This window comes from Jeotgalicoccus aerolatus (genome assembly GCF_014635205.1).
Classification (GTDB): domain Bacteria; phylum Bacillota; class Bacilli; order Staphylococcales; family Salinicoccaceae; genus Jeotgalicoccus; species Jeotgalicoccus aerolatus.
The window spans coordinates 114,909-203,041 of record NZ_BMCN01000004.1 but is presented as its reverse complement, the minus strand read 5'-3'; the positions used below and the strand labels follow the sequence as shown (position 1 = coordinate 203,041).

The following is an 88,133-nucleotide window of genomic DNA, read 5'->3' as shown; positions in this document are numbered from 1 at the left end:
TTTATATTGTTCGCCTCAATCTGTGCTCCTATATAATAGAAGACTTTTTTATTCGGAATTAAACGTTGACATATTGTCATTCAGTTTTCAATGTTCTTTGTGTTAAACTTTATGTTTTTTCTGTTAAGCTCTTGTTGACTGCTCAATTATCTTAACATGTCTATTTTTCAGATGCAAGACTTATTTTAAGTTTTTGTTAAGTTTTTGTTACGTCGTGTTTTTCACGACTTTTAAATCTTAACACATTCAAGTTTCGAATGCAAACTCTTTTTTAAAGTCTTTGTTAAGTTTTGTTGTGTCGTGTTTTAACGACTTTTATATCTTAACATATCTACTTTGTTTGACGCAAGACTTTTTTAAAATCTTTTATTAAGAATCAGTTGTTTTGTCTCTGTCGTATTTTGACGACTTTTATATAATATCAAGTATCCCTCTGTTCGTCAACACTCTTTTCTAAAAATAATTAACATCATGTTTAGAAATGTTACAACTTCGTAACGGACTGTTAATTTGGTAAAATGAATACTTGATATATACTATCATATAGAGACGAGAAAGTATAGAATAATTTTAGAGGTGACATATATGAAAAAACCCGGCAATAAAATCATGCGTATACGCGGCTGGGCTCTCGCTATGATATTCATAGGTATGGCAGTAATGTATCTCGGTATATTTTTTAGAGAGACACCATGGGCAATGATGATCTTTCTCATATTAGGTACCTTACCGATTCTGCTCAGCTTTGTTATTTACTTCTGGGTCGGCATGATCAGTACAAGAACAGTTACTGTTCAATGTCCGAACTGCGAACGTCATACGAAAATTCTTGGCAGAGTCGATTACTGTCAGCATTGTAAAGAGCCTTTAACTTTAGATCAGGAACTCGAAGGTGAAGAATTTACTACTGATTATAATGTTAAACACCGCAGAGAGAAAAAGATCAATGAAATACGCAGCAATGATAATAAAGAAAACTAAAAAAGTTCCGCAGCTGGCCAGCTGCGGAACTTTTTTAAATATGCTAGTTGTATTATAGAAGAAACACACTTTTTGAATAGACTGGCACAGCCTACTCCTTGCCGCTGCATTCAGGGCACACACCGTAAATTTCTAAACGGTGATGGCTGACATCGTAATCCGTAACGAGTCCAGCAAGATGTTCTACTTCTTCTAATGCCGGGTATTGAAAATCCGTAATTTTTCCGCATTCGCTGCAGATGATATGATAGTGCGGGACTGAGTTAAAATCGAAACGGCTCGATGAATCGCCGTAAGTCAGTTCTTTAACCAGACCAGTCTGCTTAAATAATTTTAAATTATTATAAACTGTAGCGACACTCATATTTGGAAAATCGCCGGACAGTGATTGAAATATATCATCGGCAGTCGGATGCACTTCACTCTCAACTAAGAAGTTGAGTACAGCTTTTCTCTGAGGTGTAATTCTGACGCCTGTTTTTTTAAGCGTCTCCAGAGACTCTGCGAAATGGTCATGATGAGTATCTATCATCTTCATATGACTGATCCTTCCTTCTATTTATATATACCTTAATATAACTATTGTACTTTGAACATAAAAACCTTGTCAAACTATTATTAATATCCTTTATTATAATCAATCACGTTTTGCATATCTAAAGGCGAATCAATATGCTTCAGATTATCGAGGAATATATCGAACGCTCTGACAATATACATACTGGTTTTAGCTGAACAGTGCGGTGTAATTGTTAAATTATCGTAGTTGTACAGCGGACTGTCTTGTGTGAGCGGTTCTTCATTAAATACATCCGAAAGTATATGCGCAATATATTTCTCTTCCAATACTTCGATGAGAACATCATCCGACATGACTGTTCCCCTGCCTATATTTAAAAATACCGCATCCTCTTTCATTACTTTAAAGGTATCAGTCTGAAGGAAATTTGTCGTACTCGGTGTAGACGGTAAAATATTTACCATCATATCAGCTGTCTGGATACGCTGATTCAGCTCTTCTATAGGATAGGTCTGATCAAATCCTTCAATAGAACGTCCATTAGTATTGTAACCTGTAGTTTTTACACCGAATACTTGAAGTGTTTTAGCCAGGTGGCTGCCGATACTCCCCGTTCCGAGTATATGGGCTTTTTTGCCATACAGCTCTTCAGATTTAGAATAAGTAATCCATTCATTATTCTTTTGAGCTTCATTTAAAACAGAAAACTTCTTATAATATTGAAGCAGCAGTCCGACTGCAAATTCCGTCATCGGGATTTTATGAATTCCCGTTGAATTTGTAACTGCAGCTTTATCAAAAATATCTTTAGGAATTTCATCGATTCCGGCACTCATAACATGAACCCACTTAAGATTTTTAAATCGGGCCGCTTCTCCCTCGTTTAAATCGCCGCCGTATGTGACAAAAATGTCCGTAGCTGCTTTAATTTCATCGGTCATATTTTCTTTTTCTACATATAAGTAGTTATATTCTTCGTTTATTTTCTCTGTCATATATTCTTTGAGCTTGACTGTTGAAGTAATATTCATTGATGTTCACCCCTCTTTAAGAAAATCTTTTAACTCATCAGCATGGTCTGCTGCTTTCACATTATCAAATCGTTTTAATATATTTGAATTCTCATCGATTACAAAAGTCGTTCTTGTTATGCCATCAAATTCTTTGCCGAAAGCTTTTTTCGGACCGTATACTCCAAGTTCGGAAGACAATTTAAAATCTTCATCCACAAGAAGATCAAAGTTCAGATCATGTTTTTCAATAAAGTTCTGGTGTTTCTTTTTACTGTCTCCGCTTACTCCATATACTTTAACCCCGAGTTCATTCATGTCGCTCATACTGTCTCTCATATCGCATGCCTGCGTTGTACAGCCCGGTGTATTATCTTTCGGATAAAAATATATTACTGTAGTACCTTCCAATGAATTATTAGACACGACTTCCCCGTTCTGATTTTCTAATGCAAATTCCGGAAATTTATTCATCTTCTATCATCCTTCTCATGGTTTTTCATTATATATTCATCTTACCCTTTATTGTGAATACTTTAAACCATTCTACTTCCTTAAATAATCAGCTGAAATATGGTATTATATTGAATGAATAAATTTGACGAAAAGTAAGGATGAAATTATGTATAATCATACGAATTCAAAGAAATTGCAAATCGATGCTGAAGAAGTCATTTTAGGTGGCGTCAATTCACCATCAAGATCATACAAAGCTGTGGGCGGCGGCGCACCATTGGTTATGGAAAGAGCAGAAGGTCCATACTTTTATGATGTCGACGGCAACAAGTACATCGATTATCTTGCTGCTTACGGCCCGATTATTACCGGGCACGCACATCCAAGAATTCACGAAGCGATCACTGAACAATCGAGCAAAGGTATCCTTTACGGTACATCAACACAGCTCGAGATTGACTTTGCAAGAAAACTTAGAAAAGCGATCCCTTCTCTTGAACGCGTGCGTTTCGTCAACTCCGGCACGGAAGCAGTAATGACAACGATTCGCGTTGCCCGTGCATACACAAATAGAAATAAAATTATTAAATTCGAAGGATGCTACCACGGTCATTCTGATCTGGTTCTAGTTGCAGCTGGCAGCGGACCTTCACAACTTGGCACTCCGGATTCTGCAGGCGTACCGGCAGGTGTCGCAGAAGACGTTATCACTGTTCCTTTCAATAATATTGATGATTTTAAAACAGCAATCGAACACTTCAAAGATGAGATTGCAGCAGTTTTAGTAGAACCTATCGTCGGTAATTTCGGAATTGTTGAACCCGAAGAGGGCTTCCTGCAGGCAGTGAACGATATCGCACATGACAACGGCTCGCTCGTTATATACGATGAAGTAATTACTGCATTCAGATTTACTTACGGCTCAGCTACCGACATCGTCGGAGTCACACCGGATTTAACTGCGATGGGTAAAATCATTGGCGGCGGCACACCAATTGGCGCATACGGCGGCAGACTAGATATTATGGAAAAAGTGGCACCGCTCGGTGCAGCATATCAGGCAGGAACAATGGCAGGTAATCCACTGTCGATGGCAGCAGGCATTGCGTGTCTCGAAGTGCTTGAACAGCCGGGAGTTTATGATGAACTGGAAAGACTCGGAGCCAAACTTGAAGACGGTCTAAATGAATTAATAAAAAATTATAATATTACAGCGCAAATTAACCGCTTGGTCGGTGCACTGACCATTTACTTTACTGATGAAAAAGTTACAGAATATAATCAGGCAGAAAGAAGTGACGGAGAAGTATTTGCTAAGTTCTTCAGAGGCCTGATTAAACGAGGCATCAACATTGCACCTTCAAAATACGAAGCATGGTTTTTAACGACAGAACATACAGATAAAGATATTGATGATACACTGGACATAGTTGAAGATGTGTTCAAAAATGAACTTTAGGAGTTGGTGCCATGCGTTTTGGTGCTAGAGTATTAAAAACGGGTATAGCCGTTGTTCTCACTTTCTTAATTACTAATCAAATCGGCTTGGCCCCGGCGCTAATCGCGGGGATTGCTTCAGTGAATGCCCTGCAGCCAAATGTATACCGTTCGCTGGAGACAACTTGGAATCAGTTTAGAGGTAACACCATCGGGGCAATTTCTGCCATCGTTATGGTGCTCCTGTTCGGCAACAATGTTCTGATTATTGGACTGACTGTCATACTGGTTCTTGCTATGCTGCTGTTTTTCAAACTTCAAAGCGTTTCTACGCTGGCAGTCATTACAGTCGTTGCCATTATGGATGTGCCGTTTGGTGTCGATCTCAGTACAACAGACTTCCTTATTACTGCAGGCACACGTTTCTCATTAGTAATGATTGGTGTTCTTGTATCGCTGCTCGTCAATCTGGTCTTTATCCCGCCGCGCTACGAAACGAAGATGTATTATAACTGTTTTAATATTGCTAATGATATTTTTAAATGGATGCGTCTTGAATTAAATGCGGTCACTGAATCACAAAATGTTAAAAAAGATCTGGAACAGCTCCAGTCACGGGTGACCAAGTTAGAAACGATGTACATGTGGTATAAAGAAGAACGAAATTTATTTAAGAGACAGCGTTTTGGCGATCATCGCCGGAAAGTATTGTTTAAGCATTTAATTGCTTCTACAAGACAGGCTTATAATCTTCTAAAACGGATTAACCGTTACGAAAATGACTATAACCACTTGCCGGATGATTTAAAATATCACATTCGTATCGAAATGGATGAGATGATGGCTTATCACGAACAAGTATTTATGAAGTTTACTGAAAAAATCAAACCGGAAACATCAGAACTGTACGTGGAAGGCAGCCATTATTTTGAAGAAACACTGATGGCACACTTCCTAAAAGAATATTCACAGCTGACTGATGAAGACGATAAAATCCAGTACGAAAATATACTGGAAATTATTACTTCACTGCACGAATATTCACGTTCAGTCGACCGTGTAGACAGACTTGCCAACAGTTTTTTCAGTTATCATACTGACAATAATAAAATAGATATCCAGGACGAAACTTTGGATATATAAAAAACCTGCAGGGAATAATTCCCCGCAGGTTTTTTTACTGCCAGCCGTTATTGTCTGCTGCTTGACCTTTAAACTTACTGACGTGCGGATTCCCTTTCACAACGAAACGATATAAATAATCCGCCGCTTCTTCCTTATTATCAATACCAATACGTACTGTTTCTTCAATTGCTGAAGGCACTCTTCCACTGTGAACATGAAGGTATTCGCTGTTAATTTTAAGTCCGTTATGGTCGGTTCTGTTAATACCCAGCGCCTTTGTGAGTTTGCCGGGACCCGCAGTTAAATCCTCATCTTTATTCCGTCTCTTTTTCATCGTATCAATGCCGCGATGAGGTTCGATACCCCGAATCAGCACCCCTTCCGGTTGATCCGTTGTCGTTACAAAATTCATGCAGTTGTGGCCATGCATAGAATAAACGTAAATATGACCGTAGGGTTCAAACATCATGGCATTCTTTTTTGTGATTTTCCCGCCAAAAGTATGTGAAGCTCTGTCATTCAAACCGAGATATGCCTCAACTTCTGTAATAAAACCGCTTGTCAGCTCTCCGTTTATTTCCGTTACAATTTCAACACCGAGCAGCTGTCTTGCTGCGCTCAGTGTATCGCCGCTCAAAAAATTTATATTCAAATTGTTCACTGTACTAAACCATTCCTTTATAAGCCTTGAATATCGTAAAGATTTTTATATGATCCGTCTTTAATCATTAATTCATTGTGCGTCCCAGTTTCCGTAATCTGACCATTTTCAATGACGACGATTTTATCTGCATGAGTCACTGTAGACAGCCTATGGGCAACAACCAATGTCGTTCTGTTTGTAGACAGCTGATCCAATGTATCCTGAATAATACTTTCACTTTCAAGATCAAGTGCGCTGGTCGCTTCATCTAATATTAAGATTGGCGGATTTTTAAGAAATACACGTGCGATGGCAATCCGCTGCTTCTGACCGCCTGACAGTTTCACACCACGTTCACCGACAGTCGTATCATAGCCGTTTTCTAAATTCATAATAAATTCATGAGCATTTGCCCTTTTAGCTGCCAAAATCACTTCTTCTTCTGAAGCATCCGGTTCTGCCAGCAGGATATTCTCCTTAATTGAATCCGAGAATAGGATATTATCCTGCATGACAATACCTAAATTATCTCTCAGTGATCGGACGGTAACATCTCTAATATCCTGACCGTCAATTTTAATACTGCCGCCTGTCACATCGTAAAATCTTGGTATTAACGATACCAGCGAAGATTTTCCGCCGCCGCTCATACCAACAAAGGCGACTGTTTTCCCTACCGGGATATCAAGATTAATATTTTCTAAAATATTATTATCATTTTCATCGTATTTAAATGATACATTATCAATTTCAATATGACCCTGCACGTCTGAAATCGGCTGTGCATTCTCTTTATCTTTTACGTCGTAAGGGACATCAAACAAATTAAATACCCTGTCCATGGATGCGATACTTTGAGTCAGTGCAGTTGAAGAAGATACAAGTCTTCTTAACGGGCCGTACAATCTTTCTAAATATGCAACGAATGCCGCCAGAACACCGACAGTTAAATCACCATTGATAACGAGAAAAGTCCCGTAGCCGATTACTATTAACGGCCCGATATCCGTAATCGTATTCACCACCATAAAACTGTAGGCTGTCCATCTTGAATGATCTAAGGCTTTAGTTAAGAAGTTGTTATTCGTTTTATCGAACCGTTCTTCTTCATTGTCTTCAATAGCAAAACTTTTAACGACGTTAATCCCCTGCACTCTTTCGTGCAGAAAACCTTGGACTTCTGCAAGCGCCTGCGAACGGTTTCTTGTTTTGGCACGCAGTCTGCCAAAGAAATACCAGACACCAAAAATATAAAACGGGAATATCGCCATAGATGCGAAAGTCAGTTCAATATTTAAATTAAACATAATCACCAGTGCAATAATAATGGTGACAAGATCCAGCCAGACATTCATAAGTCCGGTCATTATAAAATCTTTAGTCTGTTCAACATCATTGATGACACGGGAAATAACTTCCCCTACTTTGTTGTTGGAATAAAATTTGGCACTTAGCATCTGAAGATGTCCGTATAACTTTTTCCTGATATCATACAAAATTTTGTTGCTGGTGCGCTGGGCTAAGTATTGTCTGAAGAATTCTACCGGGGGTCTGACAACTACAAATATCACGCCGAATACCAGCAGTATTTGTATCAGCATCGTCATTCGTTCATCGTTTGCAAGTCCATCTGCGAGAATTATGCTGTCTATAGCATATGCGACGAGTAAAGGGATGAGGAGCGGAATACCGAATTTAAGTACACCGATCAAAATAGTTAAACCGATAATTCCAAAATAAGGTTTAACAAATTGCATGTAACGTCTGATCATTTATGTTCCTCCAAAAAATTAGTAAAACCAATCAACGCTATGCCGATTGGTTAATGTTCATTATTAAAGCGATGGTGCCATACCTTTATAAAATCTGGAGCAAACGGCCCTTTTTTGTGTTCAATCCACTGCTGCAGTTCATCGACGTTATATTTTAATATTGCGTCGATACTTTCCGGATAATTCATTTTACTCCGGTGAACTTTATACTCATCTTCATCCAGTAAATGATACTTGCCGTCCGGATATACTTTTATATCCAAATCATAGTCGATGTATTTAATTGCCTCGTCATCACAAGCATATGGCGAAGATAAGTTGCAGTAATAGTAAACACCGTCATCTCTAAACATACAGATGACATTAAACCAAAAATCTTTGTGGAAATAAACGATCGCGGGTTCGCGTGTGACCCATTTACGCCCGTCACTTTCCGTCACAAGCGTGCGGTTATTCCCACCAATAACGACGTGATCTGTTCCTTTAAGAATCGTCGTTTCACTCCATACCCGGTGGATCTTACCATCATGTTTATAGCTCTGAATCCTCATTTTTGTTCCCTCTTTTGGGATGGATTCCATCACCATAATACTGCCACCACCTTTATTATTTACGTAAACAGTATAGCACAGCGCTATTATTATTAAAAATTTACAGCCCTGATTCACCTTCGGGGTAAATTAATTGAATCATCTTCTGCATCGCGACACTCATCGGCAGATTTTGCAGGTCGCTGAGCGGGATAAAATCCTCATTGTGGTCTGCTGTATACACTATATACCCTTCCATATACCATATTTTATGAGTGAAGATATGTTTATGGCTGCCAATCGGCGCACTCGGCTGACTGAGCGTCAGATTATATTTTTCTTCAATGGATTCTATCGAAGTATCTACATCGAATCTCGGCAGTTCATACATTCCTTTTAATAGATCGTCTTCCTGCTTAATCAGCATGATTTCATCTTTATCATTTAAGATAAAGAACACATTATAGTAATATTCCTGCTTGGCTTTTTGTTTCTTCTTAAGCGGATACTCCATAACCTCGTTGGCTTTTTCAGCTTCACAGTGTGCTTTAACCGGACAAATGAGACATTTGGGCGTCCGCGGCGTACATATTATCGCACCAAGCTCCATGAGCGCCTGATTGTAATCTCCCGCTTCAAGTGGCATGTCGCTTTCTATATACTTTTTAACATCCTTTTGAACCGATGCTTTTGTCATATCCCGCTTATCTCTGTTTAACCTCGACATTACCCTGAGCACGTTGCCGTCTACTGCTGCAAGCTGATTATTAAAAGCAATACTCTGTACAGCACCTCCGATATAAGGTCCGACACCTTTCAATTTAAAAAACTCATCGGGATTATCCGGTACTTTTGAATCATATTTTTCCTGGACTTCTTTTACAGCATGCTGGAAATTTCGGATTCTATTATAGTAGCCGAGCCCTTCCCAATCTTTTAACAGTGCTTGTTCATCCGCTTCTGCCAGTGCGTCCAGATCTTTATATTTTGTTATAAATTTCTCATAATAGGGTATAACAGTAATAACTTGAGTCTGCTGCAGCATAACTTCGCTGAGCCATATTTTAAAAGGATCAGATGTCTGCCGCCATGGCAGCTGTCTTTTATTTGCCTGATACCAATTCAGTAAGGTATTATTAAATACCGGTCTTTTGAACATATACACTCACCTTTTAAATATAATGATATAAAAATAAAATTGCCGTATATACGGAGGGGAAATCATGGATACATTAACACATACATTAATGGGCGGCTCTATAGTCGGCCTCGCTCACATCGACCCGGCTGTCGATCCTATGACTGCCGGATTTATCACAACAGTCGTCGGAGCATCGTTGATTCCCGACCTTGATACAATTTTAAAGTTGAAAAATAATGCAGTATATATTAAGAACCACAGAGGGATTACTCACTCATTGCCTTTTACTATCATAACCTGGCCGCTCTTGCTCGCGGTGCTGAGCAGCACCTTTTTTGATTTGCCATTTGTAAATATGTATTTGTGGTCCTTATTTGCCGTCTCGCTTCATGTCTTTTCGGATATTTTTAACGCCTACGGCACCCAGGCGCTTCGGCCGTTCGATCACACATGGCTGCAGCTCGGTTTTATCAATACTATCGATATCCCTATGATTGTCATGCATCTGATATACTTCGCTTTATGGTATATCGGATTTAATCCGGTGATGCTGTTTATCGTCTTATATGCAGTCATGGCGCTTTACTATATCGGTCGTTACCTTTATAAGAGGTATTTAATTAACAAAATTAAAGAACGACTGCAGGACGAAAACATTACTCGTGTCCTCTGTTTGCCGACCTTGCATTTTAATCAATGGCGGGTCGTTGCAGTTACAGAACAGGCGTACTACGTTGGCCGCACCTTTAAAGGACAAGTTGTTTTCTACGACCGCTTTGAAAAAATCGGTCCCTTGGAAGGCGAACTGTTTGAAGCAGTTAAAGACGATAAGAATTTTAAAGCTTTCACATTCTTTTCCTCTATTTACCGTTATGAAATTAAAGATATCAGCCATAATACAGTAGAAGTCAGATATATCGACCTCAGATATTTAAAAGATGGCCATTATCCTTTCGTCTGCATTATGCTTTTGGATAAGGATGATTACGACGTCCAGTCAAGTTACACCGGCTGGGTCTATTCAGAAACAAAACTTCAACAAAAATTAGCCAGTAATTAAAATGACAGCATGCCTATAAATCAGGCATGCTGTTTTTATCATTATACAACTGTATTTTCATTTTGCTGTACGCTTCAAACATCCACAAGTACAATATTGCGACCTGTGTAACATATAAAACATCGTAAGGCAGTCGATTGACAGACCATGCCTGATGAATTGCATTATTCTGAAGTCCATTAATTACATAATAAAATGGATTTAAGCTCAATATATTTTCTATGACTGACGGCAGCTGTTCCGGCAAATAGAATACCGGGACGATCAACAGTACGATAATAAACAAAATCGGATTAATTTTACTGGTGTTAATATGAATCGATGCACCGAGAAACAACATGGTAAATGGAATCACAAGAATAACACCCAGCAAAATATAATAAATCAGCGAATAAATATTCATCATCCAATTATCGACAAACAGCGCTGCAAAAGCACTGTACATAGTTATAAAAATAATAAACATAATGGTCTGGTAAATCATCGTCGGTAATATTCTTAAATATAAAGGAATATAATTCACTTTTAGAATGGAATCTTTAACGTAGGCTTCATTTTTATTCAGAATAACCATGCTGAAAATCCATACCGCGGCTGTAAAGCCGACTGCACTGTACAGTACGCGAACCATCGTATCATCTTCGGCGGTAAAAAAGCCGATAAATAAAAGCGCGAGCCCGGCAAGATATATGAGTGCCGGTGTTAAATTCAGGAGGGTAAAACGGTCAGCCTGCCTGAATACACGTCGAAATAAATATTTAAATCTGTAATTCATATCGGCAGACCTACCTCCTCATATAATTCCAATTATTTTCAACGCTGTCGTAAATCATAAATCCTTCATCAACTCTAAAAATAGTTACTTCACCCGTGAGATTTAAATCTTCCGTAATCGTGTTATTTTCTGCGCCTTGGAATTCCATAGAAAATACTATGTCGCCAGCAAAGTGATAAGTAATCGGTATACCTGCCACGCTGCCGTGGTTCTCATCCAGAACATCGAATGTAATATTCTGTTCCAGGAATTCACGTTCTCCGTTTAAGTAATTGGAATAGAACATATAGTTGTTTTGAATGACAGGGCTCGTATACTGCAGCAGATCCATAAATTCTGCTTCTGTATACAGACTCGCAGGATTAAAATAAATCACTTCATCACGTCCGACTGTCTCTTCGGCACCCTGATATTCTACAGTATAATTTTCTTCTTTCGTATCAGTGACATTAAGCAGAGTATACTGCGGCAGCATCGTCCCGTTTAGTTCAAGACCATCTCTGTCAACAAAAGCATAGGAAATACGATCTGATGTCACTTCCTGATTTCTGTTCTCCTGTTCATCCGTGAAAGTCGGAGACTCACCTATAAAGGAAATATTCATAAATATTACGAGTGAAGATAACACCATAACGAAAGCGAGTACTAGCGTAACGATAATTTTTCTAATATTTATATTATCCAGAATCGATGCCTGCTGTTTACCGAGGCGTTTAAAGTTATCGCTGTACACTTCACCTTCGTAAACGTGTCTTTTCCATTCCAGATCAAACAGTGCTTCCTGTTCAATATTCTTAATCATACTCTTATCTTTTAAGTATTTGTTATAGCTTTCTACACCCTTTTCAACACTGCCTTCGAAACGGATCTGACCATAACTGACCCAAGTAAAGTAGTTTGCCATCTTTTCAATCGGCACCAGTTCAGTTTCTAAAAGCAAAACACCTCTGCCACTGTTTTCATGGTGATTAACGACACTTTGAAACTTTTCAAGGTCTTCAAGATGTTCGTAAAAGTTAGTAAAGATAATAACATCTGCATCAATTACACTGGAAATTTCAAGTAGTATATGAGCCAGCTGCTTACGGCTCAGTTCTGTCAATTTCTTTTTTAAATTGTTGCGGATGACAGGTTTATTATGAAGCTGCTCAACAGTAGCGGCAAATGCTTTACCGCTCTGATACTCCTCCAGCAGTTCTTCGATAAAAAAACTGAGCGTGAACGGATTATTGATATGATCCATAATATCGAGACTCAGCACACCGCCGCTCGTCTTCACTTTACCTTCCACCGGATCAAGCGTCCCGGTCAAAACTTCCTTAATATGAAATAAAGTTGTGTAATCACTTAACAGACCGAGTACTTCGCCTTCGTATAAGTGAATATTAATATTTTTAAGATGCGTTGAGCCTGCATTGCCAAGCATGCGTTTTTTAAAATCTTTTGCTTCTTTGCTATAAGACAGGTTTACCCCTTTTAACAAGATTTTATTTTCCATTATCTGACCTGTTTAGGCAGCTGCAGCATACTAACCGGAATCGCTGATTCTTTTTCATCTCCATTAACGAAAAAGCCCCATGCGAATATTCCTTTAATATACTCTACTTTAAAGTAGTGATCTTCCTGGCTGATTATCTTGTAAATTTTTCCGATTTCTATTAGGGATAAGTCTATCAAATAGCATTCCGCAATAAGCACCTGGCGTTCAAGCACACGGTATTCGTTTTCTACGCCCATCATTTCTGCGCGTCTCATCGCTTCCCGTTTCGTTTGAATATAGTGGTTTAATTCTTTGCGTGTCATTGTACTTAAGGATTCATCCATCGTGCATTCCGCCTAACTTTTCACTGATTTTTTCATAAGCGTACCCTTTACCCATCAGAGCAGCAATCATTTTCTGCTTAAGTTTAAATCCGCTTTCTTTTTTCTTGTACTTATTATAATATTTTTCAAAGTCTTTCTCAAAATATGCATCTTCGTCATAGTCATCATTGAAATCGATCATTTCAAAATGATGACCGCTATAGCCTCTTAATGTCAATTTTTCACGAAGTTTTTGCTTAAATTGAACATATGAACCCCTGTGGGTTCTAAGAAATTTATCTTTTAATTTATTCATGCGTTCAGCATCGATTAAGTCATCGAAAGCTTCTGTTTCATTGAGTATAACGCTCTCTTTTATATCGTGCTTTTTTAATTCTCTTTTAAGATGTCCAGGCCCTTTATCTGTCGTATTTAACAGTGTATTTCGCAGCGCTTTGGCATAGTTTTCATCATTTAAATACCCTTCATTTTCAAGACGATAAACAGTCTGTCTAATAATATCATCTTCGTAATCTTCATTTAAATAATCAAACATTTCCTTCACTGAACGAATTTTATAGCTGATGTATTTAATCGCAGCAACGTAGGCCTGATCATATTGTATATTCTGAACGATCTCATTAAATTCTGATTCGTCCAGCTCTTTTCCTGGAATCAGTACATAACGCACAAGAGATTCTTCGTGCACTTTAATCGACTGTCCATCATCGAACAGCACATCGTACATTTCTCTTTTCAGTTTTACAATACGTTTGATCTTCATAGAACTCACTCCAGTAAATCTGATGCGAAAAAGTTGCTGAGTGACTTGCTCTGCTCTTTTCTTTCCAGACGGCGCTCTGCACGCTCTTTGCCGGTATCTCTCAGCCACTCCAGGCGTTCGTTATCAGGCTCTATTTTAGGTACTTCAACTGTCTTGTTATTATCGTCTAAAGCGACGAATGTTAAGAAAGAAAAAGCTGCCAGTGTCTTGCCTGACTCTCTCGTTAAGTCTTCTTTTGATATTTTAACCATGACTTCCATTGAGCTGCGGCCGGTATGTGTCACCATCGCTTCAAGTATTACGATTTCTCCAACATTAATTGGCTTCAAAAAGTCCATCGAGTCAATCGAAGCTGTCACGACTGATTCACGGCAGTGTCGGCGTGCACTGATTGCTGCAATATCATCGACATACTGCAGCAGCCTCCCGCCAAATAAAGTACCGTGTGAGTTTGAATCCGGCGGCAGGACGTTTGCAGTTTTAACTGTATATGATTCTGACATTAATTTTTTCATTGTTTATTCCCCTTTATTAATAAAAATAGAGGAGATTTACATCCCCTCTACATAAGTGTCTTATATTTTGCGCTCAAGCGCTTCTTCCGGTGTATCTACCACAAGTGCATCTTTACTGTGGAACGCTTGTGCCAGGAAGTAGTAAAGCACTCCTGAAAAACCGAGAATTGCAAATACAAAAGATAAAACGACTAAAAGCATTAGCCAGCTACTCATAAAAATCCTCCTCAACAGAACTTTCCAATATAATAATTAATTAAATTGTATCATATTTACAAATGAATTGTAGGCTTATTTTGTTTAAAATGCCCAGTTTCCATCTGTAAAGACAGGGGATTCATTACCATCCTGATCTATTCCGAATATATTCAGTTTCTCTGAACCGATCATAAAATCAACATGAGTGATAGAATCGTTCAGCCCGGCTTCATCCAGTGCTTCACGCGACATCTCTTTACCGCCCTCTATAGAGAATGCATAGGCGCTGCCGAGCGCAATATGACATGACGCATTTTCATCAAAGAGCGTATTGTAGAAAAGAATGCCTTCATTCGATATCGGCGAATCAGCCGGTACAAGTGCCACTTCACCGAGGCGTTTTGAACCTTGGTCCGTATCGATAATGTTTTTAAGAATATCGTAGCCTCTTCCCGCTTCGTATTCGACAACTTCTCCGTCTTTAAATGTCAGTTTAAAGTCATCGATAATGTTGCCGCCGTGACTGAGGGGCAGTGTATTAGAGACGTAGCCGTCTACCCTGTTTTTATCAGGCGCTGTAAATACTTCTTCTGTCGGCATATTTGCCATAAATGAATCACCGTTTGAATCAGTGCTTGATGCACCAGCCCACAGATGATTAACAGGGAGACCGATCGTTAAGTCTGTACCGGGAGCCTCGTAGCGTAAGGCAGTAAACTGTTTATCATTTAAGTAATCTACTTTTTCATGCAGCGTCTTATCGTGTTCGAACCAAGCCTCTACAGGATTTTCAAGATCTGCACGCACCGTGTACAGTACGAGTTCTAATAGCGCATCCACTGCTTCATCGTCGGGCAGTTCAGGATAAACGAGGCGTGCCCATTCTACAGAAGGATAACCGGCAACACACCATGAATGGAAGTCGCTTTGTGTACGCGCTGAAAATTCTTTGAACGCTTGTCCCGATGCCACTTGCATTGCCTGCAGTTTACTTGGTGCAACATCTTTCAACAGTTCCGGAGAACTTGAAATAATACTCAGGAAACCTGCTTTTTCATCACTGTAATACATCCGTTCCGCCACTTGGAAATCATGTACGACAGACAGCTCCTCTTCACTTCGGTATTCAGCATTCAATCGGGACAGAGTGTCATCGCCGAGAGATACTTTAACTTCTTTTGAACCTCTTTCATAAGCAATCTTAGTCACTAATCGGACTAGCGGCAATGCATCTGTAGTAGCACGGATATATAATCTTTTACCGTTTGTAATATTTATCCCTACATCTACTAACAGTTCTGCATATTTATATAATTTCTCTTCGATATTCATCATATCATCACTGCTTTCTCATTTTTGATAGTTCTTCTATTACAGCTGACTGTTCAGCTGCAGATATTTGACCGCGTGACTCGAGCATCTCTTTAATATCGTTCAGCTCGCTCACTTTTTCATCGCTGTAGTCATCGGGTTTAAATATACCTCTATTTACTACATTCAATTTTTGTACTATATCTTCTAAAATCTGCGTTTTATCCATAGCTATCCCCTTTCAGTTCCTTAATTTCTATCTTAACAAATAATAATAAAAATATATATTATCTTACAAAAGCTTTTAAAATCACATTTCTATATTATTATGCTTAATTTCTTAAGTTAAAAAGTTTATACTTGGTGAATATAGGTTATATTTAATACAAAGCTAACTAAAGGAGAATCAGTTATGAAAAACAAACTTGTACCAGCTATAGTAATTGGAGCCGCTGTCGGCGGATTAATTGCATTAATTGATAAAGGAACCCGGGAGTCATTAGTTTCCAATACTAAGAGCATAAAACATTACGCAACGAATCCTGATGATCTTAAACAGCGTTTTAATGAACCGTCAGGCGAACCGTCTAAAGTCGATATGATTAAAGATGAAGTTCTGTTCTGGAAAGATACAATTGAAGAAATCCGCCGCAATAATCCAGAATTGGAACGTGCATTAATCGATGCAAAAGATACATTCCAATCTAAACGGGAAAAAAAATTAAATTAAAATTTAACAAGGACTATTTTAAAAGATAGTCCTTTTATTTTAGCCGAGGTGTGATTATGTCTAAAAAAGAAACGTCATCAAAATTGCTGAATCAAATTAAAGAAGAAAAAGAAATTGGAAATAAACAAGGCGATATTTTCGTCGATAAAGCAAATTTTAAATCACAAAATTCTAAAAAACCGAATGAACATATTTACGTATCAAAAATTAACAAACCGGCGAAACTGAAAGAAGACGGCGGCTTTTTAAGCCGGCTGCTTTTCAGATTCTCTCACGACAATACGACTGGAATGGCGGCTCAGCTTGCTTATTATTTCCTGCTTGCTATATTCCCGCTCCTTATATTCCTGCTGTCGATCGTACCGTTATTTAGAATTGAACCGGAATTGATTACATCATTCATTAACGATTATGCCCCGTCGGAAATTTCCGGCTTGCTGGAAGGAATTATTACAGATGTCCTGAATAATTCAGGCGGCGGGATTTTATCGGTTGGTTTAATTTTGACACTGTGGTCTGCATCTAACGGTATGACAGCCTTAATGAATGCCTTTAACGTTGCCTACGACATCGAGGACAGCCGCAGTTTTGTAGTGACTAAGCTGCTTTCAGTATTCTTTACAGTAATCTTATCGCTATCTGTTATTTTAACTTTTGTACTGATTGTATTTGGCGAACAAATCGGAAACCTAATGTTCGGTATTATCGGACTGGATGATCAGTTCTCTACAGTTTGGAACTTAGTCAGAAGTCTCCTGCCGCTGCTGCTCGTATTTGTTGTATTCCTGATTATGTATATGACAGCGCCTAATATTAAATTGAAACTCAAGTCTGTCATTCCAGGAACAATTTTTACTACAATTGCCTTCTTAGCAGCATCATGGGGCTTCAGCTATTACGTGTCGAACTTCGGAAACTATTCGGCAACATACGGTTCGATTGCAGGTGTGATCATTTTAATTTTCTGGCTGTACATTACAGGTGTTATAATAATCCTTGGGGCGCAAATTAACTCTATTCTTCACAAGCGCACTGTACTGAAGGAACAAGAACAAAGTAATGAAAAGGAAGTGTCAGTTTAAAATGACTTTACTGGATGATTTGCTGCAGGCAAATGAAGCATTCGTTAAAAACGAAGAATTTAAAGCTTTTACTACCGATAAGACACCGAACAAAAAAGCAGTATTTCTCAGCTGTATGGATACACGTCTGTCAGAGCTTTCAACTAAAGCACTCGGCTTAAAAAACGGAGATATTAAACAGCTGAAAAATGCAGGTGCAGTCGTCTCGCATCCATACGGGAGTACGATGCGCAGTATTCTTGTTGCGGTCTATGCTTTGAATGTTGATGAAGTATATATTATGGGGCATCATGACTGTGGATTCGGCGCTCTGAAGCCGGAACCTGTTATTGAAGAAATGAAGGCGCGCGGTATCGATGCCGAAACATTTAATACACTTAAAAATTCAGGCATTGATGTAACAAACTGGCTGAAAGGCTTCGACAGTGTCGAAGAAAGCGTCACAGAAACAGTCAGCAATGTTAAAAACCACCCGCTGCTCGCTCAGTCGATACCTGTACATGGTCTCGTCATGGATCCTGAAACCGGTAAAGTTGATGTCATCGTTAACGGCTATGAAAATGTGAAATAGAAGTATAAAAAAACCTTGTGTATCTAAAAATAGATACACAAGGTTTTTTACTTAGTCTTCGATTTTAGTCAGCAGTTTAGGGCCATCTTTTGTAACCATAATCGTATGTTCTTTTTGAGCAACATAACTGCCGTCTTTCGTTTCAAAAGCCCAATCATTCTTACCGTCTGTAACCAGTGTCGCTTTTGACGAAATGAAGGGTTCTACTGCGATAACCATACCTTCTTTTAAAATCGTTCGGTCTGTCGGATCGTAATAGTTCATAATGTGCTGCGGCTTATCGTGAAGACTTTTCCCAACACCGTGGCCGGTTAAGTTTTTAACAACTGTTAAACCGTTTTGGCGCGCCGTGTTGAATACTGCACGTCCAATCTGACTGACTTTAGCCCCCGGCTTAATTTTCTTCATTGCTTCTTCAAAAGCGAGTGCAGTCACATCAATTACTTTTTGTTTTAATGGATCATCTGCTTGACCGGCAATAAAAGAAATACCAGTATCAGAATAATATCCGTCTTTAACTGCTGAAATATCTACGTTAACGATGTCGCCGTCTTTAATTTGACGCGGCCCTGGAATGCCGTGTGCAACTTCTTCATTAATACTGATGCAAGTGTAGCCCGGGAAGTCATATTCACTGATCGGTGCACTTTTTGCACCCGCTTCTTCCAGCAGCTGACCTGCGTAATTATCGAGTTCTTTCGTTGTCATGCCGACTTTGGCATGTTCAACTGTCGCTTTTAAAACACGTCCGCATATTTGGCCAATCTCTTCTAATTTTTGGAGTTCTTCATCTGTTTTTACAATCATTATTATACCTTCTTACATTTAGTCTTATTTACTATTATAACAAAGTTGCTACATTATAAAATCATATATGGTCATATTTCTGTATAATCGGGTTTCTAAAGCTGAAACAGTCACACCGATTAAACGAATCGGTACGTCTTCTTCTTTCACTTCGTGATAAAGATTATATGCATAGTGATAAATATCCTTTGCAGTATATACCGGATCCATAGTCATCATCTGCTTTGAATGGGACTCAAAGTCACCGGTTTTAATCTTCACTGTAACAACCTTGCCTGCGAGTGACTTGTCTAGAAGACGGCTGCTGACTTTTGCCGACAGTTCTTCAAGCACTCCTAATATCTCACTGTCATCATTTCTGTCATAGTTAAATGTCGTTTCTTTACCAACTGATTTACGTTCTCTTTCTACAGTCAGTTCGTTTGTTCCGATACCGCGCGCCTTATTATATAAACTCTCACCGCGTTTGCCGAATTTTAAAATTAAATCATTTTTTGATATATCATACAAATCTTTGCCTGTTTTAATACCCATGCCGATCATCTTTTCTTCAGTGACCTTGCCGACTCCCGGGAATTTACCGATAGGCAGTTCATGAAGTATTTCCAGTACATTATTATAATCTATTACTGTCGTCGCTTTAGGTTTATTCATCCCTGAAGCGATCTTTGCCAAGTATTTATTATATGAAATTCCGCTGCTTGAAGTCAGTCCGGTTTTTTCAAATATTTCACTTTGGATGGCGAGTGCAATACTTCTCGATGACCGTTCTTTACTGACAAGCTCAGTAATGTCTAAATAAGCCTCGTCCAGACTCAGCGGTTCAATTAAATCTGTATAGCTTAAAAATATATCTCTGACCTGCCCGGAAATTTCTTTATAACGTTCGAATCGCGGATGGACAAATATGCCGTCAGGGCACAATTTATGTGCAGTTTTAGTCGGCATTGCGGAATGTACACCGTATTTACGCGCTTCATAACTCGCTGTCGCAACGACTCCCCTGTTAAAAGAGCGGCCGCCGACGATCACCGGTTTACCTCTTAATTCAGGGTTATCATACTGTTCGACCTGAGCATAAAATGCATCCATATCAATATGAATGATTCGTTTTTCCATCATCCTCACCCAAATCTATTATACCAAAAAACGAACACTTGTTCTACACATTAAATTGCCTCTTCCTTTGTTTCATATAAGCTCATTCCTACTTCTGTATCTACCGCATAAGCAAGATTTCTGTGTTTTAATATTAAATATAAATAGTAAAAATCACCGGCACATGCTGCAGTATGAAGCGCAATGTAATATTTATAAGCGGGATTAGGCATCGTAAACATCATGAAAAGCATGACCGCTGTAAGAATGACAAACGGCATAATAATGATGATGAAAAACTGCCCTCTTTTATATACATGGCCGGGCGAGGTTGCGTATGCCATACCTGCTTTAAAACCAAATTTTACCTTGCCCTTCGGGTTAAATACTTTAAAAAATAAACCGTGAATGGCTTCGTGAATAATGACTATAATAAAAAAAAGTGCGATAATAAAAAACACTGCTCCGACGATTCCGAATTGTTCTCTGCCGATCAATGCACTGCTGGTCGGATGGATTACAAATATTTCAAGAACATACATCGAAATGAGCGTCACAATCAGTGCGATCATCTGAATCCATGATATGCTTTTCAGTGCAGATTTATCTTCAAATATGTTCAATTCGAGCTTGTTCATGTCCATGCCTCTTTCATATTTTTATAAATTAACGATATCATAATCGTTACAGCAATTACACAGGAGTGATTTAAATGAATATTACGATTATAGGCGGCGGGCTTGCCGGTGCCTCGATCGGCTACCATCTCGTTAAGATGGGTCACACGGTAACAATCTATGACCGCGAAGATAAAGGCCAGGCAACTTTTGCATCAGCAGGCATCGTCTGTCCCTGGATCAGCCAGCGCCGCAATAAGAAATGGTACCGTCTGGTCACTGCCAGCGCCCGTTACTATCCAGATTTCATTCGTACTTTAGAAAGCGAAACTGATATGTCGACAGGGTATAAAAACAGCGGAGCAATATGCCTCTTTAAGCCGGATATTTTTGATAAGGCGACTAAAAGAATTAGTGATAAAGCAATCGGTCATCCAGAAGTCGGCCAGGTCAGACAGCTGACCAGGGAAGAGTTATCTGAGCTGCATCCTTCATTAACAACGAAATATCCTGCTTTAATTGTCGAGGGCGGCGGCCAAGTCAGAGGCTTGAAGCTGCTTCAGGCAATAAAAACAGCTTTTATAAAACACGGCGGTCATTGGAAACAAGAATCCTATGAAGGTTCTGACGATGATTCCTTTAAAATATATACTACCGGTGCCTGGGGTTCAGAACAGGACTACCAGCCTAAAATTGCACATCAGCGTGCTGAAATTATGCATTTTAAATTATTAAATCAAAAGACAGTACAATCCCCGGTTGTTATGGCTCTCGGCCCGACATATATCGTTCATCTGGAAGATGATAATTATGTGATCGGAACAACGCATATTGATACGGATTCTTTTGATACATCGCCGACTGAAGAAAGCCGTGCATATTTAACAGAGGAATTATATAAGTACTTTAAACCGGAAGATGTCGAAATTACTAAAATGGGTGTCGGCCTAAAACCGTATACCCGCGACTACCTGCCTTTTATCGGCTATGCAGATAAAAATACTTTTATCGTAAACGGTATGGGTTCGACAGGTTTGACAGCCAGTCCGTTTGTAGGTCTTGAAGTTGCAAAATTAATCAATAATCAGCAGACGGAACTTGATTTGAATGACTACAGCTATATTGAACCTCAAACGTGATTGATTCACTATATTGAAACACAATAACGGCCTGAAAATCTCTGCTTTAAGATTTTCAGGCCGTTATACAGTTTATACAAAGAAATTAATCATGGCGTATACATAATACAGGAATAAAATACCGTTAACGATTAACACCGCCAGCCCTATTTTATCTTTTCTGTAGTTGTAATTAATATAGCTGAATATCGTTCCGAGCAGTGTCAGCAATATGTTTAAAATCCACACGACTGAAGCTTCCATAAACAGAGGCAGCAGCAAAACAAGGACTGGAATTGCCACACAAAGTATTCTTAACATATTACTGCCTCCTAATCTGTTTTGTTAATGTCAATTTTACAATATTTTAAAAATTAATACAAAGCTTTAAACACCGTCTTACCAGTTCCGGTGAAGCAGACGGGCAATATGATAATCCTCCCGCTTATACAGCTTATACATAAAATACATTAAAATAAGCATACTTGTCTCAATATCCGATGTCTCTTCCACGAAGATTTTATGGTCATTGATTGAACCGATCAGATTATCTTCCCTATGCAATGTCAGCGTGACTTCTTTATCATCTTTAAAAATGTAAGGCGTATCCAGTACGCTGCCGTCCGCCCTGAAGTTCATGAAATTTTTAAGCTTTCTCTCTTTAAATGTATAATGTTTTCCCATATATTCCAATGTATATTTCGCCACGTTAAAATCTTTAAATCTTCGTCTTTGAAGACCAAGCAAAATTTCAGCACCATCCACGTGCTGGAAACCATAAGTATTTTTTTCATCACAGCCTGATATGGTTGTCGCAAACACATCCCCGACAACGTTGTTGCTGCTGTCTGTAATGGTCACACCCTGATGGGATTCCTGATCGATCACTTTGGCATATAACTGCTGCACTGAACACCCTCCTGTCACACTTTCAGTTTCTATCATTTTACCATAATTTATACAAATTAGAGTATCTTCATAAGTGAAGATACCCTGAATGATCTTGATTTATACTTATTTTAGCTCAAAATTAAATTTGTCAGTTCTTCTGCCTGCAGTTTACCAAAATAATGGTTTAAGTCGAGCGTATTTAATTTCTCATTCAAGTCCTCTCTGACGACTCTTGTCCCTTTTAGCGCTTCTTCGACTTCTTTAATTTCACCCTGCCCGAAGAAGTCTCCAAAGATAGAGCATTGATCGATGCGCCCGCCTTCTATTTCTAAAGAAATATCAACTGTTCCTGCCGATAAACGCCCGTCTCTGTTATAAGAATAACGCGGTGATTTACCATAGTTCCAATCCCAGTTTTTATATTTATCTTCAACCAGTTTATCGATTGCCTGCCAGTCTTCTTCTGTTAAGACATAACGTTTTGCATCGTTCACATCTTCAATGGACAGAAACTCTTTTATAATCAGATCCTTAAATTCATCAGTGGTCACATTTTTATATTCAGGTGCGAGATGTTCACGCAATGTTGTGACACGCGCCTCGACAGATTTTATACCTTTGGATTCAATTTTTTTCTGGTTGGGATTTAATACAGCTACCATCGCTTCAGCATTGATATCAAGCAGCAATGAAAAACCGCCGTAGACGCGTCCATTTGTCATTGTCATGGCACCGCCGGATACCTTTTTGCCGTCGATGATTAAATCATTTCGGCCGCTTTGTTCGACATTTTTTACACCGAGATTATTTAGGGCCTGAATGACTGGTTCGTACATTTTTTTATAATCTCCGTATACGCCTGTACTTTCAGGTACGAGAAAACAAACGTTCACTGCACCGTCATCAACTAAAATCGCACCGCCGCCCGTATCTCTTCTGACGAGCAGAATGTCATTCTCTTCTAAATACTCCTGATTGACTTCGGAAACAGCATTTTGAAAGCGTCCGATTTCTACTTTAGGTTTGCAGTGATAAGGGAAAAGAATTCCTTCATCTAAAAAGATATTATTTTGAACATAAACTTGCATTGCCAGTGCATATGCCCCATCGGTAATATATTCCCCATTTCTAAACGGTTCAATTAAATACATAACATTCATCCTTTAGCTGTTAATTATTGTGTGCGTTTAAAATTGTTTCTTTAATATCATCAGTTAAAAATACAGTCTGAGGTTTAATTGCTTCCGGTATGCGGTAAGATTTCTGATTCATTGTAACGAACAATGCATTCTCATTTTGACGGGTCTGACGCCAAAATGGATGTTTTATAAATTGCGGTGTTGTGTGGCCGACACCAATTTCCAAATAGATAACTTTATCTGAATCATGCGCTTTTAAAAATGCATTATAATCGTCTCTTTGAGCATTGAATGCGTCGTCTTCAACCATGCCTTTTTCAGCAGTCCGTTTATTTTTCTCCATCGGTGCACCGCATTCTGGACAGTGCGGTACCAGTTCAGAAGGTATTTTCATATCTACTTGTTTTTCTACCATCTCCAAAATCAAGTCATCATCACGATAAGTTTTATCATGGCAAAAGTCTGAACACTGCAAACGAACGTATTCACCTTGATAGTACAATACTTTATCCATATTATAACCCGCAGCGTAAAATGCATTGTCTGCATTCGTCGTAATGACATAATACGGTTTTTTCTCAATCATTTCCTTTAATGCTATATATGCTTCACCTGCAGGCTGATCAAGATAATTCAATTTTATAAAACGGCTTTGAAATGCCCAGTACTCTTCCCAAGTTGAAAATTTATACAAGCTGGCCTGAAGCATATCCAGCCATTTATATTTTTCGATAAAATCCGGAAAGTTACTGTTAAATCTCTCACCGATATAAGTAAATCCGTCTGCAGCTGACATACCTGCTCCGATGCCGACAACGACCGCATCCGCTTCATCCAGCACGCCTTTTAATATTTCACTTTCAGGATGTTTCTGTTCCAGTGTTTTCCATACTTTCATGCAACTACGACCTTTCTTCAGTCAAAATATTTTCATAAATTTTACGGTTTTCTTCATCAAATACATTAAATACTACATCTATAGATGATTCATTTTCTGCTAAGTAAGTTTTTACAGCTGACACTGCAGTTTCGGCTGCATCCTCTTTCGGATACCCGAATACACCGGTTGAAATACTGCAGAATGCGATCGATTTAATATTGTGATCATCCGCAGTTTTCAGACAGCTCGTATAGCACTTTGCCAGCAAATCTCTTTTCATACTGGAAACTTTATTATTTTGAACTATCGGGCCGACGGTATGAATCACATAATCCGCAGGTAAATTGTAGGCAGCTGTAATTTTCGCACGTCCCACAGCTTCTTTACGGCCCTGTTTCTTCATTAATGTGGCGCATGCCAGTCTCAATTGAAGGCCTGCTTTAGTATGGATAATATTATCGATACAATTGTGATTGGGTATAAAGCAGCCGAGCATTTCAGCATTTGCAGCATTCACAACCGCTTCAATTTTCAATGTTGTGATATCGCCCTGCCAAATATATATCTGATTCTCTTTATCTTTTATATTTTCAAAATCGGTAATCTCTTTACTATTATATTCCGATAAAAAAGCGTCCTGAACATCGAGAAATTCTCGGCCCGCTTTCACAGCGGGGCGTTCATTCGCCAATCCGCGGTACATTTCAAATCGGTCCTCGAAAGATTTAGGGACATACTGCTGCACTTTTTTCTCCTGCTGCATATATGATATTAAAAAATGCAGTCTGTCCGTTTGACTCATCAACTGTAATCACCCAATTCTAAAAAAAGACTCACACTCAATGTATACATATGAATGTAAGCCTTATAATATAATTTTTGCTTCTATTTACGCGTCAGCAAGCGCATTAAATTCAGCTTCATCTACATCAGTCAATTTAACGACCCAGCTTTCTTCCGCTTTAGCTGAGTTTAATAATGTTGGTTCGTCTGTTGCCTTATCGTTTACTGCAACAATTTTACCCGCTAAAGGAGATGCAAGGTCCAGTACAGTTTTAGAAGCTTCCAGTTCCAGAAGCGAATCATTTTTCTCTACTTCTTTTTCTTTAGTAAATTCAACAAAACCGACAGTGCCGATGTCGTCTTGTAGTTCAGGCGTCATAATAAGCGTATATTCGCCGCCATTTTTTTCTACCCATAAATAGTTAGCAACTTTTTTCATTATTATCCTTCTTCCTTTTTTATTAGATTAAATTCCGCAGCAAGGCATTCAATTGCGTGCTGTCTGTTTTCTGATTTTGGCATTAAAGGAATCAGCAGCAGTTCATCTGCAGTGAGCGCCTCACTCAATGTTTCCAGCTGTTCTTTAACACTTTTTGCATCGCCGATTACCATGCGGGAACGGTTTTCAGAAAGTTTTTGAACTTCTTCTACAGTATAAGTGTATTTCTCTGCAGTTTCAACCGACGGAAATCGTTTAAATTCACTGAAATTCATTTTCCCGAGCAGCCACAGATCTAAAGCCTTGGCAAGCCTCGATGCTTCTTCATTTGTATCAGCAACAACGACAAATGGCGCTGCCATAACACGCGGTTCTTTCATGACTGCTGACGGTGTAAATTCAGCCCTGTAAACGTCAGCTGCTTCTCTGCCAGCAGATATCTTATCTTTTGAAGCATGCGGGAATAGGCCGAAGGTATAACCAATACCTTGCCGCGCTGCCAGCTGAGCAGTCCGGACACTCGTGCTGAGCACCCACATTTCAGGGTTCGTTTCGCCTGTCGGGTTCGCTGTCACTTCATTGAAACGGTGGTTTTTATCGTCTGTATTTGTTACATATTTTTTAATATCATTGATATTTTCTTCATAACGCTGCTTTCTCGGGCGCATTTCATTCATCGATTTATTCACAAGCGGTGTTCCAAGTGTATTGCCGATACCGAGATCTACACGATTTGGATAGAGGTTTTCAAGCATTCTGAAGTTCTCTGCAACTTTCAGGGGACTGTAATGCGGAATCATAACACCGCCGGAACCGAGACGGATCGATGACGTTTTCCCAAGCAAGTGCATCATCATCATCTCCGGGCTGCTGCTGGCGAATGCATTCACATCGTGATGCTCAGCCATCCAGAAACGGTGGTAACCGAACTGTTCTGCAGTCTGCGCCAGTTTGACCGTATTAGTAAGTGCATCTGCTGCCGTTTCTCCTTCATCAATCACGGCATAATCCAATATGTTTATTTTAAGCATTTAAACCTGTCCTTTTTATCATATCAATTGAACTGTCAAATTCAGTTCATTATTATTTATCACGCTGATCATTTCAACAATTTCATCATTCGATGTATCGACAACATATTCTCCCGACAGATTGTCTGCATCACGATAAAATAATTTGATGCGGTCAATACTGAAGAAATCATGTTCCAGCATTGCAAGCATACTGTTTAAATGATCAAACTCTGCATAATCTTCACGCGCCAAAAGAATCTTGTTGCGCTCTTCCCTGTATTCATTTAATGATTTCCGGTCGATAACCAGTTCGATATTATCTTCATTTAAATCTATCCGCTCAAAATGCTTTGCATCAACTGCAATACGTTTTTCACCTAATCCAACAATATCATCGATAAAAGATACTGCAGTAAATTTGACGTTTTTAACATTTTCAACATCCAGTAATTGCTTCATTTACATACCCTCACACCATCATAATATTACTCCGATTGTATCACAGTCCCCTCATGAACTCAGCTCGCTTGCTCAATTATAAATCCAACTGATTGACAATGAATTTATACATTGCTAATTTGAAAGTGAAGGTAAAAAGAAAGTATATAAGGAGCAGCATGATGAATAAAAAATATGCACCATTATTTGAACCCTTATCCTTGCCGAACGGCATAGAGTTATCGAATCGTTTCGTACTGTCACCGATGATTACCAACTCATCGACAAGAGACGGCTATGTCACAAAAGAAGACGAAATGTATCACGCCAGAAGAGCAGCCTCTGCTCCAATTCAAGTAACAGGTGCTGCTTATATCGAACCGTACGGCCAGCTGTTCGAATACGGCTTTAGCGTTGCCGACGACAGAACAGTAGCCGGCCTTAAAAAATTGGCTGCTGCCATGAAACAAGACGGTGCCAAAGCCATATTGCAGCTGACCCATGCCGGACGATTTTCTAATCAGGCTATCCTTGATCTCGGCGTTGTATACGGGCCGAGTTTTATGGCGCTGAATACCCCTATTAAACACCAGGTGCTGCCGATGACCCAACGTAAAATTGAGCTGGTGATTTCACAATATGCCGATGCAGCAAAACGCGCAATCGATGCAGGGTTCGACGGTATTGAAATATCCGCAGCACAGCGCCTGTTAATACAGACATTTTTCTCTAAATTTTCAAATCAGCGCAATGATGAATACGGCGGGGACACTTTAGAAAACCGTTCCCGCTTCGGACTTGAAGTGATTCAAGCTGTCAGTGATGTAATTAAAGCACATGCACCGGATGATTTCATATTTGGATTCAGAGGCACTCCGGAAGAAACACGCGGTGAAGATGTCGGCTACAGCGTTGAAGACTTTCTGCAATTTGTCGACTGGGCAGAAGAAATTACAGATATCCACTACCTTGCCATAGCAAGCTGGGGCCGCAATATTTATCAGAATGAAGTCCGGGCAAATGGTCCGCATCAGGGAGAACCTGTTAATAAAGTTGTCTATGCCCATGTAAAAGGCAGGATTCCGATGATGGCTACAGGTGGTGTAAACTCGCCGGATAAGGCACTTGAAGCCTTAGAATACGCAGATATGGTGGGTGCATCCAGTCCCTTCATTACTGAACCGGACTTCGTGATAAAATTAAGAGACGGACGAGAAGATGATATCGATCTGCAATTTACTATTGATGACATCGATGATTTAAAAATTCCTAAATCCGCCTTTAAAGATATCGTACGCATGATGGATTACGGCGAAGGTCTGCCGAAGGAAACACGCGACGAACTTAGAAGATTAGCTGACGAGTAAGAATTAAGTATATTTTATAAGGAGGATAATTATGAAAAATGAACAATTAGTATTAGCAAAACGGCCAGCAGGCTTGCCTCAGGATGATGTTTTCAGATTTGAAGAAACCGATATTAAGACCCCGGCTAATGATGAACTGTTAATTGAAAGTGTATATATTTCAGTCGATCCTTATATGCGCGGACGCATGAATGATGCGAAATCTTACGCAAAGCCTTTTAGTTTAAATGAACCGCTGAATGGGCATATTGTCGGCAGAGTCACTGAATCAAACGCCGACGGTTTTAAAGAGAATGACGTCGTCACAGGACGTTTACCATGGAAAAAATTTAATACGGTATCCGCAAAAGATGTTAAAAAAGTCGCTTCAACAGATGTACCGTTCCACTTATACTTGAGTACACTCGGCATGCCCGGCCATACAGCATATGGCGGCTTATTAAATATCGGCAAACCCGAACCGGGAGAAACCGTAGTTGTTTCCGCTGCCTCAGGTGCTGTCGGTTCTGTTGTCGGTCAAATCGCTAAAATAAAAGGCGCTAAAGTAATCGGAATTGCAGGCGGTACTAAAAAGGTGAATTATCTGACTGAAGAATTGGGTTTTGATGCCGGCGTCGATTATAAAGCTGACGATTTCAAAGAGAAATTAGCAGAAGCAGTACCAGATGGTGTCGATGTCTATTATGAAAATGTCGGCGGCACTGTGTCAGATGAAGTATTTAAACACTTGAACAGATTTGCAAGAATTCCTGTATGCGGAACTATTTCATCGTATAACTCAAAAGAAGATAACGGACCGCGCGTTCAAGGACAGCTGGTCAAATCACAAGCTTTAATGCAGGGTTTTCTCGTTGCTCAGTTTGAGAATCAAGCTGAAGAAATCAGTCAGCAGCTGGCAGCATGGGTTGAAGAAGGTAAAATAAAATCCGAAGTTACGATTGCTGAAGGATTCGATAAGCTCCCTGAAGCATTCCGAAATCTCTTTACTGGAAATAATTTTGGCAAGCAGATTGTTAAAGTTTCAAATTCATTAGACTAAATTAATAAAAGCCGCTTGAAGACTATTAAATATCTTCAAGCGGCTGTTTTTTATTCAGTTTTAACGAGTAAGCTAACGACTTCAACGTGCACAGTGTGCGGGAATAAGTCGACCGGCTGAACAGTTTTTAATTCATAGCCGAGTTCACGAAGCCAGGTAATGTCAGCTGCAAATGTCTCCGGGTTGCATGATACGTAAACGACTCTGTCCGTACCGAGTCGTCCAATTCTTCTCATCACTTTACCGCCGGCACCTGAACGCGGCGGATCCAGCATCAGCAGGTCTGGTGTCCCCCATGTTTCAAGGACTTCATCCATCCCCCGGCGTGCGTCTTTAGCTAGGAAGTAAGTATTATCGATACCGTTATCCTCAGCATTTCGTTTAGCAGATTCTATGGATGACTCAACGATTTCAATCCCGGCTAATTCTTTTACTCTTGCTGCAAACGGCAGCGAGAATGTTCCCACACCGCAGAACAGATCAATCATACGTTCGTGATCTTTAGCATCTGCAAGTTCCAATGCCAGTTCAACCAGTTTCTCTGCTTGCGTCGGATTAGTCTGGAAAAATGTATCAAACCATGTGCGGTAGTTATACCCGTACATCACATCATTAATGTAATCTCTGCCGTACAGCAAATAAGTATCTTCTGATTGTGTGCGGTCAGCGATATCGGTATTCACCATCCACATTATACTTTTCAGATTATCGAATACAGATGAAAGCTCTTCAATCAATTCATCTATTAAAGGTTTCAGTTCGCCGTCCGGCGTATCTGTTGCAAATATTGCCAGCATCATTTCTTTTGTTTCCTGCGACCGTCTCACCATTAAGTGGCGCAGTAAACCGGTATGTTTTTCTTTGTGATAGCCAGGCAGTTCATGTTTTCTCGCCCATTTAGAAACGATGCGCATTGCTTCAACCATGTCGTTATTGGCGATTAAACATGTATCGATATCGATAATTTTACGAAAATTCCCCAGTTCATGCATGCCCAGTTCGCCGTTCTGGCCAAAAGTAAATTCCATTTTGTTGCGGTATTCAAACGGATGTTCTTCCATGCCGATGGCATCTTTAACGACATCAGTGTCAAAGCCGTGTTTCTGCAATGAACGTTTAACAAAATCCGTTTTCTCTTTCAGCTGAGCTTCATATTTCCAATGCTGCCACACACACCCCCCGCACAGGTCAAAGTGCGGACATGGTGCCGGCACTCTGTCAGGATGCGCCTCAACAATTTCTTTAGGCAGTACATTGGCACGTTTTCGCGTCGGATTCGGTACATCGACTGTCACCGTTTCTCCCGGCAGCGTTTGCGGGACTGCCAAATTCAATTTGCGCGGTTTATGACCGCCGTGGTCGCGTAAAGCATAACCGCGCCCTGATCCCTTGTTGTCCAGCTCATTTATTTTAATCGTAAATGTCTCTATATGATCATTATCAATGTTAACCACTTTATATCTCCTCGCCCATCTATTCGTTCATACAATTTTACTTATAGACTGCTTTTCTTGCAAGCAAAACTGTTAAATTTCCGCTGTTCTTGTACAATCAAAGAAAAGTCAGGAAATCATTAAGATTCCCTGACTTTAAACTATTTTAATACATCAGTTTCTGATTTTTAGATTTAAATCTCTGATTATGTGACGATACCATAGCAAACTGATCCGCTTTTGGATCGATATGTGTTTTAGCATTGTTCACCGCATTCACTGCATCAGCATATGCGCCTGCAATCAAATTGACCTTGCCTGTATATCTGATACAGTCGCCTGCAGCAAAAATACCCGGAACATTCGTAATACCTGTCGGTGCTGCCTTAACGAAAAAGTCATTTTCCAAGTTTAAACCTAATTTATTTTCTCTAAACAGCAGATTTTCCTGATCGTAACCGTGATTGACGATTAATTCATCGTAAGCATGGGTTGATGCTTCCCCCGTCTGATTATTAGTAATTTCGACGAGTTCCATCCTGTCGCCACCGCTGACTCCAGTGACCACTGACTGCGTCATTATTTCAACGCCATTTTTCTTCAGTCTGCTGACATCCGCTTCATGCGCTGTTAAATCATCACCGCGGTAAATAATATGAATTTCTCGAGCAATCGGCGACAAGTCATTGGCCCAGTCGACCGCAGAATAACTGCCTCCGGTAATTAATATTTTTTTATCGATAAATCGCTCGATATCCGGTACTGCATAATGAAGATTTTTATTCTCAAAAAGATGCGCATTATCAATATTTAATTTAACGGGTTTAATCATGCCCCCGCCGCCAATCGTAATAATCACACTTTTTGAATAATGTTCTTCTCCTGTTGACGTTGTAATCGTAAAATAGTCATCATTGTCTTTTTGAATATTGGTAACAATTGTATTTAGTACAACATCCGGTTCAAAAGTCAGACCCTGAGCGATAGATTTTTCAATCAGCTGGCCTGCCGCAATCGGTTCGGTCCCGCCTATATCCCAAATCATTTTTTGAGGATACAAATGAACTTTGCCGCCGAGTTTCTCCTGACCGTCGATTATTTTGGTCTTCATTTCTCTGAGCCCAGCGTAAAAGGCACTGAACAGTCCGGCTGGTCCGCCGCCGATAACTGTAACATCATATATATTTTGAGACATTAAAATTACAACTCCTTAGTTTGAAACCAATGCTTCTTCTACATCTTCAACAATTAAACTGTTGGCAATATAACCGCTGTATAACCAGCTGTCTGCTTTAGTATATTCGTATACATTGCCATTTTCAATTGCTGGAATATTACTGAACACATCATCACTGAAAGCTGCTTCACTGTCACCTTCATCAGTTCCGATAAAGAAAATATGATCCGCTTCAAGTTCAGCCAGACTTTCAAGTGACGCTTCAATCCAAGGCGTTTCATTATCTGCAGACAATTCTTCAACTAACGGCGGTGCGGTCAATCCAAGATCGTTATATAAAACTTCCCCGCTTGATTTATCCTGGTTAGAGATAAAGTAAGAATCTCCAGTCCACCATACGGCAACAGCGGACTCGTCTCCGACTTCCTCTTCTAAATCTGCCGCTGTATTTTCAACGACTGAATTGTATTCATTTATTTTTTCCTCAGCTAAATCTTCTTTGCCAAAAACTTCTGATACACGTGTTAAACGATCTCTCCAGTCATCGTAGCTGCCGCTTTCAACGACGAAAGTCGGTGCAATTTTAGAATAACTGTCGTATTTATCTCCATCAGCAAGATCAGATGAACTTAAGAGCAAGAGATCCGGTTCTTCTAAAGTCACTGCTTCGAAAGGCAGATCGAAAGGCATTAACGGCACACCTTCAAGACCTTCGGGCTGCAAGTACTCCTGAATACTTTCTTCTCCAACTGTCCATTGAACGACAGGTGTTTCTTCTAAAGTCAGTAAATCATCTTCCAAATATGTCCCGATGATACGTTCAGGATTTTCTGGTACAGACACTTCATGCCCTGCATCGTCCGTCACAGCAACCTCTTCTGTATCCGTATTATTTGCTGTATCTTCCGCTTCATTTGAACATCCTGCAGCAATCAATGACATTCCGAGCATTAAACCAAGTAATTTTTTCATTTATTTTCCCCTGTCCTATTTATAAAATCGATATTGATAATCATTATCAATTGAATTTTATGCTTTATAGCCATCAATGTCAATACTTGTCACACACTATTTAAGTCTTAAAAAAGACGGACACAGTTTAGTGTCCGCCTCGAAATTTAAACACTCATTAATTTTTTATACATTCTGATAAAGTCCGCTTTTGTAAATATTACTGGTACTGGATAAAGCGGATTCGCTTCACTGTATGCCGAATCTGCAAGATCGTTTATATCTCTATGTCTCAATTCCGGGAAGTTTTCTCCGATATCCATCTTATTATTCAATTCTTTAATACTGTTAATGAACTTCTCTGCCTTGACTGCATTACTGTCCTTTTCATCAGTCACATTTGCAATGTCACCGAGATGAGCCAGTTTATCGTGCACTGTTTCACCGTATTCTTCTAAAATATATGGTAAAATTTTGGCCACTGTCTGACCGTGCTGAAGGTTATATTTTGCACCTAGAGCATGTCCCATAGCATGGACGTTGCCTACATAAGCCCGGGTGAATGCTTTTCCGGCAAAATAAGATGCCCGCTGCATGTTTGTTCGCGCCTTGATATCTTGACCATCCGTATAGGACTGATAGAGATTTTTATAAATTAACTCTACCGCTTCTTCACTCAGCATTTTAGTCTGCTTCGTATTTGATCTGTTAATATAGGCCTCCACTGCGTGTGTTAGTGCATCCATACCTGAATATGCAGTCATATCTTTAGGCAGACCGAGCAGCAGTTCCGGATCAAGAACTGCGGCATTCGGCATTAATTTAGTATCGATCACAGCATATTTCTCATCCGTATCATGGTCTGTAATCACTGCTGCGATTGTTGCTTCACTGCCTGTCCCTGCTGTTGTTGGCACTGCTGCAAAGTAAGGTAAATCTTTTCTTACTTTTAATACTCCTTTAAATCGGCGTAAATCTGACGTATTTTTTACTGCAGCAATCCCCGTCCCCTTAGCACAGTCAATTGCTGACCCGCCTCCAAACCCAATAATACCTTCACAGTTCTGTTCCTTATAAACCTGCACCGCCTCAGCAATGTTTTTGCTGGTTGGGTTTGCAGCAGTTCCCTTATATATAAAATAAATAATGTTCTCTTCATTCAGGCTGTTCAACATTCTCTTCAACAGACCTGCTCTAACGATTCCTTCATCAGTTACAATCAGTACTTTTTTAATATTGTTTTCATTCAATTTCGGTGCCAGTTTCTCAATGCATCCCACACAGTTAATGACGGCCGGCGGCTGCCAGTTTAATAGGTGTGCTGTATTTTTCATTATCCATTGATACGTTCGGCTGTATATTTTTAAAAGCATCATTATCTTTCCTTTCACGCGTTCAGTAATACTTCGTTCGATTTATCTTACATACATATTACTAAAGTTAAGTGAGAGAAAGATTATAAAAACATTAAAGTTTTTTCTCATTTAATTTCCACAATCTATACAGTTGACTTTTATACAGTCAGACTATATAGTTGAACTATACAGTCGAACGATATAGTTGAGGTGATAAATATGAGGCCGAAACTTTTGCCTTTGTCGGAAACCATGCATTTAATTATGCTTGCATTAAGAAAACCGCTACACGGCTATGCGATTATGCAGCTCGTGAACGAAATGTCAGATGGTCAAGTCAGCATCGCAGCAGGTACGCTTTACGGTGCACTGGATAACCTAAAAAAACATCATTATATTGAATTGCTCTCAGACCCCAGCGAGCGTAAAAAAGTATATCAAGTGACTAAGCTTGGTGAAGAAATATTGGAACTTGAAAACCAGCGTTTGAAAAAATTTATTTCTCTTTACGAAAAAGGAGAGGGTTAAAATGAATAAATACAGATTATTTATTGATCCTGAGAAAGAAGAAATGTGGATTAATAAAATCCAACAGGACGGCTACCGCTTAGTTTCAAACACGCTCGATTTCATTTATACGTTTGAAGAAACAGATGAAAAGTATATTACCCGTACCGATTATCAAAACCACATGAGTAAAGAAAAGTATGATGAATATCTTAATATCCATGAAGAATTTGGCTGGGAGCACATCAGAGGCGGCAGGTTCGGGATGACCCAGCAGATCTGGTCAAAAATTGAAGATGGTAACGATAAATTGTTTTCTGACCGGGACTCAAAAATTAATTTCTATAAACGTCAAATGAACTTTACAGGCAGCTTAGCCTTTCTGTTTTTAATTTATTCATTTATTTTTGAGCCGGTTACTGGTAATAATTTATTTTTAACTTCCGGCCTATGGGATATGCAGGGAACAGAATTTTGGCGTGCTTTCCTGTTCGAACTTCCTTTTGCAATAATGAGATTTTTACCAGCCATACTTTTTCCTATCGCAGCTGTTTTATTTTTCGTCTCCTACTACAAGTCAGATCAGGCGAAAAAAGCGCTGGAAAAAGAGAAATAATATAGTAGAAACTAGTTTATTTCTTAATTCTGTATACAGTTTGTCTAGTGATTCCGACTTCTTTTGAAATTTGAGATATTGTGATACCATCTTTTAGTTGATCTGCCATGCGATAATACACTAATCGTTTCTGAGGATCTTTAATGTTCGGTGAATAAAGTACCGGACTGATACCTTTTTCTTTTGCAATCGCAATCATAGCAAGTATTCGAACAATTAAATCTGTGATGAATTTATCAAGAAGAGGGTGACCAATTGCATCAGCCATAATCGATATGCTTGTCATTTATGACGATAAATTTCATATATTTATAAGTGTTATTTTGCATAACCAATGTTAAAACCCAACTATCTCCTTGAAAAGATAAGCTGGGTTTTTTTATAGTGCAAGTTATCGCCTAAAACAATGCAAAATATGTCCTAAAGTGAGACTGTGTAATCATGAATTTGTACTTACTTGTATAATTAAAGTAGACCCTAACAATACTTATTAAATATGTCTATACTTGAATTTAATCTATGAAAAGTAAGTACCATTATTTTGGGAAATCCACATCACAAGTAAATTGCGCATTTTATTTTCTATGTTTCTTTAAAAAAAGAATTGTTCAACAACCTAAAAAATAATATTGCAAAAAACCTTCCAAAGAAAATACCTATGGAAGGTTTTTAGCATCTTGTGCATATTCAAAAATTAATGAGTCTCATTTTAAAGTCATAGATATAGAAAAAAACTGGGCGGTATTGTAAAGTTTATGACCAGAATACTGATCTTAACTCTGTTACTGCTGAAGCTTTCCAGCCGTATACCCTCCGTCAATCGGCACTGTAACTCCGTTGATTTGTCTGGCTAAGTCTGAACAGAGAAACATAACGACATTCCCCTGGTCCTCAGGTGTTGACATTTCACCGGCTGGAAGAGATTCCAGCACACCGTTATATTGTTCCGGATTATCTTCTGCCCATCTTTCAATAGCTGGTGTAATTGTTGCCCCCGGTGCAATAGAATTTATACGAATGTTTTGTTTTCCGTATTCTAGTGCAACAGATTTAGTTAATCCTACAACTCCGTGTTTTGAGGCGGTATATGGCGACATATTTGGAGATCCTTCTAATCCCGCTCCTGAAGCTGAGTTAACAATAGCTCCTCCACCTGTTTTAAGCATGGCGTTAATTTGATGTTTCACACAATAGAAAATACCATATAAGTTTATTTTAATTGTTTTATCCCAATCATTAGAATCCAGCTCGCCTATTTTAACCTGGCCCGCGTTAATACCGGCATTATTATGAGCAAAGTCTAATTTGCCAAAAGCAGAAACGGTCTCATCTACTAATGCTTTAACCTGATCTTCATCGCTGACATCACATTTGAAAAACTGTGCTTCGCCCCCGCCTTCTTTAATTAACTTGACTGTTTCTCTGCCGCCCTCTTCACTGACATCGGAGACCATTACTTTAGCACCTGCTTTTGCCAAAGCAACAGCACTTGCTCGACCGATTCCTGAGCCTCCCGCTGTTACCAAACCGGCTTTATCTTTTAATAATTCTGTCATCAAATACATTCCTTTCAAAAAATTATTTTATTACCAGACATTTCTTTTTGATTTTTATTACTCATTTTGAGTTACTAATTATTTTCAAATACCATTCTTTCATCTCTTGTATGGCTTTCAAATTTAGCAATAATATTATCATCATTATCTTTAAATTCTATAAGAGGAAGAGTACCATGTTCTTTATTGTAAAGAACTCCGGAGGTCATTTCTCTAATAGATTTACCCATACCTTCTAATTTTGAATTATATCCTTTTTCATTAATATCATCAAATTTGTCACTTACGTAAACTGTAAGTTCCATATACTCGTCATTCTGAGTCTCGATTGATTCTATAAAACCATCACGAGTCATTTCATCGTATTTTTCTTCTAAAATGGTGATCTGATTATCGGAAGGATTATTCTCTGAATTCGTCTCTTCTTGTGAATTTTCTACAGGAGATTCATTTTCTTTTTCATCTAATTTCTCTTTTTCCACAGTGTCTTCACCGACCTGCTGGTTTTCTTCTGATGAATTATCATTTTCCGCAGTTTGTTCTGCGGTTTCATCTGCCCCGCCGCAAGCTGTTAAAAATAAAATTGATGATAAGGTGCCTGTTAGAAACAATCTTTTCATAATATAAATCTCTCCCATAAGTATTAAAGTGCACTATAAAATATACCAAAAATTGTATATACCTGCAACAATTGAGAGGATTATAATTGATTAATAATAATTACAAAAGTTTATGCGATTCCTTTATCTCGCTCGTTATATAAATAGTCAAAAGTTTTTTTAATACGGATGAGCCCATCTTCTATTCGTGCACGACTTGAAGCCACGTTAAATCTGAAGTGTTTATTCTCGTAGTCCAAGTATAATTTGCCCGGTGATACTGCAATTCCTCCTACTTCAACCAGTGCTTTGTGGACCAGTTCGGCATCGAACCCCGATTTTTCAAAGCTTATCCATCCGAGATATGTTGCTCTTGGAATATCAAGAGATAAATATTGAGACAGATTGTCATCAATGTATTTCTGGACATATTCAAAATTGTTCAAGATATGATTATTTAATTGATCCACCCACTCGTTACATTCATTGTAAGCAGCTTCAATAGCTGCAAGAGCGAGGCTGGAAGCATTGCCAACGTTGTATACTTCTTTCGTTACCTCTGTAAGAGTTTTCGTGAGTGTTCTGTCTTTCGTAACGAAATAAGAATGAGGGATACTTGCTAGATTAAATGTTTTGCCGAGGCAGCTTGCAACCAAAACCTCATCGCCTTCTTCAGATAAAGCTGAAAATGATACAAAATCCTCTTTCGGCCTGACAAAATCCATATGTATTTCATCGCTGATTAAGTATATATTATTTGCTGCGCAGATGTCTTTGATAGTTTGCAATTCTTCTCTTGTCCAGACTTTGCCGGTTGGATTATGTGGGTTGCAGTGGATGTACATGCTTACATCATCACGTTCACATAATGAAGTGAAATGATTTACATCCAAAAAGTATTCCTTTAAATCCTTATCATATATTAAAGGAGACTCGACGATTTTCCGGTTATTGCTTTCAATTAAGCTGGGAAATTTATTGTATGAAGGAGTCGTTAATATAATACCGTCTCTCTCTTTTGTCACTTGTCTCAGCGCTTCCCCCGCAGTAAACAGAACTGTCGGTGAGTAGTGGATGTCAGTGTCACTCAGTACTGTATTATAGCGAGATTGCCACCAATGTTTAATGGGTTCATAGAACTGTTCGTTTTGCCATATTGTATAACCGAAAATACCATTATCAAGACGTTCTTTGATTGCCTCCCTGATTGTTTCAGGTGTTTCTATATCCATATCGGCAATCCAGAAAGGTTCCAGGCCCCCTACTCCGAATAAAGCCTCAGTCCCTTCATATTGAACGCTATGCGTGCCTTCTCTTGTTGTTTCCTTATTAAAGTCGAATTGCATAATTCCTGCCCCTTTTCAATCTAAACATTCAGTTTTTTATTATCTTATCATTAAACTTCAAATAAATATATCATGGAGAAAGAATGTGATTTCTGACATATCCATCTTGAAACTAAATGTCTGTCTTGTTTTTGTGGCTGACACAGCTGTTCTTTCAGAGTTCGACAGAATTTAAATATAAAAAGTATCATACAAATTCTTCTGTTCCAATAACTCTGTAAAGCCTTCTAGAACCTTAGATTGATAATGACTGTTTTTCAAATAAGAAAAAGTTCTTTTTAAAGATATATCCGCTGGGTTTACTGTAATCAAATCTCCGTACTTCAGTTCTTTTTGAATGGCCCATCGGGACAATAGACTGAGACCGAGCCCTGCTTCAGCTGCTGCTTTTATAGATTGGGTACTGCTGAATGTTAAAAAACTCTGTGGAACTATTTTAAATTCCTCAAACAATTTTTCACTCGCTTCCCGTGTTCCTGATCCGTTTTCTCTCATCAGCCATGTATACTTTCCGAGTTCTTTCACTGAAATACTATCTTCCCGTTTTAAAGGAAATCCAGGCGATGCGACAATCACCATGGAATCTTCCAAAAATTCTTTCTGAACCAGAAATTTTTTCGGTGTATAACCTTCTATGATACCAATATCCAGCTGGCTGTTGTTAACTAAATGGGCAATTTCTTCTGTATTTCCAATGGTTACAGCGGGCTGACTGTAGGGATACAGGCTAAGCAGTTCAGCAATTAAATTTGGAAGCAGATATTCTCCAAAAGTATAACTGGCTCCGATGTTAATAGGTCCACTTGCATTATTCGTCAAATCATCGACAAGGTATTCCATTTTGTTATAGAGCGCGGCAATTTCTTTACCGTAATGATATACAATTTCACCTGCTTTATTTAATTTTACAAATTTGTTATTACGATCAAGCAGCTTTGTTCCTATTCTTTCCTCCAGTGCTTGTATATGCTGACTGACAGCAGGTTGGGACATGTAATATTTTTCTGCTGTTCGTGAAAAACTTTTATTTTCGGCAACGCTTAAAAATATTTTTAATTGGGAATCCATGTTAAGTGCCTCCTTCTATAACCATATGCTTATAGTATATATCACTATAATTTATTTTACTTATCCATGTGGAGATTTTAAACTTATAACTATCAGGAGATGATACTTATATCTATAGAAAAGAAACAAAAACTAAACTCCCTTTTATGGTGGTCAGCGGGCGTCGCCTTTACATTTTTAATTGCTTTTTGGGGTTATCTTTTTTCATTATTACCGGGTTTGAATAATGTCGGACAGCTGGCATGTGCAATAATTATTGCTGTGATTTACCGGCATTTTTTTGGATACCCGATGATTTTGAAAAATGGTATAGTATTTTCTTCTCAAAAACTTTTGCGTCTTGCGATAATATTATATGGTCTTAAATTAAATATTGACGTTATTTTACAAGATGGACTGGGACTGCTACTGAGAGACGGGATAATTATTGCTTCCGTGATTCTATTAACAGTCTGGGCTGCCAAAATCTTTAAAGCAGACAGTACAATATCTTTATTATTGGGTGTTGGGACAGGTGTGTGCGGAGCAGCTGCAATTGCAGCGATAGCTCCAATTGTAAAATCTAAAGATGAAGACACAGCAATCAGTGTGGGTATTATTGCACTTGTGGGTACTGTGTTTGCTGTCGGTTATACTTTGATTGAACCTGTGCTGCCTTTGTCTTCCGAAAGTTACGGTATCTGGGCGGGATCTACGCTTCATGAACTGGCACATGTCGCCATTGCGGCGGAACCCGCTGGTGAAGATGCATTGGCAATTTCTCTGCTGGCAAAACTGGGCAGGATTTTCTTACTGGTTCCACTGGCGTTTATATTTATATTGATAATGAACCGTAAAGAAAAAGGGAAACAGACGGAACGTAATAAAGTACAATTTCCATGGTTTCTCGTTGGATTTCTCTTAATGAGCATTATTGGGAGTTACGTCATCGACAATACTGTACAGGTGACAGATAATATAATGGAAGATGTTTCCACTCTCACGACATGGCTTTTAACTGCCGCTATGGTTGGGTTGGGTCTGAATGTTAATTTAAGTGATTTACGCAGTAAAGCATTTAAACCTCTTATTATTATGATTATCGTCTCTCTAATCTTATCTGTACTGACATACTTTTCTGTTTAGATTTAGCTATGATCATTAGAATAAGATAATGGTATGTCAACAGAATATTAGACACTTTTTATAGAAGTTTTCTTTATACTCCTTTGGTGTGAGATAATCCAATGCATCATGCGGTCTGATTGTGTTATACCAGTTTACATAGTCGAATAGTCCCATTTTTAACTGTTTGATTTTTCTAGAACTTTATTATCTTTCATGTATTTCTTCATGCCTTCAGCTGCTCTGTAAGTGAGTGCGCCAAGTGTACCTGTAGGATTTGATTTTGAATGTAACGGGAACGAAGATGCACCGACTACAAACAAATTTTCCATATCCCACATTTGTGAATAAGTATTTACTGCTGAAGTTTCCGAGTCGTCACCTATTATTACTCCGCCGCCTGTATGGTCGGACAGAGAGTCTTTTCCAAACTCTACTGAATCATCTATTTCAGGAACATTAATATAATCTGCACCCATTTCTTCTAAAATTTCTTTACATTGCTGATGTGCATATTTTACAATATTTCTATCTATATCACTGAATTTGTAAGTTACATGCAGTAATGGGTCTCCGAAAACATCTGTATAGTTCGGATCTAAATACATATAATTTCCTTTTTTCGGCAGTACGCCGTTTTGCTGCTGCATATCGATTCTTCTGTTTGTATAAAATAACAACTTATCTTTAAATTCCTGACCCCATGGTGATAACTCCAATGCTCTAATTTAATAACTAAAAATAACAATATTTCTTGATTCTTCTAGGCAAATTAAATTATTAACTCAGTTGTAGAAGCTCCGCATTATTAAAATTCTGTGCAGTTTCGATGGAGTTTTACAATATCGGTTTATATGCGAAACAGATGGGAATTCACTCAATGTAAGTGATTCAATTCTATAGGAGGGATTTACAATGGCACATGAACAACACCAACAACTGATTCAGACGTTACATGAATGTATGGAAGCCTGTAACCATTGCTACGATGCCTGTTTGAAGGAAGAAGACGTAAATATGACGGCAAAGTGCATCAGACTGGATCGCGAATGTGCAGATATCTGTGCATTTCTAGAACAAGCATTAATGAGAGGCACTCCATTTTCTTCTGATTTAGCAGCAGTATGCGCCAAAATTTGCGAAGCTTGCGGAAATGAATGTCAGAAACACGACCATGAACACTGTCAGAGATGTGCAGAAGCGTGCTTCAAATGTGCAGAAGCATGTAAGGAAATTGCTTAGAATAAAACTTGTGTAGAAGAAGTGCCATGTCAGATAATAATTCTGGCATGGCACTTCTTATTAATCGAACAAAAGCAAGCAGTCTAACGTTTTAATATTGAAAATGTGTTTTAATTTTTAATCCATTTGTAACCAACGCCCCACACTGTGTGAAAGTAATCATCGATAGGAAATCCGACTTCCCGAATTTTTTCCCGCATATTTCTAACATGGGAATCCACAGTACGTCCTTCCGTTTCAGAATGCATGCCCCACACTAAATCAATCAATTGATTTCTAGAAAATACCCTTCCTGGATTTTTCATGAGTAATCCAATGAGTGCAAATTCTTTTGGTGTTAATTTTACAAGCTGTTTTTTATAGGATAGTTCAAATTGATCTTCGTCCCATAACAGTCTTTCGACTTCAATCCGGTTGACAGGTCTTGTTCTTCTTAGTAATGCATCCATTCTTGCAACCAATTCTTCTTCATTAAAAGGTTTTGTGATATAGTCATCTGCACCCAGCTTGAGTCCTTTTACAATATCTTCTTTCTGCTCACGTGCAGTCACCATGATAATAGGTACATCTGAGTATTGCCGTATTTCTCTGCATACTTCCCATCCATTCATTTCAGGCATCATGATATCCAGTAGAATAAGATCAAACTTCTCTTCTTTAACAAACTTAAGCCCTGCTTTTGCACCTACTGCTTTTCGACAAAAATAAGGGTAAGGTTTCAAGTATAATGTCAACAGTTCGAGCATTCTCTCTTCATCATCGATTAACAGCACTTTATTCATTTACATTCTCCTTCTTTAAAGATATGACGAAAACAGTCCCCTTGCCGAGTGTACTTTCTACTCCAATCTCGCCACCATGCAACTCCACAATTTCTTTAGCGATTGTCAGCCCGAGACCAGATCCTCCGCTTACCCGGGATCTAGACTTTTCAGAACGATACAGTCGATCGAATATAAAGGGTATATCTTCTTCTGGGATTCCTTCTCCTGTATCTGAAATAGTTGTTAAAATTTCATTTTTATTTTGAATAACTTCCATTGTGATATGACCTTTCTCGAGAGTATACTTTATTGCATTATCTAATATATTCAATATAACTTGTTGAATTCTTTCGGGATCTGCCATAACAACCAAGTTGTCCGGACAATGTAAGGAAAGCTCTATTTTTTTTCATTGAGCGCTGGACGGATTCGTGCTAAAACCGTCTCAATCAAAGTGCTAAATACTACCCTCTCTTTTGTGATGGCAAATTCATTATGATCGATTTTAGCTAATTCAAACAGATTTTTTATCAGGTCTGCTAAATGCTCTGTTTCTTCCTGAATGATTTTAATGTATCTATTCCTGTCCGTCGTGGATATTTCTTTTCTGCTAATAATATCCGTATACCCTTTCATATAGGTTAAAGGTGTTCGTAGCTCATGCGATATACTCCCTAAAAATTCATTTCTCTCGTTTTTTAAACGTTCCAGATCTTGCGACAGCAAAGTAATCGAAGTCGCCAAATCTCCAAGCTCATCTTTTCGATGTGTATACAATTCCACGTTATGATTGCCTCTACTTAATTGTTCTGTCGCTTTTTTCATCCTCAATACCGGTTGGGTAATAACTCTGGAAAGAATAAACACCGTTATAACAGTCAGAAGTAAAGTCAATAGACCCACAAGCCAAAACTTATGGCTGAGATGATCAATAATCCGTTCGATGCTATCACTTTCAGCAAACATAAAAACATGCCCGCTATGAGTTTCGTTAAAAGTTAGGGGGCTGTCTGTAGAGACATATTTTTCTTCTGACCAATTTGATTTCAGGATAACTCCTTCTTGTGGTATTTCACCATAATCAGTATGTTCAATAACAGTTATCATTTCTGGTTCAACCGGATCAGAATTGATGATTATCTCTCCATTCTCATCTGTTATCACCACAATAAAATCTGATTCTGACTCCATAATCGCAACATGTTCCAATGTCGTGGTTGTATAGTTTTCTTCCAATACGTCTCTGTGTGTATTCCCCCGGGCCAATAAATCCCCCATCACTTCCTCCACACGATCAGCGACCAGATTTGTATATAGGATATAGAATAATATGATTTCAATAATAAGAATCACCAGAAAAAACAAAAGTCCGATTTTTAAAGCTAATTTATTGAACATAAAAGCCTCCTCAGTTTTCTGCAACAGCATAAATCGTAATAGATTATCTTATCATTTTGTTCATTAGTCATATTATATAGAAAAGTAGTATTTTTATTATGAATAATTCAGCTTATTTTACTTTGCCTACAACTAAAATTTTCTTCCACTGTTCTTATGAGCCGTCATTAGACACATAACTATTTCTGTTTATAGTCTAGATTTCTAACTCATCTTCGTTCTGTGGATTGATTGCAACATACAAAATACCATCATCTTTCATCTTCACTATCTTTCGATAAAAATAATCTAGCAGAGGTGGCAGCTGCAACGAAGTTTTAGTCTAAAAAATGTATGACTAAGTATAACACCTGACCGTCAAAACTTTTTAAATTTAAAGGGTAACTCGAAGTTACATGAGTGATTTTACCGCATCCCGCTAAAAATATAGATGATAATATTATAGTATTAATTATTAATTTTCTTGGTATCATGATTCGCTACTCTCTTTATACATTTTATTATTTAAATATCGATTTTTCGTGCAGATTTGAAGGAAGCGCTGAGATATCATCCACGGTTAATAAACCTTTAAATTGAAATCCAATATGTCGAGTCGGTAATATTATTCTTGATTAAATACATTTATTTTTCATTGAATCTGCACGTAAACTGCAAAAGTTATGGGTAGAGTTCTCAGTAGAACTAATAAAATGGAGGGTATATACATGGTAAAAAACAAAATATTATTAGGGCTTCTTTCCATATTCGCTGTATTTTTAATGGCTGCCTGTGGTAATGGGGAAACTCAGCCTAATGAAGATGAAGAAAGCCAAAGCACTGAAACAGAGTCCAGCTCTGAGGAGGAAATGGACATGGAATCAGATTCCGGAGGTCATATGGAACATTCAGCTGATGAGATGTCCAGTTCCGGTGAAGTACCTGAAGACTTGAAAGAAGCAGAAAATCCAACTTATGCAGTTGGAAGTCAAGCGACTATTGAAGCAGAACACATGCAAGGTATGGATGGTGCTGAAGCAACAATTTCCGGTGCTTTTGACACCACTGTCTATACTGTCTCATACACACCGACGAACGGCGAAGAACTGGTAGAAGATCATAAATGGGTCATTCATGAAGAATTGGAAGAACCGGGAGAAGCCCCATTAGAACCAGGCGATGAAGCAGTAATGAATGCATCACACATGGAAGGCATGGAAGGTGCAACAGCCACGATTGACTCAGCTGAAGAAACGACTGTCTATATGGTAGATTTTGTTACAACAGATACTGAAGAAGAAGTGCAGAATCATAAGTGGGTTACAGAAAGTGAACTGGCACCTGTGGAATAAATTAGTGAATAGTAATATAGGATAGAAGCATGGATTCCTGATTACAAAGAAAAAATCCGGCAAATCTTGAATTAAGATTTGCCGGATTTTTTATCTTGGTCTCTTTCTACAATTATTATATAGAATCAATATGACATAAAAAGATGATACTCTAAATTCTTAAAATCTTTTGTCATTAACTAGCTGCAGCATGAACACGCAGAACCATCTTCTTTATCAATATCCTCTTTAATCTCGTAGCCGGTATTTTGAATAGCACCTTTGATGTCTGCCAAATTAATTGTACTGTCATTAAATGTTACATCTACTTTACCTTCAGGAATTTGAGCTTTGACTGATTCAACGCCATTTAATTGACTGACACTTCCCTCAACTTTATTAACGCAAGCCCCACATGACATTCCTTCTACATTAAGTGTTACTTTTGACATATAAATTCCTCCTTAAAATTTAATTAGATTACGCTATACAATAATTTCATCATACCCCAGGCAGGTATTTTATATTTTCTCTATTTTTTTATTTAACCAATCAATTATCTTACTTAATTCATTGTATCTACTGCTGATTAACAGTTACATTGACCTGGAACACAATTACATGGCACTACGTCAACTGCATCCTCTTTTTTCATCTCTAACACTTTTTCCAACTCTTCTATATCTATATAGCTTAATGTTGATTTTGAAATTAAATCTGCAATAATTTTTCCAATGTCTTTATTACATATATTATCGAAAGTTTGTTCAAGTGTACTTTTGAGAAAGTCACTTTCTTTTAAATTAGTTGAATAAATGTATTTGTTGCCGTCCTTTTCTGTGTTTAATACGCCTTTATCAACAAGTCTCCCAATAAGTGTTTTGGTCGTGGCCGGTTTCCAATTCTTTTTATTTTCTATAATATCTCTAATATCTTTACTCGTAGTTTTTTTTTGTGCCCAAACGACCCGCATCACTTCCCATTCGGAATCTGTGATATTTGAATCAATTGCTTTGGTCATATTTTCACCTCTAATTTTTTCAAGTATTTTTAAGATGCCTTTCATATTTCATACAGTAAAGAATTAAAATACCGACTATCCTTAAGTAAGGATTTGTCGGCATTTATTTTATTCTACTTCAAATCTATGAAGTAACTGCGCATTGATTGCAACGATGATTGTACTGAGACTCATCAAAATCGCACCTACAGCCGGACTGAGTATTATCCCCCAAGGCGCCAGCACTCCTGCTGCCAATGGGAGGGCAATCACGTTATATCCGGTTGCCCAGATCAGATTCTGTACCAATTTATTATATGTTCTTTTAGACAGGCTGAATATTGCAAGAATATCTTTCGGATTACTGTCAACGAGAACGATGTCTGCACTATCCATCGCGATATCTGTGCCTGCACCCACTGCGATACCAACATCTGCTTTAGTCAATGCCGGTGCGTCATTGATTCCGTCACCTGTCATTGCAACAACCAAACCACGTTCTTGGATTTCTGTCACTTTATCTGCTTTCTCATTGGGCATTACTTCAGCATAGACTTCATCAATCCCAATTTGTTCTGCGACATAATTTGCGACTTTTTGGTTATCTCCGGTCAACATTATAGCTTTAATATTTCTCTTATGCAGCTGTTCTATTGTCTGCTTAGAACTTTCCTTAATCTTATCTGCCAGTGCAATGGCACCTGCTAATTCTTCGTTTACCAAAAGAAAAACTACCGTCTTACCTTGTTCTGACCATTTATTAAAGTTCTTATCGTCAAAATCTATTTTTTGTTTACGTACATATCCCGGACTCACTACTTTGACTTGTTTATCATCAATCGTCCCTTCAATTCCTACACCAGTAATTGAATTGAAATTTGACATTTCAAGCAATTCAAGTTCTTTTAACTTGGCTTCATTGAGTATACCTCTCGCAATAGGGTGTTCCGATTCATTTTCTATTGTTGCTGCATAACTTAAAAGGATATTTTCGTCAATATTATTGAAAGTCTGTATATCTGTAACACCAAATTTACCCTCAGTCAAAGTACCCGTCTTATCGAAGATCACAGCGTTAATTTTACGAGCCTTTTCAAACTGTGGACGTTTTCGAATTAACAAACCGTGCTTTGCAGCAAGTGATGTAGATACTGAAATAACCAACGGTGCTGCCAGACCTAAAGCATGAGGACAAGCAATAACCAAAACTGTTACCAATCTCATGATAGCAGTATCTATAGTTGCTCCAATACTTATCCAAACGATAAATGTGATAATACCGGCAGCTAAAGCGATATAGAATAACCATTTAGCTGCTTTATTAGTTACATCCTGAGTTTTCGATTTAGTACGTTGTGATTCTCTAACCATATCTATAACTTGTGTCAGATAAGATTCATTCATCAGTTTCTCTACTTCAATAGTGAGAGAACCTTCTCTGTTTATTGAACCTCCAATGACCTCGTCATCAATGGACTTTTCGACAGGGACGGACTCACCTGTCAGCATAGATTCATCAACTTGCGACTTTCCTTTAACGATTTTACCATCCAGCGGCATTTTTTCTCCGGGTTTTACTAATAGTAAATCACCCGCTTTAATATCATCAATCTGAACTTCTTCTGTTTCACCATTTTCAGTGATACGGTTTGCCGTATCAGGCATTAATGATGCGAGGGATTCCAGAGCCTTGGAAGCATTGTTAATAGCTCGCATTTCAATCCAATGTCCCAGAAGCATGATTAATACAAGAGTTGCCAGCTCCCAGAAAATTTCTTCCCCATTGAATCCAAAAACAACTGCCATACTATAGAAGTAAGCGACAGAAATCGCCATTGCTATTAATGTCATCATGCCTGGTTCTTTGTTTTTCAATTCATCGTAAGCGCCCTTAATGAATGGCCAACCCCCGTAGAAATAAACGAACGTGGCCAACGCTGCCACAATATAACTATCTCCAGTAAATTGCCAATCCACACCTATGAAATTTTGAATCATCGGAGATAGAAGTACAATTGGAATTGTGAATATCAGGATAATGAAGAATTTATTACGAAAATCTGTCACCATATGCGCATGATGATCGTGTCCGTTATGATTATGGGATTCATGGTTCTCCTCATGGTTATGATGACTTTCTTCGTGCTCAGCATGATTATGATTATCTTCTTTATTCATTTCTTTCCCCCTCCTACATTATAATAAGACTACAATTGTAAACGATTTATTAATTTAAGTTTACATCTGTAGTCGTTATTTGTCAAGCTATTAATTTACTAAGTTTATTATAAAAAATATATGTGCAGAAACTATCCACTACATGTATTTAAAAACTAAGTAAAAATAAATTAACTGCTACTCTGAGATTTAACATTGAATTAAAAATGCAGATTCCACAACACTAAATAGCATTGGGTAATCTGCATTTAATAATATTATTTAAGCTGTAAATCTGTCAGACAGGTGCTGTCATTCTCAAAAGTTGAAAAATTAGATTCAACTTTTTTTCCATCATAATTAATTTCTAAAGAGTAATTTTTATCTCTTGGCAGCCAAAAATCCAAGAAACCATTCTCAAGGGTAGTCAACTTCTCATCAACGTGAACTTCTCCATCTTCATCTGTAATTTTTACATCCATCTCTTCATTCATCAGCTCTCCCTGACAACCTGTTAAGCTATGAAATTCACAAGGATGTGTATATGAGATGTATGGTGCAATAGATACAAAAAATTCATCGTCTGGCAAAGTATAGACATTCTCATCTCCACTATCTTTAACAATAAGTGTTTTATCATTTATAGATGCTGATTCTACAATATTACTAGCGCTTAATTCCGAAACCATTTCTTTAATATTTGATTCGTTCGATGCTGAGTCATCACTACAACCTGTTAAAATAAAGATTACGCCCATCAAAACTGGCATTAAATATTTTTTCATCCAGATTCCTCCTTGATATTTAATTTTAACAATAATTTTTAAACAAATTTTATAATAATATATCATTTCTATGAAAGTTATATAAACAAGTCATTTAATGTATTCATAATTAGAAGCCTTGAAAATCTCCAAAGTACGGCTGCAGCCAAATGATAATCTGAGTCAATCCATCAAAATACAGAAGTACACCCATTAATATCATGATGACCCCACCAACTTTCATAATCGTATTCGAGTATTTCAGCATCCAGCGTGTACGAGATACGAAAAAGCTCAATATAAAGAATGGAATTGCAAAGCCCAGACAGTAAATAACCATTAACATTAAAGCATCGTTTGGTGCACTGGCACTCATTGCGAAAATAGCTCCGATAATCGGTCCATTGCACGGCGTCCATCCGGCACCAAAAGCCATACCTATTAAAGTTGAACCTAAAAATCCTGACGGTCTGTTTTTAAATTTTAATTTCCTCTCTTTCATCAAGAAATTAAAATTAAGCACGCCGGTAATGATAAGCCCGAAGAAAATAATCAAGATTGAACCCAGTTGTCTGATCAGATTCGCATGGTCAATCAATATTCCGCCTAAAAAGGACGTGCCAAACCCCAGGGCTATATAGAATAAGCTGAATCCCACAAGAAAGAAAAGTGTGTGGAATATTGCGCGTGCATTGAATTTTTGATTTTCTACTTCATTATAACTCATTCCTGTTATGTAAGAGATAAAAGCAGGAAATACTGGAAGCACACAAGGTGAGACAAAACTTAAAAAACCAGCTCCAAATGCAAGAAAGAAAGTCATTTCACTACCCAAAAAAACACTCCACTCATATTGAATCTTTTAAATAATCCGAACGAATTTCTTCCACATTTTATTTCTTTCAATCCTATAAACGTTCATCCTAGTCTTCATGTCCTTCATTATAAATTCGGTTCATATCAGGCATTTCTTCACGACACGGCTTACACCAAGTCCCCCAGAAATTCAAAATCACACCTTTTTCTGAATTGATATCCGATAATTGTATTTGATCACCATTTAACGTCTCTAATTGAAAATCAATTGCTTTCTCCCCTACTTGTAAGGCTTTCGTATCAGAAGTTAGGTTAAACCACAAGGTCACACCTAACAAAATAATGACACTCAGTATAATACTGACTCTTAGAATCTTCCTTGTTTTTTTCTTCACACTCTTACACCTCCAGTAGCAATTATTTTCAAACAAACTTACTATTCTATTAGGAATGAGGAATCATTCGTACACTAATCCTATTAACAATTTTAGCTATTAAAAATTTTTCCCCTAATTATTTAGCTTAAATTAAATTTTTAAAGAAACTGTGCATTTTATTAGTATTTAATGTGACATTTCTAACTATGTATAAATTTAAATTCAACAATAAAATAGGATAGATGTCATTTTTGACGGTAAATTGCATATATTTTAAGAGTAACCTTGCACAATATAATACAAATATATATCACATTTAATAATAAATATACTTGATACGGGAATGATTGTAAGAGCTTCAAGTGAGTAATATTGTAACTGTTCTTAAAATCGTCCTATTAAAATAGATAAACCATATATATCGTGTAAAATTAAAGTTTTTAAAAATAGCGTTGAGATATGTTCAATATTCGAGATATTTCTATGTCATTAACTATCTAGTAAGTACAAATGAAAATACCACAAATTTTATTGTTAGATAAAGCTGAAACAGGTATTCTGAACAGCAGAACCGAGTCTAGAAAATTACGTTATCAATCCAATGAATCAAAAAGAAAAATAACGCGGGCAGCAAAGGAACATCACAAAGTTTATGAGTTACTTGAAAGAGCAGATCTTGATTGGACAACCGTCTGCCCTACTTATCTGCCGGATGGTGAACATACTGGTAAATAACGAATAGAACACTACTTTCTTTCTGAAAATGGGGAATGATTTCCGTTCCAGACACAGCAGAATTTGCATATAGTCAGATAGAAGATGCCAGATATATAAAATCACGTTTAGGTATTGCTTATTGATACGCTTTTAAGGTGCTGAAGCACACTCTATCCTCAGAGCTGTCACTGCTTTAAAATAATATAAACAAATATATACCCCCTATCGTATTTGACTAAAGATACTAAGCGTAATATAATAAAGGAACATTAAATTTTAAGAAGAAGGTGTTAATCTTGAATTTATCGGAAAAAACCGTTTATGATAAAGCAATTATCAATAGAATCAACCGCCTGCAGGGACAAATTAATGGTGCTTTGAAAATGATTGATGAAGGTCAGGATTGTAAAGATGTAGTGACTCAGCTCAGCGCAGCTAAAAATGCACTTAACCGTACGATGAACGTCATTGTAAGTGAGAATCTCGTACAATGTGTTAAAGAGACTATAAATAATCCTGAAAAGGATACAGATGCACTCGTTAAAGAAGCAGTAGAATTGTTAAATAAGAGCAGATAACCGTATCTGTTTTTATTTTAAATTTTAATATACCCCAGTAGGTATTTGACATGGTTATATCCACATGCTAATATACCCCTATGGGTAATTAGATATATTGGAGGATGACGTGACTTGAATAATGAAAAAAAGAAATATCATATGAATGATGCAGATTGGGTAATTGAAAACAATGAATTTTTACTTGATGTGAGAGAGCCTGTTGAGTACGAGGCTGGTCATATTAAAGGTGCTGAAAATATATCAGTAAATGAGTTGGAGAACCGGCTCAATGAAATTCCTGAAAACAGAAAAATATACGTCTATTGCCAGCGTGGAAGAAGAGGCGCAACTGCTGTCAGCACGTTACAGAGTAACGGATTTGATGCAGTTAATCTTGAAGAAGGGTATTCAGTATATACAGGTCAATATGATACGGCAAGTCCAACAGCAGCTAATGGCCATCACGACTCAGCAGTACTGAACAGACTGATCTCTGATGATCGTATAAAGGTTGAGGCAAGCGGTATGCAATGTCCCGGTCCCCTGCTCAAAGTGAACGAAGTAATGAGCGGATTGAAGACAGGAGAACAAATGGAAATAACAGTGACCGACACAGGGTTCTGTACTGACATTGAAGCTTGGGCTAAAAAGACTGGAAATACAGTATTAAAAAATGAAATGAATAACGATAAAGTTATCGTTGTTCTTGAGAAAAACGCGATGAATACAAATATCGAAGGTCATAAAATGACAGAAACAAAAGAAGGGGCAACAATGGTCGTTTTCAGCGGTGATCTGGATAAAGCACTCGCCTCTTTTATTATTGCTGCAGGTGCAAAAAGTATGGGTAAGGAAGTCACTATGTTTTTCACATTCTGGGGGCTGAATGTAATTAAAGATCCAAATGCACCGAAAAGAAATAAAAAAGGTCTCGATAAAGCATTTAGTATGATGATGCCAAAATCTGCTTCCAAACTTCCAATTTCTAAAATGAACATGTTCGGTTTGGGTTCAAAAATGATTCAACATGTGATGAGAAATAAAAAAGTCGATGCCTTAACTGAAATGATAGAAAAAGCTGATGCACTCGGTGTGAAGATGATAGCGTGTACGATGAGTATGGATATTATGGCTGTCGAGAAAGAAGAGCTGTTGCCTCACGTTAACTTTGGCGGTGTAGGTACGTACCTCGGCGATGCTGAAAACAGTAATTTGAATTTATTTATCTAATAACGGAATTAAAAGGAGTGTTATAAATGTATTTCAAACAATTTTTCGATAAAAAACTGGCACAAACATCTTATATGGTGGCATGTCAAAAAACGAAAGAAGCAATTATTATCGATCCGAAAAGAGTACTCGATGAATATGAAAAAGTAGCAGCTGAAGAAGGATTTAATATTACGCATGCCACAGAAACGCATATTCATGCCGATTTTGCATCCGGTTTACGTGATGCAGCGAAACATTTCGGGGCTAAGCTGTATGTTTCTGATGAAGGTGATGACAATTGGAAATATCAATCTGTTCCGGAAGACACAGTATTTCTTAAAGAAAATGACGTAATCAATGTCGGTAATATCGAACTGAAAGTGATGCATACTCCCGGTCACACTCCGGAAAGTATGTCATTTATTTTAACGGATCACGGCGGAGGCAGCAAAGAGCCTATGGGCATATTTACTGGTGATTTCCTATTTGTTGGTGATATCGGACGTCCGGATCTTCTTGAAGAAGCTGCTAAAATGAAAGGCACAACTGAAGAAGGCGCGAATGCCATGTATGACTCTCTTAATAAATTAAGTGACTATGCTGATTTTCTTCAGGTGTGGCCAGGTCACGGAGCCGGCAGTGCATGCGGGAAATCATTGGGTGCAGTACCATTATCAACACTCGGTTATGAACGCCAGAATAACTGGGCATTTAATTTTGACAGTAAAGATGAGTTTATAAAAGAATTAACAAATGATCAACCGGAACCTCCAAGTTACTTTGCTCAAATGAAAAAAGTAAATAAAACGGGATTGCCTGAGTTTAAGGTCAAGGAGGTCGAGTTGGAATCCTCTAAAAAACTTACAGGTCAGATTTTTGACCTTCGGCGTAAAGAAGCATTTAAAAAAGGTTTTGTTAAAGGGTCTATTAATGTCCCTTACAATGATAAATTTCTTCAGTTTGCAGGATGGTATATCAATTATGATGAACCGATGACTATTATCGGAAATCCTGATGACAGCACATCTCTGCAAAAAGATCTTGCTTCAATCGGTTTTGATAATCTTGAACTGATTATTTCTGAAGAACAGGCAAGTCAATATTTTGATGCGTCATATGAGAATATCTCTCCTGAAGAGTTTGTTGAACTATATGAAGACAAGAAAGTTCTTGATGTCCGTTCAGCAGCAGAGTATAAAGACGGAAACTTGTCCACAGCAGCCCACATTCATTTTGGACAGTTGGATAATAAAGACATTCCCTTCAATCAGGATGATACTATTTTTGTTCACTGCCAGTCAGGCGTACGTTCCGCAATTGCAATGAGCGTGCTTAAAGCCCGCGGATTCGAAAATGTAATCAATGTTGAAAAAGGATATGCCGGCATTAAAGCCGCAATGAAATAATGGAAATTTCATTTATTATCCTCATTTTCCTGATTGGTTATGCAGGTTCTTTTATATCAGGAATGGTAGGTATCGGCGGATCGATCATTAAATATCCGATGCTGCTGTATATCCCTGTCGTATTTGGATTTACAGCCTTCACTTCCCACGAAGTCGCAGGAATTAGTGCTGTGCAGGTCTTTTTTGCGACCATTGGCGGTGTTTTGGCTTATAAAGGAAGTGGCTATTTAAATAAGAGGCTGATTGTCTATATGGGGAGTGCCATACTGATCGGGAGTCTGTTGGGTGCATATGGTTCCGGCTTCCTCGCGGAGCCTCAGGTTGACTTAGTGTATGCTGTTCTTGCGACACTTGCTGCAGTCATGATGATGATACCCAAAAAAGAAGTCCCTTTTTCACCGGGAGAGGAATTAAAATTTAACGGACCACTGGCCTCAATACTTGCCTTGCTGACAGGTATTGCTTCAGGTATCGTCGGTGCAGCAGGGGCATTTATCCTCGTGCCGATTATGCTTGTGATTCTGAAAATTCCTACACGTGTAACAATCGCAACCAGCTTAGCAATTACGTTCATCTCGTCTATAGGAACAACTATAGGTAAAGTTGCGACAGATCAAGTATTATACGGGCCTGCAATCATTATGATAATCGCAAGTCTTATCGCAGCCCCACTGGGAGCTAAAGCAGGTCAGAAAATAAATACGAAAATCCTTAGATGGATACTTGCAACACTCATTCTTGCTACGGCCGTTAAAATATGGGCAGAATTAATTATTTAAAACTAATTTCATAAATTATTATATGAGAATTCAATCTTTTAGATAAAAGGTTGTATTCATTTTTATTTTTAAATGATAAAGTTTTAAATAATGTATAACATTCAATATGAATCGTCTACACTTGATTGGACAACTCCTATGAGGGAGGTTATTGTTAAATCAAGTGTAGACGATTCATTTCTTCATCTGAATAGTTGTACTATTTATATAGCGACATTATCATCCCTTTCTTTTGATCCGTTATGCCAGGTCGCCCACATAATCATCCTCTGTCACGTGCTGGCTCTAGACCTTTCTTTGTCGCTCACTTAATAAGTTTGTTTATAGTTCTGCAAATTCACTCATCATAGTAAAGTACATTTCCCCCATCGCATCTTTAGTTGTAATATTCACATCTATAATTTGAAAATCAATCTTTTCATTTTCAAGGTGTTGAGATAGCTCAATCAATTGTTTCGTCGTGCGACCTAATCATCTAGCTCAGTAATCACAAGTGTGTCACCATCATGCATGTAATCTAAAAACTTATCTAACTCTGTCCGTCTATACTTTCTTCCACTGAATTTCTCTGAGAATATGCGATTACACCCATATTCTTTTAATACATCGATTTTTAAGAACGATCAATATTTTGCATATAAATTTATGAACGTTTTCATTTATAAAAAGAAAATTAATCTTCTGGTTAAACAATTTATAGATGTGCTTCTTTCTATTAAATTTTGTTTTTAGGGTAGATCCTAAATAGTCATTCCATTAGTGCTGATAATCTTCACTTTATACTGTATGATTAGGATGTAAATTAAGTATTAGAAAAAAGAGATGATTTAATAAAAGTTGCCTATATTTTAAGAGTTATTTTTCTTAGCCAATGTTAAACTCCAACTATCTCCTTGAAAAGATAAGCTGGGGTTATTAACTATAGTGAAAATTATCGACTAAATCAGTGCAAAACAACATTGAAGTGACACCTGTGACATGCTGGTAAATTCTTTAGAATCCAATCAAAAATAAAGGTACATCTCCTGTAGGTTACAGAAAACATACCTTTATCAAAAAATCCCTTTTATATTTCATATTTACTCAGGAAATTCTTCTTTTCCTGATAATTGAATAATGGCAACCTGCAGGATCAGTACTGCTATTATTGAAGCTGCGCCAATTAATATATGTACCATCAGCAGTATATCAAAAAATACAGGTATAAATATCGCCAGTATAATAATCATACTAAGCATGGATCCCTGTCTCTTCGTCTTCAAACTGATATATTGTTTTTCACCGCAGTATGGACATTTGGCTGATCCGTCCAAATTTTTAACGGTTCTCAGCTTATCTTTAAACGTCCATTCTGTTTGACATTTCGTACAGTGCGCCATAACAAACGGCTCCTTTTAATTCACAGTAATTTTAACAGAACCCATCTCGCTCATATATTCTGCACGGTAGTTCTGTTTTTCAATTGTATTTTTTTCAAGTGCATTTTTCACTTTACCCACATTGGCTCTGGCCACAATTTTAGTAAATCTCGGCTTCTCACGGTAATTCACACTCACAGATCCCATCTTGCTCAAGGCTTTTAAATCGCTGTCTGCAGTTAAATTATCGAGCGCTATTTTACCTAATTCTGTTACCAGATGATAGCGTTCTGATGATACTCCTGCAGCTGTAAGTTTGCCCATCTCAGTTTCCATAAACAGGTTCATAAAGTCACTGGATTCCAGCTTTAAAGCACCCATCGCTGATCTAAGTTCTCCATAATTCCCTGTCAGTCCAGCGCATTCAATCGCACCTACTTCAGTTGTAATTCTAAATTCTTCTGCTTCTATATCAGTCACAATGACTTTGCCATCTTTATTATTCACACTGAGCATGTCGAGCGGCTCCGGCCAGGTAATCACTAATTCATCTTTTTTCAGCTGTTTCCTTTTTTTCATAAAATCAATAATTGTATTAAATTTCACATCATTCGAACCGCTGTGATGTAAAGTCAGCTGACCATTATCCATTTCATACTCAAGCTTCCCTTTGCGGGTATAGCTTAAAAATTTAATACCGAATTTTTTACCTGTAACGACTTTTATTTCTGCTGACTCTCCGTGAATAATGAGCTGTTTAATATCTTTATCTTTCATTTCTGCAGCGAAGTTTCCCGTCACCGGCAGTCTGCCCTTTTTCTTTTCTAAAGGTTTTTCTTCTTTTTTCTGTTCGGGCTTTTCTATGATTTCTTCGGCGATGCATTTCTTGGCCACTTCACTGGGTTCTCCCAAAATTTTCAGAAGATATTCTTCAGTATCCCCAAGCGCCATCGCTTTTTGTGTCTGATTTTTAAAATTCTCGACGATCTCCTGCTGCCGGTCTTTAGGCAACACACTTAATTCTTTTTCCAATTCTATTATAAATTCATTTAGCGACATCTAATTCTCCTGATTTTTAAAATTCCCGTGTTGGGTATTACCCTTCTATATCATTATGCATGTCCTGCATTTTGTTCTCAACATTTGATATTTCAAATGCACATTCCTGCAGCAGATTCATATAGGCATCTGTATCTTTTTTCGTATTCTTATATCGCATCTTATGCTCGAGACTGGCCCACATATCCATTCCTATCGTGCGAATTTGTATTTCTACTGGTGTATGAGCTGTTTTTTTCGATAAAAATACAGGTACCGATATAACGATATGAAGACTGCGATATCCATTTTCTTTTGGATTTTTAATATAATCTTTCCGTTTTAATAACTTAATATCTTCCTGCTTTAAAAGCAGTTTTTCCAGCACATAAATATCTTCTATATAATTGCAGATTACTCTCATACCTGCAATATCATAAATATTTTCCTTAGCGCTCTCCACAGTGACCGGCAGTTTTTTACGCTCCAGTTTTGACAGCAGACTGCGGTTGTTTTTAACTCTCCGCTCCATATGATGAATTGGATTATGTTTATGTATCACCTGAAATTCATCATCCAGTATTTTTAGTTTAGTTGATACTTCTTCAAGTGCTGAAGCATATATATGATTGAGTTCGACAAATTTTAAAAGATTATCAAAGTATTCGATAGAGTTAAAATTTTGATTACTATTTAATCTTTCAATCATCGTTTCTCTAATATCTTCTAAATCCATCGATGGTTTCCGGTCTACGTACATATCTGACACTCCTCAGAATTTTTATCACTTATTATCATTATAAATGGATTCTTCTTATTTTACCAAATTTCAGATATTTATATTTTTATCAGAAAGCGGTATGATTGTATTAATTTAATAAAGGGGATGTTCAAATGACTTTAACACTATCTGATATTCAAGCCGCTCACGATCGTATCAAGCCTTATATTATCGAAACGCCAGTTCTGAGATTATATAACCTCGAAGAAATTTTAGGCTGTGAAGTCTATGTTAAATTGGAAAATATGCAGCGTACTAAGGCATTTAAGTTACGCGGTGTAATGAACACTCTGCTGCAGCTGACTGACGAGGAATTAAACCGCGGTGTTGTCACATCATCTTCCGGTAACCACGGTCACGCTGTTGCCTATGCAGCCAATATGCTCGGCATAAAAGCAACTGTTGCAGTTCCAAACACTGCGCCCCCATTTAAACTCCAAAAAATCAAAGACTACGGTGCTGAGATCATTCCAACGACTGTGGAAGAACGTTTTAAATTGCAGGACTCTCTCGTAAAAGAACATGGCTATACTTTAATTCCGCCCTTTAACGATTACCGTATAATGGCCGGTCAGGGCACTGTCGGTTTAGAAATATTAAATCAGCTTCCCGATGTCGACAGAATTTTTGTCCCTGCCAGTGGCGGCGGCTTAGTTGCAGGCATTGCTGCTGCAGTTAAAGAATCTTCAAAGAATGTAATAGTTCACGGTGTAGAACCTGGTAACCTCCCTAAATTTGCAACAAGTTTAAAGAATAATAAAATCACTCAAGTTGAAAATAAAGGTACAATTGCTGATGGTCTTGTAAGTATAGTACCCGGAGAGAAAAATTTCCCGCTCGTGCAAAAATACGTGGACTCATTTTATACGGTCAGTGACGAAGCAATGAAAAAAGGTCAAAAATTCTTGCTGATGGAAGCTAAAATTCTTGCTGAAATTTCATCATCTATTGCTGTCGGCGGTATTTTAAACGGAGAAATCGACGTTAATCCTGAAGATAAGGTCTGCTTTGTCATTACCGGCGGAAACTTAGGTTTCGACCAGCTCGAATATATTAAAGATACAGAAATATAATTCAAAATAAAAACGTCAGATCAAGCTTAATTCAGCTCGATCTGACGTTTTTTCAAACTGCTTTACATCATCGATGTAAACCATACTCCAAGTGCTGTACCGACGTAGTTTCCTATAATATATCCAAGTGTACCGATGATGAGTATAGGCCCGACAAGTTTAGTCCAGCCGCGGGATATTGCCATCGCCGCCGCTGTTGTTGGTCCGCCGATATTCGCATTTGAAGCCAGTATAATTTCTTCAAGATTAAATTTAAATAATTTACCTGCACTAAATGAAATCAGCATATTTATAAACACAATCAATGCTGCAAAGACTAAGATTAATGGTGCATTTTGAATAATTAACGGAATTGATGCAGGCACACCGATAACTACAAAGAAAATGTAGATAAAGAATGTCCCGAATTCCTGCGATCCTGAAATACTGTCAAAGTATTTTGGAAATACAGCAACAAGAACTAGCGTTAATGTTGTCAGCATTAAATAATCGTCACCGATAATTCCGCGAAGCACCGTTAAAAATATATTGCTGTCTTCGGGAATCAGCTCTGAAAAGAATCCTGCAAGGCTGAAAGAAACAGCCACGATTGCAAAGGCTGTACCAATTGCGAGCGCAATATCTCTTAACGATATTTCTTTTCGTCCCCAGTAGCTCGATGCCTGATTTTCTGAAGCATCGCTATTTTTTTCTATTTCATCAATATGCGGTGTGCCAAACTTATTTTTAAAGAAGCCGATTGCCGGTATTGTAATCAGTACTAAAAAGTACACTGCCATCAGCAGATTATCTGCGACAACAGTCGAAGAAACTAATCCTTCATCAACATCAAAACGCGTTGCCATTGCTGCAAAGTTTACACCGCCGCCGGTGTATGAACCGCTCAGCATTGCCCCAATGTAATTCAGATTTGGTATTACGTCTTTAAGCAGGAAAAACGCAACAATTGTTCCGGCTACAGTACCAATCGTACTAATTAAGAATATAATCAGCAGCCGCTTACTCTCCTGCCACACTTTAACGATGTTGGACTGGAATAATAAAAGCGGTATTGCAAGCGGAACAACGTAACTCCACACGGTATCGTAAACTGGAGATTCAAGCGGAATCACACCTGTATTACTTAAAATCATCGCTCCAATCAATGCAATAATTGCACCGGATAACTTAGACGCCCAGCTGAATTTCTGTTCTAATATAATCGCAATGGCTGCCCATCCAATTAAAATTGCCCACAGCACCCAATAGTTTTCAGGGTGAATGAGACTCGTCACCTCTTCCATTTTCTTCTCCCCCTTGTGTATAGTTACTCCTATTCTACTCCAGGTAAAAAGCAATTAACAGATAATTATAAATATATTTAAAGAATAAAAACGCCTGTCTTTAATAGACAGACGTTTATTTTATAATTCAACTTCAAGAAGTATAGGTGTATGATCCTGTCTTGGACCTGAATCAATCATTTCTGATTTAATAACTTTATCGGCTGCACGGTTACTCACCAGCCAGTAATCGATTCTCCAGCCCGAGTTGTTGATCTTGCTCGTTTTAGCACGCTGTGCCCACCAAGAATAAACACCTGTAACATCTCCATTGATATGACGGAATGTATCTGTAAAGCCCTTATTTAATAAGTTAGTGAAGCCCTGTCTTTCCTCATCCGTAAAACCGGCAGAGCGGCGATTATTATTCGGATGTGCCAAGTCAATTTCCTTATGCGCAACGTTGTAATCGCCCGTCGCAAATACCAATTTATTTTTATCCAGCTCTGCCAGATATTCAGCATAACTTACATCCCACAGCTGACGGTCTTCAAGTCTTTTTAGTCCGTCACCTGCATTCGGTGTATAGACTTGTGTAATGTAAAATTCATCAAATTCCAGCGTAATCATACGGCCTTCACTGTCCATTGTTCCTGGAGAACCAATCGATGGATATGACACTTCAGGCTGCAGATGATTTTTATATAAAAACATTGTTCCGGCATAACCTTTACGTGCAGGTTCTACAGAACTGCGCCACACAATTTCATAATCCGAAAATGTTTCTTTTAAAATTTCTGTATGTTTTTTAGTCGGTCCCGCCGCAGACAGCTTCGTTTCCTGAATCGCAATTACATCGGGATTATGTTCCTGAATTGATTTAATTACATCGCGCGATAGCAGCGCACGCGCTGACTCACTCGTCAGTGCAGCATTTAATGAATCAATATTCCATGAAATAAACTTCAATTTACTTCCTCCTATGTCCTTTTAAGCACCGTTACCGCTTCAATATGTTTCGTTTGAGGGAATAAGTCAACGGGCGTCACTTCAGTTGCTTTAAAACCGTTCTCTGATAAGTATTTCATATCTCTTTGCAAAGTGCTTGGATTACATGAGATATACACAATTTTTTCAGGATTCACTTTGATTAAAGAATCTAAAAATTCATTGTGACATCCTTTTCTCGGCGGATCGACGAATACAACATCAGCGCTGACCCCCTCTTTAACGAGCTGCGGCATAACTTCTTCTGCTTTTCCTAAATAATAGTCCGCGTTATCAATACCATTCAGTTTGGCATTTTCTTTAGCATCTTCAACCGCACTATCGACGACTTCAATACCGATGATTTTCTTTACACGGTCAGAAGCCGCGAGTCCAATAGTTCCAATTCCTGAATACGTATCGATAATTGTCTCGTCACCGCTTAAGTCCGCCATATCCAAACCGATTTGATACAGTTTCTCAGTCTGGGCATGATTGACCTGGTAAAATGAACGGTCGCGGATTTTAAATGATTGACCTAACAATGTATCGGTAATAAAATCATGACCCAGCAGCACGATTGAGCGTTTGCCGAAGATGACATTCGTCTTTTCATCGTTAATGTTTTGAACGATACTCTTAACATTTGGATAAGCTTCTTTTAAAGCTTTAACAATCGATAAAAATTCGTTTCTCTTACCATTAGTAATAAAGACAACTTGAATTTCAGAATCATCGCTGTTTGAACGGATGGCAATATGACGCAGCAGTCCCTGATGAGACTTTTCATCGTAAATCGAAGTCTCTTCCTCGATGAGTTTATCTTTTATAAACAGCATGATATCGTTATGCACATCTTTTTGAATGTAGCAGTGTTCGATATTCACAATATCGTGAGACCGCGGTTTATAAAAACCCATCACGACCTGGCCATCAATTTTCTGTACAGGAATTTGTGATTTATTTCGGTAATACAACGGATGCCCGCTTACCGTATCGTTAATTTTTAAGTCAAGCCCCGCTTGCTGATTAATATTTTGATTCACCACTTGTTTTTTAAAGTCCGCCTGGGCCTGATCATCCATCACCTGGATTTGGCAGCCGCCGCACTGAAAATAATATTCACAAGGCGGTGTCCGCCGATTAGCCGAAGGTGTGATAACATGAGTCACTTTGCCAAAAGCATACCTGCTGTTGACTTTAACTGCCTTATACTCCACCTTTTCACCTTTAAGCACATCCGGTAAAAATACAGGGTAACCGTCAATTTTAACGATTCCCATACCTTCATGCGTATAATCTTCGACAATCCCTTCATAGCTTTTATTTTTAGTTACTGCTGTCATGTTAAAACCTCTTAATTAATTAATTTTAAAGTTCAGCCTCGTAAGTGCTGAACCCATCTTTATGTTCTTTTAAATGTCTCACCGGCAAGTCCTTAAGATATTTCTGTCCTGCTGAAGCGCTCGTAAATTTATAGGGTCCAGACGGGATAATCGTCATCGGATTTCGGTACTCGAAAGTCTCATTGCTTTTAATATATTCAGTCACAATATCTCTCACCGATAATTCTGATTCATAAAGTACTTCAGTTTGTCTTAAGAACGGTGCATAAGCAACTTTATAATTATTTGCCGGTACGATAAATTCATCAGAATCTTTAATCGGCTGACCTTTATAAGTATATTTTACGACACGCTCTGAATCACTGACCTGGTGTGCAGAGCTTTCGTAGCGTACAGGTTTAGTTAAATCGAAAGTGTAGTCAAGGTCAAAAAAAGTATCGAAGTTATACCCCGGAAATCCGTCTCTCGAATGATTTGGCTGCAGTATTTCTTCTTCATCATAATGATTAAAGGACGATGCTGCCCATTCCAGCCATTCTTTTAATATTCTCCCGGTTACTTTAATAACGACGAGCGTATTCGCATGTTTATATAAATTAATGCTGTCTGTAATCGTTAATTCCCCTTGTGGAATATCTGTAAAATCATGAGGTCCGTCACGGCCGACTTTAACCGCTGAGTTAAAGCCGATTATCGGCAGACTGCTGTTTTTTAAAACATCGAGCTGCTTGGCATACCAGACAACTGCCTCTGACACAAGCTGTACCCCTCTTGACGGAATCACTCTCGTGAAATAAGTATGGAGCGGATAGTCAGTCGTACCAATTGGCGTATTTAAATAATTCAGCACCTTTTCATGTGCAGATTGATATTTTTCAATTTCCTGATCTTTTAAGATAATATCTTCTGAACTGATTAACCGGCTGGATGCAGTTTTTACAAACCATTTATTCTCTTTATAAGCAAGTTCAAAATTCAAGGCGCCTAAATGACTGGCAGACACTCCAGGCTGCACCATCGGAATCTTATTAAAGGTACCTGTTTCAATATTTATACGGTCATCAGCAACCAGCCGCTCCTCATTCGGAAACAGGTCATGTGTATGTCCGAAAACTATACCATCAATATTTTCCATCATCGCCATTAAAATTGCCTGGTTTTCTCCATATTGACTGAGATCATCATCTGCATTGCTCATACCCGTATGAGACAGCAATATAATAATATCCGCATCCTTATCTTTTAAATTCCCTGCAGTCCGCTGCACCGCTTGAGTCATCGGTTCTGCTTCTACTTTATTTTCCAGATTAAATTTATCCCATTTAAGAATCTGAGTCGGGACCACGCTTAAAAAGCCGATTTTAAGCGGCGCTTCTGCTGTATGAATTTCTTTTATAAAAGATGCTTTGACAATATCTTTTAAGGGATCGTCAAGGAAATCCACGTTTGAATTAACAATGGGCACTTTAACCTGGCTGTAAAACTCATTTAAAAAAGGCAGACCAAAATTAAACTCATGGTTGCCTAGTCCGATCACATCGTACATTTCGTTAATAATTGACGGCACCAATGCTTCTTTAGCATTGACACTGTCGTATTCACTCCAGACATCTCCCTGAAGCAGATCACCGTTATCCGCTGTAATGACTGCTTCACTGCGGTTCAATGTCTTATACTTTTCAATATATGTTTTCAGTTTTAATAAAGTGTTGCTTTTTGGTTCATTATCAAAATAATTATAAGGATATATTGCGCCGTGCACATCTGTTGTCGCAAAGACCGTAAGCTTCAATACGTTCACCCCAAAAATTTTTATCTGTCCCGAATTATTCCGCAGCCGGATCCGGCAGTGTATAGTCTTTATCTTCACTATTCATCTCATTGTAAAACGCTTCAGATACTCTTATTTGTAAAAATTCTTTTAAGTTTTTAAAATGAGCCGGCAGCACGCCGCCGAATTCACCGTCTAAATTCAGTTGAACTTCATCGTATGCAGTAATTTTGACGTCCTGTGCTTTATAATAATGTACTTTTGGATGTTTTAAATGTTCCCCGCGTGTCGCCAGTGATAAAATATGACCAAATTCTGCAAGGTTTACATGTTCTAATATCAGCAGTGAAAAATATCCGTCGTTCAATTTAGCATTCGGGACCAGTTTTTCAAAGCCGCCGATGGAATTTGTCAGGCCGAGCAGGAAGATCATTACTTCACCTTCAAATAACTCATCATCGTATTCAATTCTTAAATTAATACTCCGCATTTGAGGGATCAGTTCGATACCTTTAACGTAATATGCAAGAGAGCCGATAACCGCTTTTAATTTGCTCGGTGCTTCATAGGATACTTCAGTAATTTTACCGCCGCCGGCAATATTCATAAAATATTTGCCGTTCATACTGCCGAGATCAACTTTTCCTGTCCGGCCGTTTAAAATAATACTGACAGCTTCATCAATATCATTCGGAATCTTTAAGGCACGTGTAAAATCGTTAACCGTTCCCATCGGAATAATACCAAGTTCCGGCCGTTCATCGAACTCAGCCATACCATTAATGACTTCGTTAACAGTACCATCGCCGCCGGATGCAACGATCATATCAAAATTATTTTCACAGGCAAAACGCGCTGCATATGTCGCATTGTTTGGTCCCGTCGTTGCATGGGTGCTCGTTATATATCCAGCATCTTCAAAACGCTGCAGGACATCAGTCAATTTATCAGTAAATCCCTCTTTACCGGCAGTCGGATTATAAATTATTCTTGCTGTTTTCATAAATATCTCCTCTAATATGAATTTATACGCTCGTCAAATGATCGCCCTCTCCTTTAATCATTTGAAAGAGACGATATTTACGTTCATCATATTCAGCTTCTGTCATTTCATTTTTAAAAAATGCCTTCTTTAAATTTTTAAAATTTCCGGAAAACTCTTCATTAAACAGCAGATTCTCTGTGCAGTTTAATATATCTTCTTTTTTCCAGCTGGTACTGCTCATAAAAATCATATTGACAATTTGTCCATCCACAACTTTTCGCATGACCATATCATCCCTGAAATAATCAGAAAAATTACTGACATGGGCATAGCCTTCAGCAATTAAAATATCTGCAAGATTCCTGACGTCATCGTAAGATTTAACGATAAACAGAATATCCATGTCGCAATGATAGGGAAATTTTTCAAGTCTCGAAGATCCAATATGATGAACTTCAATTATAATAGATTTAAAAAAATTTAAAATTTCAAAAGCCTGCTCAATATATTTATCTTTATTATTTAAATTTAACTTATTTATGCTCATACAATCATCCTAAAGTAATGTCTTACTGCTGTAATTCATGTATAATAATATTTAAAAGTATTATGTTGCCAACATTATATCATATTAATGCTTTGGGATATTATTATTTGAGGAGATACCATGAAAAAAGCTTTAGTAATCATACTATTTTTATTGTTTGCTGCAGGAATATATTTCAACTTCATGCATACCGGCTCTATTTTCACGGACGAAACCGCTGAAAATGATACTGACAGCACCGAGGTTGCCAATGATCCGCAGCAGGAAACAGAATCGGACAGCACAAGCGAAGAAAACAGCGGTGAAGAAAATAACAGCGTGGAAGAACAAACTGAAAATACAGATGCTTTAGTATTTAAGGAACCCGTTCTTCAGGAAAAATACGACGAACGCGTAGCGAACAACGAACAGCTTATCGTGGATGTTTTGCTCCCTTCATATTACAACGGAGACTTTGCAGATCGTCTTAACGAGCAGGTCAATTCAAATTCCATTCAGTTTAATCAGATTGAGCTGACAGGAAATACGACTGAGATGAGTGAACTGACAGTTAATGATAACAGCGATGTAGTTATTATGGATGCGCTGCAAATCGCAGATTATAACGATGAAGTCCTTCCTGAAAGAAACTTAAGTAATTTAACTGATGCATATATGAATCTTTATAATACTGATAAAACTGTCATTTTATTAGGGAATCCAAATGCACATGAGCACGAGAATCTTGCTGCCGAACTTGAATCAGACAGTGAGTACTTTACAGGAAACGATTATTTCTATATCGATAACCAGGAAGTAATGAGTGACAATCCGTATGACTACGATAATAATCAGCTCAACCCTGCCATAGAAGATGAGATGATCAGTAATATTTCAGGCTACTTAATTCAATAGGAAATAAGACGTTAATGTTAAAAAGCACCTGCTGTCCTTAAGGACAGCAGGTGCTTTTTGTTGATTTATCTCTTTTGAATTTCTTCAAGAAGGATCTGGTTGACCATTTTAGGGTTCGCCTGTCCTTTTGATTTTTTCATAATTTGACCGACCAGGAAGCCAATTGCACGGTCTTTACCATTTTTGTAGTCTTCAACTGACTGTTCATTAGCGTCAAGCACTTCTGTAACCATTCCTGACAGTACTGCAGGATCAGAAATCTGTTCCATGCCAAGGTCCTTGGCCACTTGTTTCGCCGTACCGCCTTTTTCAACCAGTACAGAGAATACTTTTTTCGCTTGTTTACTTGAAATTGTACCGTCTTCGATAATGCTGATCATTCCTGTCAGGTTTTCAGCTGTTAAGCCTGTGTCTTCCAGTTCAGCATTATTTTTATTCAGGTACTCATTCACGCTGCCCATTAACCAGTTTGATGCCAGTTTAGGATCTGCCTGATGATTTTCAACCATATCGCTGAAGAAATCTGACATTTCTTTTCTCATCGTCAGAATATCTGCATCGTAAACAGGCAAGTCGTATTCATTAATGTACTTATCACGCAGTTCATCCGGTAAAGCCGGAATAGTTGAACGGACTCTTTCTTTCCACTCGTCGCTGATATGAAGGTGCATTAAATCCGGTTCAGGGAAATAACGGTAGTCATCCGCGCCTTCTTTAACACGCATCAATACTGTTTCACCAGTTTTTTCATCGTAGCGTCTTGTTTCCTGTTCGACAACTCCGCCTGATAAGAGTACTTGTTCCTGGCGTTTAACTTCATGCTCAAGTCCTTTTCTTACAAAGTTAAATGAGTTTAAGTTTTTCAGCTCGGTTTTAGTTCCGAATTCTTTTTGGCCGACAGGTCTGATAGAAATATTTGCATCACATCTAAGTGATCCTTCTTCCATTTTCACGTCTGATACACCAGTGTACTGAATAATAGACTTAATTTTTTCTAGATATTTATACGCCTCTTCAGGTGTTCTGATATCCGGTTCAGATACAATCTCAACAAGTGCTGTACCTTGACGGTTTAAGTCAACGAGTGAATAGTCATCTTTATGAGTTGATTTCCCCGCATCTTCTTCAAGGTGCAGACGCGTAATGCCGATTGTTTTCTTCTTGCCGTCAATTTCTATATCGAGTGAACCGTGTTCACCGATCGGCTTATCAAATTGTGAAATCTGATAGGCTTTCGGATTATCCGGATAATAGTAGTTTTTTCTGTCAAATTTCGTATCCGTTGCAATTTGCATATTTAATGCCATCGCAGCTTTCATACCGTATTCAACTGCAGTCTCATTCAATACAGGCAGCGTACCCGGATAACCGAGTTCTACAACTGACAGATTAGTGTTCGGCTCATGGCCGTAATGCAGCGGGGCGTTTGAAAATATTTTTGAGTTTGTTTTTAATTCAACGTGAACTTCCAGTCCGATAACTGTTTCGAAATGCATATTATTCCGCCCCCATCGTTAGATTTTTAAGTTCTTCGTGCAGGTTATATAATGTTTCGAATTGGTAGGCAGCATTATAAATTTTACGCTCTTCAAAATGATTACCGATCAGCTGCATGCCGATTGGTCTATTATCTTCAGTCAGACCGCATGGAATACTTAATGATGGTACACCGACAAGGTTAGCCGGGATCGTTAAGATATCATTTTTATATTCTTTCGTTCCTTCAATTTCTACTTCATCATATTTGTGGGCCGGTGTCGTTGATGTCGGTCCGATAATTAAATCGTAATCCGTTAAAATTCTTTGAACATCATTCGATACCAGACGGCGGAGTTTTTGCGCTTTAACGTAATAGTCATCGTAATGACCAGCACTCAGCACATATGTACCAAGCAGGATACGGCGTTTAACTTCGTCGCCGAAACCTTCTCCGCGGGATTTTTTGTACAGTTCTTCAAGATTTTTAGCATTTTCTGCACGGTAGCCGTAACGGATACCGTCAAAACGTGCCAGGTTAGCACTGGCTTCACTTGATGCGATTAAATAATATGAGCTGACCACATATTTAAGGTTCGGCATTTCAACTTCTTCAACTGTTGCACCCAGTGATTCAAAGCGTTCTTTTGCTTTCAGAACTGCTGCAGTCACCTCATCGTCAACATCACTGCCGAGAAATTCTTTAGGCAGTGCAAGTTTCATCCCTTTAATATCTTTATCAATACCTGTCAGGAAATCTGTATCCTGATTATTTGAACTCGTCATATCATTTGCTTTGTCTTCGCCTGAGATTAACTCAAGTACTTTAGCATTGTCGCGAACAGTACGTGTCATCGGACCGACTTGATCCAGTGATGATGCGAAAGCAATCAGACCAAAACGTGATACTCTGCCGTAAGTCGGTTTCATACCGACAATACCGCAAAATGATGCCGGCTGTCTGACTGAACCGCCTGTGTCTGTACCTAAAGCATACGGAACAAAACCGGCTGCTACAGCTGCGGCTGAGCCGCCTGATGAACCGCCTGGTGAACAGTTTAAGTTCCATGGATTTTTAGTTGTCTGGAAATAAGACGTTTCAGACGTCGAACCCATAGCAAATTCATCCATGTTCAGTTTACCCATTAAAATTGAGTTTTCATTTTTAAGTTTTGTCATCACTGTTGCATCATAAACCGGTTTAAAATTATGCAGCATGCGGCTTGCACAAGTCGTTAAAATATCTTTTGTAACGATATTATCCTTAATACCGACTGGTACTCCGAACATATTGCCGTCCATTTTATCTTCTGCCTGAAGACGGTCCAGTTCTGCAGCTGTTTTTTCAGCTTGTTCCTTAGTTAAAGTAATGAAGGCTTTAATATTGCCATCATATTTTTCAATTCTTTCAAAAAGAGCACCGACTACTTCAGAAGGTTTTATCTCTTTGCTGTGAATTTTACTGTATAATTCTTCAACTGTTAATTCATTAATATTCACTATATTAACCTCCCTTTATATCATTCTAGGTACTTTAAATTGTCCACCTTCAGTGAACTCTGTGTTCTTAAGCGCATCTTCCTGTTTAAGAGGCTCGCCAGCCTTATCTTCACGCAATGTGTTTTCAGGTGTCATGATTGCATGTGTCATCGGCTCAACATCCGATAAATCCAAGTCATTCAAACGCTCTGAGTGCGCTACAATACTCTTAATTTTTGTCGATAAGTTTTTCAGCTCATCTTCATCTTTAATTTCTATCTTCGATAAGTCAGCTACACGCTGAATTTTCTTTAAGTCTAATTCTTCCATGAATGACCCTCCTCCGTTAAAATACAACATTTAAAGTTTACCAAAAACCGGCACACTTTGCCACGTGCTTAGTCTATTGTCTATTCAAATATATAAAGATTTGCTTCATTTTCTCCCTGCCGGGTGATGACACTGTATACCTGGTTCTTATCTTTGATTTCCACTTCAATATCCGTGCCTGTAAAATGCTCGTTCACAAGATCTCTGACGAACTGGGACATCCCTATCATTTCACTTCGGCTGTTATACTCTATCGGTATTTCCACTGTCAGTGATTCAAGAGTGCCGCTGTTGAATTTCCCTCTGCCGACAGAAGTTGTAAAACTGTCAAAATAAGACGATAAATCCCTGTTGAAATTTTGATATTCGCTGTTCGCTTCCTGAGATATTTCCGCCGCTTCATCTGATGGCAAGAGGATATTCTCAGTTTCAATATCGCTAAATGATTCGATTGTATTTCCGCCTGGCGGCACAACCGCTTCAGCAACAAAGTTGCCGGGCACTATATCAGTATCGCCGGACTGAATAAAGATGGCGAATACAATTTCTTTATCGGCATACTGTTCGTTTGCGCGAATACGCGTTAGGATTTCAGCCGCCATTTCTTCGCCTTTTTCCCGAACGACTTCCGGATCAAGCGCACGTTCTTTCGTCTGACCGTATTCCTCAGTCTGATAATAGTGCACACTGTTCATTGCCAGCCCAATCGTAATACCGTCAAACTGCAAGTTGCCTTCTTCATCTTCCGATAAATAATTCTGCTCCAGAATATGTGACAGATACAGCGGTGCTTCTTCAGCAATAACCTCCGGATCTGTTTCACCGTTGGTCGACGGATTTAAACCGAGGTTGCTGAAGGCATCTGAGTTTACGAGTTCCGACTCATCCATATTTTCCAATTCTTCACTCGTATACTGCCGGCTTAAATATCCTCTGACCATTTCTTCAGAAATAATCTGTCCTTCTCTGAACACATATTCGTCAGTCGGAAATACGTTCTGACTAATGGACAGCAGGCCTTTTTCGAATTCTTCAACATTATAAGACGAGACAAGGTTGGCACTCGTTAAGCCGCGTGCCGGAGATAATTCATACGGAACGACCGAGCGGTAAAACGCTTCGCTGCTCGATGTCAGCATCTCGTCCTGTTCCTCCGGCTGCACGTTCGACACTTCGTTTTCAAGTGAAGCGTCATTCATCTGCTCTGTTATTTCTGCTTCATTGGCTCCATCACAAGCTGCGAGCATAAGTAAAGTTCCGACTGCGAGTAATAATGATTTAAACTTCATAACTCATTGCCCCAATTTCTCAATAAATTCTCTTTCATTCCAAACTTCTACACCGATTTTCTCTGCTTTTTCAAGCTTGCTTCCGGCATCAGCGCCTGCAACGACAACATCTGTATTTTTAGACACACTGCCTGTGACTTTGCCGCCGAAAGATTCGATACTCTGTTTCGCATCATCTCTCGTCATCTCAACAAGCTTGCCGGTTAAGACAAAAGTCATGCCGGCAAATTCCGTGCCCGACAGCGCTTCTTTTTCTTCAGTCATGTTCAGTCCTGCTGTTTTTAATTTCTCAACCAGTTCGATAAAATCATCGTTGCCGGTATAAGTCACTATGGAATCTGCAATTTTCTCTCCGATTTCCGGAATTTCAATGAGCTGTTCTTTTTCTGCCTTTAACACTTCGTCCATCGAACCGTATTCTTCTGCAATCAGCCTGGAGGCCTTTGAACCTAGAAAACGGATACCGAGTCCGAATAACAATTTATTTAGCGGATTCTCTTTAGAAGCCTCCAGCGCATTCAGCAGATTGGAAACTTTTTTATCGCCCATACGCTCCAGCTCAATTAAGTCATTATACTCCAGTTTATATAAATCTGAAACGTCAGTAATCAGTTTTGCATCGAACAGCTGGCGAACTACCTTTTCCCCCAGGCCGTCGATGTTCATCGCGCCTCTCGATACAAAGTGAATGATTCCTTCGGTCAGCTGAGCTGGACATGACGGGTTAATACAGCGAATTGCGACTTCGTCTTCCAGATGCACAGTATCATGACCGCATGACGGACATGTCGTCGGCGCCTCATAAACACTTTGATCAGTTCGTTCTTCTTTTAAAGATTTTACAACTTCCGGGATAATATCGCCCGCTTTACGGATCACCACTTTGTCTCCAATCCGTATATCCCGCTCCTCAATCAGCTCATGATTGTGGAGTGATGCTCGGCCGACCGTTGTTCCGGCAACTTTAACAGGTTCGAGAATTGCAGTTGGTGTAATTACGCCTGTGCGGCCGACTGTTAATTCAATATCTAAAATCTTGGTCACGACTTCTTCCGCCGGGAATTTATAGGCAATTGCCCAGCGCGGAGATTTCACTGTAAAGCCGAGTTCATCCTGAGAAGCCAAGTCGTTCACTTTAATCACGATGCCGTCAATTTCATAAGCAAGTTCTGATCGGTGCGTCGTCCAGTAATCGATATATTCAAGAACATCATCAATTGTATCCATCAGCTGTCGTTCTTTGTTCGTTTTAAAACCGAGTGCATCCAATTTATCGAGTGCGCCGCTCTGACTCTCCGCATCGAGCGCCTCAGGAGATGTCACGCTGTATAAAAAGACCGATAAATTTCTTGCCGCTGCCAGTTTTGGATCCAGCTGCCTAAGCGAGCCTGCTGCAGCATTTCTCGGATTTTGGAACTCTTGCTGCCCTTCTTCGGCTCTTTTCTTATTCAGATTTATAAAAGAACGTTTCGGCATATAGGCCTCACCCCGGACTTCGAATGTTAAATTCGAATCGACAGCCAGCGGGATAGCGTGAATTGTTCGTAAGTTTTCAGTTATGTTTTCACCGACCGTGCCGTCACCACGCGTCGCCCCGCGGGTAAACTGTCCGTTTTCATATGTTAATGATACGGCAAGTCCATCAATTTTAAGTTCGCACATGTAAGTCACATCTTCGATATGCTGTCTGACACGCTGATCAAAAGCTCTTAAATCCGCTTCATTAAAAGCATTGCCCAGACTGAGCATCGGTGTATTATGCGACACTTTTTCAAAATTGCTGAGAATTTCACCGCCGACTCTGACTGTCGGTGACGTATCTGTTTTATATTCAGGATACTCACCTTCAAGTTCGATTAATTCACGTAAAAGCTGATCGTAGTCAGTGTCTGGAATCGTCGGATTATCCTGTACGTGATATTCATAATTGTAGCGGGTCAGCAATTTTTGCAATTCATGTATTCTTTCTTTCATTTATACTCAGTCCTTTTTTTCAAGCGGTGCATAGTTGGCCAGCAGCCGTTTAGGTCCCGCAGTCTTAAATACAATATCAAGTTCCTCATTATCACCTTCGCCTTTGACTTGCGAAATGATACCTTCGCCGAATGCTTTGTGCGAAACTTTATCGCCGACATTAAACTTAGTCCCTTTATTTGTATTTATCACACGTGCACGTTTTTTTGGTCCGCGTGAAAATGAAGTGCCTGTATTTGCACTGTTTTCACCCATTCGGGATACGCTGCCTGAAGACTCCAGCAGCTCTTCCGGTATTTCCGAGAGGAATCGGCTGACCATATTGCTTTCTGTTTTACCGTAGAGCATACGGGATTCAGCACGCGATAAAATCAGCTGATCCATAGCACGTGTCAGCGCAACGTACATCAGTCTTCTTTCCTCTTCCAGCTCCTGATCGTCAAACTGTACGCGGCGCGATGGGAATATTCCCTCTTCCAGGCCGATGATGAATATCACTTTAAATTCCAGCCCTTTTGATGCATGCATGGTCATCATCGTTACACCCGCTGTATCATCCATACCATCCTGGTCAGAAACGAGCGCCATCTCACTTAAGAAGTTAAATAAATTGTCATCCGCAATTGGATATTCATTGTCGAATTCTTTCGTTACTGTTTTAAACTCTTCCAGGTTTTCCAGTCTGCTTCTGGCTTCTAAGGTTTTATCGGAACTCAGCATGTCATGATAGCCGGTATCCGCCAGCACTTCATCAACAAGATCTGTCATCGTCATGTATTTTGATTTTTCTTTTAAGTTATCCAGGACGCCGAGCAGCGTCATCAGTTTAGCTACGGTCTTTGCCGGAATACCTAGAAAGTCGGCATCGCGGATCGCATCGTAAATGCTTGAATTTAATTGTTCAGCATGAGCCCTGAGCTTGTCGATTGTCTTCGTGCCAATTCCCCGTTTTGGCACATTGATAATCCGCTGAAAACTAATATCATCAAACGGGTTTTGAATGACTTTTAAGTAACTCATCAGGTCTTTAATTTCCATTCTGCTGTAGAACTTCGTACCGCCGACCATTTTATAAGGAATACTCGATTTGACGAATGCATCCTCCACTGCACGCGACTGGGCATTAGCCCGGTAGAGCACGGCCATGTCGCCGTATGAGTAATCTTCACTCAGCTGCTGGACTTTCTCGACGACACGGTGGCCTTCTTCACGCTCGCTGAACGATACATTTACTTCTATTTTTACACCGTCTCCTTTATTGCTGCGGAGATTTTTCGGTTTGCGTTCAGTATTATTATCGATGACCGCGTTCGCTGCATCCAGTATCGTTTTCGTCGATCTGTAGTTTTCTTCCAGTTTTATTACCTTCGCTTCAGGATAATCCTCTTCAAAATTTAAAATGTTTTGAATATCCGCACCGCGGAATTTATAAATCGACTGGTCCGAGTCTCCGACGACACAAATATTGCGGTATTTTGCTGCTATCATCTGGACGAGCTGATACTGCGCATGGTTAGTATCCTGATACTCATCGACGTGGACATACTGAAAACGCGTCTGATAGTAATTCAGAACGTTCGGCTCTTTGTGGAACAATTCTATAGTGAGCATGATTAAATCGTCGAAATCAAGTGAGCTGTTGCGGTAAAGTATTTCTTGATAATCCTTATAAATTTCACTGTACAGTTCATCCTGGAAGCCGCCTGCCTCAGCAATAGCCTGCTCCGGTTTGATCAGCTGATTTTTATAATTCGATATCACAGACAAAATACTTCTCGGATTATGCTGTTTTGTATCTAAATTTCTAGTTTTTAAAATATCCTTTACGACCGACTGCTGGTCGAGCGGGTCTAAAATAGAGAAGCTTGTATCGTAGCCAAGATAGCTGATATCGCGTCTTAGAATACGGACGCACATTGCGTGGAATGTGGAAATCCACATTTTAGAAGCATCTTCTGCAATTATTTTATCGACACGGTCACGCATTTCACGCGCCGCCTTATTAGTAAATGTAATGGCCAGTATATTATAGGACGGCACCTGTTTTTCATCGAGCAGATAAGCCACACGGTGTGTCAGCACCCGTGTTTTCCCGCTGCCGGCACCCGCCATAATTAAAAGCGGCCCTTCCGTTGTCTTTATCGCTTCCAGCTGTTCTTTATTCATCGTAGATAAATCCATTATAAAAACTCCAATTTATTAAATGATAGTTTCTAATGCCTGTTCAACATTATCGTAAATCACATTTCCGACGACTATTATATCGCTTTTGTCTTTCATTGCTGCTGCACTGTCTTTTGACACGATACCGCCGCCGTACACTATTTTTGAATGTTCAGCTGCATCGTATGCCTCTTTCACGAGTGCACTGTCGCCAAATGTTCCGCTGTATTCTATATATATGTAATCCATCTTGTACAGCTTATCGAGCATATGAATCATCGCTATAAATTCTTCATCACCGATGCTTGTACATTCTGCATGTTTAAATGCTTTGCATTCTTCATTCATTATTATATAAGGCATGAGAGATATACTGCTGTAGTCGATAAAATCATGATATTCCATTAAAGCATCCACCAGCATGCCGTGGGTATACGTCACGTTTTCTGTATTGATTACTGTCGGAATAAAATAATGATTAAATCCGGGGACCACTGCATCCGGATGTGAGATTTCAAGTGCTGTAAAAACATTAAAACGTCTAATCCGGTCTAGGAGCTCTGAAATATTCTCTTCAGTAACATTATCAGTACCGCTGACTAGAATCATATCCGTTTTTGATGTAATTATCTTTTCAAGCGTAAAATCGTCTACCGGTTTTGCCGGATCCAGTTTAAATATGTGTTTGGCACTTTGATTCATCAGACCATATCCTTTAAGAAAATTCATAAGATGATTATATCATTTTTATATACCAAAAAACATTAAAGCCCGCATGTGCAATCACTGCACATGCGAGCATTTAATTCAGGCCGAAATATTCTTCAAGCGTCAGTCCGCTCTCGTATATTTCCGTTGCTTTATCCCCGACATATCTCAAATGCCACGGTTCATACATATAACCTGTAATATCTTCTTTACCTTTCATGTAACGGATAATAAAGCCGTATTCATGGGCGACGTCTTTCATCCATTGGAATTCAGGTGTGTATTCAAATGATGTCTGCAACAGCACCGCACTGTCATAAGAACCGACATCGATGGCGAGTCCGGTTTGGTGTTCTGAGTGACCCGGTTCAGCACTGTACCTGTCTGCGGCTTCTTTACCGTCTCTGCTGACATAGTTGTTATATAATTCCGCCTGGTAATCATAACTTCTAAAGCCGCTGACCAATTCGAAATTCAGCCCTTCAGCTGCACCGTCTTCAAACATTTGAGTGTAGGCTTCAATAACTTCCGGCTGCATTTCAGGATTATAATCTTCAGGCAGCGGAATCTCTTTATTCACAATAAGTACGCCGTTCGCATAGGTGATGCCGTCGATGACTTCGATATTTACCGGTATATCAAGATTGCTGAAAGTCAGCGGTTCATACGTTTTCGTATAGTTTACCGCTTCAGTTACAGCAGGTTCCTCGCTGCTGCACGCTGTCAGTGCCGACATCAGCAGCCCTGCGATAATAAGTTTTGACAGCTTCATATTATTCTAAACCTGCCCGTTTAAATATTGTATCTACCCGGCGAAGATGATGTGCTTCGTTGAAACATTCATCTAGCTCTTCAGATGTCAGCACTGCTTTAATTTGCTCATCTTCACCTGTCAGCTGTCTCAGCGGCACTTTTGTTTCCCATGATTCCATGGCCTTAGGCTGTACTAGATCATACGCTTCTTCTCTCGACAGTCCTTTATCGATCAGAGTCAGCATGACACGCTGAGAATAAACGAGTCCGAATGTCTTGTCGATATTCGCCTTCATATTTTCAGGGAAGACGCTTAAATTTTTAATAATGCGTCCGAAACGGTTCAGCATATAATTCGTTGCAATCGTTACATCCGGCAGCATAATTCTTTCTGCTGATGAGTGCGAAATATCGCGCTCATGCCAAAGCGGTACATTTTCATAAGCTGTTGACACGTAGCCGCGAATAACTCTCGCAATCCCCGTCACATTCTCACTGCCGATTGGATTACGCTTATGCGGCATCGCACTCGAACCTTTTTGTCCTTTAGCGAACGCTTCTTCAACTTCACGTGTTTCCGTTTTTTGCAGATGTCTGATTTCTACCGCAAATTTTTCTACAGATGTTGCAATCAGCGCCAGCACTGCAACATAGTGTGCATGGCGGTCACGCTGCAGCGTTTGAGTCGAGACTGCTGCTGCACTTAAACCTAAATGCTCACACACATATTCTTCAACTTCCGGAGGAATATTGGCGAAAGTTCCCACAGCACCGCTCATTTTACCGACTTCGATTTCTTGTCGAACGTCTTTAAAACGCTTGAGGTTACGTGTCATCTCCTGGTGCCATAAAGCCATCTTAATACCAAAAGATGTCGGCTCAGCATGGACACCATGCGTACGGCCCATCATTAAAGTATGCTTATGTTCGCGCGCTTTATCGGCTAAAATATCGATAAAGTGATTCAAATCTTTTTCTATAATTTCGTTGGCCTGTTTTATTATGTAGCTCTGAGCGGTATCGACGACATCTGTCGATGTTAAGCCGTAGTGTACCCATTTCTTTTCTTCACCAAGCGTTTCCGATATCTGGCGTGTAAATGCAACAACATCATGGCGGGTTTCCGCTTCAATTTCTTTAATACGTTCCACATCGATGCGGGCGTTCGGACGAATATTTTTTACTTCCTCTTTCGGGATAATACCGAGTTCTGCCCATGCTTCTGATGCCAGAATCTCCACTTCCAGCCAAGCATCAAATCTGTTTTCTTCCGTCCAGATTTTGGCCATTTCTTCTCTCGTATATCTTTCTATCATTGTGATGCCTCCTCGTTAATTAATTTTCCTTCAAACATAATTTCCTGATGCGATACTGTCACTTCTCCGTTTTCTTCTTTAAAAACAGGCTGTTCAAATCGTCTGACCGGCTGATAGCCTTCCGCTTTCATCGCTGCCAATACATCTGACAGCGATTCACCCGGTTCTACTCTAAATTTCTTTTTTTTCGGTTTTTTGTTCTGCACTGTGATCGTCTCCCTGATTCTGTGCGTCGTAAACTTCTTCCAGCACTTCTTCAACGTTTTCAGGCTGGTAATTGCTCATCTTGCGTCTGCTTAAACCTTTCGTCCAGAAACCGCCGTGAATGCTTTTCGGTTCATGAGAAATGATAAAGGCACGGTCATCGAGTTCTTTAATCGTCTCAATTAATTTACGCTCGTATTTTCTCGGCGTTAAAATTTGCATTACCGTACGCTGGCCATCGCGTCCATACTGGTGACCATGCGTGACACCGTAACCTAAATTCCTCAAGTCATTTGGCAAGTCGATCGTTTTCTTAGCCGTCGTTACGCTGACTACTGTATAACCGAGTGCCAGCTGTTCTTCAATTTTCGTTCCGACAAGTATACCGACACCAAAACCGAGTGCATAAGCAACGATATTTTGAGGACGATCCAGATTATCGAGCACCAGACCCAGTCCGATGACGTAAACAAATGTTTCTAAAATACTGAAAGCTGCCGCAACAAAGCGGTATCCTTTTAAGGTCATTATCGTCCGCATTGTTAAAAATGTGACGTAGATAATATTGATAACAAAAATAACCAATATCATCAGCATAGGGTTATCTGAAATTGCCTGAAGCATATTTAATCTTGCCTTCCTTCTTCTCTAGTATGGTAAATTATAGCGATTGTAAGGTAAATCGCGTTTATGCTGTGATTTAATATATAAATTTTTAATTCGGTCATATGCTTCTTCAGGTACTGTTTTCCCTTCCAGAAAATCATCGATATGTTCATAAGTGACACCGAGTGCCGCTTCATCGCTCAACATCGGTTTATCATCTTCCAAATCTGCTGTCGGTATTTTTTCATAGAGGTGCACTGGTGAGCCGAGATGCTTCAATATATCCCGCCCCTGCCTCTTGTTCAGACCAGTCAGCGGCGCGAGATCAGCTGCACCGTCACCGTACTTCGTATAAAACCCGGTCAGCGCTTCTGCAGCGTGATCCGTACCCAGCACAACTCCGCCGGTATGCGCAGCGATGGCATATTGAACTTTCATGCGTTCTCTCGCTTTTTCATTGCCTTCCACAAAATCGCTCAGTTCAAAACCGCTTTGTGCCAGCGCTTCAACTCCGGCATCCACTGCCGGTTTAATATTGACTGCTCTCTGTGTATCCTGTCCGATAAATTTCATCGCATCGATTGCATCTTCTTCATCGTTCTGCTTGCCGTATGGCAGACGGACACCGTAAAATTGAATGCTGCGCCCTTCCTCATTCAGCTCATCAACAGCCAGCTGAGTGAGTTTACCGAGCAGCGTCGAGTCCTGGCCCCCGGAAATACCAAGTACGAAACTTTTTATAAAGTCATGCTGTTTAGCATAGTCTTTTAAAAAATCGATAATCTCGCGCGCTTCCGTTTCCGGCTTGATTTCCGGTTTGACATGCAGGGCATCGATGATCTGCCGCTGTAATTGATCCATGAATATCACTCCAATGTTTTATTTGAAAGCTCTTCGATTAGATTATTTTTAATTGTCCATAACTCAGTCGATAAATCTACCGGGTATTCCTGAGGGTTTAAGAAACGTTTCGTTTCCTCCCAAATTTTATCGAGACTGCGGTAGCAGTTTTCCTGCATGTCAGATACTGACGGTGAATGATACACAACTTCCCCGTCGATAAATACATCTTGCAGCAGCGCTTTTGGCTCAAATGATTTAACTGATTTTCTTTTCATCGTGTGTACTGGATGGAACATCAGGAGCGGCTGATTCGTATCGATCACTTCGTCGTAAAGCGTAATATAATCGCCTTCAGACATACCTGTTTCCTTATTAATAATCCGGTAGACATTCTTCTTGCCCGGTGTCGTTGTTTTTTCAACGTTGCCGGAAATTTTCATGCGGTTCTGCCATGCGCCTGTGTCATCTTGAATTGCTGACAGTTTGTAAACTGCACCGAGCGCTGGATTATCATAAGCGGTAATGAGTTTCGTACCGATCCCCCAGCCGTCGACTTTCGCCCCTTGTGACATCAGAGATAAGATAGTCACCTCGTCCAGATCGTTTGACACGATAATTTTAGCCTCTGTATAACCCGCTTCGTCGAGCATAATGCGTGCCTGTTTTGTTAAATATGCAATATCTCCGGAATCAATTCTGATTCCTTTGAAATTAATTTTACCTTTAAATTCATCAGCCACTTTAATCGCTGTTGGAATCCCCGATTTTAAAGTATCGAAAGTGTCGACTAAAAATACGCAGTCTGAATGTGTTTCTGCATATGCCTTAAAGGCATCGTAATCATTGCCGTAAGCCTGAACCATAGCATGGGCATGCGTCCCGCTCGGCGTCAGTCCGAACAGTTTCGCCGCTCTGACATTACTCGTTCCGTCAAAGCCGCCGATAACCGCTGCACGCGCTCCCCATAATGCTGCATCAAATTCGTGCGCACGGCGCGTGCCGAATTCCATCAGATTATCATGCGGAACGAGCTGCCTGATGCGGCTCGCTTTAGTTGCAATCAGCGTTTGGAAATTCACGATGTTCAAGAGTGCTGTTTCTATCAGCTGCGCCTCAATCAGCGTCGCTTCAACTTGCACCAGCGGCTCATTGTTAAAGACCGTTTCACCTTCAGCCATGGAACGGAGTGTCCCCGTAAAGCGGATTGTTTTTAAGTAATTTAAAAAGTCATCTTCGTAGCCGAGTTCACTCAAATATTCAATATCACTTTCTGAGAAGTGCAGATTTTTTAAATAATCGATTATATGTATAAGACCTGCAAAAACAGCATAGCCGTTCTCGAATGGCATTTTTCTGAAATACAAATCAAAAATAGTCTGCCGTTCATGAATCCCCTGTTCATAATACGTTTTAGCCATGTTGATCTGATATAAATCCGTGTGCAGCATGAAGCTGTCATCCTGATACTGGTACATACATCCATCTCCTGTGCTTTTAACATTATATTTGCTTTAATTTTATCATATAAAGCTAGCGGATAAAGCTTTTGCATACAGTATTATATCCCGTTTTAAAAAACTAAGATATAGATAGATAAATCGAGTAATGTTAAAATATAATTATATAAAGTTTTAATATAAATAAAAAGGAGTCAGACATAATGACACAAAAAATATTCGGTCATCAAAATCCTGATACAGATACAGTAGCATCAGCACTCGTTGCTGCTGATATTGAAAAACAGCTCGGCAATGATGTAAAGGCATACCGCTTAGGAGAAGTAAACGGTGAAACTGCATATGCACTCGATTACTTCAGCCTTGAAGCACCCGACTTATTAAATGAAGTTGCAGCAGGCGATGAAGTCATTTTAGTCGACCACAATGAAAAACAGCAATCTGCCGCAGGCATTGAAAATGCAGTCATTGCAAAAGTATATGACCATCACAGAATTGCTAACTTCGAAACTGAAAGTCCGCTCTACTACCGTGCAGAACCTGTCGGCTGTACAGCAACGATTTTAAACAAAGTCTATAAAGAAAAGAATTTAACGATATCAAAAGAAGCGGCAGGCTTAATGCTCTCTGCGATTATCTCTGATACGCTGTTATTCAAATCACCCACAACAACCGAAGAAGATATCGATGCGGCTTCTGAACTTAAATCTGTCGCTGGTGTCGATTTAGAAACTTATGGTCTTGAAATGTTAAAAGCCGGTGCATCTACTGCCGATAAAACAGCACGCGAACTCATTACAGGCGACGCTAAAACTTTTGATATCGGCGAGAAAAATGTTCGCATCGCACAAGTTAACGTTGTCGATGTCGATGAAGTATTTGCCCGCCGTGAAGAAATCGAACTGGCAATCAACGAAGAAATTGAAAAAGACGGTTATGATTTATTTACTTTAATCGTGACGGATATTCTGAACTCTAACTCAAAAGTATTAGCTTTAGGCGCTGAGTTCTCTTCAATTGAACGTGCATTTGACGTTGCCCTGGATCAGAACACCGCGGTACTTGAAGGTGTTGTATCACGTAAAAAACAAGTGGTTCCAAACATTACAAAAGCATTATCTGATCTGTAAAATTTTAAAGCCCGTCAGCCTTGATTAAATAAGGCTGACAGGCTTTTTGAATTTCTATATACTGAGTCAAAACTATCCTTCAAATATCCGCATTAGAACACTCGTCTTACCTTCCTGCAAATATTCTTTAGAGCAATCATCTCTGATGTCATATTCCAATTCATTTTTAGCATTGCCAAACGACATTTCATCGATCCAGTTTGTCAGTTCCGACTGGTCAAAACATGACGGTGCAACGATTTCACTGCTCGTATGATCGACGATAACGCGTGTTGTATCGCTGGTTTTATCGACTAAGGGCAGCAGCAGTACAGCAAGCACAATCACTGTAATGACACCCCAGACTAATTTCTTTCTCATGTAATTTCCCCGCCTACTTTTTATATCTTCTATAACTTACCATAATTCTGCAGCTTGAAAAATCGAACATATGTTCGTATAATATAAATTAACAAGTCAGAAAGAAGGAATTTACTATGGATAATCATAGCCGCTCCGAAAGCAATTCACAACCAAATATTCCTAAAGGACGCGGCATGGTCAAGTGGGCACCGTTCGCCACAATGCCTGAGCAGTTTGAAAATGTAGGCAAACTGATGGATGATCAGGAAAAAATCCAGCGTCCAATTTTATCTGATGACCGGCTCGATGAAATTGAGTATACGCTGAAACAGGCTGAAAAAGAAAAAGTGCCGGTTAAAGTATCTTATTTTTATGACGGCGGCCGTTTCAGCATCACGCTGACAATAATAAAAATAGACCAATGGAGCATGATGCTCATTGGTCAAATATATAAAACGGAAGATTTTATCTTCGTTCCATTTATAGATATATTGGATATTTTGATTTTACCTGCCGGCTGATGTTTATTTTTCCAGGAACAATACCGGTTCTTTTTGATGTTCCGTTGCTTTAACTAAGTGATAAGCAAGAACAGTCGTTGTAATCGCACCGATTCCGCCCGGTACAGGTGTAATGAATGATGCTTTATCTTTCACCGCTTCATAATCAACATCGCCGACCATTTTACCTGCTTCATTAAAGTTGATACCGACATCAACGACGATGGCACCTTCTTTAACATGCTTATCGCCAATCAGGTTAATCGCACCTGCTGCACTGACAATCACATCTGCATCTTCACATTTTTTTACTAAATCATCCGTGTACAGATTACATGTCGTTACCGTCGCATCTCTGTTCATCATTAAGAGTGATAACGGTTTACCGACGACTGCGCTCGCACCGACAACTGTAACATTCTTTCCTTTCAGATCGATATCGTAAAAATCAAGCATGCTCATCACTGCAGCTGGTGTACACGGCTCCAGACGATCCGGCTCATTCGTTAATACTTTGCCGAGATTCGACGCTTTCATTCCATCGATATCTTTAAAGGAATTCATAATTTCTGCTACGCGTTTCATTGGAATGTGTTTTGGCAGCGGCTGCAGAAGCAAAATACCGTGAATAGCATAATCTTCATTTATTTCTCTGAATTTTGTTAAAAATACTCTTGCTGACACATCATTTGGAAAATGATACTGAGCAGTTTCGATGCCTAATTTCTCAAAACGTTTCACCGCCGCATTTTCGTATGAAATAGAGTCTGATAAATCTCCGACTCTGACGAATGCTACTTTAGGTTTAATCCCGTGAGATTCAGACACTTCTAAAGCCTGTTTAATTTCCTCAGATAAGTGTGCTGCTACTTTTTTCCCATCCATAATCACTGTCATTCAAAGCACTCCCCTTACTTTTTTCTCTGGTTATATACCCAATGACGATTATATCATATATAAATACAGATATAAAAAAAAGCTATCATCCGAAGATGATAGCGATAAGAAATTATTTAGTTTCACGGTGAAGTGTGTACTTGTTCAATCTAGGGCAGAATTTCATCATTTCGATACGCTCTGGATTGTTTCTTTTGTTTTTCTTAGTGCTGTAGTTGCGGTCTCCGCATTCTGTACAAGCTAATGTAACGATTACTCTCATTTCTGTCGCCTCCTTCGTTAAGTTAAATCGATATTAAATGATAATATACTCGAATCAACTGGCCAGTTGATCATCCACGCAGTAGATGATTGGTATATACTTTTCTAAATCACTTTATCTATTTTACTAGCAGTTCGAAAAAATTTCAAGTCTTTCTTAATCTTAAATATGCTATTGCACATTTCTCCATCTTCCTATATAATTTTAAATCGTAATGATTACGATGAATAGAGGCTTATTATGAAAAAAATTTCCCCCCTGCTTTTTTTACTTTTACTGACACTTGCTGCATGCAGCAATAATCAGAACAGTGCAGATGATCAAACACTTACCGTCTATACAACCGTCTTCCCGCTGACGAGTTTCGTCGAGCAGATTGCCGGAGATACCGTTAATGTAGAATCCATTTATCCTCAGGGTGCTGATATGCATTCTTATGAACCGACGCAAAAAGATATGATTTCATACTCCGACGGCGACTTATTCCTGACAACTTCAAACGAACTGGACCCTGTTGCGAGCAGTATTGCCGAAACGATAAAAAATGATACAGAAATCATTGAAACTGCGGCTGATATTAATGCCGAAGCGTTTCTCGAGAGCCATCATGAACACGGCCACGAAGAAGCGCACAGTGATGAAGAAGAACATGATCACGGCAGCATGGATCCACATATTTGGCTGAGCCCGTCTCTCGCTTCTGATATGGCTTTGTCAGTTAAAACTGCACTGACAGAACTTAGTCCCGACAATGCCGATATGTATAATGAAAACTATGAAGCACTGAAAGCAGATATTGAACAGCTCGACGAACAGCTGACTCAAATCAGCTCAGATCCGGTGAATACTGACGTCTTTATATCGCATGAATCCATCGGTTATTTAGCCCATCAGTACGGTTTTAATCAGGTCGGCATTAATGGTCTGTCTAATCAGGAACCTTCTCAGCAGGAACTGACTGAAATTATCGACAGCATCAATGCGGAAGATATTCCTTATATTTTATACGAACCAAACGTGACTTCAACTGTAACCGACGTCATCCGCAGTGAAACAAATGCTGAGCCGCTTTACTTTAATAATTTAGAATCACTGGCAAATAACGATCCCGAAGATGCTACTTATCAATCTATGATGGAAAAAAATATAGAATCACTCGACAAGGCACTGAATAATAAATAAAAAATTTCTCCTAAGGAAAATTCTTAGGAGAAATTTTTTAATCTTATTCTTTACCGCGGTACAAGTCGTGTTTAATATTCTCAGTAAACTCGCGAATTTCATCTACATCTTTTTTAAGTATAAATGCCAGCACGACTGCTGCTACAGCAGTTAATGCAAATAAGACTACGAAAGTTTTAAATAAAAATCCTAACAATCCTTTAATAAGATCCACTAAGATCCCCCCTTAATTACACTTCTATTCTATACTCTATTCCCGCTTTTTTGTTTTATAATCTCAATTGCAGGAATATCTGCCGGTGCCCAGTCTAATTTTTCTATCTCCTCCGGCTTCACCCACTTCATCTGGGCATGTTCCAGAAGCTGGATATCACCTTTTATTATTTTAGCATAATAAGTGGTCAGTTCTACAATGCCAAAATCATATTCGTAGACCGTCGTCGTAATTTTCTCTCCGATACTGATATCGAGTGTCATCTCTTCAATCAATTCGCGCTTTAAGGCCTGTGCAGGTGTTTCATCTTTTTCAATTTTACCGCCCGGGAATTCCCATTTCAGCGCTAAATTTTTATTGTCAGGGCGCTGAGCGCACAAGATATTATTATCTTCATCTTCGATTACAGCCCCAACGACATAAATTCTTTTCTTTGTCATTATTCATCCTCCGGCTTATTTTGTTTCCAGCATTTCTATAATTTCTTTTTCACTGAGCTGCGCCAGGTTATTTTTATAGTTTCCGGCAGCCATCGTCTGACGGGCAATTTCAGGAATATGTTTTTTATCGATTTCAAGTGCTTCAAATGTTGTGCGCAGACCGAGGCGTTCTTTTAAAGTGTTCAGTGCTTCGGAAAGTGCTTCTGTGTTTTCAAAACCTAACTGCTTGCTGATATTAT

96 protein-coding genes and 4 pseudogenes (1 of these 100 only partly in view) are annotated in these 88,133 nt (G+C 38.9%); 25 read left to right on the top strand and 75 right to left on the bottom strand.

All coding sequences use genetic code 11. The annotated features are described in order from the left end of the window. Positions 1-585 precede the first annotated feature (585 nt). A complete protein-coding gene (locus IEU81_RS10875; RefSeq protein WP_092596093.1) occupies positions 586-981 on the top strand; it encodes a DUF2614 family zinc ribbon-containing protein in 396 nt (131 codons plus the stop codon). Positions 982-1,072: 91 nt separating this feature from the next. Here IEU81_RS10875 and perR read toward each other — a convergent pair whose 3' ends face one another. The 3 genes from perR to bcp form a co-directional block, all read right to left on the bottom strand. Beyond that, entirely contained in the window at positions 1,073-1,519 is a 447-nt protein-coding gene (gene perR, locus IEU81_RS10870) for a peroxide-responsive transcriptional repressor PerR (protein WP_092596102.1), read from the bottom strand. A gap of 80 nt (positions 1,520-1,599) precedes the next feature. Further along, positions 1,600-2,532 carry an NAD(P)-dependent oxidoreductase gene (locus IEU81_RS10865; protein WP_186091025.1) on the bottom strand — a complete coding sequence of 311 codons (933 nt, stop codon included), beginning with the start codon at positions 2,530-2,532 and terminating at the stop codon, positions 1,600-1,602. 6 nt (positions 2,533-2,538) lie between these two features. Further along, positions 2,539-2,985 (bottom strand): thioredoxin-dependent thiol peroxidase, encoded by a 447-nt coding sequence (gene bcp / locus IEU81_RS10860; RefSeq protein WP_092596106.1) that lies wholly within the window; start codon positions 2,983-2,985, stop codon positions 2,539-2,541. 148 nt (positions 2,986-3,133) lie between these two features. Here bcp and IEU81_RS10855 point away from each other — a divergent pair, with 148 nt between their 5' ends. Together IEU81_RS10855 and IEU81_RS10850 are read left to right on the top strand one after the other, a co-directional pair. Next, the gene (locus tag IEU81_RS10855) at positions 3,134-4,426 is read left to right on the top strand and encodes a glutamate-1-semialdehyde 2,1-aminomutase (protein WP_092596108.1); all 1,293 of its coding nucleotides are present in this window, start codon (positions 3,134-3,136) and stop codon (positions 4,424-4,426) included. An 11-nt stretch (positions 4,427-4,437) separates the two neighbouring features. Then, positions 4,438-5,547: an FUSC family protein gene (locus IEU81_RS10850; RefSeq protein WP_092596115.1), complete on the top strand. Its 1,110-nt coding sequence runs from the start codon at positions 4,438-4,440 to the stop codon at positions 5,545-5,547. 34 nt (positions 5,548-5,581) lie between these two features. Here IEU81_RS10850 and IEU81_RS10845 read toward each other — a convergent pair whose 3' ends face one another. From IEU81_RS10845 to mutY, 4 genes are all read right to left on the bottom strand, one after another. Then, complete coding sequence (locus tag IEU81_RS10845) at positions 5,582-6,190, bottom strand: DNA-3-methyladenine glycosylase (protein WP_231957242.1); 609 nt, start codon at positions 6,188-6,190, stop codon at positions 5,582-5,584. 17 nt (positions 6,191-6,207) lie between these two features. Next, the gene (locus tag IEU81_RS10840; protein ID WP_092596118.1) at positions 6,208-7,944 is read right to left on the bottom strand and encodes an ABC transporter ATP-binding protein; all 1,737 of its coding nucleotides are present in this window, start codon (positions 7,942-7,944) and stop codon (positions 6,208-6,210) included. Between the two features lie 50 nt (positions 7,945-7,994). Then, complete coding sequence (gene ntdP, locus IEU81_RS10835) at positions 7,995-8,531, bottom strand: nucleoside tri-diphosphate phosphatase (protein WP_186091023.1); 537 nt, start codon at positions 8,529-8,531, stop codon at positions 7,995-7,997. A 64-nt stretch (positions 8,532-8,595) separates the two neighbouring features. Next, a complete protein-coding gene (gene mutY / locus IEU81_RS10830; protein WP_186091022.1) occupies positions 8,596-9,633 on the bottom strand; it encodes an A/G-specific adenine glycosylase in 1,038 nt (345 codons plus the stop codon). A gap of 64 nt (positions 9,634-9,697) precedes the next feature. Between mutY and IEU81_RS10825 the strand changes: the two genes are divergently transcribed. Next, complete coding sequence (locus tag IEU81_RS10825) at positions 9,698-10,675, top strand: metal-dependent hydrolase (RefSeq protein WP_186091021.1); 978 nt, start codon at positions 9,698-9,700, stop codon at positions 10,673-10,675. 13 nt (positions 10,676-10,688) lie between these two features. Here the strand turns inward: IEU81_RS10825 and IEU81_RS10820 are convergent, their stop codons facing one another. The 8 genes from IEU81_RS10820 to IEU81_RS10785 form a co-directional block, all read right to left on the bottom strand. After that, positions 10,689-11,450, bottom strand: coding sequence for a hypothetical protein (locus IEU81_RS10820; protein ID WP_186091019.1), 762 nt, complete (start codon positions 11,448-11,450; stop codon positions 10,689-10,691). Between the two features lie 10 nt (positions 11,451-11,460). Beyond that, positions 11,461-12,948, bottom strand: a complete 1,488-nt coding sequence (locus IEU81_RS10815; protein ID WP_186091018.1) for a hypothetical protein — start codon at positions 12,946-12,948, stop codon at positions 11,461-11,463. After that, positions 12,948-13,274, bottom strand: a complete 327-nt coding sequence (locus IEU81_RS10810) for a YfhH family protein (protein WP_092596135.1) — start codon at positions 13,272-13,274, stop codon at positions 12,948-12,950. Before IEU81_RS10810 ends, IEU81_RS10815 begins: the two co-directional genes overlap by 1 nt. Next, positions 13,267-14,037, bottom strand: coding sequence for a regulatory protein RecX (locus IEU81_RS10805; RefSeq protein WP_186091016.1), 771 nt, complete (start codon positions 14,035-14,037; stop codon positions 13,267-13,269). Before IEU81_RS10805 ends, IEU81_RS10810 begins: the two co-directional genes overlap by 8 nt. Before the next feature lie 5 nt (positions 14,038-14,042). Further along, complete coding sequence (locus tag IEU81_RS10800; protein ID WP_092596141.1) at positions 14,043-14,552, bottom strand: acyl-CoA thioesterase; 510 nt, start codon at positions 14,550-14,552, stop codon at positions 14,043-14,045. A gap of 60 nt (positions 14,553-14,612) precedes the next feature. Next, positions 14,613-14,768, bottom strand: a complete 156-nt coding sequence (locus IEU81_RS10795; protein ID WP_176760579.1) for a hypothetical protein — start codon at positions 14,766-14,768, stop codon at positions 14,613-14,615. Between the two features lie 84 nt (positions 14,769-14,852). Then, positions 14,853-16,085, bottom strand: a complete 1,233-nt coding sequence (locus tag IEU81_RS10790) for an aminopeptidase (protein WP_186091014.1) — start codon at positions 16,083-16,085, stop codon at positions 14,853-14,855. A 4-nt stretch (positions 16,086-16,089) separates the two neighbouring features. Further along, entirely contained in the window at positions 16,090-16,290 is a 201-nt protein-coding gene (locus IEU81_RS10785) for a DUF1128 family protein (RefSeq protein WP_092596146.1), read from the bottom strand. A 183-nt stretch (positions 16,291-16,473) separates the two neighbouring features. On the opposite strand from IEU81_RS10785, the gene IEU81_RS10780 reads away from it, so the two are divergent. From IEU81_RS10780 to IEU81_RS10770, 3 genes are read left to right on the top strand one after another with little or no spacing between them, the layout of a single operon-like run. After that, a complete protein-coding gene (locus IEU81_RS10780; RefSeq protein ID WP_092596147.1) occupies positions 16,474-16,791 on the top strand; it encodes a hypothetical protein in 318 nt (105 codons plus the stop codon). Between the two features lie 56 nt (positions 16,792-16,847). Continuing rightward, positions 16,848-17,873, top strand: coding sequence for a YihY/virulence factor BrkB family protein (locus IEU81_RS10775; protein ID WP_092596148.1), 1,026 nt, complete (start codon positions 16,848-16,850; stop codon positions 17,871-17,873). Position 17,874: 1 nt separating this feature from the next. Next, complete coding sequence (locus IEU81_RS10770; protein WP_092596151.1) at positions 17,875-18,444, top strand: beta-class carbonic anhydrase; 570 nt, start codon at positions 17,875-17,877, stop codon at positions 18,442-18,444. Positions 18,445-18,495: 51 nt separating this feature from the next. Here IEU81_RS10770 and map read toward each other — a convergent pair whose 3' ends face one another. Genes map through IEU81_RS10755 form a run of 3 tightly spaced genes read right to left on the bottom strand, consistent with a single transcriptional unit; the run spans position 18,496 to position 20,987 of the window. After that, entirely contained in the window at positions 18,496-19,251 is a 756-nt protein-coding gene (map, locus tag IEU81_RS10765; RefSeq protein WP_092596154.1) for a type I methionyl aminopeptidase, read from the bottom strand. 48 nt (positions 19,252-19,299) lie between these two features. Further along, positions 19,300-20,373: a DNA polymerase IV gene (dinB, locus tag IEU81_RS10760; RefSeq protein ID WP_186091013.1), complete on the bottom strand. Its 1,074-nt coding sequence runs from the start codon at positions 20,371-20,373 to the stop codon at positions 19,300-19,302. A gap of 47 nt (positions 20,374-20,420) precedes the next feature. Beyond that, positions 20,421-20,987: a DUF3267 domain-containing protein gene (locus tag IEU81_RS10755; protein ID WP_186091011.1), complete on the bottom strand. Its 567-nt coding sequence runs from the start codon at positions 20,985-20,987 to the stop codon at positions 20,421-20,423. Between the two features lie 74 nt (positions 20,988-21,061). On the opposite strand from IEU81_RS10755, the gene IEU81_RS10750 reads away from it, so the two are divergent. Further along, complete coding sequence (locus tag IEU81_RS10750) at positions 21,062-22,105, top strand: NAD(P)/FAD-dependent oxidoreductase (RefSeq protein ID WP_186091009.1); 1,044 nt, start codon at positions 21,062-21,064, stop codon at positions 22,103-22,105. Between the two features lie 72 nt (positions 22,106-22,177). Here the strand turns inward: IEU81_RS10750 and IEU81_RS10745 are convergent, their stop codons facing one another. From IEU81_RS10745 to IEU81_RS10710, 8 genes are all read right to left on the bottom strand, one after another. Beyond that, complete coding sequence (locus IEU81_RS10745) at positions 22,178-22,405, bottom strand: hypothetical protein (RefSeq protein ID WP_092596162.1); 228 nt, start codon at positions 22,403-22,405, stop codon at positions 22,178-22,180. 78 nt (positions 22,406-22,483) lie between these two features. Continuing rightward, positions 22,484-22,993, bottom strand: coding sequence for a hypothetical protein (locus IEU81_RS10740; RefSeq protein WP_092596163.1), 510 nt, complete (start codon positions 22,991-22,993; stop codon positions 22,484-22,486). Between the two features lie 110 nt (positions 22,994-23,103). After that, positions 23,104-24,126, bottom strand: coding sequence for a lipoate--protein ligase (gene lplA, locus IEU81_RS10735; protein WP_186091007.1), 1,023 nt, complete (start codon positions 24,124-24,126; stop codon positions 23,104-23,106). 19 nt (positions 24,127-24,145) lie between these two features. Further along, the gene (locus tag IEU81_RS10730; protein ID WP_186091005.1) at positions 24,146-25,012 is read right to left on the bottom strand and encodes an SIR2 family NAD-dependent protein deacylase; all 867 of its coding nucleotides are present in this window, start codon (positions 25,010-25,012) and stop codon (positions 24,146-24,148) included. A gap of 4 nt (positions 25,013-25,016) precedes the next feature. Then, a complete protein-coding gene (locus IEU81_RS10725) occupies positions 25,017-25,796 on the bottom strand; it encodes a protein-ADP-ribose hydrolase (protein ID WP_186091004.1) in 780 nt (259 codons plus the stop codon). An 87-nt stretch (positions 25,797-25,883) separates the two neighbouring features. Continuing rightward, positions 25,884-26,216: a glycine cleavage system H family protein gene (locus IEU81_RS10720; RefSeq protein WP_092596180.1), complete on the bottom strand. Its 333-nt coding sequence runs from the start codon at positions 26,214-26,216 to the stop codon at positions 25,884-25,886. A gap of 2 nt (positions 26,217-26,218) precedes the next feature. Beyond that, on the bottom strand, positions 26,219-27,247 hold the full coding sequence (locus IEU81_RS10715) for an LLM class flavin-dependent oxidoreductase (protein WP_186091002.1): 1,029 nt from the start codon (positions 27,245-27,247) through the stop codon (positions 26,219-26,221). Between the two features lie 18 nt (positions 27,248-27,265). Further along, the gene (locus IEU81_RS10710) at positions 27,266-27,688 is read right to left on the bottom strand and encodes a hypothetical protein (protein ID WP_186091001.1); all 423 of its coding nucleotides are present in this window, start codon (positions 27,686-27,688) and stop codon (positions 27,266-27,268) included. Positions 27,689-27,849: 161 nt separating this feature from the next. Here IEU81_RS10710 and IEU81_RS10705 point away from each other — a divergent pair, with 161 nt between their 5' ends. Beyond that, positions 27,850-29,034: an NADH-dependent flavin oxidoreductase gene (locus tag IEU81_RS10705; RefSeq protein WP_092596205.1), complete on the top strand. Its 1,185-nt coding sequence runs from the start codon at positions 27,850-27,852 to the stop codon at positions 29,032-29,034. Between the two features lie 31 nt (positions 29,035-29,065). Further along, entirely contained in the window at positions 29,066-30,073 is a 1,008-nt protein-coding gene (locus tag IEU81_RS10700; RefSeq protein WP_092596206.1) for an NADP-dependent oxidoreductase, read from the top strand. A 50-nt stretch (positions 30,074-30,123) separates the two neighbouring features. Here IEU81_RS10700 and rlmD (IEU81_RS10695) read toward each other — a convergent pair whose 3' ends face one another. The 4 genes from rlmD (IEU81_RS10695) to IEU81_RS10680 all read right to left on the bottom strand — a co-directional run bounded on the left by rlmD (IEU81_RS10695) (position 30,124) and on the right by IEU81_RS10680 (position 34,968). Then, the gene (gene rlmD, locus IEU81_RS10695) at positions 30,124-31,518 is read right to left on the bottom strand and encodes a 23S rRNA (uracil(1939)-C(5))-methyltransferase RlmD (RefSeq protein WP_092596755.1); all 1,395 of its coding nucleotides are present in this window, start codon (positions 31,516-31,518) and stop codon (positions 30,124-30,126) included. A gap of 154 nt (positions 31,519-31,672) precedes the next feature. After that, entirely contained in the window at positions 31,673-32,701 is a 1,029-nt protein-coding gene (locus tag IEU81_RS10690) for an NAD(P)/FAD-dependent oxidoreductase (protein ID WP_186090999.1), read from the bottom strand. A 15-nt stretch (positions 32,702-32,716) separates the two neighbouring features. Next, positions 32,717-33,655 (bottom strand): ABC transporter substrate-binding protein, encoded by a 939-nt coding sequence (locus IEU81_RS10685; RefSeq protein ID WP_186090998.1) that lies wholly within the window; start codon positions 33,653-33,655, stop codon positions 32,717-32,719. 146 nt (positions 33,656-33,801) lie between these two features. Beyond that, entirely contained in the window at positions 33,802-34,968 is a 1,167-nt protein-coding gene (locus IEU81_RS10680) for an iron-containing alcohol dehydrogenase (RefSeq protein WP_186091042.1), read from the bottom strand. 240 nt (positions 34,969-35,208) lie between these two features. Here IEU81_RS10680 and IEU81_RS10675 point away from each other — a divergent pair, with 240 nt between their 5' ends. Both IEU81_RS10675 and IEU81_RS10670 read left to right on the top strand, forming a co-directional pair. Then, complete coding sequence (locus IEU81_RS10675; protein WP_186090996.1) at positions 35,209-35,517, top strand: PadR family transcriptional regulator; 309 nt, start codon at positions 35,209-35,211, stop codon at positions 35,515-35,517. A gap of 1 nt (position 35,518) precedes the next feature. Beyond that, positions 35,519-36,112: a DUF2812 domain-containing protein gene (locus tag IEU81_RS10670; RefSeq protein ID WP_186090995.1), complete on the top strand. Its 594-nt coding sequence runs from the start codon at positions 35,519-35,521 to the stop codon at positions 36,110-36,112. 16 nt (positions 36,113-36,128) lie between these two features. On the opposite strand, the pseudogene IEU81_RS10665 reads toward IEU81_RS10670, so the two are convergent. The 5 genes and pseudogenes from IEU81_RS10665 to IEU81_RS10645 form a co-directional block, all read right to left on the bottom strand. Further along, positions 36,129-36,398: pseudogene (locus IEU81_RS10665) on the bottom strand (helix-turn-helix domain-containing protein); the annotation flags it as partial. 496 nt (positions 36,399-36,894) lie between these two features. Beyond that, positions 36,895-37,668 carry an SDR family NAD(P)-dependent oxidoreductase gene (locus IEU81_RS10660; RefSeq protein ID WP_092596212.1) on the bottom strand — a complete coding sequence of 258 codons (774 nt, stop codon included), beginning with the start codon at positions 37,666-37,668 and terminating at the stop codon, positions 36,895-36,897. A gap of 74 nt (positions 37,669-37,742) precedes the next feature. Further along, positions 37,743-38,288 carry a hypothetical protein gene (locus tag IEU81_RS10655; RefSeq protein WP_092596213.1) on the bottom strand — a complete coding sequence of 182 codons (546 nt, stop codon included), beginning with the start codon at positions 38,286-38,288 and terminating at the stop codon, positions 37,743-37,745. Positions 38,289-38,398: 110 nt separating this feature from the next. Continuing rightward, complete coding sequence (locus IEU81_RS10650) at positions 38,399-39,613, bottom strand: MalY/PatB family protein (RefSeq protein WP_231957241.1); 1,215 nt, start codon at positions 39,611-39,613, stop codon at positions 38,399-38,401. A 171-nt stretch (positions 39,614-39,784) separates the two neighbouring features. Then, on the bottom strand, positions 39,785-40,681 hold the full coding sequence (locus IEU81_RS10645; RefSeq protein ID WP_184280724.1) for a LysR family transcriptional regulator: 897 nt from the start codon (positions 40,679-40,681) through the stop codon (positions 39,785-39,787). A gap of 99 nt (positions 40,682-40,780) precedes the next feature. Between IEU81_RS10645 and IEU81_RS10640 the strand changes: the two genes are divergently transcribed. Beyond that, positions 40,781-41,806 carry a YeiH family protein gene (locus IEU81_RS10640; protein WP_186090991.1) on the top strand — a complete coding sequence of 342 codons (1,026 nt, stop codon included), beginning with the start codon at positions 40,781-40,783 and terminating at the stop codon, positions 41,804-41,806. Between the two features lie 36 nt (positions 41,807-41,842). On the opposite strand, the pseudogene IEU81_RS10635 reads toward IEU81_RS10640, so the two are convergent. Both IEU81_RS10635 and IEU81_RS10630 read right to left on the bottom strand, forming a co-directional pair. Continuing rightward, positions 41,843-41,962 (bottom strand): annotated as a pseudogene (locus IEU81_RS10635) (IS3 family transposase); the annotation flags it as partial. A gap of 2 nt (positions 41,963-41,964) precedes the next feature. After that, positions 41,965-42,504, bottom strand: coding sequence for a GMC oxidoreductase (locus tag IEU81_RS10630; RefSeq protein WP_186090988.1), 540 nt, complete (start codon positions 42,502-42,504; stop codon positions 41,965-41,967). Between the two features lie 196 nt (positions 42,505-42,700). Here IEU81_RS10630 and IEU81_RS10625 point away from each other — a divergent pair, with 196 nt between their 5' ends. After that, a complete protein-coding gene (locus IEU81_RS10625; protein ID WP_186090986.1) occupies positions 42,701-43,027 on the top strand; it encodes a four-helix bundle copper-binding protein in 327 nt (108 codons plus the stop codon). A 110-nt stretch (positions 43,028-43,137) separates the two neighbouring features. Here IEU81_RS10625 and IEU81_RS10620 read toward each other — a convergent pair whose 3' ends face one another. From IEU81_RS10620 to IEU81_RS10615, 3 genes are read right to left on the bottom strand one after another with little or no spacing between them, the layout of a single operon-like run. Beyond that, on the bottom strand, positions 43,138-43,809 hold the full coding sequence (locus IEU81_RS10620; RefSeq protein ID WP_184280718.1) for a response regulator transcription factor: 672 nt from the start codon (positions 43,807-43,809) through the stop codon (positions 43,138-43,140). Beyond that, complete coding sequence (locus IEU81_RS11035; RefSeq protein WP_231957240.1) at positions 43,802-44,155, bottom strand: sensor histidine kinase; 354 nt, start codon at positions 44,153-44,155, stop codon at positions 43,802-43,804. Before IEU81_RS11035 ends, IEU81_RS10620 begins: the two co-directional genes overlap by 8 nt. Positions 44,156-44,190: 35 nt before the next feature. Further along, positions 44,191-45,189 (bottom strand): sensor histidine kinase, encoded by a 999-nt coding sequence (locus IEU81_RS10615; RefSeq protein ID WP_231957239.1) that lies wholly within the window; start codon positions 45,187-45,189, stop codon positions 44,191-44,193. 707 nt (positions 45,190-45,896) lie between these two features. On the opposite strand from IEU81_RS10615, the gene IEU81_RS10610 reads away from it, so the two are divergent. Continuing rightward, positions 45,897-46,520: a YdhK family protein gene (locus tag IEU81_RS10610; RefSeq protein WP_186090985.1), complete on the top strand. Its 624-nt coding sequence runs from the start codon at positions 45,897-45,899 to the stop codon at positions 46,518-46,520. Between the two features lie 179 nt (positions 46,521-46,699). On the opposite strand, the gene IEU81_RS10605 is transcribed toward IEU81_RS10610, so the two are convergent. The 6 genes from IEU81_RS10605 to IEU81_RS10580 form a co-directional block, all read right to left on the bottom strand. Next, on the bottom strand, positions 46,700-46,951 hold the full coding sequence (locus IEU81_RS10605) for a copper ion binding protein (RefSeq protein WP_051239034.1): 252 nt from the start codon (positions 46,949-46,951) through the stop codon (positions 46,700-46,702). Positions 46,952-47,088: 137 nt separating this feature from the next. After that, positions 47,089-47,520, bottom strand: coding sequence for a CopY/TcrY family copper transport repressor (locus IEU81_RS10600; RefSeq protein WP_185125026.1), 432 nt, complete (start codon positions 47,518-47,520; stop codon positions 47,089-47,091). 108 nt (positions 47,521-47,628) lie between these two features. Further along, positions 47,629-49,677 (bottom strand): copper-translocating P-type ATPase, encoded by a 2,049-nt coding sequence (locus IEU81_RS10595; RefSeq protein WP_092596238.1) that lies wholly within the window; start codon positions 49,675-49,677, stop codon positions 47,629-47,631. A 257-nt stretch (positions 49,678-49,934) separates the two neighbouring features. Next, positions 49,935-50,441, bottom strand: coding sequence for a CueP family metal-binding protein (locus tag IEU81_RS10590; RefSeq protein ID WP_026859513.1), 507 nt, complete (start codon positions 50,439-50,441; stop codon positions 49,935-49,937). A gap of 109 nt (positions 50,442-50,550) precedes the next feature. Then, positions 50,551-51,255: a cytochrome c biogenesis protein CcdA gene (locus tag IEU81_RS10585; RefSeq protein WP_092596239.1), complete on the bottom strand. Its 705-nt coding sequence runs from the start codon at positions 51,253-51,255 to the stop codon at positions 50,551-50,553. Between the two features lie 88 nt (positions 51,256-51,343). Continuing rightward, positions 51,344-51,631 (bottom strand): redoxin domain-containing protein, encoded by a 288-nt coding sequence (locus tag IEU81_RS10580; protein WP_186090983.1) that lies wholly within the window; start codon positions 51,629-51,631, stop codon positions 51,344-51,346. 534 nt (positions 51,632-52,165) lie between these two features. Between IEU81_RS10580 and IEU81_RS11030 the strand changes: the two are divergent. The 5 genes and pseudogenes from IEU81_RS11030 to IEU81_RS10555 form a co-directional block, all read left to right on the top strand. Next, positions 52,166-52,473 (top strand): annotated as a pseudogene (locus IEU81_RS11030) (NAD(P)-dependent oxidoreductase); the annotation flags it as partial. A gap of 153 nt (positions 52,474-52,626) precedes the next feature. Beyond that, complete coding sequence (locus tag IEU81_RS10570; protein ID WP_186090981.1) at positions 52,627-52,908, top strand: metal-sensitive transcriptional regulator; 282 nt, start codon at positions 52,627-52,629, stop codon at positions 52,906-52,908. A 114-nt stretch (positions 52,909-53,022) separates the two neighbouring features. Next, positions 53,023-54,120, top strand: coding sequence for a DsrE/DsrF/DrsH-like family protein (locus tag IEU81_RS10565; RefSeq protein ID WP_231957238.1), 1,098 nt, complete (start codon positions 53,023-53,025; stop codon positions 54,118-54,120). Positions 54,121-54,146: 26 nt separating this feature from the next. Further along, positions 54,147-55,508 carry an MBL fold metallo-hydrolase gene (locus IEU81_RS10560; protein WP_186090980.1) on the top strand — a complete coding sequence of 454 codons (1,362 nt, stop codon included), beginning with the start codon at positions 54,147-54,149 and terminating at the stop codon, positions 55,506-55,508. Continuing rightward, positions 55,508-56,287 (top strand): sulfite exporter TauE/SafE family protein, encoded by a 780-nt coding sequence (locus IEU81_RS10555; protein WP_186090978.1) that lies wholly within the window; start codon positions 55,508-55,510, stop codon positions 56,285-56,287. The genes IEU81_RS10560 and IEU81_RS10555 overlap by 1 nt, the downstream gene beginning before the upstream one ends. A gap of 265 nt (positions 56,288-56,552) precedes the next feature. Here the strand turns inward: IEU81_RS10555 and IEU81_RS10550 are convergent. The 4 genes and pseudogenes from IEU81_RS10550 to IEU81_RS10535 all read right to left on the bottom strand — a co-directional run. Further along, a pseudogene (locus tag IEU81_RS10550) lies at positions 56,553-56,898 on the bottom strand (recombinase family protein); the annotation flags it as partial. Positions 56,899-57,366: 468 nt separating this feature from the next. After that, complete coding sequence (locus IEU81_RS10545) at positions 57,367-57,666, bottom strand: TIGR04104 family putative zinc finger protein (protein ID WP_186090977.1); 300 nt, start codon at positions 57,664-57,666, stop codon at positions 57,367-57,369. A gap of 15 nt (positions 57,667-57,681) precedes the next feature. Further along, the gene (locus IEU81_RS10540) at positions 57,682-58,704 is read right to left on the bottom strand and encodes a DUF4097 family beta strand repeat-containing protein (RefSeq protein ID WP_186090975.1); all 1,023 of its coding nucleotides are present in this window, start codon (positions 58,702-58,704) and stop codon (positions 57,682-57,684) included. A gap of 37 nt (positions 58,705-58,741) precedes the next feature. Further along, positions 58,742-59,443, bottom strand: coding sequence for a GTP pyrophosphokinase (locus IEU81_RS10535; protein WP_186090974.1), 702 nt, complete (start codon positions 59,441-59,443; stop codon positions 58,742-58,744). A 134-nt stretch (positions 59,444-59,577) separates the two neighbouring features. On the opposite strand from IEU81_RS10535, the gene IEU81_RS10530 reads away from it, so the two are divergent. Further along, positions 59,578-60,537, top strand: coding sequence for a threonine ammonia-lyase (locus tag IEU81_RS10530; protein ID WP_186090972.1), 960 nt, complete (start codon positions 59,578-59,580; stop codon positions 60,535-60,537). A gap of 62 nt (positions 60,538-60,599) precedes the next feature. On the opposite strand, the gene IEU81_RS10525 is transcribed toward IEU81_RS10530, so the two are convergent. From IEU81_RS10525 to IEU81_RS10500, 6 genes are all read right to left on the bottom strand, one after another. Continuing rightward, on the bottom strand, positions 60,600-61,820 hold the full coding sequence (locus IEU81_RS10525) for a DUF819 family protein (protein WP_092596340.1): 1,221 nt from the start codon (positions 61,818-61,820) through the stop codon (positions 60,600-60,602). Between the two features lie 120 nt (positions 61,821-61,940). Further along, entirely contained in the window at positions 61,941-62,768 is an 828-nt protein-coding gene (locus IEU81_RS10520; protein ID WP_186090971.1) for an exodeoxyribonuclease III, read from the bottom strand. A gap of 11 nt (positions 62,769-62,779) precedes the next feature. Beyond that, positions 62,780-64,132: a 23S rRNA (uracil(1939)-C(5))-methyltransferase RlmD gene (gene rlmD / locus IEU81_RS10515; RefSeq protein WP_186090969.1), complete on the bottom strand. Its 1,353-nt coding sequence runs from the start codon at positions 64,130-64,132 to the stop codon at positions 62,780-62,782. 25 nt (positions 64,133-64,157) lie between these two features. Beyond that, positions 64,158-65,924: a 5'-nucleotidase C-terminal domain-containing protein gene (locus tag IEU81_RS10510; RefSeq protein WP_186090968.1), complete on the bottom strand. Its 1,767-nt coding sequence runs from the start codon at positions 65,922-65,924 to the stop codon at positions 64,158-64,160. 34 nt (positions 65,925-65,958) lie between these two features. Next, positions 65,959-66,906 (bottom strand): diacylglycerol kinase, encoded by a 948-nt coding sequence (locus IEU81_RS10505; RefSeq protein WP_186090966.1) that lies wholly within the window; start codon positions 66,904-66,906, stop codon positions 65,959-65,961. Positions 66,907-66,928: 22 nt separating this feature from the next. Beyond that, positions 66,929-67,435 (bottom strand): GrpB family protein, encoded by a 507-nt coding sequence (locus tag IEU81_RS10500; protein ID WP_186090964.1) that lies wholly within the window; start codon positions 67,433-67,435, stop codon positions 66,929-66,931. A 120-nt stretch (positions 67,436-67,555) separates the two neighbouring features. On the opposite strand from IEU81_RS10500, the gene IEU81_RS10495 reads away from it, so the two are divergent. Next, positions 67,556-68,329, top strand: coding sequence for a hypothetical protein (locus IEU81_RS10495; RefSeq protein WP_186090963.1), 774 nt, complete (start codon positions 67,556-67,558; stop codon positions 68,327-68,329). A gap of 65 nt (positions 68,330-68,394) precedes the next feature. On the opposite strand, the gene gatB is transcribed toward IEU81_RS10495, so the two are convergent. From gatB to IEU81_RS10430, 13 genes are all read right to left on the bottom strand, one after another. Then, complete coding sequence (gene gatB, locus IEU81_RS10490) at positions 68,395-69,825, bottom strand: Asp-tRNA(Asn)/Glu-tRNA(Gln) amidotransferase subunit GatB (protein WP_186090961.1); 1,431 nt, start codon at positions 69,823-69,825, stop codon at positions 68,395-68,397. A 1-nt stretch (position 69,826) separates the two neighbouring features. Then, complete coding sequence (gatA, locus tag IEU81_RS10485; protein WP_186090960.1) at positions 69,827-71,305, bottom strand: Asp-tRNA(Asn)/Glu-tRNA(Gln) amidotransferase subunit GatA; 1,479 nt, start codon at positions 71,303-71,305, stop codon at positions 69,827-69,829. A 15-nt stretch (positions 71,306-71,320) separates the two neighbouring features. Beyond that, positions 71,321-71,614: an Asp-tRNA(Asn)/Glu-tRNA(Gln) amidotransferase subunit GatC gene (gene gatC, locus IEU81_RS10480; protein ID WP_176760585.1), complete on the bottom strand. Its 294-nt coding sequence runs from the start codon at positions 71,612-71,614 to the stop codon at positions 71,321-71,323. 80 nt (positions 71,615-71,694) lie between these two features. Then, on the bottom strand, positions 71,695-72,903 hold the full coding sequence (locus tag IEU81_RS10475; RefSeq protein WP_186090958.1) for a CamS family sex pheromone protein: 1,209 nt from the start codon (positions 72,901-72,903) through the stop codon (positions 71,695-71,697). 3 nt (positions 72,904-72,906) lie between these two features. Beyond that, on the bottom strand, positions 72,907-74,877 hold the full coding sequence (gene ligA / locus IEU81_RS10470; protein WP_186090956.1) for an NAD-dependent DNA ligase LigA: 1,971 nt from the start codon (positions 74,875-74,877) through the stop codon (positions 72,907-72,909). Between the two features lie 6 nt (positions 74,878-74,883). Further along, the gene (gene pcrA, locus IEU81_RS10465) at positions 74,884-77,058 is read right to left on the bottom strand and encodes a DNA helicase PcrA (protein ID WP_186090955.1); all 2,175 of its coding nucleotides are present in this window, start codon (positions 77,056-77,058) and stop codon (positions 74,884-74,886) included. Between the two features lie 18 nt (positions 77,059-77,076). Next, positions 77,077-77,769: a geranylgeranylglyceryl/heptaprenylglyceryl phosphate synthase gene (locus IEU81_RS10460; protein WP_231957237.1), complete on the bottom strand. Its 693-nt coding sequence runs from the start codon at positions 77,767-77,769 to the stop codon at positions 77,077-77,079. Positions 77,770-77,842: 73 nt separating this feature from the next. Next, complete coding sequence (locus IEU81_RS10455) at positions 77,843-78,520, bottom strand: M15 family metallopeptidase (protein ID WP_231957236.1); 678 nt, start codon at positions 78,518-78,520, stop codon at positions 77,843-77,845. A gap of 1 nt (position 78,521) precedes the next feature. Next, a complete protein-coding gene (gene purB, locus IEU81_RS10450; protein WP_186090953.1) occupies positions 78,522-79,817 on the bottom strand; it encodes an adenylosuccinate lyase in 1,296 nt (431 codons plus the stop codon). Next, positions 79,814-80,023, bottom strand: coding sequence for an NETI motif-containing protein (locus tag IEU81_RS10445; RefSeq protein ID WP_092596382.1), 210 nt, complete (start codon positions 80,021-80,023; stop codon positions 79,814-79,816). The genes purB and IEU81_RS10445 overlap by 4 nt, the downstream gene beginning before the upstream one ends. Further along, positions 79,989-80,645, bottom strand: a complete 657-nt coding sequence (locus IEU81_RS10440; protein ID WP_092596385.1) for a DUF2179 domain-containing protein — start codon at positions 80,643-80,645, stop codon at positions 79,989-79,991. The genes IEU81_RS10445 and IEU81_RS10440 overlap by 35 nt, the downstream gene beginning before the upstream one ends. Positions 80,646-80,669: 24 nt before the next feature. Continuing rightward, positions 80,670-81,488 carry an NAD(+) synthase gene (gene nadE / locus IEU81_RS10435; RefSeq protein WP_092596388.1) on the bottom strand — a complete coding sequence of 273 codons (819 nt, stop codon included), beginning with the start codon at positions 81,486-81,488 and terminating at the stop codon, positions 80,670-80,672. A gap of 5 nt (positions 81,489-81,493) precedes the next feature. Next, positions 81,494-82,945 carry a nicotinate phosphoribosyltransferase gene (locus IEU81_RS10430; RefSeq protein ID WP_186090951.1) on the bottom strand — a complete coding sequence of 484 codons (1,452 nt, stop codon included), beginning with the start codon at positions 82,943-82,945 and terminating at the stop codon, positions 81,494-81,496. A gap of 185 nt (positions 82,946-83,130) precedes the next feature. On the opposite strand from IEU81_RS10430, the gene IEU81_RS10425 reads away from it, so the two are divergent. Continuing rightward, positions 83,131-84,057 (top strand): manganese-dependent inorganic pyrophosphatase, encoded by a 927-nt coding sequence (locus IEU81_RS10425; protein ID WP_186090950.1) that lies wholly within the window; start codon positions 83,131-83,133, stop codon positions 84,055-84,057. A gap of 72 nt (positions 84,058-84,129) precedes the next feature. Here IEU81_RS10425 and IEU81_RS10420 read toward each other — a convergent pair whose 3' ends face one another. Beyond that, positions 84,130-84,417 carry an alpha-amylase gene (locus tag IEU81_RS10420; RefSeq protein WP_092596396.1) on the bottom strand — a complete coding sequence of 96 codons (288 nt, stop codon included), beginning with the start codon at positions 84,415-84,417 and terminating at the stop codon, positions 84,130-84,132. A 116-nt stretch (positions 84,418-84,533) separates the two neighbouring features. Between IEU81_RS10420 and IEU81_RS10415 the strand changes: the two genes are divergently transcribed. Further along, positions 84,534-84,920 carry a YolD-like family protein gene (locus IEU81_RS10415; protein WP_092596398.1) on the top strand — a complete coding sequence of 129 codons (387 nt, stop codon included), beginning with the start codon at positions 84,534-84,536 and terminating at the stop codon, positions 84,918-84,920. A gap of 3 nt (positions 84,921-84,923) precedes the next feature. Here IEU81_RS10415 and IEU81_RS10410 read toward each other — a convergent pair whose 3' ends face one another. Continuing rightward, positions 84,924-85,796 carry a bifunctional 5,10-methylenetetrahydrofolate dehydrogenase/5,10-methenyltetrahydrofolate cyclohydrolase gene (locus IEU81_RS10410; protein WP_092596401.1) on the bottom strand — a complete coding sequence of 291 codons (873 nt, stop codon included), beginning with the start codon at positions 85,794-85,796 and terminating at the stop codon, positions 84,924-84,926. Between the two features lie 112 nt (positions 85,797-85,908). Continuing rightward, complete coding sequence (gene rpmG, locus IEU81_RS10405; protein ID WP_035811226.1) at positions 85,909-86,058, bottom strand: 50S ribosomal protein L33; 150 nt, start codon at positions 86,056-86,058, stop codon at positions 85,909-85,911. A gap of 240 nt (positions 86,059-86,298) precedes the next feature. Between rpmG and IEU81_RS10400 the strand changes: the two genes are divergently transcribed. Continuing rightward, positions 86,299-87,240 (top strand): metal ABC transporter solute-binding protein, Zn/Mn family, encoded by a 942-nt coding sequence (locus IEU81_RS10400; RefSeq protein ID WP_186090948.1) that lies wholly within the window; start codon positions 86,299-86,301, stop codon positions 87,238-87,240. Between the two features lie 43 nt (positions 87,241-87,283). Here IEU81_RS10400 and IEU81_RS10395 read toward each other — a convergent pair whose 3' ends face one another. The 3 genes in view from IEU81_RS10395 to IEU81_RS10385 are tightly spaced (at most 29 nt apart) and all read right to left on the bottom strand, a layout consistent with a single transcriptional unit that may run on beyond the window. Continuing rightward, positions 87,284-87,454, bottom strand: coding sequence for a hypothetical protein (locus tag IEU81_RS10395; RefSeq protein ID WP_169516110.1), 171 nt, complete (start codon positions 87,452-87,454; stop codon positions 87,284-87,286). A 29-nt stretch (positions 87,455-87,483) separates the two neighbouring features. Further along, positions 87,484-87,894 carry a (deoxy)nucleoside triphosphate pyrophosphohydrolase gene (locus IEU81_RS10390; protein ID WP_186090947.1) on the bottom strand — a complete coding sequence of 137 codons (411 nt, stop codon included), beginning with the start codon at positions 87,892-87,894 and terminating at the stop codon, positions 87,484-87,486. A 15-nt stretch (positions 87,895-87,909) separates the two neighbouring features. Beyond that, positions 87,910-88,133, bottom strand: the final stretch of a protein-coding gene (locus IEU81_RS10385) for an iron-containing alcohol dehydrogenase family protein (RefSeq protein WP_186090945.1). It continues 883 nt past the right edge of the window; the window shows 224 of its 1,107 coding nt (coding positions 884-1,107); the start codon falls outside the window, past its right edge — the gene reads right to left on this strand; its stop codon occupies positions 87,910-87,912.

Excerpts from the sequence above, each read along its gene's own strand:
- IEU81_RS10875 (WP_092596093.1), top strand. The coding sequence starts at position 586 with ATGAAAAAACCCGGCAATAAAATCATGCGTATACGCGGCTGGGCTCTC.
- perR (WP_092596102.1), bottom strand. The coding sequence starts at position 1,519 with ATGAAGATGATAGATACTCATCATGACCATTTCGCAGAGTCTCTGGAG.
- IEU81_RS10865 (WP_186091025.1), bottom strand. The coding sequence starts at position 2,532 with ATGAATATTACTTCAACAGTCAAGCTCAAAGAATATATGACAGAGAAA.
- bcp (WP_092596106.1), bottom strand. The coding sequence starts at position 2,985 with ATGAATAAATTTCCGGAATTTGCATTAGAAAATCAGAACGGGGAAGTC.
- IEU81_RS10855 (WP_092596108.1), top strand. The coding sequence starts at position 3,134 with ATGTATAATCATACGAATTCAAAGAAATTGCAAATCGATGCTGAAGAA.
- IEU81_RS10850 (WP_092596115.1), top strand. The coding sequence starts at position 4,438 with ATGCGTTTTGGTGCTAGAGTATTAAAAACGGGTATAGCCGTTGTTCTC.
- IEU81_RS10840 (WP_092596118.1), bottom strand. The coding sequence starts at position 7,944 with ATGATCAGACGTTACATGCAATTTGTTAAACCTTATTTTGGAATTATC.
- ntdP (WP_186091023.1), bottom strand. The coding sequence starts at position 8,531 with ATGGTGATGGAATCCATCCCAAAAGAGGGAACAAAAATGAGGATTCAG.
- mutY (WP_186091022.1), bottom strand. The coding sequence starts at position 9,633 with ATGTTCAAAAGACCGGTATTTAATAATACCTTACTGAATTGGTATCAG.
- IEU81_RS10825 (WP_186091021.1), top strand. The coding sequence starts at position 9,698 with ATGGATACATTAACACATACATTAATGGGCGGCTCTATAGTCGGCCTC.
- IEU81_RS10820 (WP_186091019.1), bottom strand. The coding sequence starts at position 11,450 with ATGAATTACAGATTTAAATATTTATTTCGACGTGTATTCAGGCAGGCT.
- IEU81_RS10815 (WP_186091018.1), bottom strand. The coding sequence starts at position 12,948 with ATGGAAAATAAAATCTTGTTAAAAGGGGTAAACCTGTCTTATAGCAAA.
- IEU81_RS10810 (WP_092596135.1), bottom strand. The coding sequence starts at position 13,274 with ATGGATGAATCCTTAAGTACAATGACACGCAAAGAATTAAACCACTAT.
- IEU81_RS10805 (WP_186091016.1), bottom strand. The coding sequence starts at position 14,037 with ATGAAGATCAAACGTATTGTAAAACTGAAAAGAGAAATGTACGATGTG.
- IEU81_RS10800 (WP_092596141.1), bottom strand. The coding sequence starts at position 14,552 with ATGAAAAAATTAATGTCAGAATCATATACAGTTAAAACTGCAAACGTC.
- IEU81_RS10795 (WP_176760579.1), bottom strand. The coding sequence starts at position 14,768 with ATGAGTAGCTGGCTAATGCTTTTAGTCGTTTTATCTTTTGTATTTGCA.
- IEU81_RS10790 (WP_186091014.1), bottom strand. The coding sequence starts at position 16,085 with ATGATGAATATCGAAGAGAAATTATATAAATATGCAGAACTGTTAGTA.
- IEU81_RS10785 (WP_092596146.1), bottom strand. The coding sequence starts at position 16,290 with ATGGATAAAACGCAGATTTTAGAAGATATAGTACAAAAATTGAATGTA.
- IEU81_RS10780 (WP_092596147.1), top strand. The coding sequence starts at position 16,474 with ATGAAAAACAAACTTGTACCAGCTATAGTAATTGGAGCCGCTGTCGGC.
- IEU81_RS10775 (WP_092596148.1), top strand. The coding sequence starts at position 16,848 with ATGTCTAAAAAAGAAACGTCATCAAAATTGCTGAATCAAATTAAAGAA.
- IEU81_RS10770 (WP_092596151.1), top strand. The coding sequence starts at position 17,875 with ATGACTTTACTGGATGATTTGCTGCAGGCAAATGAAGCATTCGTTAAA.
- map (WP_092596154.1), bottom strand. The coding sequence starts at position 19,251 with ATGATTGTAAAAACAGATGAAGAACTCCAAAAATTAGAAGAGATTGGC.
- dinB (WP_186091013.1), bottom strand. The coding sequence starts at position 20,373 with ATGATGGAAAAACGAATCATTCATATTGATATGGATGCATTTTATGCT.
- IEU81_RS10755 (WP_186091011.1), bottom strand. The coding sequence starts at position 20,987 with ATGAACAAGCTCGAATTGAACATATTTGAAGATAAATCTGCACTGAAA.
- IEU81_RS10750 (WP_186091009.1), top strand. The coding sequence starts at position 21,062 with ATGAATATTACGATTATAGGCGGCGGGCTTGCCGGTGCCTCGATCGGC.
- IEU81_RS10745 (WP_092596162.1), bottom strand. The coding sequence starts at position 22,405 with ATGTTAAGAATACTTTGTGTGGCAATTCCAGTCCTTGTTTTGCTGCTG.
- lplA (WP_186091007.1), bottom strand. The coding sequence starts at position 24,126 with ATGTATTTAATTGAACCGTTTAGAAATGGGGAATATATTACCGATGGG.
- IEU81_RS10730 (WP_186091005.1), bottom strand. The coding sequence starts at position 25,012 with ATGAAAGTATGGAAAACACTGGAACAGAAACATCCTGAAAGTGAAATA.
- IEU81_RS10725 (WP_186091004.1), bottom strand. The coding sequence starts at position 25,796 with ATGAGTCAAACGGACAGACTGCATTTTTTAATATCATATATGCAGCAG.
- IEU81_RS10720 (WP_092596180.1), bottom strand. The coding sequence starts at position 26,216 with ATGAAAAAAGTTGCTAACTATTTATGGGTAGAAAAAAATGGCGGCGAA.
- IEU81_RS10715 (WP_186091002.1), bottom strand. The coding sequence starts at position 27,247 with ATGCTTAAAATAAACATATTGGATTATGCCGTGATTGATGAAGGAGAA.
- IEU81_RS10710 (WP_186091001.1), bottom strand. The coding sequence starts at position 27,688 with ATGAAGCAATTACTGGATGTTGAAAATGTTAAAAACGTCAAATTTACT.
- IEU81_RS10705 (WP_092596205.1), top strand. The coding sequence starts at position 27,850 with ATGAATAAAAAATATGCACCATTATTTGAACCCTTATCCTTGCCGAAC.
- IEU81_RS10700 (WP_092596206.1), top strand. The coding sequence starts at position 29,066 with ATGAAAAATGAACAATTAGTATTAGCAAAACGGCCAGCAGGCTTGCCT.
- IEU81_RS10690 (WP_186090999.1), bottom strand. The coding sequence starts at position 32,701 with ATGTCTCAAAATATATATGATGTTACAGTTATCGGCGGCGGACCAGCC.
- IEU81_RS10685 (WP_186090998.1), bottom strand. The coding sequence starts at position 33,655 with ATGAAAAAATTACTTGGTTTAATGCTCGGAATGTCATTGATTGCTGCA.
- IEU81_RS10680 (WP_186091042.1), bottom strand. The coding sequence starts at position 34,968 with ATGAAAAATACAGCACACCTATTAAACTGGCAGCCGCCGGCCGTCATT.
- IEU81_RS10675 (WP_186090996.1), top strand. The coding sequence starts at position 35,209 with ATGAGGCCGAAACTTTTGCCTTTGTCGGAAACCATGCATTTAATTATG.
- IEU81_RS10670 (WP_186090995.1), top strand. The coding sequence starts at position 35,519 with ATGAATAAATACAGATTATTTATTGATCCTGAGAAAGAAGAAATGTGG.
- IEU81_RS10660 (WP_092596212.1), bottom strand. The coding sequence starts at position 37,668 with ATGACAGAATTATTAAAAGATAAAGCCGGTTTGGTAACAGCGGGAGGC.
- IEU81_RS10655 (WP_092596213.1), bottom strand. The coding sequence starts at position 38,288 with ATGAAAAGATTGTTTCTAACAGGCACCTTATCATCAATTTTATTTTTA.
- IEU81_RS10650 (WP_231957241.1), bottom strand. The coding sequence starts at position 39,613 with ATGCAATTCGACTTTAATAAGGAAACAACAAGAGAAGGCACGCATAGC.
- IEU81_RS10645 (WP_184280724.1), bottom strand. The coding sequence starts at position 40,681 with ATGGATTCCCAATTAAAAATATTTTTAAGCGTTGCCGAAAATAAAAGT.
- IEU81_RS10640 (WP_186090991.1), top strand. The coding sequence starts at position 40,781 with ATGATACTTATATCTATAGAAAAGAAACAAAAACTAAACTCCCTTTTA.
- IEU81_RS10625 (WP_186090986.1), top strand. The coding sequence starts at position 42,701 with ATGGCACATGAACAACACCAACAACTGATTCAGACGTTACATGAATGT.
- IEU81_RS10620 (WP_184280718.1), bottom strand. The coding sequence starts at position 43,809 with ATGAATAAAGTGCTGTTAATCGATGATGAAGAGAGAATGCTCGAACTG.
- IEU81_RS11035 (WP_231957240.1), bottom strand. The coding sequence starts at position 44,155 with ATGGCAGATCCCGAAAGAATTCAACAAGTTATATTGAATATATTAGAT.
- IEU81_RS10615 (WP_231957239.1), bottom strand. The coding sequence starts at position 45,189 with ATGTTCAATAAATTAGCTTTAAAAATCGGACTTTTGTTTTTTCTGGTG.
- IEU81_RS10610 (WP_186090985.1), top strand. The coding sequence starts at position 45,897 with ATGGTAAAAAACAAAATATTATTAGGGCTTCTTTCCATATTCGCTGTA.
- IEU81_RS10605 (WP_051239034.1), bottom strand. The coding sequence starts at position 46,951 with ATGTCAAAAGTAACACTTAATGTAGAAGGAATGTCATGTGGGGCTTGC.
- IEU81_RS10600 (WP_185125026.1), bottom strand. The coding sequence starts at position 47,520 with ATGACCAAAGCAATTGATTCAAATATCACAGATTCCGAATGGGAAGTG.
- IEU81_RS10595 (WP_092596238.1), bottom strand. The coding sequence starts at position 49,677 with ATGAATAAAGAAGATAATCATAATCATGCTGAGCACGAAGAAAGTCAT.
- IEU81_RS10590 (WP_026859513.1), bottom strand. The coding sequence starts at position 50,441 with ATGAAAAAATATTTAATGCCAGTTTTGATGGGCGTAATCTTTATTTTA.
- IEU81_RS10560 (WP_186090980.1), top strand. The coding sequence starts at position 54,147 with ATGTATTTCAAACAATTTTTCGATAAAAAACTGGCACAAACATCTTAT.
- IEU81_RS10555 (WP_186090978.1), top strand. The coding sequence starts at position 55,508 with ATGGAAATTTCATTTATTATCCTCATTTTCCTGATTGGTTATGCAGGT.
- IEU81_RS10545 (WP_186090977.1), bottom strand. The coding sequence starts at position 57,666 with ATGGCGCACTGTACGAAATGTCAAACAGAATGGACGTTTAAAGATAAG.
- IEU81_RS10540 (WP_186090975.1), bottom strand. The coding sequence starts at position 58,704 with ATGTCGCTAAATGAATTTATAATAGAATTGGAAAAAGAATTAAGTGTG.
- IEU81_RS10535 (WP_186090974.1), bottom strand. The coding sequence starts at position 59,443 with ATGTACGTAGACCGGAAACCATCGATGGATTTAGAAGATATTAGAGAA.
- IEU81_RS10530 (WP_186090972.1), top strand. The coding sequence starts at position 59,578 with ATGACTTTAACACTATCTGATATTCAAGCCGCTCACGATCGTATCAAG.
- IEU81_RS10525 (WP_092596340.1), bottom strand. The coding sequence starts at position 61,820 with ATGGAAGAGGTGACGAGTCTCATTCACCCTGAAAACTATTGGGTGCTG.
- rlmD (WP_186090969.1), bottom strand. The coding sequence starts at position 64,132 with ATGACAGCAGTAACTAAAAATAAAAGCTATGAAGGGATTGTCGAAGAT.
- IEU81_RS10505 (WP_186090966.1), bottom strand. The coding sequence starts at position 66,906 with ATGAAAACAGCAAGAATAATTTATAATCCGACTGCCGGTAAAGAGGGA.
- IEU81_RS10500 (WP_186090964.1), bottom strand. The coding sequence starts at position 67,435 with ATGAGCATAAATAAGTTAAATTTAAATAATAAAGATAAATATATTGAG.
- IEU81_RS10495 (WP_186090963.1), top strand. The coding sequence starts at position 67,556 with ATGAAAAAAGCTTTAGTAATCATACTATTTTTATTGTTTGCTGCAGGA.
- gatB (WP_186090961.1), bottom strand. The coding sequence starts at position 69,825 with ATGCATTTCGAAACAGTTATCGGACTGGAAGTTCACGTTGAATTAAAA.
- gatC (WP_176760585.1), bottom strand. The coding sequence starts at position 71,614 with ATGGAAGAATTAGACTTAAAGAAAATTCAGCGTGTAGCTGACTTATCG.
- IEU81_RS10475 (WP_186090958.1), bottom strand. The coding sequence starts at position 72,903 with ATGAAGTTTAAATCATTATTACTCGCAGTCGGAACTTTACTTATGCTC.
- ligA (WP_186090956.1), bottom strand. The coding sequence starts at position 74,877 with ATGAAAGAAAGAATACATGAATTGCAAAAATTGCTGACCCGCTACAAT.
- pcrA (WP_186090955.1), bottom strand. The coding sequence starts at position 77,058 with ATGGATTTATCTACGATGAATAAAGAACAGCTGGAAGCGATAAAGACA.
- IEU81_RS10460 (WP_231957237.1), bottom strand. The coding sequence starts at position 77,769 with ATGAATTTTCTTAAAGGATATGGTCTGATGAATCAAAGTGCCAAACAC.
- IEU81_RS10455 (WP_231957236.1), bottom strand. The coding sequence starts at position 78,520 with ATGAAGCTGTCAAAACTTATTATCGCAGGGCTGCTGATGTCGGCACTG.
- purB (WP_186090953.1), bottom strand. The coding sequence starts at position 79,817 with ATGATAGAAAGATATACGAGAGAAGAAATGGCCAAAATCTGGACGGAA.
- IEU81_RS10440 (WP_092596385.1), bottom strand. The coding sequence starts at position 80,645 with ATGCTTCAGGCAATTTCAGATAACCCTATGCTGATGATATTGGTTATT.
- nadE (WP_092596388.1), bottom strand. The coding sequence starts at position 81,488 with ATGGATCAATTACAGCGGCAGATCATCGATGCCCTGCATGTCAAACCG.
- IEU81_RS10430 (WP_186090951.1), bottom strand. The coding sequence starts at position 82,945 with ATGTACCAGTATCAGGATGACAGCTTCATGCTGCACACGGATTTATAT.
- IEU81_RS10425 (WP_186090950.1), top strand. The coding sequence starts at position 83,131 with ATGACACAAAAAATATTCGGTCATCAAAATCCTGATACAGATACAGTA.
- IEU81_RS10420 (WP_092596396.1), bottom strand. The coding sequence starts at position 84,417 with ATGAGAAAGAAATTAGTCTGGGGTGTCATTACAGTGATTGTGCTTGCT.
- IEU81_RS10415 (WP_092596398.1), top strand. The coding sequence starts at position 84,534 with ATGGATAATCATAGCCGCTCCGAAAGCAATTCACAACCAAATATTCCT.
- IEU81_RS10410 (WP_092596401.1), bottom strand. The coding sequence starts at position 85,796 with ATGACAGTGATTATGGATGGGAAAAAAGTAGCAGCACACTTATCTGAG.
- rpmG (WP_035811226.1), bottom strand. The coding sequence starts at position 86,058 with ATGAGAGTAATCGTTACATTAGCTTGTACAGAATGCGGAGACCGCAAC.
- IEU81_RS10400 (WP_186090948.1), top strand. The coding sequence starts at position 86,299 with ATGAAAAAAATTTCCCCCCTGCTTTTTTTACTTTTACTGACACTTGCT.
- IEU81_RS10390 (WP_186090947.1), bottom strand. The coding sequence starts at position 87,894 with ATGACAAAGAAAAGAATTTATGTCGTTGGGGCTGTAATCGAAGATGAA.